Source organism: Streptomyces sp. bgisy027 (assembly GCF_057710365.1).
In genome coordinates this window covers 1-112,626 of the sequence record NZ_JBYIVZ010000013.1, presented here as the reverse complement: position 1 = coordinate 112,626, position 112,626 = coordinate 1, and the positions used below count along the sequence as shown (strand labels likewise).

General features: G+C 71.7%; 104 protein-coding genes, 6 pseudogenes and 1 riboswitch (1 of these 111 only partly in view). Of the genes and pseudogenes, 64 read left to right on the top strand and 46 right to left on the bottom strand.

Annotation, left to right across the window (positions count from 1 at the left end; all coding sequences use genetic code 11):
* From AC3ETA_RS15850 to AC3ETA_RS15840, 3 genes and pseudogenes are all read left to right on the top strand, one after another.
* Positions 1-223 carry the final stretch of an alpha/beta hydrolase gene (locus AC3ETA_RS15850; protein WP_432193520.1) on the top strand. The gene continues 986 nt to the left of window position 1, outside the view, so 223 of the gene's 1,209 nt are visible here — the last part of the coding sequence; the start codon falls outside the window, past its left edge; its stop codon occupies positions 221-223.
* A gap of 961 nt (positions 224-1,184) precedes the next feature.
* Positions 1,185-1,493, top strand: a pseudogene (locus AC3ETA_RS15845) (cytochrome P450); the annotation flags it as partial.
* Between the two features lie 124 nt (positions 1,494-1,617).
* A pseudogene (locus AC3ETA_RS15840) lies at positions 1,618-1,902 on the top strand (ABC transporter ATP-binding protein); the annotation flags it as partial.
* A gap of 163 nt (positions 1,903-2,065) precedes the next feature.
* On the opposite strand, the gene AC3ETA_RS15835 reads toward AC3ETA_RS15840, so the two are convergent.
* Positions 2,066-2,944, bottom strand: coding sequence for an NAD(P)H-binding protein (locus AC3ETA_RS15835; RefSeq protein WP_432193519.1), 879 nt, complete (start codon positions 2,942-2,944; stop codon positions 2,066-2,068).
* On the bottom strand, positions 2,941-3,378 hold the full coding sequence (locus AC3ETA_RS15830; RefSeq protein WP_432193518.1) for a nuclear transport factor 2 family protein: 438 nt from the start codon (positions 3,376-3,378) through the stop codon (positions 2,941-2,943). Before AC3ETA_RS15830 ends, AC3ETA_RS15835 begins: the two co-directional genes overlap by 4 nt.
* Positions 3,379-3,516: 138 nt before the next feature.
* Between AC3ETA_RS15830 and AC3ETA_RS15825 the strand changes: the two genes are divergently transcribed.
* Positions 3,517-4,125 carry a TetR/AcrR family transcriptional regulator gene (locus AC3ETA_RS15825; protein ID WP_432193517.1) on the top strand — a complete coding sequence of 203 codons (609 nt, stop codon included), beginning with the start codon at positions 3,517-3,519 and terminating at the stop codon, positions 4,123-4,125.
* On the opposite strand, the gene AC3ETA_RS15820 is transcribed toward AC3ETA_RS15825, so the two are convergent.
* On the bottom strand, positions 4,074-4,373 hold the full coding sequence (locus AC3ETA_RS15820; RefSeq protein ID WP_432193516.1) for a hypothetical protein: 300 nt from the start codon (positions 4,371-4,373) through the stop codon (positions 4,074-4,076). The genes AC3ETA_RS15825 and AC3ETA_RS15820 overlap by 52 nt on opposite strands.
* A 494-nt stretch (positions 4,374-4,867) precedes the next feature.
* On the opposite strand from AC3ETA_RS15820, the pseudogene AC3ETA_RS15815 reads away from it, so the two are divergent.
* A pseudogene (locus AC3ETA_RS15815) lies at positions 4,868-5,143 on the top strand (serine/threonine protein kinase); the annotation flags it as partial.
* Between the two features lie 235 nt (positions 5,144-5,378).
* Positions 5,379-6,713, top strand: a complete 1,335-nt coding sequence (locus AC3ETA_RS15810; RefSeq protein ID WP_432193515.1) for a protein kinase domain-containing protein — start codon at positions 5,379-5,381, stop codon at positions 6,711-6,713.
* Positions 6,714-6,749: 36 nt separating this feature from the next.
* On the opposite strand, the pseudogene AC3ETA_RS15805 reads toward AC3ETA_RS15810, so the two are convergent.
* Positions 6,750-7,906, bottom strand: a pseudogene (locus AC3ETA_RS15805) (serine hydrolase).
* A gap of 15 nt (positions 7,907-7,921) precedes the next feature.
* Between AC3ETA_RS15805 and AC3ETA_RS15800 the strand changes: the two are divergent.
* Together AC3ETA_RS15800 and AC3ETA_RS15795 are read left to right on the top strand one after the other, a co-directional pair.
* Positions 7,922-8,608 (top strand): helicase domain-containing protein, encoded by a 687-nt coding sequence (locus tag AC3ETA_RS15800; RefSeq protein ID WP_432193514.1) that lies wholly within the window; start codon positions 7,922-7,924, stop codon positions 8,606-8,608.
* A gap of 261 nt (positions 8,609-8,869) precedes the next feature.
* Positions 8,870-9,085, top strand: a complete 216-nt coding sequence (locus tag AC3ETA_RS15795; RefSeq protein WP_432193513.1) for a hypothetical protein — start codon at positions 8,870-8,872, stop codon at positions 9,083-9,085.
* 27 nt (positions 9,086-9,112) lie between these two features.
* Here the strand turns inward: AC3ETA_RS15795 and AC3ETA_RS15790 are convergent, their stop codons facing one another.
* From AC3ETA_RS15790 to AC3ETA_RS15780, 3 genes are read right to left on the bottom strand one after another with little or no spacing between them, the layout of a single operon-like run.
* A complete protein-coding gene (locus tag AC3ETA_RS15790; protein WP_432193512.1) occupies positions 9,113-9,319 on the bottom strand; it encodes a three-helix bundle dimerization domain-containing protein in 207 nt (68 codons plus the stop codon).
* Positions 9,320-9,366: 47 nt separating this feature from the next.
* Positions 9,367-9,762 carry a luciferase domain-containing protein gene (locus tag AC3ETA_RS15785; RefSeq protein WP_432193511.1) on the bottom strand — a complete coding sequence of 132 codons (396 nt, stop codon included), beginning with the start codon at positions 9,760-9,762 and terminating at the stop codon, positions 9,367-9,369.
* Between the two features lie 7 nt (positions 9,763-9,769).
* On the bottom strand, positions 9,770-10,354 hold the full coding sequence (locus tag AC3ETA_RS15780; RefSeq protein ID WP_432193510.1) for an FAD-dependent monooxygenase: 585 nt from the start codon (positions 10,352-10,354) through the stop codon (positions 9,770-9,772).
* Positions 10,355-10,415: 61 nt separating this feature from the next.
* On the opposite strand from AC3ETA_RS15780, the pseudogene AC3ETA_RS15775 reads away from it, so the two are divergent.
* Positions 10,416-10,700: pseudogene (locus tag AC3ETA_RS15775) on the top strand (alginate lyase family protein); the annotation flags it as partial.
* A 31-nt stretch (positions 10,701-10,731) separates the two neighbouring features.
* Here the strand turns inward: AC3ETA_RS15775 and AC3ETA_RS15770 are convergent.
* Positions 10,732-11,964, bottom strand: coding sequence for a glycoside hydrolase family 88 protein (locus AC3ETA_RS15770; RefSeq protein WP_432193509.1), 1,233 nt, complete (start codon positions 11,962-11,964; stop codon positions 10,732-10,734).
* A gap of 132 nt (positions 11,965-12,096) precedes the next feature.
* Positions 12,097-12,666 (bottom strand): annotated as a pseudogene (locus tag AC3ETA_RS15765) (glycoside hydrolase family 97 C-terminal domain-containing protein); the annotation flags it as partial.
* 125 nt (positions 12,667-12,791) lie between these two features.
* On the opposite strand from AC3ETA_RS15765, the gene AC3ETA_RS15760 reads away from it, so the two are divergent.
* Positions 12,792-13,730, top strand: a complete 939-nt coding sequence (locus AC3ETA_RS15760; protein WP_432193508.1) for a LysR family transcriptional regulator — start codon at positions 12,792-12,794, stop codon at positions 13,728-13,730.
* Positions 13,731-13,766: 36 nt separating this feature from the next.
* Here the strand turns inward: AC3ETA_RS15760 and AC3ETA_RS15755 are convergent, their stop codons facing one another.
* The 3 genes from AC3ETA_RS15755 to AC3ETA_RS15745 form a co-directional block, all read right to left on the bottom strand.
* Positions 13,767-13,943, bottom strand: coding sequence for a hypothetical protein (locus AC3ETA_RS15755; protein ID WP_432193507.1), 177 nt, complete (start codon positions 13,941-13,943; stop codon positions 13,767-13,769).
* Between the two features lie 94 nt (positions 13,944-14,037).
* Positions 14,038-15,120 carry a sugar ABC transporter substrate-binding protein gene (locus tag AC3ETA_RS15750; protein WP_432193506.1) on the bottom strand — a complete coding sequence of 361 codons (1,083 nt, stop codon included), beginning with the start codon at positions 15,118-15,120 and terminating at the stop codon, positions 14,038-14,040.
* Positions 15,121-15,136: 16 nt separating this feature from the next.
* A complete protein-coding gene (locus AC3ETA_RS15745) occupies positions 15,137-17,647 on the bottom strand; it encodes a SpoIIE family protein phosphatase (protein WP_432193505.1) in 2,511 nt (836 codons plus the stop codon).
* 294 nt (positions 17,648-17,941) lie between these two features.
* Between AC3ETA_RS15745 and AC3ETA_RS15740 the strand changes: the two genes are divergently transcribed.
* The 4 genes from AC3ETA_RS15740 (at position 17,942) to AC3ETA_RS15725 (ending at position 21,856) form a co-directional block, all read left to right on the top strand.
* Positions 17,942-19,030: a substrate-binding domain-containing protein gene (locus AC3ETA_RS15740; protein WP_432193585.1), complete on the top strand. Its 1,089-nt coding sequence runs from the start codon at positions 17,942-17,944 to the stop codon at positions 19,028-19,030.
* 45 nt (positions 19,031-19,075) lie between these two features.
* Positions 19,076-19,846: an ATP-binding cassette domain-containing protein gene (locus AC3ETA_RS15735; RefSeq protein ID WP_432193504.1), complete on the top strand. Its 771-nt coding sequence runs from the start codon at positions 19,076-19,078 to the stop codon at positions 19,844-19,846.
* Positions 19,843-21,141, top strand: a complete 1,299-nt coding sequence (locus tag AC3ETA_RS15730) for a sugar ABC transporter permease (protein ID WP_432193584.1) — start codon at positions 19,843-19,845, stop codon at positions 21,139-21,141. The genes AC3ETA_RS15735 and AC3ETA_RS15730 overlap by 4 nt, the downstream gene beginning before the upstream one ends.
* Before the next feature lie 82 nt (positions 21,142-21,223).
* Entirely contained in the window at positions 21,224-21,856 is a 633-nt protein-coding gene (locus AC3ETA_RS15725; RefSeq protein WP_432193583.1) for a DedA family protein, read from the top strand.
* A gap of 25 nt (positions 21,857-21,881) precedes the next feature.
* On the opposite strand, the gene AC3ETA_RS15720 is transcribed toward AC3ETA_RS15725, so the two are convergent.
* Positions 21,882-22,190, bottom strand: a complete 309-nt coding sequence (locus tag AC3ETA_RS15720; RefSeq protein WP_432193503.1) for a trypco2 family protein — start codon at positions 22,188-22,190, stop codon at positions 21,882-21,884.
* Between the two features lie 132 nt (positions 22,191-22,322).
* Here AC3ETA_RS15720 and AC3ETA_RS15715 point away from each other — a divergent pair, with 132 nt between their 5' ends.
* The 3 genes from AC3ETA_RS15715 (at position 22,323) to AC3ETA_RS15705 (ending at position 25,581) form a co-directional block, all read left to right on the top strand.
* Positions 22,323-23,450, top strand: a complete 1,128-nt coding sequence (locus tag AC3ETA_RS15715) for an effector-associated domain 2-containing protein (protein ID WP_432193502.1) — start codon at positions 22,323-22,325, stop codon at positions 23,448-23,450.
* 62 nt (positions 23,451-23,512) lie between these two features.
* Positions 23,513-23,689 carry a hypothetical protein gene (locus AC3ETA_RS15710; protein ID WP_432193501.1) on the top strand — a complete coding sequence of 59 codons (177 nt, stop codon included), beginning with the start codon at positions 23,513-23,515 and terminating at the stop codon, positions 23,687-23,689.
* 29 nt (positions 23,690-23,718) lie between these two features.
* Complete coding sequence (locus tag AC3ETA_RS15705; RefSeq protein WP_432193500.1) at positions 23,719-25,581, top strand: HEXXH motif domain-containing protein; 1,863 nt, start codon at positions 23,719-23,721, stop codon at positions 25,579-25,581.
* Positions 25,582-26,063: 482 nt separating this feature from the next.
* Here the strand turns inward: AC3ETA_RS15705 and AC3ETA_RS15700 are convergent, their stop codons facing one another.
* The 3 genes from AC3ETA_RS15700 to AC3ETA_RS15690 form a co-directional block, all read right to left on the bottom strand.
* The gene (locus AC3ETA_RS15700) at positions 26,064-26,399 is read right to left on the bottom strand and encodes a hypothetical protein (protein WP_432193499.1); all 336 of its coding nucleotides are present in this window, start codon (positions 26,397-26,399) and stop codon (positions 26,064-26,066) included.
* Between the two features lie 100 nt (positions 26,400-26,499).
* Positions 26,500-30,387 carry an FxSxx-COOH system tetratricopeptide repeat protein gene (gene fxsT, locus AC3ETA_RS15695; RefSeq protein ID WP_432193498.1) on the bottom strand — a complete coding sequence of 1,296 codons (3,888 nt, stop codon included), beginning with the start codon at positions 30,385-30,387 and terminating at the stop codon, positions 26,500-26,502.
* 131 nt (positions 30,388-30,518) lie between these two features.
* Positions 30,519-31,976: a VMAP-C domain-containing protein gene (locus AC3ETA_RS15690; protein WP_432193497.1), complete on the bottom strand. Its 1,458-nt coding sequence runs from the start codon at positions 31,974-31,976 to the stop codon at positions 30,519-30,521.
* Positions 31,977-32,293: 317 nt separating this feature from the next.
* Here AC3ETA_RS15690 and AC3ETA_RS15685 point away from each other — a divergent pair, with 317 nt between their 5' ends.
* The 3 genes from AC3ETA_RS15685 to AC3ETA_RS15675 all read left to right on the top strand — a co-directional run bounded on the left by AC3ETA_RS15685 (position 32,294) and on the right by AC3ETA_RS15675 (position 39,303).
* On the top strand, positions 32,294-37,570 hold the full coding sequence (locus AC3ETA_RS15685; RefSeq protein ID WP_432193496.1) for a family 43 glycosylhydrolase: 5,277 nt from the start codon (positions 32,294-32,296) through the stop codon (positions 37,568-37,570).
* 58 nt (positions 37,571-37,628) lie between these two features.
* A complete protein-coding gene (locus tag AC3ETA_RS15680; RefSeq protein ID WP_432193495.1) occupies positions 37,629-37,988 on the top strand; it encodes a DUF779 domain-containing protein in 360 nt (119 codons plus the stop codon).
* Positions 37,989-38,094: 106 nt separating this feature from the next.
* Positions 38,095-39,303: a phosphodiester glycosidase family protein gene (locus AC3ETA_RS15675; RefSeq protein WP_432193494.1), complete on the top strand. Its 1,209-nt coding sequence runs from the start codon at positions 38,095-38,097 to the stop codon at positions 39,301-39,303.
* A gap of 16 nt (positions 39,304-39,319) precedes the next feature.
* Here the strand turns inward: AC3ETA_RS15675 and AC3ETA_RS15670 are convergent, their stop codons facing one another.
* From AC3ETA_RS15670 to AC3ETA_RS15645, 6 genes are all read right to left on the bottom strand, one after another.
* Positions 39,320-39,514 carry a hypothetical protein gene (locus AC3ETA_RS15670; protein WP_107912016.1) on the bottom strand — a complete coding sequence of 65 codons (195 nt, stop codon included), beginning with the start codon at positions 39,512-39,514 and terminating at the stop codon, positions 39,320-39,322.
* 125 nt (positions 39,515-39,639) lie between these two features.
* On the bottom strand, positions 39,640-40,503 hold the full coding sequence (locus tag AC3ETA_RS15665) for a phosphatidylinositol-specific phospholipase C/glycerophosphodiester phosphodiesterase family protein (RefSeq protein ID WP_432193493.1): 864 nt from the start codon (positions 40,501-40,503) through the stop codon (positions 39,640-39,642).
* Positions 40,504-40,689: 186 nt separating this feature from the next.
* Entirely contained in the window at positions 40,690-41,775 is a 1,086-nt protein-coding gene (locus tag AC3ETA_RS15660; RefSeq protein ID WP_432193492.1) for an acyl-CoA dehydrogenase family protein, read from the bottom strand.
* Positions 41,772-43,010, bottom strand: coding sequence for an acyl-CoA dehydrogenase family protein (locus tag AC3ETA_RS15655; RefSeq protein ID WP_432193491.1), 1,239 nt, complete (start codon positions 43,008-43,010; stop codon positions 41,772-41,774). Before AC3ETA_RS15655 ends, AC3ETA_RS15660 begins: the two co-directional genes overlap by 4 nt.
* Complete coding sequence (locus tag AC3ETA_RS15650; protein ID WP_432193490.1) at positions 43,007-43,984, bottom strand: NADPH:quinone oxidoreductase family protein; 978 nt, start codon at positions 43,982-43,984, stop codon at positions 43,007-43,009. Before AC3ETA_RS15650 ends, AC3ETA_RS15655 begins: the two co-directional genes overlap by 4 nt.
* Positions 43,985-44,088: 104 nt before the next feature.
* Positions 44,089-44,661 (bottom strand): helix-turn-helix domain-containing protein, encoded by a 573-nt coding sequence (locus tag AC3ETA_RS15645; protein ID WP_432193489.1) that lies wholly within the window; start codon positions 44,659-44,661, stop codon positions 44,089-44,091.
* A gap of 76 nt (positions 44,662-44,737) precedes the next feature.
* Here AC3ETA_RS15645 and AC3ETA_RS15640 point away from each other — a divergent pair, with 76 nt between their 5' ends.
* From AC3ETA_RS15640 to AC3ETA_RS15620, 5 genes are all read left to right on the top strand, one after another.
* On the top strand, positions 44,738-45,673 hold the full coding sequence (locus AC3ETA_RS15640; protein WP_432193488.1) for an NAD(P)/FAD-dependent oxidoreductase: 936 nt from the start codon (positions 44,738-44,740) through the stop codon (positions 45,671-45,673).
* 126 nt (positions 45,674-45,799) lie between these two features.
* Positions 45,800-47,338, top strand: coding sequence for an ATP-dependent DNA ligase (locus AC3ETA_RS15635; RefSeq protein WP_432193487.1), 1,539 nt, complete (start codon positions 45,800-45,802; stop codon positions 47,336-47,338).
* Positions 47,335-47,808: an NUDIX hydrolase gene (locus AC3ETA_RS15630; protein ID WP_432193486.1), complete on the top strand. Its 474-nt coding sequence runs from the start codon at positions 47,335-47,337 to the stop codon at positions 47,806-47,808. Before AC3ETA_RS15635 ends, AC3ETA_RS15630 begins: the two co-directional genes overlap by 4 nt.
* Positions 47,809-47,884: 76 nt before the next feature.
* Complete coding sequence (locus AC3ETA_RS15625) at positions 47,885-49,279, top strand: NADP-dependent succinic semialdehyde dehydrogenase (RefSeq protein ID WP_432193485.1); 1,395 nt, start codon at positions 47,885-47,887, stop codon at positions 49,277-49,279.
* Positions 49,280-49,304: 25 nt separating this feature from the next.
* Entirely contained in the window at positions 49,305-49,541 is a 237-nt protein-coding gene (locus AC3ETA_RS15620; RefSeq protein WP_432193484.1) for a DUF6213 family protein, read from the top strand.
* A gap of 650 nt (positions 49,542-50,191) precedes the next feature.
* Here the strand turns inward: AC3ETA_RS15620 and AC3ETA_RS15615 are convergent.
* Positions 50,192-51,418 carry an acyl-CoA dehydrogenase family protein gene (locus AC3ETA_RS15615; RefSeq protein ID WP_269644545.1) on the bottom strand — a complete coding sequence of 409 codons (1,227 nt, stop codon included), beginning with the start codon at positions 51,416-51,418 and terminating at the stop codon, positions 50,192-50,194.
* A gap of 185 nt (positions 51,419-51,603) precedes the next feature.
* Here AC3ETA_RS15615 and AC3ETA_RS15610 point away from each other — a divergent pair, with 185 nt between their 5' ends.
* Entirely contained in the window at positions 51,604-52,248 is a 645-nt protein-coding gene (locus tag AC3ETA_RS15610; protein WP_432193483.1) for a TetR/AcrR family transcriptional regulator, read from the top strand.
* 95 nt (positions 52,249-52,343) lie between these two features.
* On the opposite strand, the gene def is transcribed toward AC3ETA_RS15610, so the two are convergent.
* Positions 52,344-52,883, bottom strand: coding sequence for a peptide deformylase (def, locus tag AC3ETA_RS15605; RefSeq protein ID WP_432193482.1), 540 nt, complete (start codon positions 52,881-52,883; stop codon positions 52,344-52,346).
* Positions 52,884-52,995: 112 nt separating this feature from the next.
* Between def and AC3ETA_RS15600 the strand changes: the two genes are divergently transcribed.
* From AC3ETA_RS15600 to AC3ETA_RS15570, 7 genes are all read left to right on the top strand, one after another.
* On the top strand, positions 52,996-54,234 hold the full coding sequence (locus AC3ETA_RS15600; protein WP_432193481.1) for a MurT ligase domain-containing protein: 1,239 nt from the start codon (positions 52,996-52,998) through the stop codon (positions 54,232-54,234).
* Between the two features lie 24 nt (positions 54,235-54,258).
* Positions 54,259-54,987, top strand: a complete 729-nt coding sequence (locus AC3ETA_RS15595; protein ID WP_432193480.1) for a type 1 glutamine amidotransferase — start codon at positions 54,259-54,261, stop codon at positions 54,985-54,987.
* 167 nt (positions 54,988-55,154) lie between these two features.
* On the top strand, positions 55,155-56,180 hold the full coding sequence (locus AC3ETA_RS15590) for a 6-phosphofructokinase (protein ID WP_030967223.1): 1,026 nt from the start codon (positions 55,155-55,157) through the stop codon (positions 56,178-56,180).
* A gap of 181 nt (positions 56,181-56,361) precedes the next feature.
* Positions 56,362-57,312 carry a cytochrome c oxidase assembly protein gene (locus AC3ETA_RS15585; protein ID WP_432193479.1) on the top strand — a complete coding sequence of 317 codons (951 nt, stop codon included), beginning with the start codon at positions 56,362-56,364 and terminating at the stop codon, positions 57,310-57,312.
* Between the two features lie 131 nt (positions 57,313-57,443).
* Complete coding sequence (locus AC3ETA_RS15580) at positions 57,444-59,009, top strand: DUF6777 domain-containing protein (RefSeq protein WP_432193478.1); 1,566 nt, start codon at positions 57,444-57,446, stop codon at positions 59,007-59,009.
* 42 nt (positions 59,010-59,051) lie between these two features.
* A complete protein-coding gene (locus tag AC3ETA_RS15575; protein WP_432193477.1) occupies positions 59,052-61,076 on the top strand; it encodes a serine/threonine-protein kinase in 2,025 nt (674 codons plus the stop codon).
* 12 nt (positions 61,077-61,088) lie between these two features.
* Positions 61,089-61,259: a membrane protein gene (locus AC3ETA_RS15570; RefSeq protein WP_030960607.1), complete on the top strand. Its 171-nt coding sequence runs from the start codon at positions 61,089-61,091 to the stop codon at positions 61,257-61,259.
* 3 nt (positions 61,260-61,262) lie between these two features.
* Here AC3ETA_RS15570 and AC3ETA_RS15565 read toward each other — a convergent pair whose 3' ends face one another.
* From AC3ETA_RS15565 to AC3ETA_RS15550, 4 genes are read right to left on the bottom strand one after another with little or no spacing between them, the layout of a single operon-like run.
* The gene (locus AC3ETA_RS15565; protein ID WP_432193476.1) at positions 61,263-62,468 is read right to left on the bottom strand and encodes a sensor histidine kinase; all 1,206 of its coding nucleotides are present in this window, start codon (positions 62,466-62,468) and stop codon (positions 61,263-61,265) included.
* 37 nt (positions 62,469-62,505) lie between these two features.
* Positions 62,506-64,218, bottom strand: a complete 1,713-nt coding sequence (locus tag AC3ETA_RS15560; RefSeq protein WP_432193475.1) for a sodium/solute symporter — start codon at positions 64,216-64,218, stop codon at positions 62,506-62,508.
* 21 nt (positions 64,219-64,239) lie between these two features.
* Positions 64,240-64,602 (bottom strand): hypothetical protein, encoded by a 363-nt coding sequence (locus AC3ETA_RS15555; RefSeq protein ID WP_432193474.1) that lies wholly within the window; start codon positions 64,600-64,602, stop codon positions 64,240-64,242.
* 2 nt (positions 64,603-64,604) lie between these two features.
* Positions 64,605-65,354 carry a LytR/AlgR family response regulator transcription factor gene (locus AC3ETA_RS15550; RefSeq protein WP_432193473.1) on the bottom strand — a complete coding sequence of 250 codons (750 nt, stop codon included), beginning with the start codon at positions 65,352-65,354 and terminating at the stop codon, positions 64,605-64,607.
* 88 nt (positions 65,355-65,442) lie between these two features.
* Between AC3ETA_RS15550 and AC3ETA_RS15545 the strand changes: the two genes are divergently transcribed.
* The 6 genes from AC3ETA_RS15545 (at position 65,443) to AC3ETA_RS15520 (ending at position 73,137) form a co-directional block, all read left to right on the top strand.
* Positions 65,443-65,967: an Lrp/AsnC family transcriptional regulator gene (locus AC3ETA_RS15545; protein ID WP_432193472.1), complete on the top strand. Its 525-nt coding sequence runs from the start codon at positions 65,443-65,445 to the stop codon at positions 65,965-65,967.
* 123 nt (positions 65,968-66,090) lie between these two features.
* Positions 66,091-66,912, top strand: coding sequence for a dimethylargininase (gene ddaH / locus AC3ETA_RS15540; protein ID WP_432193471.1), 822 nt, complete (start codon positions 66,091-66,093; stop codon positions 66,910-66,912).
* The gene (rocD, locus tag AC3ETA_RS15535; protein WP_432193470.1) at positions 66,909-68,126 is read left to right on the top strand and encodes an ornithine--oxo-acid transaminase; all 1,218 of its coding nucleotides are present in this window, start codon (positions 66,909-66,911) and stop codon (positions 68,124-68,126) included. The genes ddaH and rocD overlap by 4 nt, the downstream gene beginning before the upstream one ends.
* A gap of 168 nt (positions 68,127-68,294) precedes the next feature.
* Positions 68,295-70,781, top strand: a complete 2,487-nt coding sequence (locus AC3ETA_RS15530; RefSeq protein WP_432193469.1) for an ATP-binding SpoIIE family protein phosphatase — start codon at positions 68,295-68,297, stop codon at positions 70,779-70,781.
* A 64-nt stretch (positions 70,782-70,845) separates the two neighbouring features.
* A complete protein-coding gene (locus tag AC3ETA_RS15525) occupies positions 70,846-72,078 on the top strand; it encodes a PP2C family protein-serine/threonine phosphatase (protein WP_432193468.1) in 1,233 nt (410 codons plus the stop codon).
* A gap of 321 nt (positions 72,079-72,399) precedes the next feature.
* Positions 72,400-73,137, top strand: a complete 738-nt coding sequence (locus tag AC3ETA_RS15520) for a lysophospholipid acyltransferase family protein (protein WP_432193467.1) — start codon at positions 72,400-72,402, stop codon at positions 73,135-73,137.
* A 23-nt stretch (positions 73,138-73,160) separates the two neighbouring features.
* On the opposite strand, the gene AC3ETA_RS15515 is transcribed toward AC3ETA_RS15520, so the two are convergent.
* The 7 genes from AC3ETA_RS15515 to AC3ETA_RS15485 form a co-directional block, all read right to left on the bottom strand.
* A complete protein-coding gene (locus tag AC3ETA_RS15515; protein ID WP_432193466.1) occupies positions 73,161-73,925 on the bottom strand; it encodes an urease accessory protein UreD in 765 nt (254 codons plus the stop codon).
* Positions 73,922-74,599, bottom strand: a complete 678-nt coding sequence (gene ureG, locus AC3ETA_RS15510) for an urease accessory protein UreG (protein WP_432193465.1) — start codon at positions 74,597-74,599, stop codon at positions 73,922-73,924. Before ureG ends, AC3ETA_RS15515 begins: the two co-directional genes overlap by 4 nt.
* A gap of 61 nt (positions 74,600-74,660) precedes the next feature.
* Positions 74,661-75,335 (bottom strand): urease accessory protein UreF, encoded by a 675-nt coding sequence (locus AC3ETA_RS15505; RefSeq protein WP_432193464.1) that lies wholly within the window; start codon positions 75,333-75,335, stop codon positions 74,661-74,663.
* Positions 75,336-75,349: 14 nt separating this feature from the next.
* Positions 75,350-77,071 (bottom strand): urease subunit alpha, encoded by a 1,722-nt coding sequence (locus AC3ETA_RS15500; protein ID WP_432193463.1) that lies wholly within the window; start codon positions 77,069-77,071, stop codon positions 75,350-75,352.
* Entirely contained in the window at positions 77,064-77,375 is a 312-nt protein-coding gene (locus tag AC3ETA_RS15495) for an urease subunit beta (protein WP_432193462.1), read from the bottom strand. Before AC3ETA_RS15495 ends, AC3ETA_RS15500 begins: the two co-directional genes overlap by 8 nt.
* Positions 77,376-77,385: 10 nt before the next feature.
* Positions 77,386-77,688, bottom strand: a complete 303-nt coding sequence (locus AC3ETA_RS15490) for an urease subunit gamma (protein WP_432193461.1) — start codon at positions 77,686-77,688, stop codon at positions 77,386-77,388.
* A 114-nt stretch (positions 77,689-77,802) separates the two neighbouring features.
* A complete protein-coding gene (locus AC3ETA_RS15485) occupies positions 77,803-78,450 on the bottom strand; it encodes a TetR/AcrR family transcriptional regulator (protein ID WP_432193460.1) in 648 nt (215 codons plus the stop codon).
* A gap of 120 nt (positions 78,451-78,570) precedes the next feature.
* Here AC3ETA_RS15485 and AC3ETA_RS15480 point away from each other — a divergent pair, with 120 nt between their 5' ends.
* Positions 78,571-79,587 (top strand): ABC transporter permease, encoded by a 1,017-nt coding sequence (locus AC3ETA_RS15480; RefSeq protein WP_432193459.1) that lies wholly within the window; start codon positions 78,571-78,573, stop codon positions 79,585-79,587.
* A 113-nt stretch (positions 79,588-79,700) separates the two neighbouring features.
* Here AC3ETA_RS15480 and AC3ETA_RS15475 read toward each other — a convergent pair whose 3' ends face one another.
* The gene (locus AC3ETA_RS15475) at positions 79,701-79,988 is read right to left on the bottom strand and encodes a type II toxin-antitoxin system Phd/YefM family antitoxin (RefSeq protein WP_432193458.1); all 288 of its coding nucleotides are present in this window, start codon (positions 79,986-79,988) and stop codon (positions 79,701-79,703) included.
* A 69-nt stretch (positions 79,989-80,057) separates the two neighbouring features.
* Here AC3ETA_RS15475 and AC3ETA_RS15470 point away from each other — a divergent pair, with 69 nt between their 5' ends.
* The 3 genes from AC3ETA_RS15470 (at position 80,058) to AC3ETA_RS15460 (ending at position 82,039) form a co-directional block, all read left to right on the top strand.
* Entirely contained in the window at positions 80,058-80,693 is a 636-nt protein-coding gene (locus AC3ETA_RS15470) for an ATP-dependent Clp protease proteolytic subunit (RefSeq protein WP_432193457.1), read from the top strand.
* 7 nt (positions 80,694-80,700) lie between these two features.
* On the top strand, positions 80,701-81,009 hold the full coding sequence (locus AC3ETA_RS15465) for a hypothetical protein (RefSeq protein ID WP_030956806.1): 309 nt from the start codon (positions 80,701-80,703) through the stop codon (positions 81,007-81,009).
* A 420-nt stretch (positions 81,010-81,429) separates the two neighbouring features.
* Positions 81,430-81,562, top strand: a riboswitch (cyclic di-AMP (ydaO/yuaA leader).
* A 3-nt stretch (positions 81,563-81,565) separates the two neighbouring features.
* Entirely contained in the window at positions 81,566-82,039 is a 474-nt protein-coding gene (locus AC3ETA_RS15460) for a C40 family peptidase (protein WP_388158656.1), read from the top strand.
* A gap of 53 nt (positions 82,040-82,092) precedes the next feature.
* Here the strand turns inward: AC3ETA_RS15460 and AC3ETA_RS15455 are convergent, their stop codons facing one another.
* Positions 82,093-82,707 (bottom strand): LysE family translocator, encoded by a 615-nt coding sequence (locus tag AC3ETA_RS15455; RefSeq protein ID WP_432193456.1) that lies wholly within the window; start codon positions 82,705-82,707, stop codon positions 82,093-82,095.
* 108 nt (positions 82,708-82,815) lie between these two features.
* Here AC3ETA_RS15455 and AC3ETA_RS15450 point away from each other — a divergent pair, with 108 nt between their 5' ends.
* Positions 82,816-83,739 (top strand): LysR family transcriptional regulator, encoded by a 924-nt coding sequence (locus tag AC3ETA_RS15450; RefSeq protein ID WP_432193455.1) that lies wholly within the window; start codon positions 82,816-82,818, stop codon positions 83,737-83,739.
* 4 nt (positions 83,740-83,743) lie between these two features.
* On the opposite strand, the gene AC3ETA_RS15445 is transcribed toward AC3ETA_RS15450, so the two are convergent.
* Positions 83,744-84,202: an ATP-binding protein gene (locus AC3ETA_RS15445; protein ID WP_432193454.1), complete on the bottom strand. Its 459-nt coding sequence runs from the start codon at positions 84,200-84,202 to the stop codon at positions 83,744-83,746.
* 213 nt (positions 84,203-84,415) lie between these two features.
* Between AC3ETA_RS15445 and AC3ETA_RS15440 the strand changes: the two genes are divergently transcribed.
* On the top strand, positions 84,416-85,285 hold the full coding sequence (locus tag AC3ETA_RS15440; RefSeq protein WP_432193453.1) for a helix-turn-helix domain-containing protein: 870 nt from the start codon (positions 84,416-84,418) through the stop codon (positions 85,283-85,285).
* A 9-nt stretch (positions 85,286-85,294) separates the two neighbouring features.
* Positions 85,295-85,522, top strand: coding sequence for a DUF397 domain-containing protein (locus AC3ETA_RS15435; RefSeq protein WP_107912077.1), 228 nt, complete (start codon positions 85,295-85,297; stop codon positions 85,520-85,522).
* A 79-nt stretch (positions 85,523-85,601) separates the two neighbouring features.
* Here AC3ETA_RS15435 and AC3ETA_RS15430 read toward each other — a convergent pair whose 3' ends face one another.
* Entirely contained in the window at positions 85,602-86,729 is a 1,128-nt protein-coding gene (locus AC3ETA_RS15430; protein ID WP_432193452.1) for an 8-amino-7-oxononanoate synthase, read from the bottom strand.
* Positions 86,730-86,902: 173 nt separating this feature from the next.
* Between AC3ETA_RS15430 and bioB the strand changes: the two genes are divergently transcribed.
* Genes bioB through AC3ETA_RS15410 form a run of 4 tightly spaced genes read left to right on the top strand, consistent with a single transcriptional unit; the run spans position 86,903 to position 90,735 of the window.
* On the top strand, positions 86,903-88,114 hold the full coding sequence (bioB, locus tag AC3ETA_RS15425) for a biotin synthase BioB (protein WP_432193451.1): 1,212 nt from the start codon (positions 86,903-86,905) through the stop codon (positions 88,112-88,114).
* Entirely contained in the window at positions 88,107-89,405 is a 1,299-nt protein-coding gene (locus AC3ETA_RS15420) for an adenosylmethionine--8-amino-7-oxononanoate transaminase (RefSeq protein WP_432193450.1), read from the top strand. The genes bioB and AC3ETA_RS15420 overlap by 8 nt, the downstream gene beginning before the upstream one ends.
* A gap of 1 nt (position 89,406) precedes the next feature.
* Positions 89,407-90,123, top strand: a complete 717-nt coding sequence (gene bioD, locus AC3ETA_RS15415; RefSeq protein ID WP_432193449.1) for a dethiobiotin synthase — start codon at positions 89,407-89,409, stop codon at positions 90,121-90,123.
* Positions 90,124-90,159: 36 nt separating this feature from the next.
* The gene (locus AC3ETA_RS15410; RefSeq protein ID WP_432193448.1) at positions 90,160-90,735 is read left to right on the top strand and encodes a hypothetical protein; all 576 of its coding nucleotides are present in this window, start codon (positions 90,160-90,162) and stop codon (positions 90,733-90,735) included.
* Here the strand turns inward: AC3ETA_RS15410 and AC3ETA_RS15405 are convergent.
* Positions 90,732-93,089: a helix-turn-helix transcriptional regulator gene (locus AC3ETA_RS15405; RefSeq protein WP_432193582.1), complete on the bottom strand. Its 2,358-nt coding sequence runs from the start codon at positions 93,087-93,089 to the stop codon at positions 90,732-90,734. The two genes, AC3ETA_RS15410 and AC3ETA_RS15405, sit on opposite strands and share 4 nt — an antisense overlap.
* A gap of 118 nt (positions 93,090-93,207) precedes the next feature.
* On the opposite strand from AC3ETA_RS15405, the gene AC3ETA_RS15400 reads away from it, so the two are divergent.
* Positions 93,208-93,894 carry an esterase/lipase family protein gene (locus AC3ETA_RS15400; RefSeq protein WP_432193447.1) on the top strand — a complete coding sequence of 229 codons (687 nt, stop codon included), beginning with the start codon at positions 93,208-93,210 and terminating at the stop codon, positions 93,892-93,894.
* Positions 93,895-93,995: 101 nt separating this feature from the next.
* Complete coding sequence (locus AC3ETA_RS15395) at positions 93,996-94,682, top strand: class I SAM-dependent methyltransferase (protein ID WP_432193446.1); 687 nt, start codon at positions 93,996-93,998, stop codon at positions 94,680-94,682.
* On the opposite strand, the gene AC3ETA_RS15390 is transcribed toward AC3ETA_RS15395, so the two are convergent.
* Positions 94,683-95,057, bottom strand: a complete 375-nt coding sequence (locus tag AC3ETA_RS15390) for a fic family toxin-antitoxin system, toxin component (protein WP_432193445.1) — start codon at positions 95,055-95,057, stop codon at positions 94,683-94,685.
* Positions 95,058-95,061: 4 nt separating this feature from the next.
* Entirely contained in the window at positions 95,062-95,301 is a 240-nt protein-coding gene (locus AC3ETA_RS15385) for a toxin-antitoxin system HicB family antitoxin (RefSeq protein ID WP_432193444.1), read from the bottom strand.
* A gap of 199 nt (positions 95,302-95,500) precedes the next feature.
* On the opposite strand from AC3ETA_RS15385, the gene AC3ETA_RS15380 reads away from it, so the two are divergent.
* From AC3ETA_RS15380 to AC3ETA_RS15350, 7 genes are all read left to right on the top strand, one after another.
* Positions 95,501-96,325, top strand: coding sequence for an ABC transporter ATP-binding protein (locus AC3ETA_RS15380; RefSeq protein WP_432193443.1), 825 nt, complete (start codon positions 95,501-95,503; stop codon positions 96,323-96,325).
* Positions 96,326-96,328: 3 nt separating this feature from the next.
* Positions 96,329-98,902, top strand: a complete 2,574-nt coding sequence (locus AC3ETA_RS15375) for an ABC transporter permease (RefSeq protein ID WP_432193442.1) — start codon at positions 96,329-96,331, stop codon at positions 98,900-98,902.
* Positions 98,903-98,948: 46 nt separating this feature from the next.
* Entirely contained in the window at positions 98,949-99,854 is a 906-nt protein-coding gene (locus tag AC3ETA_RS15370) for an LLM class F420-dependent oxidoreductase (protein ID WP_432193441.1), read from the top strand.
* A gap of 57 nt (positions 99,855-99,911) precedes the next feature.
* Positions 99,912-100,337, top strand: coding sequence for a GNAT family N-acetyltransferase (locus AC3ETA_RS15365; RefSeq protein WP_432193440.1), 426 nt, complete (start codon positions 99,912-99,914; stop codon positions 100,335-100,337).
* Between the two features lie 143 nt (positions 100,338-100,480).
* Positions 100,481-101,821, top strand: coding sequence for a hemolysin family protein (locus AC3ETA_RS15360; RefSeq protein WP_432193439.1), 1,341 nt, complete (start codon positions 100,481-100,483; stop codon positions 101,819-101,821).
* Complete coding sequence (locus AC3ETA_RS15355; protein ID WP_432193438.1) at positions 101,818-102,831, top strand: hemolysin family protein; 1,014 nt, start codon at positions 101,818-101,820, stop codon at positions 102,829-102,831. Before AC3ETA_RS15360 ends, AC3ETA_RS15355 begins: the two co-directional genes overlap by 4 nt.
* A 72-nt stretch (positions 102,832-102,903) precedes the next feature.
* Complete coding sequence (locus AC3ETA_RS15350) at positions 102,904-103,686, top strand: SGNH/GDSL hydrolase family protein (protein WP_432193437.1); 783 nt, start codon at positions 102,904-102,906, stop codon at positions 103,684-103,686.
* Between the two features lie 82 nt (positions 103,687-103,768).
* Here AC3ETA_RS15350 and AC3ETA_RS15345 read toward each other — a convergent pair whose 3' ends face one another.
* Positions 103,769-104,833, bottom strand: a complete 1,065-nt coding sequence (locus AC3ETA_RS15345) for a hypothetical protein (protein WP_432193436.1) — start codon at positions 104,831-104,833, stop codon at positions 103,769-103,771.
* Positions 104,834-105,147: 314 nt separating this feature from the next.
* Between AC3ETA_RS15345 and purB the strand changes: the two genes are divergently transcribed.
* Positions 105,148-106,590 (top strand): adenylosuccinate lyase, encoded by a 1,443-nt coding sequence (gene purB, locus AC3ETA_RS15340; RefSeq protein WP_432193435.1) that lies wholly within the window; start codon positions 105,148-105,150, stop codon positions 106,588-106,590.
* A 13-nt stretch (positions 106,591-106,603) separates the two neighbouring features.
* Positions 106,604-107,152, top strand: coding sequence for a G/U mismatch-specific DNA glycosylase (gene mug / locus AC3ETA_RS15335; RefSeq protein WP_432193434.1), 549 nt, complete (start codon positions 106,604-106,606; stop codon positions 107,150-107,152).
* Between the two features lie 56 nt (positions 107,153-107,208).
* On the opposite strand, the gene AC3ETA_RS15330 is transcribed toward mug, so the two are convergent.
* The 3 genes from AC3ETA_RS15330 to AC3ETA_RS15320 are packed head-to-tail and all read right to left on the bottom strand — an operon-like array spanning position 107,209 to position 109,328.
* Entirely contained in the window at positions 107,209-107,637 is a 429-nt protein-coding gene (locus AC3ETA_RS15330; protein WP_432193433.1) for a hypothetical protein, read from the bottom strand.
* Between the two features lie 41 nt (positions 107,638-107,678).
* Complete coding sequence (locus AC3ETA_RS15325; protein ID WP_432193432.1) at positions 107,679-108,404, bottom strand: ABC transporter permease; 726 nt, start codon at positions 108,402-108,404, stop codon at positions 107,679-107,681.
* Between the two features lie 3 nt (positions 108,405-108,407).
* The gene (locus tag AC3ETA_RS15320; RefSeq protein WP_432193431.1) at positions 108,408-109,328 is read right to left on the bottom strand and encodes an ABC transporter ATP-binding protein; all 921 of its coding nucleotides are present in this window, start codon (positions 109,326-109,328) and stop codon (positions 108,408-108,410) included.
* A gap of 108 nt (positions 109,329-109,436) precedes the next feature.
* Here AC3ETA_RS15320 and AC3ETA_RS15315 point away from each other — a divergent pair, with 108 nt between their 5' ends.
* From AC3ETA_RS15315 to AC3ETA_RS15305, 3 genes are all read left to right on the top strand, one after another.
* Positions 109,437-110,606 carry a sensor histidine kinase gene (locus tag AC3ETA_RS15315; RefSeq protein WP_432193430.1) on the top strand — a complete coding sequence of 390 codons (1,170 nt, stop codon included), beginning with the start codon at positions 109,437-109,439 and terminating at the stop codon, positions 110,604-110,606.
* A gap of 14 nt (positions 110,607-110,620) precedes the next feature.
* The gene (locus tag AC3ETA_RS15310; RefSeq protein ID WP_432193429.1) at positions 110,621-111,283 is read left to right on the top strand and encodes a response regulator; all 663 of its coding nucleotides are present in this window, start codon (positions 110,621-110,623) and stop codon (positions 111,281-111,283) included.
* A 112-nt stretch (positions 111,284-111,395) separates the two neighbouring features.
* Entirely contained in the window at positions 111,396-112,553 is a 1,158-nt protein-coding gene (locus tag AC3ETA_RS15305; protein ID WP_432193428.1) for an ROK family transcriptional regulator, read from the top strand.
* Positions 112,554-112,626 lie beyond the last annotated feature (73 nt).

Here is a 112,626-nt window from a genome sequence, read left to right as displayed (position 1 = left end):
CGCCATCGACGTCTCCGGTGTCGCCCACCAGGTGAAGTGTCCGACGCTGATCGTCCACTCGCGTGACGAAACCCGGGTACCGGTCTCGCAAGCCCTGGAACTCACAGCACTCATTCCCGACAGCCGACTGGTTCTGCTCGATAGCCGCAATCACCTGCTCACCGCGTTCGAACCCTCCTGGGACGACTTTCTGTCCCACGTCGGCACCTTCCTGGCCCAGTGACCTCAGCGACCCGGCAGCCACCGCGCCGCGCGGAGGTCGCACTGCTCGCCCCGATCGCCCGCAGCGCCAGGGCGGCACACCCAGCCATGACAGCCGGTGCCTGCTCACCTCCCTGGGCCGCGACCGATCAGGACCGAGCCGCCCACGAAAGGCCCCGCCCTCTGAGCCGTCCGGCCACCCACCCGACAGGCGCCCCCGCTACCGGCCGACGACTGGCCGCCGCGGGCGTTGGCGTGACCGCCTGAACGTGGCGGCTTGTCCGTCCGGGCCTGCGACCACTTCTCGCCATTGGCCGACACCACGGAATTCGTTCGCAGAGCGGCATCAATACCGTCCGTGAGACACCCGAACTGCCGCGTCCGCTTTGACAGCAGTGCGTACGCCCTGGCAGATGACCTCACGGTCGTCGACGCCGTCACCGCCAGGAAGCAAAGCTCAAGGGCCGTCAGTGGCACTACATCCGACCGCGTTCCCCACCACCAGTGGTCCCGCCGCAACACACACCTCTCACGGCCCTGCCCTCGGAAACAGCGACACAACCGAGATCGCTGATCGACCTCCTCCCACGGTCCGGGCCATACTCGGGCCAAAGCCTGCCCGTGCTCCTCACCATGGCGCGTCTGCGCTGATCAGAGCCGCGCAGACGGCGTAGCACCGGCAGACCAAGGACCTCCTCGTGTCGCACGCGCCGCAGCTTTCTGTGAACGGTGCCGATACCCACGCCCCGTCTGGCGGCGGATCAGGGCTCTGCCGGTGAGTCGGATCAGGGCATCGGTGAAGCCTTTCCGGCCCCATACGGTCCTGCCGGTGGGGCTTCCTTCGTGGTGCGGGCAAGACTGTCGGGGTCGTCGCGAACTCACAACGCTCCGCGCCTTGTTGCCCCGGTCAGCTCATTCCCCTGCCTGCCAAGGAACCCTCCGTGCCCGAGCAGCCTCTGATCGTCCTCGACCCCACCGGCGCCGACCGGCACGCCGACGCCGACACCTTCGACGCCGCTCGCACCGACAAGGACCATCTGGCCTTCGGTCACGGCGTCCACTTCTGCCTGGGCGCCCCGCTGGCCCGCCTCGAAGTCGCCTGCGCGCTGCAACGCCTCTTCGAGCGCTTCCCCGACATCCGCCTCGCCGCGCCCGCCACCGAGCTGAAGCCCGTGGCCTCACTCATCAGCAACGGCCATCAGCAGCTGCCCGTCCGCCTCGGCCGTCCGAGCACCCGAGCATTCGCACATGGCGGTGGACACAGCCGCCTCCAGCCCCACCCAGAGTGCTGAGGCCCTCATTAACAGTACTGTGAACTTTCGACCTTCTTCGAGGAGACCGGACATGGTGGTGGACGACGACATCTCCGGGTGATACCCGGACCCGACAGACCACCGGCTGATGCGCTGACACGCCGCCGAGCTCGAGGGCGGTGAACTGCGCTTCCACGGCGGCAGCTTCAGCGACTACGAGGAGGCCGTGCGGGCCGAGCAGGAGGTCGCCAAGCAGAACGTCCGCAACGCCGAGCGGGAGCTGAAGCGGGAGAAGCGGGAGATGCAGCAGGCCCGCGAGCACGCGGAACGCCGGCAGAGCGACGCCGCCCGCAGTCTGAAGAACGCCGGTCTGCCCCGCATCTTCGCCGGGAACATGAAGTGGGGAGCACAGGAGTCCGCGGGCCGGGCGGGCCAGATGCACGCCGGCCACGACCGCCGACTGCGCAACCGGTGACAGGGCCGCGAGCTCCGGCTCACTTCCTGAAGCCGCGCCCCTGGAAGAGTCGCCCACGACCGCCGGCCGCGCAACCGGTGGCAGGGCCGCGAACTCCGGCTCACATCCTGAAGCCGCGTCCTTGGAAGGGACGGGATCAGCCCAGGGGGCGCAGCTCCCGTTCCACCAGGGCGCGGAAGCCGCCCGCCGGACGGCCGGTGAGGCGTCGGACGGAGTCGGTGACGCGGTCCTCCGCCCCCTCCGCGATGGCCCGGTCCATGCCCGCCAGCATCGCGGCGAACTCCTCGGGCATCCGTGTGGCGAGCCGGTCGCGCATCTCCTCGTAGGACAGCGGCCGGTGGACTACGGGGCGACCTGTGACCTCGGTGATGACCGTGGCGATGTCGTCGTAGGAGAGCGCCTCGGGTCCGGTGAGGACGAGGTCGGTGTCGGGGGCGCGCACGTCGGTCAGGGCGTGGACGGCCACGGCCGCGATGTCCTCGGCGTCGACGAAGCCGACGCGGCCGGTGCCGGCGGCCGTGTGGATGAGGCCCTCGGCGCGGATGCTCGCGGCGTGCGGGTGGTCGCCGGTGAAGTTCTGCATGAACCAGGACGGTCGCAGCACCGCCCACTCCTCGAAGATGCCCGGCAGCGCCCGGTGCACCTGCCCCACGGCCGGCCCGCCCTCCGGGATGGACGAGGCGCTGAGCAGCACCGCGCGTCGCACTCCGGCCGCGCGGGCCCGGCGCAGGAAGGGCAGGACCACGGCTGCGGGGTCGGGGTCCCCGACGGGCGGGACGACGTAGACGCGCTCTACACCGTCGAGGGCGGCGGGATGGCTGCCGGGGTCGTACCAGTCGAAGCGGACCGGTTCGGCTCCGGCCACGGGTGCCGCCTTGCGGCCGGCCGCCCTGACGGCGTGACCGGCGGCCGTCAGCTGTGCGGCGGTTCGGCTGCCGGTGGTGCCGGTGGCGCCTATGACGAGCGTGGTGCCGGTGGCCGGTCCGTCGGCGGGGCCGGCGCCGATCGTGGTCATCGGCTGCTTCCGGAGAAGTCGACGCCGGGTTCGAGGACGGCGAGCGGGTTCCAGTAGTCGCGGTAGGAGGTGAAGCGCCCCGCCTCCACCGTGACGACGGCGATGTACGTCATGTCGAAGGGGCGGTCTGCCTGTACCAGCCGGCCGACGCCGCGCATCTCGACCACGACGGTCCGCGGGTCGACGGTCCGGTGGATCCGCAGGTCCGCCTCGGGGAAGTCATGCAGGTCGATGTGGTCCGGGTAGGGCCGCATGTACTCGGCGATCGCCTCCCTCCCCTCCAGTCGTCCGGGCCGGCCCGGGGGCGCGAAGGGGAACTCCATGACGCCGTCCTCGGCCCACAGGCCGAGCCAGCCGGGGATGTCCTTGTCGAGCAGGAGTCGCAGGCTGTGGCGGTACAGCTCCGCCGGGGAGATCGGTACGGGTGCGGACATGGGTATCCTCCGTCTCATACAATGCGGACCACGGGTCCGCTTCGATCGACGATACGGACTCCGGGTCCGTTTTTCAATCGGATCCGTTCCCCCATCGGCGGATCGGATCCGTTCCCGTCGAAGGAGTGGAGGAGCCGCGTGCCCGAGCCCGAGCGCAGAGCCCGCAAGGATGCCGCCCGCAATCAGCAGGCCGTTCTGGAAGCGGCCGATGCCCTGTTCGCCGGCTCCGAGAGCCCGGAGGACCTCACGATGGCCGACATCGCGGCGGCGGCCGGGGTCGGCAAGGGGACCGTCTTCCGCGCGTTCGGAGACCGCGCGGGCCTGCTGCGCGCGTTGTACGAGGCACGGCTCGAACCGGTCCGCGAGGCCGTGGAGTCGGGGCCGCCACCCCTCGGGCCCGGCACCCCGCCGCAGGAGCGCGTGCCCGCGCTGCTCGACGCCGTCCTGTGCTTCAAGCTCGACAACCGCCGGCTCGCGCTGGCCCTGGAGGAGCACGGGAGCAGCAGTCCGTACCAGGCGGGGCACTACGACGGATGGCACCGCCTGCTCCGGTCCGCGCTGGAGCAGGTCCCCGGGCTGACCGACCCCGGCTTCACCGCGCACGCCCTGCTCGCGGCCACCCGGGCCGACCTCGTCGAGCGCCTGGCCGGCGAGGAGGGCGTACCTCGCGAGCTGCTGCGGACCCAACTGGCCGACTACGCCCGCAAGGTCGTGGCCCCTCCCCCGGGCACCTCCGACCGCGGCTGAGGACTGACGTCGTCCGTCGCCTCCGCCCCGCTCGCCGCCATGCCGACGAAGCGGCGGACCGCCTCGACCGGCATGTCGAGACCCTCGGAGGCGGCATGCTCGTCGCCGAACACCTGGACGGCCTCCGCAACTGCGACGGCCAGTTCGGTCTCCGCCTTGCGGACCTTGACCTCGGCCTTGTCCACCGTGTCCACCACCGCCAGCTGGCGCCGCTGCTTCTCCTGGAGCCGCTGCTTGCGGGAAGGCATCCTGTCAGAGTTCTGCGCAATCACGACCAAGATCATAAGCGGGTCGGCACACGCTCACGAAATCCGTAACTCCCTTTGTTCTAGCGACAGTTCACGCCCGGTCGGCGAACGCAAGCGAAGACGCACTCCCTCACCCGCATCCCAGACCCTCGCATCACCCCAGGTCAACAGACCAGGGATGATCCCAGGGCCGCAGAACGCGCGTAGGAGGTTGCGGTGGCCGCTGGGAGCGGTGATGCTCCCGGTGTCGCAGCGACCCGGGTAGACCGACCAGCCGCCGTCGACGGGAGTTGCGGCACCCGTCCAGGCACCACTCGCCGGGCAGGTGGCCACCGGAGTCGCCTGCGAAACACCGGCGATCACATCGGGGGAGAACCGGCATGGAAACGATCATTGTCCAGCCGCCAGGTCCGTCGGGGCCGGACACCGGGGGCGCGGGCAAGCCCGAGCTGCTACACATGGGGCCGGGTGACATGGCCGAGTTCGGGCGGGGGCTGCCCGGCGTCGGGGACATCGTCGAGCGGCTGCGTCCGCTGGAGAGCTGCCGCGGTCTGACCCGCTCCGCCGTCAACTACCACATCGACTACCTGGCCTTCGCGAAGCTGCGCCTGGACGTCGGCGACGATCCTGGAGCGGACGGCAACGGCCGTACCGGCGCCAAGCGCGCCCGACTGGCCTCCCTCGCCCTGCGCTTCGGCCTGGTGCGGGAGGAACATCTCGCGCTGCTGCCGTCCCGCGGGCGGACCCTCCCGCAGGAGGTCGGCGCGTGAGCTCGTCAGAGTCCGGGGAGGACGTCGAGGAGACCCCTCTCGGAACGCCCCGCCTGCCGGCCGGATTCCGGATCGACGGCTGGGAACTGGGCGCGGTCATCGGCTTGGGCGGCTGGGGCACCGTGTACGAGGCCCGCGCGGTCGCCGACGGCACCACGGCCGCGGTGAAGGTGCTGCGACCGGCGCCCTGGCCCCCGGTCAGCGTGCCGCGCTCGGTGAACTGGTCGCGCGCGAGGTGCGGTTCAGTGCCGAAGCGGACCATCCGCATCTCGTACGGACCCGGGCCGTGTGCACCGTCGAGGCACCGGACCTGCCCGCGCTGGACGCGGCGATCGCGCTGGTCATGGACCGTGCCGAGGCCAGTCTGCGCCAGGTGCTGGAGGAGGCCGCCGACAGCGGCTCTCCGGCGCCGGACGCGGTACGGATCCTGCGCGGCGTCGCCGCCGGGCTGGCCCATGTGCACGGCGCCGGCCGGGTGCACGGCGACCTCAAGCCGGCCAATGTCCTGCTGGGCGCGAACGACGAGGTCTGGCTCGGCGACTTCGGCCTGGCCACCGAACTCGACGGCACCCACGCCCACCTGCCCCCGCTGGGCACGCTCGACCACCTGCCGCCCGAGTGGTGGTCCCAGCGCACCGGCGCCGAGGGCACGGTGGTGCGGCCGACCGCCGACATCTGGGCGTTCGGAGTCCTCGCCCACCAGGTACTCACCAGCGGCATCCACCCGTTCCCCGGCGCCACCGCACGCGCCCGCTCGCTCGCCGCCCAGGCCTACGCCCGCGGCACCGCACCGCTGCGGCTCGACGCCGGACTCGACGACGACCGGCGCCGGCTCATCGGGGACTGTCTGGCGCCGGACCACACGAGCCGGCTCCCCCACACCGCCGCGAGCCTCATGACCCGGATCGAGCGGCTCGCCGGCCCGCCCGGCCGACGCCGGCGCCTGCCGATCGCCGCGTTGTCGCTGGTCGGTGTCGCGGCCGCCGCCACGGTCGAGTTCGCCCTGCTCGGGGACGGCGACGGCGACGAGGACCTGGAGCGGGGCGCTCGCCCCACCGTCACCGGCACGCCCATCGTGACCCCCGGGGAGATCCCGGAGGACTCCGACGTGCCCGAGGCGCTGCGCCCCGTCCTCGTCAACGCCGCCCGGCGCTGCACCGACGCGGAGGTCACGCCCGCGCTGCTCGCCGCGATGGTGAAGGCGGAGAGCGGGTTCGATGTGAACGCGGCGCGGCCGGAGGCCGAGGAGTACGGCATCGCCATGTGGACGCCGTCGGTGTTCCGGGCCTGGGCGGTGGACGGGGACGGCGACGGCGACGGCGCCGGCGCCGGCGCCGGCGACAAGGACTACCGGTCGCCGGCGGACGCGATCTCCACGATGAGCCTGTACGTGTGCCGGCTTGACCAGCAGTTCAAGAAGGCCCATCTGCCGGCCGAGGACCTCCAGGCGTTGATCGCGGCCGGCTACCGCACGAGCGATCGCACCGTCATCGAGGAGCGCGGAGTCCCCGAACGCGTGAAGCCGCACGTCGACAAGGTGCTCCGCTTCCTCGCCGCCTACGAGCGGTGAGGAAGCGGCCGCGCGCCGGTCACCGTCGCGCGGTGGTCAGCAGTCCTTGACGTCCGGCAGCCGGTTGTCGGGCGAGCTGATGTAGATGTTCGAGATCCAGCCGCCGTACTGGGGCAGATAGGCCCACCAGTCGTTGGAGTACGGGGGCACTTCGACCTTCTGTCCCCTCTTCTGGCATCCCGCCAACACCTCGACACCGGCAGGGAGTCGGGTCACCGGCGCCTGCTGCGTGGACGGATCCCGGCGGACGTTCACATGGTCGCTCCAGGTGCCGTACCACCACCCCGCCGGCCGTGCGCCCCCGGCAGGTTCAGGGAGCGGGTCAGCCGTCCGATGTCCGTGTACGCCTTCCCGTACGACGTGCCGGCCGGGTGCAGCGTGAACACGGCGACTATGAACCGGTCATCGGCGCCCACGGTCCCGGTGCTGTGCAGTACGGGCAGGGACAGGTTCACGTCCTCCGGAGCCAGGGCCGGAGGCGGAGCCGGAGCCGGAGCCGCGGAACGTGACGCGCTCGCCGCGCCTCCCGTCCCGGACGTGCCCTTCTCGTACGAACCCGACCAGCCCTGCTTCACCGCCCACGGCTTCTCGAACGCCCCGGCGATGCCGAAGTGCTGGTCGAAGTCGTCCGCGGCGCACCGCGTGGACTGGCGGAGGTTGCCCAGGACGAAGTCGCGCACCGGGGCGGGCGCCGTGTCCAGGAGGTAGCGGTAGATCTTCACGGTGTCGCGTGCGGAGAGCGAGACGTAGCCCCAGTAGCCCTCGAAACCGGCGGGCGGCGGGTCCGTGTCGGTCAGGCCGAGGTGGCCGGCCATGCGCGTGATGATCGCCGCTTTTCCGTTCTCCACCCAGTAGTGGCCGGCCGCGTCGTCGTCGCTGCTGCGCAGCATCGGCTCCAGCAGGGCCCGGTCGGCGGCGGGCACCGTGTAGTCGGGACCCCGGTCCCACAGGAAGTCCAGCGCCAGCAGCAGCTTGACGACGGAGGCGGACCGGAAGCGGGTGCTCGTGTTGAGCTGCTCGGTGAAGGTTCCGGTCTGCCGGTCGAACACCGCGGCCGACGCGGTGACACCCTCGGGCACCTGGACGGACGCGGCGGCGTTCAGGGGTCGGGCGCCGGGGGCAGCGGCGGCTGCGGACCCTGCCGCACCGCTGACGAGCAGCAGCGCGGCGGCGACAGCGAGAGGACGGCGCATGGGGTGCCTTTCGCGGTGGACGGTTTCAGAGCCGGGGAGGACGGCTGGGCAGGTGGAGACACCCGAACCCTGGGGAGTGAGGGGGGACCGGCGGTCCCTGACACATGTCAGGGTGACGGCGGTGCCGCGCGTCCCGGCACGCCGGCCGAGCACCTCGCGCACCTCGCGCTCCTCGCCGGCGAGGAGCGGGCGCTGCTGCTGCGCGCACCCGGCACGCCGTGGTCCGACGCGGACGTGCCGCTCCTCGACGAGGCGGCGAGCCTGATCGACGGTCCGCCGGCGCGGACGTACGGGCATGTCGTCGTGGACGAGGCGCAGGAGCTCACCGACCTGCGGTGGCGGATGATCGTCCGCCGGTGCCCGGCCAGGTCGATGACGCCGGTAGGTGATTTCGCCCAGGCAGGCCCGGCCTCGACCGCCCGCACCTGGTCCGAGGCGCTGGGCCCGGCCCTCGGTCCGCGGTTCGATCTGCACACCCTGCCCGCCGGCCACCGCACCCCGCAGGAGATCCCGGAGACGACCGTCGGCCTCCTCGCGCGAATCGCCCCCGGCAGGACACCCAGCCGCTCGATCCGCCACGGCGACGCTCCTCGCGCGCGCTCCGCCCACCCGGGCACCGTCGCCGCCACCCTGGCAGAGGACCTGCGGACCCAGTCGGCGGCGCACCCCGGTGAGCCGCTCGGGGTGGTCCGTGCGCGTTGACGCCCGGACCGAGGAGCCGCGGCCCGCCGGGGTCACACGATGGGCGCAACTGATACCGGCGTCCCAGGCACGCGGCCCGGAGTTCGACGGCGTGGTGGTCGTCGGCCCGGAGGAGATCGCCGCGGCCCGTGCCGGCGGGGAACGCGACCTCCACGTGAGCCTCACCAGAGCACGAAGGGCCTGTGCACGATCGCCGTCGGTCCGCAGTGACGGGCTCGCGCTCCGCATGCGCCCGCTCGGTGTCGGCCGCACCCTTGTGCCATGGCCGGCGCGCAACCGATTGTCGTCTACCCACTCGCCGAGGACGGCGGGCGACGGGTCCGTGTCGACGACCGGTTCGTGGGCATGGCGTACGGCCTGCTGGACGTCGTCGAGTTCCTGCGCCTGGCCGGCCTGGACGAGGTGGACGACGACTGGGTCCGCCGGTCCGAGCTGATCGAGTGGCGCGGCAGCGGACCGGACGGCTGGGGCCGGTAGCGAGGGCGCCCGGCCTTCCCGGTCCGGTCAGCCCGCCGATTCGTGCAGGATGATCCGGGCCCTGCGTTCGACGAGCACCGGAACGAACTCGCGCACCGGGCGGCCCGCGAAGGTCGCGTGGACCTTCGCCACGGCCTCCTCGACCTCGGCCGGGCTGTGCGTGGCGCCGAAGGCGCTCTTCAGTCGTTCCACCACCGCGCGGATGGCGTCTTCTTCGCGTGTTGTCTCAGCCACGGTGCACCCTGCCCAAAGCCCGTACGACCTGCCCTGAGGCCCATATCTCAGTCTGCGCCGAAACCTTGGCGCGCGACCACCGCGCTGCGTCGGTCATTGCAGCGGGCCGGTGCCCCCTGTTCGGGGAGCGGCAGGTTCTGGTGGGCGCGCAGCGCGAGGCTCACCAAGGTCATCAGCAGGTCGAAGTCCGCCACGACCTCCATGCGCAACGTCACCCAGTGCGAGCCGGGGATCAGCCGGACCGCGGTCGCGGCTTCGAGATGTTCCTCGAACCGTCGGATGACCCGCGCCGTGAGGCAGAGGTCGAGGTCCTGGTCGGAGTGGAAGTGCGCGATCTCACCATGGGCCGCGGCCAGTGCCCGGCCGGTTCCGCAGCTCGGTTCCACCTCGGTGAGGTCGGGCCAGGTCGCCAATTGCGCGAAGGCTCGCGCGGCCAACGTCATGCGCTCATCATTCACCCCTCACCGCGCGGCCACCAGAAGGTGAGGATCCCTTAACCGTTCCGTTCGCGTGATTGTCCTGATCCGCTTTCGACGCTCGACCGCCACGGTGAACCGTGCGTGGAGGGCATCCCCCGTTCGGCGTCGTCCCGTTCGGCGTCGTCCCGTTCGGCGTCCTCCCGTTCGGCGTCCTCCCGTTCGGCGGCCCAGGCGCATGGCTGTCGGGGCGGAGCAGGGCGAGCAGGCTGTCCGTGCCGGTGAAGGCGAGGTCGGGAGCGCGGACACCGGTGAGGGCGTGCGCGGCCGGATCCGCCGGGGAGTAGCGGACGGCGAGCCCGGTGAGTCGTTCGGCGAGGGCCCGGTTGCACGCCGGCTGGGTGGCGAGCATGCCGCCGAACAGGGCGCGCAGGTCGAGGCCCTCGGGTGTGAAGGTCGTCATCAGAGCGGTCTGCGCACGGCTGTGCGCGGCCAACTGGGCGACGACCGGGTGCCGTTCGGCGTGATAGGTGTCCAACAGGGCCTCCTCAGCGCGCCCGTTGAGCGTCGCGGCCAGCTTCCGGCCGAGGTTGTGCGCGTCCTGGATGCCTACGTTCATGCCGACTCCCCACCGCGACGGCGCCGCGCTCGTCGTCGGCACCTACGCCGCCGAACCGCACGTCGGCCGGTACGTCGGCGTGCACCTGCGGACCTACCAGGGGCCCGACGGACAGAGCCTGTTCAAGGCGGTGGACCATCTGTTGCCCGCCGCGACGGGCGCCGCCGCCTGGCCGCATCCGGAGCTGGAGTTCCACCGGTTCGCGGCGACGGACGTCGTCCACGCCGCCGCCGACGCCGGGGACAAGCAGGCCAGGCGTGCCGTACCGCTGCTGGAGGAGCCGCCGGGCGGTGACCTGTGGGCCCTGCGCCCGGCGGCGGAACAGCTGGACTCGATCGCGGGCTGACCTGCGCCGGCCGGTCAGCCCGCGCGGGCCGTCAGACGGTGGACAGGTCGATCGCCCGGTCGACGTCCTGCGGCCGGAGCACACGCAGGATGCCCTCCAGCAGGTAGTAGTCGGCGTACGGCAGGGAGATCTCGACGCCGTCCTCGCTCGGCCGGTTGCGCGTACACCGGGCGACGACGGCGTCCGCACGGGCCGAGTTCCGCGTCAGACAGGTCTCCGCCAGCGCGGTCAGCAGCCGCAGCGCCACGTCACGGTAGGACTGCCGGCCGGTGGCCGCGGCGAGGTCGAGCAGACCGCACGCCATGATCGCGCCGGCGGAGGCGTCCTTGATGTCGTACGGCTGCTGCGGGGCGCGGTAGTCCCACACGGGCACGTGGTCCGGGGTGAGTACCCCCACGGCGTAGTCCGCGAGCTTGCGGGCCGTGGCGAGGAACCCGGTGTTCCCGGTGCGCCGGTACATGGTGGTGAAGCCGTACAGCCCCCACGCCTGTCCGCGCGACCAGCACGACGTGGGGCTGTAGCCCTGCACGGTGTTCGGGCCGATGGCGGCACCGCCGGCCGGGTCGAAGTCGTAGACGTGCGGGGTCGATCCGTCCGCGCGCGGGAAGACCCGCTGGGCGGTCTTCGCGTGCGCCACGGCGATGTCCAGGTACTTGGCGTCCCCGGTCTGACTGCTCGCGAAGGCCAGCAGGTCGAGGTTCATCATCGTGTCGATGATGACCCGGCCCGCGTTTGCGGTGTCGTTCAGAGCGCCCCAGGCTCTGATGAAGCGTCCTCGCGGGTTGTACCGCTGGATCAGCGAGTCGGCCGCCCGGAGGGCACCGGTCCGCCACTTGTCGTCGCCCGTCAGCCGCCAGGCGGTGACCCAGGACGGGTAGAAGAGGAATCCGAGGTCATGCGTGCCGGTGTCGTTCTGGCGGGGGGCCAGCTTCCCGGCCGAGGCGAGCGCCCAGGTACGGAAGGCGTCGTCGCCGCTGTGCAGCCAGGCCATCCACAGCGTGCCGGGCCAGAATCCGCCGACCCAGTCGCCGTTCTGCGAGTAGGTCCACTTCTCGAACCTGGTGCCGACGGGGAAGGCGGTCACGGTCGGTGCGACCGCGTGGAGCTTGTCGACGGCGTAGTCGGCCGCGGCCTGGAACTTGCGCAGGGTCGGTACCGGCACACGGTCGGCGGTCACGTCCGCGGCCACGGCCGGCGTCGAGGACGCCCCGATCGCCGCGGCACCGGCCGCCGTGGCCAGCACAGTTCGCCGGGAAACAGTCATGGCGGTACCTCCAACTGGTGGGCGGGAGAACGGAGTTGACCGAGCCTTGCACGACCGGTACTTGCATGTACACCCACGTGAGTGATGTTCATCCACATGAACAACCTTCCGTCGCCGTCGCCCCGGCGGTGCTCAGCGGTGACAGGTGCTGATGCCCGGACGCCGGCGGCAGGCGATCGAGGCGAAACCCCCGTTCGCGACTGCGTCCACAGCGTGCGTGTCGCCGCCGCGCAGGTCCTGCCGGTGCAGCACGAACCCGTCCGCGCCGTCCTCGATCGTCTCGACCGGCCGGCGCCCCGCTCCGATGCTCAGCGGCACCTCGGCCGTGCGGGCGGCCCCGGCGTACACGCCACCGATGAACCAGCGGTCCCCGCCGCGCCGCGCGAGCACGGCCTCCTCGCCCGGCCGGCCGACGAGCAGCCGGGTGTCGTCCCAGGCCGCCGGTACCTGGTCGACGTAGGCGCGTGCCAGCGGCCGTCGGTCATCGGTCGTCATCGGTCGTCGGTCATCGGTCATCGGTCATCGGTCATCGGTCATCGGTCGTCGGTCATCGGTCGTACGGCTCTGGGGTGGCGGCGAACATCTGGAGCCCGGACTCGTAGGCGACGGTGAGCCCGACCTCGGCCGCGCCGGAGCTGGGGCGCAGCCCGCCGCGCTGGAAGGCGCCGGGGGGGCGAAGTCCATGGAGCCGATCACGTCGCGTAGATGGAGGCGGCGCCGGTGCAGCTGTGACCGCGGTGGGCGCCGGTGGGCGTGGACGGCTACTGGGTCAGGGGCCGCCCCCCTGTCGGACCCGGGCTTCCTGCCCTGCCGCATAGGGTGGCGGCGTGGACCTCAACGCCGTACGCACCTTCGTCGCCGTCGCGGACGCCGGTCAGTTCCAGAAGGCAGCCGTCGATCTGTCCCTGACCCAGCAGGCCGTGTCCAAGCGCGTCGCGGCCCTGGAGCGGGAGCTCGGGGTGCGGTTGCTGACCCGAACGCCGCGCGGCGCCGAGCTCACCATCGACGGGCAGGCGTTCCTGGCCCATGCCCGGTCCCTGCTCCAGGCCGAGGAGCGGGCGAGGGCCTCGGTGCGGCCCGGCAGCCGTGCCTTGCGCGTCGACGTGATCGGCCGCCGGGCGTCGCTGGCCGGTCTGCTGCGCGACTTCCATCGCGCCCGTCCCGAGATCGCCCTCGACGTCGTGACCCTGCCCGGCGCCGAGGAGGCCGTCGCCGCCCTGCGGGACGGCACGATCGACGCGACCTTCCGGGCCGTCGCCATGCCGGGGCAGAAGATCCCCGACGGCATCGAGATCAGCCCGGTCCACGACGAGCCGCTGCACCTGTTCACCGGCCCGGCCCACCCGTTCGCCGGTGCCGCCGCCGTCACCCCCGCCCAACTGGCCGGACACCCGATCTGGATGCCGGGCAACGTCCCGGGCACGGAGTGGACCGCGTACTACGAGGCGATGGCCGCCGCATTCGGGCTGACCATCGAGGCGACCGGCCCCAACTTCGGCGTCGAGGCACTCATCGACACCATCGCGGCCTCCTCGACGCTGGCGACCTTTCTCGGCGCCCGGACGCCCCTGGTCCGGCCCGCCGGCTACGAGATGCGCCTGATCCCGCTGCGCGACCCGACCCCGGTCTACCCGCACTCCCTGCTCTGGCACGCCGACAACCCGCACCCGGCGCTCACCGCGCTGCGCGAGCACCTCACCCCGGTGCACCACGATCTCCCGGCCGGGGAGACCTGGGCACCGGAGTGGGCCCGACGCGCCGCCTGAGCGGACCCGGCCGCCGATTCCCGTCGAGCGCGGCCGTCACCTGGGCCTGATGTCGTCCGTTCGCTCGCCCTCGGCCTGGGACGGCTCGGTCCTGGGGACGTCCGGGTGCTGTTCCATGGCCGTGCGCTCGGCCGGCTCCTCGCGTTCGCCCTCGGCCTGCGAGGGAGTGTGCGAGTACAGCCAGCGGTCGTAGTCCGAGGCTCCGGTCTTCATGGCCGACCTCCCTTGGTCGTTCACCTCCCATGCTGCTCCCGCGACGGCGCGGCGACCAGCCGTCCCCGTGTCCGGTGGGCCCGGGGGCCCCGGCTCATCCGGTGAGGCCGACCCGGTCACAGGCGGGGCGCAGGGTCGGGGGGCAGATCTGCCGCACGGTGAACACGCCGTCGTGCAGGACGGTGCGTTCGAGGTCGGCGGCCGTCACCGGGACCGGCGTGAGCAGGACGGACGGGATGTCCTGGTGGGTGGGGCTGTCGATCTGTGTCGTCGCGCCGTCGCGGACGTCCTCGCCCCGCCCCAGCGCGATGGCCATGGCGGCGGCCGCGGCGGCCTCCTTCTCGAACGGCTTGTACACCGTCATGTACTGGTCGCCCTCGAGGATGCGCCACACGGCCTCCAGGTCGGCGTCCTGGCCGGTGATCGGGGGAAGATCCTCGACGCCGGCCTTCTTGAAGGCGGAGATGACGCCGGCGGCGATGGCGTCGTTGGCCGCCAGGACGCCGTTGATGCGGTCCGCCCCGAGCGAGGAGATCGCGGCGGACATGTTGGCGTGGGCGCTCGCCGGGCTCCAGCCCTGGGTCTCGTAGGACTTGGCGATGTTGACCTTGCCCGACATCGCGGACATCGCGCCGTCGCGGAACCATGCCGCGTTCGCGCTGCTCGGGTCGCCGTTCATCATCACCACGGTCCTGCCCTTGCCGCGCTGCGCCATGGCCTTCATGAGCGCCTCGCCCTGCATCCGGCCGACCTTCGCGCCGTCGAAACTGACGAAGCCGGATATCGGGCCTTCGGCGAGCCGGTCGTAGGCGATGACCGGGACGCCCGCGCGGTCGGCCTCCTGGATCGAGGAGCGCAGCGCCTTGCTGTCGGCGGGATCGAGGATCAGGACCTTCACCCCCTTGGTGATCATGGAGACCATCTGCTGCCGCTGTCTCGCCACGTCGTTCTCGGCGTTGGCGTACACCATCGTGCAGGCGTCGCACAGCTCCTTGAGCCGCTGCTCGATCAGCGGTTTGTCGGACTTCTCCCAGCGGGGGGTCAGCCGGTTCGGCAGCAGCAGGCCCACCGTGAAGCTGTCCGAGTCCGCCTCGCCGTCCCCGCCGCAGCCCGCCAGGGCAACCGCCAGCAGTCCGGCGACGAGTGCCGCGACGGCGTGCAGGGCATGAGTCCGCATCGCAGCTCCCCTCCGTTCACAACCTCGCGTTCGCGGTGGCGGGATCGCTCGCCGGCACCGTGATCTCGCTCCACACCTGCTTCCCGCCGGCCACCGGGACCGTGCCGGTGGCGTCCGACACGGCTTCGACCAGCAGCAGGCCCCGGCCGCCGGTCGACTCCCAGTCCACGATCACGGGCTTGGCGGGCGCGCGCGGCGAGGAGTCGCTCACGCTGACCCGGACCCGGTTGCCGCGCAGCACCAGGTCGAGGCGTACCGATCCGTGCGTGTGCACCAGGGCGTTGGTGACCAGTTCGGACACGACGAGCAGCACCGCGTCGGCGGCCGCCTGAACGTTCCAGCGGCGCAGGGTGCGCGCGGTGAAGCGGCGGGCGTGCATGACGGCGTCGGGCAGCCGCCACACCACCCAGCCGGCCCGGATCGGCTTGGTCCTCATGCCGTCGTAGCGCAGCAGCAACAGCGCCACGTCGTCCTCGCGCCGGCCGATGTCGCCGAGCAGGGCGTCCGCCATCCGTGCGGGGTCCACGGGATCGGCGGCGGCGAGCGCGGCGCGGGTCCGAGCCATGCCTGCGTCCAGCGGCAGGTCGGCGGCCTCGACCAGGCCGTCGGTGACCAGGGCGAGCACCGTGCCCGGGGTCAGCGCGACGGCGGTCAGCGGGAATTCCGCGTCGGCGAGGATGCCGAGCGGGGGCCCGCCCTCCACCTGCACCTCCTCGGTGCCACCGTCGGGATGGCGCAGCAGCGGTGAGAGGTGTCCGGCGCGGACCAGGAGGGTGGTGCCCTCCTCCATGTCCAGTTCGACGTAGCAGCAGGTGGCGAAGAGGTCGGTCTCCATACCGACGAGGAGGCGGTTGGCGTGCGAGACGACCACGTCGGGCGGGTGGCCCTCCACCGCGTACGCCCTGACCGCGGTGCGCATCTGGCCCATGATCGTCGCGGCTCCGGCGCTGTGCCCCTGTACGTCCCCGATGACGAGGGCGACCCGGTCCTCGGACAGCGCGATGACGTCGTACCAGTCGCCGCCCACCTGGAGTCCGCGGCGGGCGGGCAGATAGCGGGCGACGGCCGTGCCGCCGGGGAGTTCGGGCAGCCGCCGGGGCAGCAGGCTGCGCTGGAGCATCGTCGCGAGTTCCTGCTCGGCGTCATGGGCGTGCGCGCGTTTGAGAGCCTGTCCGACCAGCGCCGCGGTGGCGGTCAGCAGGGACCGCTCCTCAGGAATGAACTCGTGCGGCCGGTCCCACCCGACCACGCACACCCCGGCGACACTGCCCTTGGCCGGCAGCGGCAGGACGGCGAGGCCACCGGGGCCGATGCCCGCGAGGCCCGGTTCGAGGGCGGTGCCCGCCGGCCACAGGTCCATCCGGCCGTCCCGCAGGGCCAGTTGCAGAGTGGGCAGGGCGCTGACCGGTGCGTCGGGCCATTCCGAGCGCCACTGGGCGCGCCACAACTCCGGCCAGGCGCCGGGCTCGGGCGGGTCGAGCAGGGTGACCATCAGGCGTTCGTCGCGTACGTCGGCAAGCGCCACCCGGTCGGCGCCCAGGGGTTCACGCAGCGCGGTGAGTGCGACCCGGCCGACGTCCCCGACCGTCACCGCGTCGTCGAGGGCGGCGGTCAGCCACTGGATCCGGGACACGTCGTCGGCGCTGCGGCTCTTGACCTGGGTCGCCGTGACCACACCGAGCAGTTGCCCGGGCTCGTCGGCGGTGCTCGCGACCACCCGGCAGCTCAGGCTCAGCCAGCGCACCTCGCCGGTGGGGCGGCGGACGCGGAACTCCAGCTCCCGTCGCCGCAGCGCGTGCAGGGACTCCAGGACGGACATCAACGCCGGGATGTCCTCCGGAAGCGCGTGCGCGAGCAGGGTGTCGGCCTTGCCGTCGAAGTCGTCCGGCGTGATGCCGACCAGTTCCAGGAGCGCCTCGTCGGCCTCGATCAGTCCGGTGTCGGGCACCAGGACGAAAGAGCCGACGCGCAGCCCGCGCAGCGCGTGGCTCAGCGGGGACGCGCCCGGGGGCCGGCCCTCCTCGGTGCGCAGCACGCAGGCGACAGCGTCGGCGTACCGCTCCAGGAAGCGCTGCTGCCCGGCGTCGAATCCGTCCGCCGAGGCTCCCACCACGACGAGGCAGCCCAGCCGTGTGCCGTCGGACCCCAGGGGCAGCGCGCCGAGCGAGGCGGTCCTGGCCCGCGGCGGCGTGGGGGCGCCCTCGGGGTAGGAGGCGAGCGCGGCGGCGTTGAGCCAGAGGGGCCGGTCGGTGCGGAACGCGTGTGCGGCGGCCGAGCCGCCCGAAAGGGACAGCCGCTGCGGCAGCCGGTACTCGGCGGTGACGCCGCCGGCCGATTCCAGCAGCTGGAGCTCGTCGCCGCCCGTGACGGTCGTGTAGAGCCCCGTCAGCGCGGCTCCGGCGAAGATCAGAGCGCGGTCACTCGTGGCGGCCTGCGGCGCCGTGGCCGGTGAACCGGTGTCTGCGGCGCCGGACTCGGATGCCTCCGGCACCGGAAGTCCGGTCCGGGCACGGCCGTCATGGGGCATGTCCGCAACCTTCCTCCCGTCCCTGCCGGAGGTGTCGAGGGAGCGCGGGCAACCCCGACTGCCAGCGCTGCTCGGCGCCCGAACACCAGAATCGCATACATGGATGAGCTGGACATATCTGCTCGCTCGCCGCTCCTGGACGCGTCGCACGCCCGGCCGCCGGGGGACCCCGTCCACCGCCCGCCGAGAGGCCCTCGCTGCGTTCGCCGATCGCCCCGCCCGGTGTCACACTGACCAGGTGGTCGGCATGCGAGAAGGCCAGGTGTCGCCATGCTCGGCAGAGAGATCCCCCGTATGAAGGCCTCCGTACGCAACGCGGCCCTCTCCGTGATCGCGATCCTCACGGCCGTCGGACTCGCCGCCTGCGGGACGGACGGCGGGAGCGCCTCCGGCACGGAGAACGGGCCCAAGATCGGTGTGCTGCTGCCGGACTCGACCACGGCCCGCTGGGAGACCCAGGACCGGCCGCTGCTGGAGAAGAAGATCCACGAACTGTGCCGCACGTGCACGATCAGGCACGGCAACGCCAAGGGCGGCGTCGCCCTGCAACAGCAGCAGATGGATTCCATGATCTCCGAGGGTGTCGACGCCATCCTGCTGGTGGCGGTGGACTCCCGGGCGATGGCCGCCTCGGTCAGGAAGGCCGAGCAGGCCGGCATCCCGGTCATCGCCTACGACCGCCTCTCCGAAGGTCCGATCGCGGGCCACGTCTCCTTCGACGGCCAGGAGGTCGGCAGACTCCAGGGCCGGGCGCTGCTGAAGGCCATGGGCGACGAGGTGCCCGGAGCCGAGATCGTGATGATGAACGGCGACCCCAGCGACCCCAACGCGGTGCTGTTCAAGGAGGGCGCGCTGTCCGTGCTGACCGGACAGGTCGAGATCGGCAAGGCGTACGACACCATCCAGTGGCGGAGGGAGGTCGCCAACCTGAACATGTTCGGCGCCATCGCCGCCCTCGGCGTCGGCAACATCCAGGGGGTCTACGCCGCCAACGACAGCCTCGCCGCCGGCAGCATCTCCGCGCTGAAGTCGAACAAGGTGTCCCCGCTGCCCCCGGTCACGGGGCAGGACGCCGAACTCTCCGCCGTGCGTCGCATCGTCCGCGGCGACCAGTACATGACCGTCTACAAGCCCTTCCCGCCCGAGGCCGCCGCCGGCGCCACCATGGCCGTGGCCGCCGCCCGGGGGGAGAACCTGGACCGGGTGGCCAAGGACGAGGTGCGCACGGGCGACGGCGAGACGGTTCCGGCGGTCATGCTCACCCCGGAGTCCGTGACCGTCGGCAACATCAAGGACACCTTGGTGAATGACGGCGTGTACACGGTCCGGCAGATCTGCGTCCCCGATCTCGTCGCCGCCTGCGAAAGGGCCGGGCTGACCTGACCTCGGCCCGGAGCCGTCCGGGCCACGGGAAGGAGATGGTGTTGCGTGTCTGCTCCCCTGCTGGCCCTGAACGGTGTGTGCAAGCGCTACGGCGCCGTCGAGGTCCTGATCGACATCGAGCTGGAGATCCAGGCCGGCCAGGTCGTCGCGCTGCTGGGTGACAACGGAGCCGGCAAGTCCACCCTGGTCAAGGTGATCTCGGGGGTCGCGCCCGCGGACCGGGGCCACATCGCCTGGGACGGCCGCCCCGTCCACATCAGGCGCCCCAACGACGCCCGGGACCTCGGCATCGCCACCGTCTACCAGGACCTCGCGCTGTGCGGGAACCTCGACGTCGTCGGCAATCTGTTCCTCGGTCGCGAGATCCGCAGGTACGGCTTCCTCGACGAGATGGAGATGGAGCGCCGCACCGCGCGGCTGCTGGAGCGCCTGACCAGGGGCGTCCCCGAGCTGCGGGCGCCCGTCGTGTCACTGTCCAGCGGTCAGCGCCAGACGGTCGCCATCGCCCGCTCCCTTCTCGGCGAGCCACGGCTCCTGCTGCTCGACGAGCCGACGGCGGCGCTGGGACTCCAGCAGACCACCGAGGTCCTCGACCTGGTCGACGAGCTGCGGGACCGGGGCGTGGGCGTCCTGCTGATCAGCCACAACATGGGCGACGTCAAGGCGCTCGCGGACCGTGCCATCGTGCTGCGGCTCGGCCGCAACAACGGCTTCTTCGACGTGAACACCGTCTCGCAGGAACAGATCATCTCCTCCATCACCGGGGCGACGGAGAGCACGCCCCGCCGGCCGGCCCATGAGGAGGCGGCGTGGTGAAAGGGACACACGGCATCGCGGACACCCCGCAGGCCGAGACCGGCGAGTCCGCCCTGTCCGAAGCGCCCGGTGCCGAGGCCCGCAAGGCGACCCGCGGGTCCGCCGCCGGGCGGGCCGTGGAGAGCTGGATCGCCTTCGCCCGGCGCAAACTGCGGGCCGGTGAAGTGGGCTCGCTCCCGGTCGTCGTCGTCCTCGCGGTCGTCTGGATCACCTTCCAGTCCCTGAACTCCAACTTCCTCTCGCCGCGCAACCTGTCCAATCTCAGCGTGGACATCGTCGGCACCGGACTGATAGCCGTCGGCATCGTGTTCGTGCTGCTGCTCGGTGAGCTCGACCTCTCGGTCGGCTCGATCAGCGGGCTCGCGGCGGCCGTGTTCGCCGTGCTGAACGTGCAGCATGGCGTCCCCGAGTGGCTCGCCCTGATCATCGGGGTGCTCGCCGGGGCGGCCGCGGGCACCGTGCAGGGCTACTCCTTCGCCAGAACCCGGGTGCCTGCCTTCGTCGTCACGCTCGCGGGGCTGCTCACCTGGAACGGCCTGATGCTCTACATCCTGGGCAGCAGCGGCACCATCAACCTCGACGAGAACGGGATCGTCGCGAAGCTGACCAACTACTACTTCACCGACGACGCCGTCGCCTACGGGCTCGCCGCGCTCGCCACGGGCCTCGTCTTCCTGGTGTCGTACCTGGACCGGCGGCGCCGGATGGCCGCCGGGATGCCGCATCGCTCGCTCCAGATCATCGCGGTGCGTGCGGGCGGGCTCGCTGTGATCGCGTTCGCCGTCGCCTATCTGCTCAACCGGTTCCAGGGGCTGCCGCTCGCCCTGCTGATCTTCCTCGTGGTGGTGGCCGGCCTCGACATCGTGCTGCGCCGCACGCACTACGGACGCCAGGTGTACGCCCTCGGCGGCGGCGTCGAGGCGGCCCGGCGCGCCAGCCTCCGGGTGACGCGGGTGCAGACGGCCGTACTCGCGGTCTCCGGCACCATGGCCGCGATCGGCGGCCTTTTCCTGGCCTCGCGCATCACCTCGGTGAGCCAGACTTCGGGGTCGGGCGTGCTGCTGCTGAACGCCATCGCGGCGGCCGTCATCGGCGGCACCAGTCTGTTCGGCGGGCGTGGTTCGACGTGGTCGGCGGTGCTCGGGATGCTGGTGATCCAGTCGATCGCCTCGGGCATGGCCCTCACCGACACGCCGGCCGCCGTCCAGTTCATGATCACGGGCGGCGTGCTGTTCGCCGCGGTGGTCATCGACGCCCTGTCGAGACGCTCGCAGGAGGCGCACGGACGGGCCTGAGCGACGCCGCGAGCAGCCCTGCCGCCCGCACGGGATGCTGGAGTCAGGGGCATGGGACGAGGACGGCCGGGAGGTGATCGCGGTGATCGCCGTCAACCCGATGGACAGCGACTCCGTGCTGGCGACCTTCGGCGCCCTCGGGGTCCTGGTGGTGATCCTCGCGGAGTCCGGCCTGCTAGTGGTCGGCTTCTTCCTGCCCGGTGACACGCTGCTCTTCCCGGCGGGAGTGCTGTGCGCGGCGACCGCCGACCAGGCCCCACGGCTGGTGCTGTGGCAGGTGCTGCTGTGCGCGGCCGTCGGCGCCGTGGTGGGCGGCCAGATCGGCTACCTGCTGGGCCGGCACGGCGGACGGGCGCTGCTGGCCCGCACCTCGAAACGACGAGTCCACGACGCGGCGGCCCGCGCCGAGAAGCTCCTGGCCCGCTACGGCTACGGAAAGGCCCTGGTGATCGGCCGTTTCATTCCGCTGGTGCGCACGGTCCTGCACCCGGCGGCCGGCGCCCTCGGTGTGCCCGTGCGGACCTTCACCATCTGGCAGATCGTGGGCGGCCTGCTCTGGTCGCAGGCCCTGGTCCTGGCCGGCTACACACTCGGCGCCTCCGTCCCCGGCATCGACGCCTACCTGCTGCCGCTGGTCGCCCTGGTCGTCGTCCTCTCCCTGCTGCCCCTGCTCCCGGTACTGACGGAGTCCCGCCGCTCGAAACGCGACCGCTGACGCGTCCCGGGCGCCTCGCTCGCGGTCACCGCTCCCCGGCCACCTCGTCGCCGGAGACCATCGGAGTCCGCGTGGTGCCATCGGGAGCGACGGCCCTGGGGTGGAGGGTGAGGGTGATGCGATGTGTGGTCGTATGCGCCTGCTTCGCGTCCGCGCCCCCTTCGACGACCCAGAAACGAACCTTTCCGCCTCCGCCCGCCTCACGGGACACGGCCACCGTCGCCTCCACTTCCACCGGGCCCAACTCGAAGCGCAACGGTTCAGCGGCCCCATCGACCATCGCGGCAATCAGCTCCGCCCGCAACTCTCGGATCATTTCGGTGAGTTCGATCATGGTCCACCCCCGTCTCACACGCTACCGGCCCGGCGCCCCGTCGACTGGGCGTCCGTCGATCCGGGTATGCATGGAAAATGATCCAACCCGCCTGCTTCATCGTGCAGTTGCGCGCAGCGGAGCGCTGACGTCATGGCTACGCCGACCCGGACGCCGGGCCTCGACCCCAGCCGCGTCGCCGAGATCATCGTCGCCGGGGACGGAGAACGACCGGGCAGGCGCGGGTCCGGGTATCTGGTGGGCGAACGCTGGGTTCTCACCGCCGCGCATTGCGTACCGACGTCCGCTTCCGCGGTCACGGTGCGATTCGACGCCGACCTTCCGACACACTGGGCCGCTCCGGCGCGGATCCTGTTCCGCGCCGAGTCCGCCGATGCGGCCCTTGTCGAGGTCGTCGGGACGGCAGCCCGCAAGCCGATCGACCCACCCAGGTACGGCCTGGTACCCGATGCCGATCTCGTGCTGCGGTGCAGCGCCATGGGATTTCCGCGCTTCAAGCTCCGAGAGGGCACTCCGGGACGGTCCCCGCACACCACAGCGCCGAACCAGTACCGCGACTCCTGCCACGCCACGGGGACGATCTCCGTCCTGTCCAACCGCAGGGAAGGGACTCTCGAATTCATCGTGGCGGCGCCGGACCCCGATCCGGACCCCGCTCGCTCGCCGTGGGAGGGCATGTCGGGAGCGGCGGTCTGGCACCAGGGCGCCCTCGTCGGGCTCGTGCGGGCGCACCATCGCTCGGACGGGCCGGGACGTCTTGCCGTAGCCCGTGTGGATCAGTGGTTCGGCCTGCTGACGGCAGAGGAACTGGATCTGCTGCGCCGCACCTCAGAGTTCCCGGCCGGACCGGACGGGCTCGCAGGGTCCTTGGTCCCGTCACCGGCTTCGGGTCCACGCCTGGGAAGCCTGCCCGACACCGTTCCCCTGCGTGAACTGGACGGCCTGGTCACCGCGCTCACGGCTCTGCCCGTCGTCCGGGACAGACCTCGCCTCGATCTCGTCCTGTCGAACGTCAACCCGGTGATCGCGGCGAACAGCCCACGTGACGCCACGCCTCGCATCGATGTCCTGGGCATCGTGTGCACCTGCCTGCGCTACCCCGGCACACTGGACGAACTGCTCGACGCCGTACGCCTGTTGGAGGGAGGATCCACCGGACGGGCGCGAGTCGACCAGGAGGCTGCCGAACTGGCACGACGTCAGGGGCTGGACAGCGGGCCGGCAGCCGTGTCGTCCACCCCCACTGGGGCCGAAGGCTGATCCATGGGCCATGATGTGGGGGTCGTGGAAACCCAGCACTTCGAAGAAGGGGCCTGGCCGTCATGGATCAGCCGATGGCCGCCGTCGAGTCCGATCTGGTCGATCTCACGGGGGTATCAATTGAGACGCTGCGAAGCCTCGACGACTCGGTTGTCGCCCCTTCCCTGCCCAGCATTCTTCTCAAGCTCGACAATCCGCAGGCCAGTGCCAGTGACTTCAACCCCTCACACGACGTCTGACCTCGCCGTCCCGTCGGGAGACACCGCAGATGTCGGGTAGCGGACTCGTCCTGCCGCGCCACCGGGTTCCGGCGGAGAGCCTCATCGCCCTCGCCGAGGGAGACGGCGACGACCACGTCCTCGACCTCCTGGTGTCCGCGGAGCGGAGCCGCAGACTCCTCCTCCTGCGCCTGCTGGACGAGATGACGTCGCACGGTGTCCCCGAGGTGTCCGACGGCCCCGTCCCCCTCACTCCGGCATGGGAACTGCTCGCCCGTGCCCAGCATGCCGCGCCGGACGCCGTGGACAAAGTCCTGATGTACCCGCAGACCGGCATGTGGCTGTCGTCGGCGCTGCGCCGGCTGCGGGGAACCGACAGGGAGACGACACCGCTGTGGGTCGTCCTCGGTCATCTGTCGGCCGTCGCCGCCGCGGCGGGGATACGGGCCGGGCTCGACTTCACGATCACCGTGCCGATGCGGCACGGTTACGCGCTGGTGCCCACTCTCGGAGCGGCTGAGCTGACCGCACCCGGTCCCTGGACGTCCGCGCAGGTGGAGGCGGCGGCGGGGCAGGCCTGGATCACGACCCCGAACCGCCGCGTCCAGGTGGCCCCGGACTCCGACCGCGGCAGACCGGGATGGCGCCCGCTGCGCTGGATCACGGCGGGGAACGGCGACAGCGAACTCGCCCTGGCCCTCGACGACCTGGACCCCTATCGGATCTACCCCAGGCCGTCCGCACCACAGCGTCTGCCAGACGACCGGGTGGCGCGCTGGCAGGAGCTCTTCGAACACAGCTGGGCCCTCCTGCTGCGGGACGAGCCGCAGACGGCGACAGCCATGCGCCGGGGGCTGATCTCCTTCAGCCCCATCGAGGCCGGCGAGCGGCTCCGGCCCCGCAGCGCTTCCACCGGGGACGCGTTCGGCGGCGTACTGGTCTCGGAACCCGACGACGCGGTGCAGTTGGCCGCCACCATGGTGCACGAGTTCCAGCACACCAAACTGAGCGGCCTGCTGCACCTGACGTCTTTGTACACGGCCGACGCATCCCAGAACGAAGAACGGCTGTACGCGCCCTGGCGTGACGATCCCCGGCCGCTGGGCGGACTGTTGCAGGGCATCTACGCGTTCACGGGCGTCACCCGCTTCTGGCGCACTCACCGCCACTCCGACGTGGGACGGACTCCGGAGCTCGGGCACTTCGAGTTCGCGCTGTGGCGTTCGCAGCTCTGGTCGGCCTTCGAATCCGTCTGCGACCACTGGAGACTGACCCCACTGGGCCGACGGTTCCTCGATACCCTGCGGAACCGGTGCGCGGCCTGGCTCGACGACCCGGTGCCGGATGTGCCGGGGAGGCTGGGCCGGATGTGTGCGGCCCATCACCGGGCCCGTTGGCGAGCGCATCATCTGCGCCCGGCGCGAGAGTGGACCGATGCGACGGCTCTCCGCTGGATCGACGCGGCGGACGGTCCTGCCGAGTCCGCCGAAACCGGCACCCGACTCGCACCGGACCGGTCCGCGATGCACTTGGACAGCCTCGCGACCCTGGTCAGGCACCGCCTTCAGGGGACGTCCGGGCACGGCGCAGGGCAGAACACCGATCCCACCAGGGCCGTCCTGCAGGTAAGGGGTGCACTCGAAGGCGACGCGCTGCTCGCAGCCGGCCAACCGAACGCCGCAAGAAGGTCCTACCTCGCACATCTGTCGGCCGACCCGGACGACGCAGCGGCGTGGGCGGGTCTGGGCGGCGCATTGACCGCCGAGGGGGTGGAGCCGGAAGCGGCAGGGTTGCTGACCCGGTATCCCGAGCGGGCCCGGGCGGTGCAGCGTGCCCTTGTGGCGAGTTCCGGGCGACCTGGCGACCCCGTGCGCCTGGCGGCCTGGCTGGGCAGGGCTCTTCCGGCGTCCTGAGAACCGGTCGGCAGGGCCGCGGTCCGACCGCCTCGGTCAGCGGTCGGACCGCCGATCCGTGAACTCGCCGCCTGCCTGCACCGCGCGCACGGACGCGTCATCCGCATCGGCCGTGCAGCCTTACGGTGCCTGCTCCGGCGCCGCGGCATCACCACAGGGCGAGCCCGGCCGGCTGCCGGCGACGTGCCGCCGCACGCACGGCTTCGCCCAGCGGCGGATGTCCGCGACGGTGTGGGCGAAGAAGGACAAGGCCGAGCTGTGCTTCACCCCGGCCTGCGCCTCCCGGGCCAACCCGATCGAGACCCGCTTCGGCCCACCGAGGCAGTTCACCCTCGCCGGCTCCCACCATCGCAGCCATCCCGCGCAGCCCCGGGCCCTGCACCGCTGCCTGCGCCGGCGCCATGCCGACGCCCGCCACCCCGACGTCCTCGTCGCCCAGCGGCCTGCCGAACTCCGTGACACGGCAGGCGCGGCAAGCTGTCTCAGCCTTCCCGAGGTCCGACCGGGGCGGCTGTCCGGGCGCCTGAATCCTTGCGTGCCGAGAGCAGGAACAGGACCGCAGCGGCGGCGGTGAAGCCGAGCCCGACGATCATGCAGGCCATGACCGTCTCGTACGGTGCATCGGCGATCCGGGGGATGCCGTTGACGAGCATGAGGGCGTAGATGCACAGAATGCCGTAGGCGCGAAGCCGTAGCCCGGCCTGTCGCTTCCGCAGCCACGGCGGTGTCCACCCCGCCAGTATCGCCACCGGCAGAGGCAGCATGAGCGCCGTGGACACCGCCAGCGCTATCCAGTGGTACAGCGGATTGCCGTTCACCCCGCCCCCCTTCGTAAGCGATCACCACCTTACGGAGGGTTGGCGAGGCCCGTCCATGCCGAACACCGCGCACTTCGGGCGTACCGATCCGCTCGGAGCGCTAGAGAGGCATGGGATCGATCGCGCAATTGGCGCGTTCCCGGTTCTGCGCCTGCAGAGTGGCGGGATGCGGAGCCGCGCTCGGCGACTGCAGCCGGGGCGCGTCCAGGACGGCCCGGAGCCGTTCCACGGTCTGCTCCAGCAGATCCTCGCCGGTTCCCGCTTCCCGCGTGCCGGCCGCGATCTGGTCCAGCGCCAGATTTCCCGCGCATGCCAGCGTGGTCGGATGATCCGGGCCAAGAGCCGACCGGCATCGTTCCCACGTCGACTCTCCGAGCCGACGGGCCTCGGAGATCTCGCCCAACGCGCTCAGGTCGCTGGACAGGTTGATCGCGCAGGCCAGCGTCATGGGGTGATCGGCCGACAGCCGCTCCGTCAGATGGGACAGAGCGTCCCTGTCGAGCGCCCTGGCCTCCTCCGGACGGCCGAGCAGTCGCAGGGTCACCGCCCGGTCCACGTCGGCTGCGAGCGCGTGCGGATGGGTGGGGCTGAACAGACGCCGGTACCGCTCACAAGCCTTGGTCCCCAGGTCGAGGGCGGAGGCGAGGTCGCCGTTCTGGCGTTCCGAGATGGACAGGGCGAGCGCCGCGTCGAGAGAACGCGGGTGGGTGTGGCCGTACCGCCGGGTGAACTCCGTGAAGGCCTCGCGGGCGAGCTGGAGCGCGGTCATGTGATCACCCTCCTTACGGCAGGCCTCACTGAGCTGCTTCATGGCCTGAACCGTCGCGGGGTTGGTTGCCCCGAACACCAGCCGGTTGGCGTCCACGACGGACTCCTGCAAGGACCTGGCCCGGATGTAGTCCCCGGTCTCGCGGACGTCGATGGCGATCCCGGCCTGGGTGACGAGCGCCTGTTGGTGATCCGAACCGAACAGCCGAACCTTCAGTGCGTGGGTACGCTGATCCAGTTCGAGGGCGTGAGCGAATTCGCCGGTCAGCCGGAGACTCACCGCGAGATTGTGGGCCGCGTACAGCGTCTGCGGATCATCCTCGCCGTAGAGCCGCAGCGCACGGGCGTGGACTCGTGCGTCGAGTTCCGCCCCCGCCTCGAACTCGCCGAGAGACCTCCGGACCGCGGCCACCAGGTTCAGCGCCTCGATGGCGTCCTCACGGTCGTCCTCGCCGTCCTGCGGGGCGGTGGACTCATAGATCTCCCGGAGCCGTTCCGACAGCACTCTGGCGTCCTCGTGGCGGCCGGTCCTGAGGTATACGAAACACAGCCACCAGGCCATCCTTCGACTGGCCGTGTCCTCCTGGCCGAATCGCTGCTGCCAGTTCTCCCACGCCTGTTCGCAGAAGTCGACCGCCAGCTCCCAGTCCCCCCAGTAGAAGAGGTACTTGGCGATGTTCATCACCAGTTCGCGCACCCAGAGCTGATCGGAGGCGATCGCCTGGGAGGCGACCACGTGCCCGTAGAGTTCGGCGTACCGGGGCCAGTTGTCCGGCTGGGCGGGTTCCTTGGGATCCGCCGCCGCCATGAGTGTGTGGGCGCCGTCGCGCATGCGTTCCTTCTCGTTGGAGGACATGCGGTTGATCAGGACGGCCTGCACGAGGCGGTGCATCTCGACGGAATTGGTGCGGTGGTCGATGCGGGCGAGGGAGTACCTGTTGACCTCGCGCAGCGCACGGGCCAGCCGAATCGGGTCGTTGAGCGCATGGTCCAGCTCGGGGACGATGCTTCCGCCGCCCAAACCGGAGAAGATGGCGCGGGAGATGGGGCCCGGAGCGAAGTACGAGCACAGCTGGAGCAGTCGCAGCGCCGCCAGACTGCGGGTCTCCAGGTGGTCCAGCGAGACGTTCCACGCCGCGGCAACCGGCAATTGGTAGTCCAGAGGTGGCGACAGTTCCAGAAGCTCGGTCCGCTTGGTCTCGAAAAGCCTCAGATACTCGGTCACGGGCATGCCCGTTTCGGCGCGCCAGGCAGCGGCCTGTTCCAGCGCGAGGGGCAGGTCGCCCAGTGCCTCCGCGAGCCGGTCGGCCTCGTCGTCCTCGATGGGCGCGCCGCTGCGTCGCAGCAATTCCTTGCTTTCCTCACGGCTGAAGACGTCGACTTCGAGTGACCCTCCGACGAGACTCCACCTTCGGTTGCGAGACGTCACCAGAATGGTGCCGATGCCGCCCGTGGGGAAATAATGCCTGACTCGTTCCGGGCTCTCGGCGTTGTCGAAGATGAGCAGCCATCGGGAATAGGGCTTCCCTTCCCGTAGAGCCTCACGGACGGCCGGGCCGGCGATGTTGGCCTCCGACGAGGTGTTGATGCCCAGCCTCTGCGCGAGTTCCACCAATGCCTGCCCTATCTGGCCGGGCCGTTCGGCAGGAATCCACCAGACGATGTCGTACTCGGACTGATGCCGGTACGCGTACTCGATGGCCAGCTGTGTCTTGCCGACACCGCCCATGCCGTGCAGCGCCTCCGGCAGTACGGTCGTGGTGCCCTCCCGCAGCCGTGCGGCCAGCAGCTCCAGCAGGTCGGCCCGACCGGTGAAGTTGGGGTTCCGGGGCGGGATGTTCCCCCACACACGGGGCGTCGATACGTTTCCCTCGTCTGCCGGAGGCAGGGGTGAAACGGGCATGCCCGACTCTCCTCTCGAGAGATTTTCAGGCAGTTCCGGGCTGGTGGCCCGGCCGGATTCCAAAGCAGGTGTTGCATCGTACTGGTCGTACGAGTTGAGCACGATAGCGAGCATTTCGGCGCGTTCCATGAAGGGACCGGACAACGCCTGGAGAGCATGAAGTTCCACTCGAAGGAAAGGAAGATTCCTCCGAGTAACCGTCGGAACGGCGGTGCTGTCAAGTGCTTCCGAGACAGCCGGAAGCAGCGAACCCTGAGCGGCCTGCGCCGAGTTGTTCACGAGTCTGCGCACATCCCGCAGCACGCGAATGGTATCGGTACGACGCGCAAGTGCCAGGAGTTCCTCACGGATTTCCGGCGCGAACTCGAAGGCGATGTCGGTGCGGTCATCGCCGGCACCGGTCACCGGGACCAGCAAGCCGCTCAGCAACAGCTCGGTCAGATGGACCGGCCCCGCGCCCGACGTCTGAGCGATGAGCATGCGCACGACGGGAAGCGACAGCGGCGCGGCCGCGAGCCGAGTGGCGAGGGTGAACGCGGTCGGTGAGGCCGCGGCCCGCAGGTCCGACACACAGTCCCGGGCGGACATGACCGGGGGCTGTGCCGATTCGATCGGTTCAGCTCGACCACCGGGATGCTGCGCGGGAACACGCGGTGTCAGCACTGCCGAGATCTCGCGCCAGTCCGCGCTTCCGGTGTGCACGAGTGTGGCCCACGCCCTCATCGAACGCTCGGTGAGTTCGAGTACCGGCAAGGGCACGACGTCGTGCTCCGCGTCATGTCCGGATTCACCGATCTCCATCGGCGCCTCGCGCAGTCGCCAGTCGTAGGCGACATTGGCGTGCCACGGCCGGCGGCCGCGCATCTGCAAGTGCCGCACGCTCAACCCGCTGCGGAACCAGAGCGGTTGGGGCAGCAGATGAATGATCGCGGTCGGACCCGGCTCCAGTTGGGCCCGCAGCCCGGTCAGCGCCGCGCCGGACCGCCAGCCCGCCGCCAGCCCGTCGGTGATCACGAGCAGCATCCGATGACGGTCCCCTGCCGAGGCCGGGTGGGACTCAAGACGAACGCCGGCCGCGTTCTCGAGGTCGGAGCCGAGCAGATGCGCTGTGTCGACCCGCTCGAACAGGCCGAGGGAGCGCAGTTCCGCCACCGCCGAGTCCAGGGTTTCCCGCCACACCCGCAGGGTGGGGTGGGCGTCGATCGCAACGAGCAGGTCCCCGGCCGGAGGCGAGCCGTCCGGCGGCGCGAGTGCCCGGAGCGCCAGAGCAGCGGTCCCTGAATGGCCGGCCCGGCCGGCCCCGCTCTCAGAAGTCATCGGACGTGCTACGTCGATGAGCCGACAACTGCCGGCGGGCGCACGCGTATACCGGACCGGCGTGCGGGAGAGACATCCACGCCCTCAGCGTCGCAGTGGGGCCATGCGGACGCAAGAGGCCGCATCCGAGCTCAGGACGCGCTGTTGGGCCTTCGCAGTCCCGGCTGGTGGTCCGGATCGTCCAGAAGGATCGCCAGATGTCGGCCCACGTGCCCGTCCCACCCGTCCGGGCCGAGCGCGAGCGCCTCGGTGCGCAGCCGCGCCACTCGGTCCGCCACGCTGGCGAGTCCTCGATCCTGCACGATCTCACTGATGGCCTCCCGAAAGGCCGGGTCGGCGCAGTCCCGGCGATGCCAGATCATCAGGGGAACACCGGACCGGAGTCCCGCGAGGAACTCGTAGCGGTCTCCCTCTCCGTTGCCCCCTGGCGGCGCACTGAGGATCAGGCACACCGCGTGCTGGTCCTCCTTCAGTTCCCGTTCCAGGTGGAAGTAGTAGCTGGGCCCGTCGTCGGGATGGCTCCAGTAGGAGTGGCTGTCCGCCGGCTGTTCACTGAGCCGGCGCCACTTGTTGCGCCAGGGCCGGTGCCAGGCGGTTCTGCGCAGTCGGTCGAGGCTGCGCAGGAAGACCATGTAGTCCATCACCAAAGGGGTGGGCAGCGCGGAGGACGACTCCTTGTGCCACCACTCGACCGGCTCGTTGAGCAACTCCCAGGGCAGGATGAACTCCAGGACGATCGGCTGCGTCAGATCGGCCCATTTCTCTTCGGTCTCCTCGATCAGCGCTTCGACCTCGGCATGCAGTTCATCGCGGTGCAGGTGCCGGGTCTCGCCCTGCACGGGATGCCAGCCCGCGCTGTCGGACTGATGCCAGTGGGACAGGTAGTACCGCTCCGAGTCGAGGCCGTCCGGCTCGAACTGGATGATCAGATAGGCGGGGGCCAGCAGGGGATCCCAGTCCGCGGCTTCGCCGTCCAGCCCCCACTCGTACTGCCGCAGCCGGTGCCAGCGGCGCAGTTCCTCGGCCTCCTCGACCCGCCCGTCCATCGCGAGTTCCTCGGCGACCAGCGCCAGAAAGGCAAGGCTCGGGGGAATCTCGCCCTTGGCCGAATTCTCACCGGCGAGCCGTAGGAACACCCGCCAACCGGAGTTGCACCAGGCGGGCAGTTCCTGGACTCGTGAGCGGCTGGCACGGCGGGCGAGGGTCGGCAGACCGGGAGGCCCCAGAGACTCCAGTACGGGGCGCAGCCTGCGCAGGTCCACACCGCTGAAGAACGCCGACGCTTCCCACTCCTCCAGCAGCTGAAGCAGCGACGTGACCGACGTCGACTCCTGCTCCAGATATCGCAACGCCCTTGCCAGGCAGGCAAGTCCGTCGGGCAGCTGCGCACAGTGCTCGACCAGGCTCAGCAGCCAGGGACGTAACGCGTCACCGCTGAACGGCTCCAGGGAGACGCCGAGTTCGTCACCGAGGTACGTCGTCCACAGATGCCGGCCTCCCGGGCCCCGGAGGGCGGCGCTCACCTGGAGAATGTCGACGATCTCGGCCACCAGCTCGTTGCGGATGCGCGCCGGACTGCGCTCCTCCACCACCCTGTTGCCCCCCGATAGCCACAGTGGCGCATTCGACCGCCGGTTTCCCTGATCCCTGTCAGCGTAGAGCTGACGAGCGGTGAACGGCAGCCGACCGCGTCGACACCGTCGTGAGCCGACCCGACGAAGTCATGTCGGCCTGCACATCGGGGAGTTGACCCGAACCACACCACGTTCGACCAGTCGGACATTGTTCGAAAACCCTTGACGCTGCGCCACGCCCCGTTTGACACTCTCGCAACAGGACGTCACACAGCCGAAACGGCAGGGTGCCCACGGCCGAGGCCCCGCCATGCGTCAGCAGGGAACTCGACATGCCGTACATCGCACGCGTCCGTGTCCGCGCGAGACGTCTGGCGGGCCTGCTCGCCGGGCCGACCGTCGCGTCGCTGTTGCTGGGACTGGCCGCACCCGCCCCTCCCGCACAGGCCGCCGCCCCGTCGGCCGGCGCCGCCGACGCCGCGGACATCACCGACGGTCTCGCCCTCCGGTACAAGCTCGACGCGGCCTCCGGCAGCACCGTCGCCGACACCTCGGGCCACGGCCGGGACGCGACGGTGAGCGGTGCCGCCGACTGGTCGGGCACCGGTCAGGGTCTCGCCTTCAACGGCTCCGACACCTACCTCAAGGTGCCGAACGACGTGCTGAAGGGCATGGACTCGATCTCCGTCTCGCTGGACGTGATGGTCGACTCCGCCCAGCGCACGCCGTACTTCATCTACGGCTTCGGCAACTCCAGCGGCAGCAACGGCGACGGCTATCTCTTCACCACCGGCAACTCCCTGCGGACGTCGATCGCGACCGGCAACTGGTCGACCGAGCAGACGACGAGGCCCGCCGACTCCCACAACCTGGCCCGCTCGGTGTGGAAGCACCTCACCTACACCCAGACCGGCACCACGGGCGTGCTGTACGAGGACGGTGTCGAGGTCGGGCGGAACACGGCCGTCACGATCACGCCCGGCGCCCTCGGCTCCGGCACCACCACCGCCAACTACATCGGCAAGTCGCTCTACTCGGGCGACAAGCTCTTCCAGGGCCGTATCCGTGACTTCCGGGTCTACGACCGCGCGCTCGACGCCGCCGAGGTCGGGCAACTCGCCCTCCCCGTCGCCACGCAGGGCGTCGCCGACGACAAGGCCGCGCTGAGCCTCGGTGACACCGGCGCGGTCGTCGCCGACCTGGACCTGCCGAAGACCGGCACGGCCGGCGGATCGTCGATCAGCTGGGCGAGCGACGCCCCGTCGGTCGTCTCGGACACCGGCAGGGTGACCCGCCCCGCCGCCGGTGAGCCGAACGCTCACGCCACCCTCACCGCGACTCTGCAGAAGGGCACCGTGACCGACACCAGGACCTTCGACCTCACGGTGCTCCCGGACTTCGACGACCGGACCGCCACCGAACAGGCCGCCGCGGCGCTCGGCGTCCGCAACCTCGACGACGTCCGCGGCAACCTCACCCTCCCGGCGACCGGCGCGTACGGCACCGCCGTCACCTGGTCCTCCGCCGAGCCGGACGTCGTCTCCGCCGACGGCGTGGTCCACCGCCCCGCGCACGGCGACGGCGCCACCGCCGTCGAGCTCACCGCCACCGTCACCAAGGGCGCGGCGAGCACGACCCGCGCCTTCACCGCCCAGGTGCCCGAACTGCCGAGGAGCGAGGCCCTCAAGGGCTACATGTTCAGCTACTTCACGGGCGAGGGCACCGCCGACGGCGAGCAGCTGTACGCCGCCCTGAGCAAGGGCAACGACCCGCTGCACTGGCGGGAGCTGAACGACGGCAAGCCGGTCCTCACCTCCACGCTCGGCGAGAAGGGCCTGCGCGACCCGTTCATCATCCGCTCCCCTCAGGGCGACAAGTTCTACCAGATCGCCACCGATCTGAGGATCTACGGCAACGGCGACTGGGACGCCGCGCAGCGCAGCGGCAGCAAGTCCATCATGGTGTGGGAGTCGACCGACCTCGTCCACTGGACGAACCAGCGGCTGGTCAAGGTCTCGCCGGACAGCGCGGGCAACACCTGGGCGCCGGAGGCGTTCTACGACGCGGAGCGCGGTGAGTACGTCGTCTTCTGGGCGTCGAAGCTGTACGACGACGAGGCGCACTCCGGCGACACGTACAACCGCATGATGTACGCGACGACCCGTGACTTCTACACCTTCAGCGAGCCCAGGGTCTGGATCGACCGCGGCTACTCCGTCATCGACTCGACGGTGATCCGGCACGACGGGACGTACTTCCGTCTCTCCAAGGACGAGCGCAACAACAGCTCCTCCACCCCCAACAGCAAGTTCATCTTCGAGGAGAAGAGCGACTCCCTGCTGGACCTGTCCTGGACCGCCGTCGCCGAGGGCATCGGCAAGGGCGCGATGAGCGCGGCCGAGGGGCCGCTGGTGTTCAAGTCGAACACCGAGGACAAGTGGTACGCGTTCCTGGACGAGTTCGGCGGGCGCGGCTACCTCCCCTTCGAGACGACCGACCTCGCCTCCGGCACCTGGACCCCGTCCACCGGCTACGACCTCCCGGCCAGGCCCCGCCACGGCACGGTCCTGCCGGTCACCCAGGCCGAGTACGACCGTCTCCTGCGCGCCTACCAGCCGGACCGGTTGGTGCAGGGCGTCGAGGACGTCGAGGTGAGCACCGGCGTCGGCCGGGCGCCCGTCCTGCCCGCCACCGTCATCGCGACGTACGCCGACGGCGTCAAGCGTCCGGTCGCGGTGACCTGGGAGGACGTCGCCGCGTCGAAGTACGCGCAGGCCGGCGTCTTCACCGTGTCCGGCAGCCTGCCGGACGGCGCCGCCATCCCGGTGCGGGCCGAGGTCACCGTGTCGGAGGCGGGCCCCGAAGCGCCCGCCGATCTGCTCGTGCACTACGACTTCGACGAGACGGGCGGCAGCATCGCCCGGGACTCCGGCGGCCACGGCCACCACGGCACCTACGTCCGTACGCCCGGCTTCGGCACCGGCGTCGAGGGCGGCTCGTTCAAGATGTCCGGCGACTCCGCCTCGCCCTATGTGAGGATCCCGAGCGGCGTGCTGAGGAACGCCGGCAGCGTCACCGTCTCGACGTACGCCAAGTGGAAGGGCGGCGACAACTTCCAGTGGCTGTTCGGTCTCGGCCCGGACAGCGACCGGTATCTGTTCGCCACCCCGTCCAACGGCGGCTCCAGCCTCTACTCGGCCATCACGAAGGCGAGTTGGCCGGCGGAGACGAAGCTGACGGCCGGCTCACAGCTCACGCCCGGCGAGTGGCAGCACGTCACCGTCACCCTCGACGGCTCGACCGGTTCGATGGTCCTCTACGTCGACGGCATCGAGGCGGCCCGTGCGACGACCACCGTCAAGCCGTCCGAGCTGTACGACGCGAGCAAGGACCACACCGGCTACATCGGCAGGTCCCTGTACTCGGCCGACCCGTACTTCGGCGGCGAGGTCGACGACTTCCGCATCTACGACCGGGCCCTGACGGCCGCCGAGGTGATGGAGCTCAGCGGCAACACCGCGGGCATCGCCGACGCGACGCATCCGGGGCTGAAGGTCGACGCGCTCGTCGACAACGCGAGCGGCAGGATCACCCTGCCGATGCGGGAGGGCAGTGATCTCACCGCGCTCGCACCGGAGTTCACGCTCGCCCGCGGCGCGGCGATCAGCCCGGCCTCCGGCAGTGTGCAGGACTTCGGAGAGCCGGTGACGTACGAGGTGACGGGCTCCGACGGCACGAAGCGGACCTGGACGGTATCGGCGCTGGTGATGAAGAGCCCGGTCCTGCCGGGTCTCAACGCCGACCCGAACATCGTCCGCTTCGGCGACACCTTCTACCTGTACCCGACGACCGACGGCTTCGAGGGCTGGAGCGGCACGCAGTTCAAGGCGTACTCCTCCACCGACCTGGTCCACTGGACCGACCACGGCGTCATTCTCGACCTGGGCCCGGACGTCTCCTGGGCGGACAGCAGGGCCTGGGCCCCGACGATCGCGGAGAAGGACGGGAAGTACTACTTCTACTTCTGCGCCGACGCCAACATCGGTGTCGCGGTGTCGGACTCGCCGACGGGGCCGTTCAAGGACGCGCTCGGTCAACCGCTGCTCAAGGCGGGGCAGTTCAGCGGGCAGATGATCGACCCGGCGGTCTTCACCGACGAGGACGGGCAGTCGTATCTCTACTGGGGCAACGGGCACGCCCATGTCGCGCCGCTCAACGCCGACATGACGTCCCTCGACACCTCGAAGGCCGAGGACATCACGCCGAGCGGCTACAACGAGGGCTCGTTCGTGATCAAGCGTGCGGGCACCTACTACTTCATGTGGTCGGAGAACGACACCCGCGACGAGAACTACCGTGTCGCCTACGCCACCGGCCCCTCCCCCACCGGCCCGTGGACCAAGCGCGGCGTGATCCTGGAGAAGGACCTGTCGCTCGGCGTCAAGGGGCCGGGCCATCACTCGGTGGTCCGGGTCCCGAACACCGACGACTGGTACATCGCCTATCACCGGTTCGCGCTCCCCGGCGGCGACGGCACCCATCGCGAAACGACCGTGGACAAGCTGGAGTTCGGCTCCGACGGGCTGATCAAGAAGGTCGTGCCCACTCTCACGAGCGTCGATCCGGTCACCGTGGTGCACGCCGGGCCGGACGCGGCGGGCCCGGAGGGCGACCGGATCGCCCTGACCGGCACCCACTCCGGCGCGGGCGGCCCGAAGTGGAGGGTCGAGGAGGGCGCGCCCTGCTCGTTCGCCGACGCCGCGGCGGCGAGGACCACCCTCACCTGCACGGACGACGGCACCTACACGGTCACGCTGACCGGCGGCCGGAGCAGTGACTCGGCCCAGGTCCAGGTCGCCAACGCCGCGCCCGCGATCACCGCGGCCGGCGGGCCGGCGTCCCCGGTGTCCGTCGGCAGGCGGATCCTGGTCACGGCGGACTTCACCGACCCCGGCACCGGCGACACCCACACCTGCCGCGTCGACTGGAAGGACGGCACACCACCCGCCGACGGCACCGTGAGCGGCGGCACCTGCCGGGCCGCGCACCCCTACACCGAGGCCGGCCTCCACCGCCCGGTGATCACGGTCGAGGACGACGACGGCGCCTCGGACGGCACCACCCTCCCCGAGCTGATCGTCCACGACCGCACGGCGGGCCCGGCGCTCGGCGCGGGCGTGATCCCCTCGCCGGCCGGCGCCCACCCGGCGGAGCCGGACGTGACCGGCGTGGCCGCCTTCTCCTTCGCCGCCACCTACCCGAAGGGAGCGTCGGTCCCGACCGGAAAGGCCCACTTCGACCTCGGCCGGGCCGGGCTGAAGTTCCGCTCCACCGGCTCCGACTGGCTCGTCGTCACCGGGTCCCGGGCCGTCTACCAGGGCACCGGCAAATTGAACGGCAACGCCGGCTACGGCTTCCGCGTCACGGCGACCGACGCCCCGGACACCTTCCGGATCAGGATCTGGCAGAGGTCCACCGGGGACGTCGTCTACGACAACCTCGCCGGCGCACGCCCCAAGGGCTTCGTCACCGTCGGCGACGGCCGACGCCAGCGCTGCGGCGGTGCCCTGCCGGGCCGGCGTCCACTCGATGGTCACCCGTGCCGGTGAGAGGGGTGGTCAGCAGGGTGCAACCCTCTCGCAACGTTGCCCGTGCTGCCCTTGCTCCATGTATGAGGAGACCCCGCGTGTCGAACTCACCCCCGCGGCCGCCGAGCTGCTGCGCCGTCTGCGCGCGACGCACGGCCCGCTGATGTTCCACCAGTCGGGCGGCTGCTGCGACGGCAGTGCGCCCATGTGCTACCCGGAGGGCGAGTTCCGGACGGGCGCCTCGGACGTCCTGCTCGCCGAGCTGCACGTCGAGGGGGTGATGGAACCCGTGACGTTCTGGATGTCGCGCAGTCAGTACGAGGCGTGGAGCCACACCCGGCTGATCGTCGACGTGGTCGAGGGGCGGGGCAGCGGCTTCTCGCTGGAGGCACCCGAGGGGGTGCGTTTCCTCACCCGTTCTCGCGTCGTCGGCGCCTAGATCCCCGGCCGGTCATCGCCGTCTGGTGCACTTCCCCTGAGTCCTGCGACATTTGACGAGACCTCAGGGGGTATGCGTGACGCTTCGTCAGAGACGATTCGCGTCAGTGAGAGCTTCGCTCACGCTGATCACGGCACTCGGCGCGCTGGCCGGTGCGGCCCTGGTGGGGGCGGCACCGGCCGGCGCCGCGCAGCGGCCCACTCCGATCGCGCCGGGTGTCGGCTACGAGGAGTTCGACGTCCCGGCGGCGAAGGGCACGGCGCACGCGCACGTTCTCAGCGTCGACCTCCGCAATCCGCGGGTCCGGCTCGATCTGCTGTATCCGGGTGCGGTGGCGGCGCGGGCCACCGTCTCGCAGCAGGCCACCGCGCAGGGTGCGGTGGCGGGCGTGAACGGCGACTTCTTCAACATCAGCGAGACACAGCACCCCGGCGTCGAGGCGACCGGCGCGAGCGTGGGACCGGTGATCGCGAGCGGCCGGGCCCTGAAGGCGGCGGTGCCGAACGGTCAGCGCTTCGGTCCCGCGCTGCCGCCCGGCACGAGCACCGAGGACGTGTTCGGCGTGGGCGTGGACCGCCGGGCCCGGATGGACGGACTGAGCCTGTCCGGTTCGGTCCGCACCCCCGAGGGCCGCCTTCCGCTGGGCGGGCTGAACCAGTACGCGCTGCCGGTGGGCACCATCGGGGCGTTCACGTCCAAGTGGGGCAGCGTGTCCCGGGTACGCGCCACCTGCGGCACGGACACCGACCGGGCGGCCCCGTGCAGCACGGACACCTACGAGGTGACGGTCCGTCACGGACGGGTCGTGTCGACCGCCGACACCCCCGGGAGCGGCCCGATCGCCCCGGGCACCACCGTGCTGGTGGGCCGGGAGGCGGGCGCGCAGCAGCTGCGGAAGTTCTTCACGGGCGAGCCGGTGTCGGTGCGGCACCGGCTGGTGGCGTCGTCGTCCCGGATCCCGTACCGCTTCGCGCTCGGCGGCTACCCGGTGCTCGACGACGGGCAGCCGCTGCCCGGCCTGGACGACCGGGCCTCGGCGGTGCGGACCGCCGTGGGCGTCGCGGACCACGGCCGGCGTCTGGTGCTGCTCGCACTGGACGGCGCACCCGAGTACCGCACCGGCCTGACCATCGCGGAGGTCGCCTCCGTGATGCGGGACCTGGGCTCGGTGGACGCCTTCAGCCTGGACGGCGGCGGCTCCTCGACGCTGGTCGCGCGCGAGCCGGGAGCGGCGGCGGTGTCCGTGCGCAACCACCCGTCCGACGGCAGGGAACGCCCCGTGCCCAACGGCATCGGAGTCTTCTCGATCCCCTGACCGGCGCCCCTGACGGTCACGGTCTGAGACTGCTCACGATGTCCGCCGTGGCCGTCAGGCCGCTGTTGATGGTGGGCGCCATGCTCGTGCTGGCCAGGTAGAAGCCGAGCAGCAGGCACACCAGCGCATGGGTGATCTTCAGCCCGCCGTTGCGTACGAAGATCACCGCCAGGATGAACAGCAGCAGCACCACAGAGATGGAAATGGCCATCGTCAACCTCCTCCGCCACGCCGCCTTGCCCGGTTCACGGCGTTCGGCGGCAAGTGTGGCGTAGCGGAGGGTTCGTCCGGGCGGCTGACCTGTACGCCGAACGAGTGGTGTTCCGCGATATGCCGCTAGACCGTCCGGTGGGCGTCCAGGAACGACTCCAGACCGGCGAGGTCGTCGGTGTTGAGGAAGTCGACGTCGGCGGCGAGCAACTCGCCCCACAGGGCGTCGCGTGCGGGGCCCGCCACGTCCGGGGTCGCCCAGAAGCGGACCTTCTGGCCGCGCGAGTGCGCCGCTTGGACGATGCCGCGCAGCTTGCGCCGTTCGGCGTCCGGGAAGGCGCCCACGCCGAGCCAGGTGAAGTTCAGCGTCCAGTTGTCGCTGATCAGCGGGACGAAGGAGGCGGGCGCGGGGGTGCCGAGGTCGGCGAGGCGGCCGTCGTAGAAGGCACGGCGCAGCTGCTGCGCCTCCATCGGCGCACGAGCGGCACGGTCGCCGGAGATCACGGCGGTCACCGGGCCCCGGAACACCCGGCCGTGGGCGTAGGTCGTGAACAGGTGCTTGTAGCGGGCCAGGTGCCTGTCGAGTTCGAGGTACGTCGAGGAACCCTCGGTCTTGATGTCGATGAGCAGTTGGATCGGCCTGCGGTGTCCCCGGTACACGGAGCCGTGGTTGGCCTTGACACGGGCGGCCAGCGGGTCGAGGTAGAGGGACTCCAGGGTGCGACCGGGGTCGAGGTCCTCGGGGTCGTGGGCGACGAGGAGCCGGCCGCCGACGAGGTAGATGTCGGCCTCCATGCTGCCGAAACGGTGGTCGAGGGCGTCGAGGAGGGGGCGCGGGTGCTCGTAGTCGTTGTGGGCGTGGGCGCGCCACAACGGGCGCGGGCCGTGCCCTCGTTCACCGGCCAGCGCCTGCGTGGCGGGCAGGGCGGCCGCGCCCGCGAGGGCGGCGCCGAGGGTGGTGAGGGCTCTGCGACGGGTGGTGAGGGCCATGCTCTGCCTCCCTGACAGGGTCGGATGGAACCGCTGTGAGTATGCGATTCCGAACCGCCCGAACAGCAGTGCCCTTGCGGGGAGTTGGCCGGACCGCCGTCCCTCGTTCACTTCGTCCGCGCAGGACGCACGAAAAAGCCCGCCCCAGGTGGGGCGGGCTTCTCGCGGTATTTGTCCAGGTGTACGTCAGGGGGCCGGGAGGTCGATGATTTCGGCCAGTGCCTCGCGGTGGGCGCCCGCGGTGCCGTAGGCGATCGAGTCGGCCTTCGCGCGCTTCAGATACAGATGCACCGGGTGCTCCCAGGTCATCCCGATGCCGGCGTGCAGTTGGAGGGCCTCCTCGGCGGCGTGCACGGCGACGGGCGCCGCGTAGGCCTGCGCGACGGCGACCGCCACGGCCGTCTCCTCGTCGTGCTCGCCGGTCGAGAGCGCGTCGGCGGCGCCCCGCGCGGCGGCGCGCAGGTTGACGACCTCCAGCCACAGCTGGGCGAGCCGGTGCTTGAGCGCCTGGAAGCCGCCGACGGGGCGGTTGAACTGCTTGCGCTCCTTCAGGTACCGGACCGTCTCGGTCAACGTCCACTCGGCCAGCCCGAGTTGCTCGGAGGCGAGCAGTCCGGCGCCGGCGCGCAGGGCCCGTCGTACGGCCGGCTCGGCGTCGCCCAGCAGCCGGCCCGGCGCACCGTCCAGGGTGACTGTGGCGACGGGCCGGGTCAGGTCCAGGGACGCCTGCGGGGTGACGGTCACGGCGTCGGCGTCGACCGCGTACAGCCCGCCGTCGTCCGCGGGCACCAGCAGCACGTCGGCGACGGCCGCGTCCGCGATGCCGGTCAACTCCCCGTGCAGGGCGCCGTCCTCGTGCCGTACGACCTTGTAGGCGCCGCCGGGGACGACGTTCAGCGCGACCGCGAGGGCGCCGATGCGACGCCCGGAGGCGAGCTCGGCGAGCAGGCCGCCCTCGGCGTCGCAGGCCAGCAGTGCCTCCGTGGCGACCACGGCGCTCGTCAGGTAGGGCACGGGGGCGACCGCGCGCCCCAGCTCCTCCAGGACGACGGCGGCTTCGCGGTGCGTGGCCCCCTGACCGCCCCTGTCCTCCGGAACCAGGAGCCCGGCCAGGCCCATGCCGTCGGCGAGCGCCTTCCACGCCGCCAGGTCGTGCGGGGTGCACGACTCGGTGCGGGCGATGACGCCGGGCGCGTCGCAGTGGTCGGTCAGCAGGTCCCGTACGGCGGCCCGCAGCGCCTCTTCCTCCTCGGAGTAGAGAAGATCGGTCATCGGGACAGGTCCTTCCAGGCGACGTCCTTGTCGGTGCGCGGCTCGGCGGGCAGGCCGAGGACGCGTTCGGCGACGATGTTCAGCAGGACCTCGCTGGTCCCGCCCTCGATGCTGTTGCCCTTGGAGCGCAAGTAGCGGTAGCCGGCGTCGCGGCCGGTGAAGTCCACGAGCTCCGGGCGGCGCATGGTCCAGTCGTCGTACAACAGGCCCTCCTCGCCGCGCAGTTCGACCTCCAGGCCGCTGATCTCCTGGTTGAGGCGGGCGAAGGCGAGCTTCATGCCGGCGCCCTCGGGGCCGGGCTGGCCGGCGACGAGCTGCTGGCGGAGCCGTTCGGCGGTGAGGCGGGAGACCTCCGACTCGACCCACAGCTTCAGCAGCCGCTGGTGGAGGTCGTGGGTGCGCAGTTCCGGCCGCTCGCGCCAGGTCTTCGCGACCGGGCCGATCATGCCGCCCTCGCGGGGCAGCCGCATGCCGCCGATGGCGACGCGTTCGTTGTTGAGGGTGGTCTGCGCGACCTTCCAGCCGTCGCCGATCTCGCCGAGGCGCCGGGAGTCCGGGATGCGGACGTCGGTCAGGAACACCTCGTTGAACTCGGCCTCGCCGGTGATCTGGCGCAGCGGCCGGACCTCGACCCCGGGGTCGGTCATGTCGCACAGGAAGTAGGTGATGCCGGCGTGCTTGGGCACGTCCGGGTCGGTGCGGGCGATGAGGATGGCCCAGCGGGCGATGTGGGCGCTGGACGTCCACACCTTCTGCCCGTTGACGACCCATTCATCGCCTTCCCTGACCGCGCGCGTGCCGAGCGCCGCGAGGTCGGATCCGGCGCCGGGCTCGCTGAAGAGCTGGCACCAGACCTCCTCGCCGGTCCACAGGGGTCGCAGATAGCGCTGCTTCTGCTCCTCGGTGCCGTACTTGAGGATCGTCGGCGCGGCCATGCCGAGGCCGATGCCGATGCGCCGCGGCTCGTTGTCGGGGGCGCCCGCGGCCTCCAGCTCGGCGTCCACGACGGACTGGAGGGAGCGGGGCGCGCCGAGTCCGCCGAGGCCCTCGGGGTAGTGCACCCACGCGAGTCCGGCGTCGAAGCGGGCGCGCAGGAAGTCCAGGCGGTCGGTCGTGGCAGACGAGGGGAGTGGGCCCGCAGGGCCCTCGGTTGAGGGCGGTGGCGGGAGAGGGGTGGGCGGATGGGCGGCCAGCAACTCCGCTGTACGGCGGCGCAGTTCGGCGGCGTCGGTCATGCCGCTCCTCCTTCGGTGAGTCCCGGGATCACGGCGACGCGCCCCGTGGTGACGCCGTCGGCGACGCGCTGCACGGCGGCGGCCGCCCCGCCCAGCGGGACGCGCTCGCTCACCAGCGGCTTGATGGCGCCCCGGGCGGCAAGCTCGGTGAGCTGCTCGTGGCAGTGCGTGATCAGCTTCGGGTTCTTGGTGTTGTACAGGCCCCAGTGCAGGCCGAGGATCGAGTAGTTCTTCACCAGGGCGTGGTTGAGCGCCGGGCTCGGGATCCGACCGCTCGCGAAGCCGACGACCACGATCCGGCCCTCGAAGGCGACGACCTTGGCGGACTGGTCGTACGCCTCGCCGCCGACGGGGTCGTAGACGACGTCGGCGCCCCGGCCGCCGGTGGCCTCCTTGACGGCGCCGATGACGTCCTCGGAGCGCCGGTCGACGACGACGTCGCAGCCCAGGTCCCGCGCCACGGCCACCTTGTCGGCGCCGCCCACGACGCCGATGACCCGCGCGCCGGCCGCCTTGCCGAGCTGCACGGCCGCGCTGCCGACCCCTCCTGCGGCAGCGTGGACGAGCAGCGTCTCCCCGGCCTCCAGGCCGGCCCGGCGGTGCAGGCCGAACCAGCCGGTCTGGTAGCCGATGTGCAGGGCGGCGGCCTCGGCGTCGTCCAGCGACTCGGGTGCGGGCAGGACGGCGGCGGCGTCCGCGACGGCGTACTCGGCGAAGCCGCCGTACGGCAGCGCCGGGTTGGCGATGACGCGGCGCCCGTCCTCGGTCTCGCCGCAGATCTCCACGCCCGGCGTGAACGGCAGCGGCGGCCGGACCTGGTAGTGGCCCCGGCACAGCAGCGCGTCCGGGAAGTTGATGTTCGCGGCGCGCACCTTCAGCAGGACCTGGCCGTCACCGGGCGTGGGCGTGTCGGCCTCGTCGAGGCGCATCACCTCGCTCGGCTCGCCGTTCTCGTGCACTTGCCATGCCTGCATGCGGGGCCTCCACGGGGGACTGCTTCGTCTGACCGGGGTCGGTTCGCATACTAAGCGGTCGCTTGCCGATCAGGGAACAGTCCGCCGGGGAACAGTCGTCTCCGTCACGCCTTCCGGGGACGCGCCCGTACGTGCATACGCTCGCCCTGCGGCCCGAACAGGCTGAGGCACTCCACCGGACCCTCCCCCGTCGACCCGAACCAGTGCGGCACCCGGGTGTCGAACTCGGCCGCCTCCCCCGGCTCCAGCACCAGGTCGTGCTCGCCCAGCTTCAGCCGCAGCCGCCCGGAGAGCACGTACAGCCACTCGTAGCCCTCGTGGGTCCGCTGTTCCGGCTCCTCGTTGCGCGGGGGCGCGAGGATCTTGAACGCCTGGAGTCCCCCGGGCTGCCGGGTGAGCGGCCAGAAGGTACGGCCGTGCTGCTCGATCGGCTTGGAGCGCACGCGCGGATCGTCCACCGGCGGGGCGCCGACCAGTTCGTCCAGCGGCACCTGGTGCGCCTGCGCGATCGGCAGCAGCAGCTCCAGGCTGGGCTTGCGCAGGCCGGACTCCAGCCGGGACAGGGTGCTCACGGAGATGCCGGTCGTCCCGGACAGCGCCGCGAGGGTCACGTCCCGGTCCTTGCGCAGCCTCCTGAGCCGTGGCCCCACTTCGGCGAGAACGTCGTCGGTACTCATCTCTGTATTGCAGAATCGGCAAGTTGATTTGTCAATCCCGTGCCGTGGAACGACTGTCGTGGTGGAGGTGGTCACCATGACCGAGAAGGACACCGAGAGTTACGAGGTCGTAGTCGTCGGAGGCGGCGCGGCCGGCCTGTCGGCCGCGCTGGTCCTGGGCCGCGCCCGGCGCCGGACCCTGGTCGTCGACGCCGGCGAGCCGCGCAACGCGCCCGCCGCCCATATGCAGGGCTATCTGTCCCGCGACGGCATGTCGCCCGGGGAGTTCCTGGCCGTGGGGCGCGAGGAGATCGCGCGGTACGGCGTCGAGCTGGTCCGGGACCGCGCGGTCGACGTCACCCGTCACGGCGACTTCACGGTGGCGCTGGCGAGCGGCCGCAGCGTCCGGGCGCGGCGGCTGGTCGTCGCCACCGGCCTCAGGGACGAGCTGCCCGACGTCCCCGGTGTCGCCGAGCGCTTCGGCAACGACGTGCTGCACTGCCCGTACTGCCACGGCTGGGAGGTCCGTGACCGGGCCTTCGGGGTGCTCGCGACCACCCCGCTGAGCGTGCACCAGGCGCTCATGGTGTCGCAGTGGTCGAAGGACGTGACCTTCTTCCTGCACGAGGTCGCCGAGTCCGACCTCTCGGACGACGACCTGCGCAGGCTCGCGGCGGCCGGCGTGAAGGTCGTCCCGGGTGAGGTGGCCGCGCTGGTGATCGAGGACGACCGGCTGACGGGGGTGCGGCTCGCGGACGGCACGGTGCACGCGCGCGAGGTCGTGTTCACGGCACCCCGCGCGGTGCCGCAGACCGGCCTGCTGCAGAAGCTCGGCGCCGAGTTCCAGGAGACCCCCTTCGGCTCCTACCCGGTGGTCGACCCGACGGGACTGACCTCCGTACCGGGCGTCTGGGCGGCCGGCAACGCGATGGGCTTCGCGGAGCAGGTCGTCAACGCGGCGGCGGGCGGCTACCGGGCGGGCGCCTTCATCAACGGAGAGCTGCTGATGGCGGACCTGGACGCGACCCTGTAAGGGGCGCGGGGCGGTATCGACATGCGGCTCCGCCGCGTGGGCGCGACCAGCCACAACGGCGCCGCAGCCGAACCACGGCCCGTTCGTCCGGGTGTAAACCGGCGGAGCCCGTCGCACCATGGCTGCATGCTGCTGACCCGGCTCGCCCGTGTGTCCCAGGAGATCGCCGCGACCTCGGCGCGCTCCCGGAAGACCGCTCTGCTGGCGGAGCTCTTCCGGGACGCCGAGGCGGACGACGTACCGATCGTCATCCCGTACCTGGCGGGCCGCCTCCCGCAAGGCCGGCTCGGCATCGGCTGGAAGGTGCTGAGCCGCCCGGTCCCACCGGCCGCCGAGCCGGCCCTCACCGTCCGCGAGGTGGACGCCCGGCTCACCGAACTCGGCAAGATCTCCGGCACCGGCTCGCAGGCCGAACGAGCCCGGCTCGTAGGTGAGTTGATGGGCTCCGCGACCGAGGACGAGCAGCGCTTCCTGTTCGGGCTGATCACCGGCGAGGTACGCCAGGGCGCCCTGGACGCGGTGGCGGTGGAGGGCCTCGCCCAGGCGACGGAGGCACCGCCGGCGGACGTGCGGCGGGCGGTCATGCTCGCCGGTTCCCTCCAGGATGTGGCTCAGGCGCTGCTCGCGGACGGGCCCGGGGTGCTGGAACGCTTCCGGCTCACCGTCGGCCGCCCGGTCCTGCCGATGCTGGCGCACACCGCGTCCGCGGTGCCGGAGGCGGTCGACAAGCTCGGCGCGTGCGCGGTCGAGGAGAAGCTGGACGGCATCCGCGTCCAGGTCCACCGCGACGGCGACTCGGTACGGCTCTACACCCGCACCCTCGACGACATCACCGACCGCTTGCCGGAAGTGACCGCCGCCGCACTGGAGTTGAGGGGCGAGCGTTTCATCCTGGACGGCGAGGTCATCGCCTTCGACGACACCGGCCGCCCCCGCTCCTTCCAGGAGACCGCCGGCCGCGTCGGCTCCCGCGTGGACGTGGCGACGGCGGCCGAGGAGGTCCCCGTCTCCCCCGTCTTCTTCGACGCCCTGTCCGTCGACGGCCACGACCTGCTCGACCTGCCGTTCACCGAGCGCCACGCGGAGCTGGCCCGCCTGGTCCCCGAGCCGATGCGGGTGCGCCGAGCGCTGGTGTCCGGCCCCGAGGACCTCCCGCGGGCCGAGGGCTTCCTCGCCGAGACCCTGGAGCGCGGCCACGAGGGCGTGGTCGTCAAGGCGCTCGACGCCCCCTACAGCGCGGGCCGGCGCGGCGCCTCCTGGCTGAAGGTCAAGCCCGTGCACACCCTCGACCTGGTGGTGCTCGCCGCCGAATGGGGCCACGGCCGCAGAACCGGCAAGCTCTCCAACCTGCACCTGGGGGCGCGCACGGCGGACGGCGGCTTCGCCATGCTCGGCAAGACCTTCAAGGGCATGACGGACGCGATGCTGGCCTGGCAGACCGAGCGGCTCCGGGAACTCGCCGTCCGCAGCGACGACTGGGTGGTGACCGTACGCCCGGAACTCGTCGTCGAGATCGCCTACGACGGCCTCCAGCGCTCCACCCGCTACCCGGCCGGCGTAACCCTCCGCTTCGCCCGCGTGGTCCGCTACCGCGAGGACAAACGGCCCGAGGAGGCCGACACGGTCGACACCCTGCTGGCCGCCCACCCGGAGGTGCGCCCGTGACGCCGTCCAGCGAGCGGCGCAGCGCGGGTCTGCTGCTCTACCGCCGCACCGACGCCGGCCTGGAGGTGCTGCTCGGCCACATGGGCGGCCCGTTCTTCGCCAAGCGCGACGCCGGGGCGTGGACGGTCCCCAAGGGCGAGTACGAACCCGACGAGCCCGCCTGGGACGCGGCCCGCCGCGAGTTCCAGGAGGAGCTGGGGCTGGCGCCGCCGGACGGGGAGGGCCTGCCGCTCGGCGAGGTCAGACAGACGGGCGGCAAGATCGTCACGGTCTGGGCGATCGAGGCCGACCTCGACCCGGCGACGGTCGTGCCCGGCACCTTCCGGATGGAGTGGCCGCCGCGCTCGGGCCGTACCCAGGAGTTCCCCGAGCTGGACCGGGTGGAATGGCTGGACCTCGACCGGGCGCGCGAGGTCGTCGTCAAGGCCCAGGCCGCGTTTCTCGACCGGCTGGCGGAGCACTCGGCCTGAGCGGCCCCACACGCGTTGCGGTAGCCACCGCGGCGCGGGAAGGTCGAAGCAACAGCCCGCTCCCAGGAGGTCGGTCATGCCCATCGCGACGGTCAACCCGGCGAACGGCGAGACGCTCAAGACGTACGAGGCCATGGGCGAGGAGGAGATCGAACGCAGGCTCCAGCTCGCCGAGGCCACGTTCCGCACGTACCGGACCACGACCTTCGTAGACCGGGGCCGCCTGCTGATCCAGGCCGCGAACCTCCTGGACGCCGACCAGGAGGACATCGCCCGGGTCATGACCACCGAGATGGGCAAGCCCATCAAGCAGGCCCGCGCGGAGGCCGCCAAGTGCGCCAAGGCGATGCGCTGGTACGCCGAACGCGCCGAGGGCCTGCTCGCCGACGAGGAGCCGGCCGACTCCGACGTGAAGGACTCGGGCGCCTCACGGGTACGGGTGCGCTACCGTCCGCTCGGGCCGGTCCTCGCGGTCATGCCGTGGAACTTCCCGCTCTGGCAGGTGATGCGCTTTGCGGCGCCGGCGCTGATGGCGGGCAATGTCGGCCTGCTGAAGCACGCCTCGAACGTCCCCCAGACCGCCCTGTACATCGAGGACCTGTTCCACCGCGCGGGCTACACCGAGGGCTGCTTCCAGACCCTGCTGATCGGCGCCGGGCAGGTCGACGACGTCCTGCGCGACGAGCGCGTCAGGGCGGCGACCCTGACCGGCAGTGAGCCCGCGGGCCGCGCGGTCGCCTCCACCGCCGGAGAGATGATCAAGAAGACGGTGCTGGAGCTGGGCGGCAGCGACCCCTACGTCGTCATGCCGTCCGCCGACATCGACCGCGCCGCGCAGATCGCGGTTACCGCGCGGGTGCAGAACAACGGGCAGTCCTGCATCGCCGCCAAGCGCTTCATCGTGCACCGGGACGTCTACGACGCCTTCGCCGAACGCTTCGTCGAGGGCATGAAGGCGCTGGCGGTCGGCGACCCGATGCTGGACGAGACGGACGTCGGCCCGCTCTCCAGCGAGCAGGGGCGCACGGATCTGGAGGAACTGGTCGACGACGCCAAGCGCAGCGGGGCGACCGTGCTGTGCGGCGGCCACCGGCTGCGCCGCCCGGAGCTGCCGGGCTGGTACTACCCGCCCACCGTCCTCTCCGACATCACCCGCGAGATGCGGATCCACCGCGAGGAGGCGTTCGGCCCGGTCGCCACGCTGTACCGGGCGAGCGACCTGGACGAGGCGGTCCTGATCGCGAACGACTCGCCCTTCGGACTGAGTTCGAACGTGTGGACCCGTGACGAGGCCGAGGTCGACCGGTTCGTACGGGACCTGGAGGCCGGGAGCGTGTACGTCAATGGGATGACGGCGTCCCATCCGGCGTTCCCGTTCGGCGGAGTGAAGCGGTCCGGATTCGGCCGTGAGCTGTCCGGGCACGGAATCCGCGAGTTCTGCAACATCACTACGGTTTGGCAGGGTGCGTGAGCGCCGCGCAGCTACGATCCCGGGTGTGAACCGCGAAGTTACTCTGCCGCTGATCGTCGATGACCGGGGGACCCTGCAGGTTGCTGCCGCCGATGTGAGCAAGCTGCTGCGTACGGTGGGTGGTCGGTGGCTGCACCTTGTCGAGGCCGGGGACGATGGGCTCGACGAGGACACGGTGGCCGCGCTGACCATCGAGCTGGCCAAGCTCGCCGACCGGATCGACGTGGCGTGCATCGCCCACAGCAGCGGGACCACTCCGTAGGGGCGGCCGTTCGGTGCCGGGTGCAGGGTCGTCGTGGCCGGTAGCGCCCACGCGGCGGAGCCGCATGTCGATACAGCCTCGCGCCCCCAGGGCATGGATCCGCGCAGTGTCGACCAGAACTGGTCCTCGTAGGACTGCAGCGAGCGGCCGTACCCGGATGCTCGGGACTCGTCCGGTTCGGTCTCCTCCAGGGCCGCACGTGCCGGCCGGTCCGGTTCCGGGGACGGTTCCGCGAAGAAGTCGAAGAAGGCGCGGGCCTCGTCCGTGAAGCCGTACCGGGTGCGCAGGGCCTCGGCGATCGTCGCGCAGTAGCCGCCCCAGGCCGCGAAGTTGGCCGTCAACGCGAGAACGGCCTCGGCCGGCTCGGCGTTCAGGGCCGGCCAGGCCACGTACGCGGGGTGTCCCTGGCAGCCCGGGAGGGGTTCGTAGGCGGCCGACTGCGCCTCCGTCACACCGCACGCCGCCGCGAACGCCCCCAGGCGCTCCCCCGCCAGCACCTCGCCCTCGGCCAGGAAGGTGAAGAAGGCGGCGGACTCGGGAGCGTCGGGCGTGGCCCGTTGGCCCAGATGGAGGAAGGCGATCCGTCATCGACGTCCTCCATCAACTCGGCTGCGGTCGACGCCCTCAGGGGCGCGGCACCCCTACGGCACTTACCGGATCGGCATACCCGACAACGTGCGGGCGATCACCAGCCGCTGGATCTCGCTCGTCCCCTCGAAGATCGTGTAGATCGCGCTGTCGCGGTGCATCCGCTCCACGGGGTACTCCCGCGTGTAGCCGTTGCCGCCAAGGATCTGTATGGCCTGAGCGGTGACCTTCTTGGACGTCTCGCTCGCGAACAGCTTCGACATCGACCCCTCGGCCGCCGTGAACGGCTTGCCGTTGATCGCCATCCAGGACGCCCGCCACACCAGCAGCCGCGCCGCGTCGATCTGCGTCCGCATCTCCGCCAGTTGGAAGGCCACGCCCTGGTTGTCGATGATCGGGCGCCCGAACTGCTCGCGCGTCATCGCGTAGTCGAGGGCGACCTCGTACGCGGCACGGGCGGTACCGACCGCCATCGCGCCGACGGCCGGCCGGGAGGCCTCGAACGTGGCCATCGCCGCGTTCTTCACCCGCTCGCCGCCGGCCTTGGCCCGCTCGCGGGCCCGCGCAAGGCGCTCGTCCAGCTTCTCCTTGCCGCCCAGCAGGCAGGAGCCCGGCACCCGTACGTTGTCCAGGATGACCTCGGCGGTGTGCGAGGCCCGGATGCCGTGCTTCTTGAACTTCTGGCCCTGGGAGAGGCCCGGTGTGTTCGGCGGGACGATGAAGGACGCGTGGCCCTTGGAGCCGAGCTCGGCGTCGACGACCGCGACGACCACGTGCACGTTGGCGATGCCGCCGTTGGTCGCCCAGGTCTTCGTGCCGTTGATCACCCACTCGTCCTTGGCCTCGTCGTAGACGGCACGCGTACGCATCGAGGCCACGTCGGAGCCGGCGTCGGGCTCGGAGGAGCAGAAGGCGGCGAGCTTGACATCGTTGGCGTCGCCGTACATCTGGGGCACCCAGGTGCCGATCTGCTCCTCGGTGCCATTGGCGAGGACGCCTACGGCGGCGAGACCGGTGCCGACGATCGACAGGGCGATGCCCGCATCGCCCCAGAACAGCTCCTCCATGGCCATCGGGATGCCGAGGCCCGTCTGGTCGAAGTACTGCTGGGCATAGAAGTCGAGTGAGTAGATGCCGACCTTCGCGGCTTCCTGGATGACCGGCCAGGGAGTCTCCTCACGCTCGTCCCATTCGGCGGCCGCGGGGCGGATCACATCGGCGGCGAAACCGTGCAGCCAGTCCCGGACCTCCTTCTGTTCGTCGTTGAGCTCCATGGTGAACTCGGCCATGTCCCCTCCAGCGGCGTACGTGCATGGCTTCGCGCATGCTTGTTACTTGCGGTAACCCTAGTTTGTTACTTGCCAGTAGGTAAAGTCAACTCGCGGCGCCGGATCGGTAGCCCGTTCGATGGTTGTGGCAGGTTGAGTGTTAGTTTGCGCAGGCGTCAGCGAATCAGCACGGGTGGGGAGAGCTCATGGACACCACACAGCGGACCGACCAGCAACGGTCCGCCGACCGCCGTCGGCGCGAGTTGCTGGAGGCTGCCGACAGGGTGGTGCTGCGCGACGGTCCCCAGGCCTCGATGAACGCGATCGCGGCCGAGGCGGGTATCACGAAACCGATTCTCTATCGGCACTTCGGCGACAAGGGCGGACTTTACGCCGCGTTGGCCAAGCGTCACACGGATGCGCTGCTGGACTCGCTGCGGGCCGCGCTGGACGCTCCCGCGGATCGCCGTGAGCGGGTCGAGGCGACGCTGGACACCTACCTCGCCGCGATCGAGGCCCGGCCTCAGGTGTACCGGTTTCTGATGCATCCGACCGAGGGCGGTCAGACGGCGGATCAGGGATTCGACGTCGGCAAGCACTCGATGCCGTTGCTCCGCACGATGGGCGAGGAGCTGGCGACCGTCATCGAGGAGCGGCTGGATCTCGGGCCGGGGAGTCAGCAGCTGGCCCGGGTGTGGGGGCACGGGATAGTCGGGATGATGCACGCCGCCGGGGACTGGTGGCTGGGGGAACGGCCGTGCTCGCGGACGGAGTTGGTGCGGAGTCTGGCCGACCTGTTGTGGGGGCGGCTGGCTGCCGCCGGGGACAGGATCGGCGGTCCGGGGTTCTGACGGTCGTGGTCCGGGTGCGGGTCCGTGGGGGCCGGTCGCGCCCGCGCGGCGGAACCGCAACTTGATACGGCCCCGCACCCCTGACGGCACTGCGGTCACCGGCGCCAAGGAGCTCGCGCCACCTGGCGCATGAGGCGGCGGTGGCGCCATCCGCCGACGCGGTCCGCGTACACCTTCCCCGCCAAGTGGTCGCACTCGTGCTGCAGGCAGCGCGCGAAGAAACCCGTCCCGTGGATCGTCACCGGCTCCCCGGTCATCGTGAAACCCTCGACCACCGCGTGGTCGTACCGCTCCGTCCCGGCCTCCAGGCCCGGCAGGGACAGGCAGCCCTCGGCGCCTCGGATCACCACACCGTCCGCCTCCACCAGCCGCGGGTTCACCACATGACCGAGGTGCCGTACGTCCTCGTCGTCGGGACAGTCGTAGACGAAGACCCGCAGCGACTCCCCCACCTGGTTGGCGGCGAGTCCCACGCCCTGCGCGGCGTACATCGTGGCGAACAAGTCGTCCACGAGCGTCGCCAGTTCCGGGCCGAAGTCGGTGACCTCCTCGCAGGGGGTGTGCAGGACGGAACTTCCGAGCAGGCTGAGGGGCCGAACACGTCCGTGTGTGCCCGGAATGGAGGCGTTGCGCATGGCCGCAAGGGTACGGCGATTCGGGAGTGCGAATGGATCTCGATAGGCTGACCACCACCACGTTGCCGTAGGGCTTCAGGCGCGGCGCGTACGCAAGGAGGATCGAGGACTGATGGCAGGCAACTCGGACCCGCTCTCGCCGCGGGCCAAGATCGCCGTGACCGCGGGCAAGGCGGTCGCGGCGGCATCGCGCGCCGCAGGGCGCGGCAGCGGTTCGGTGATCGGCGGCCGGGTGGCGCTCAAACTCGACCCCGACCTCCTCGCCCGGCTCGCACAGAACCTGGACGTGGTCCTGGTGTCGGCGACCAACGGCAAGACCACCACGACCCGGCTGATCGCGGAGGCGCTGGGGGCCGCCGGGCCGGTGGTCTCCAACGCGCTGGGCGCCAACATGCCCGCGGGCATCACCTCGGCGCTGGCCGGCGGCTCGGAAGCCCGCTACGGCGTCATCGAGGTCGACGAGAAGTACCTCGCCGGCGTCGCCCGGGACACGGACCCCAAGTGCATCGCGCTGCTCAACCTCTCGCGCGACCAGCTGGACCGGGCCGCCGAGACCCGGATGCTCGCCGAGAACTGGCGCGAGGGGCTGACGGGTTCGAAGGCGGTGATCGTGGCCAACGCGGACGACCCGCTGGTCGTGTGGGCCGCGTCGTCGTCCCCCAATGTGATCTGGGTCGCCGCCGGGCAGATGTGGAAGGACGACGCCTGGTCGTGCCCGTCCTGCGGCGGTGTGATGCAGCGGCCGGGCGACGACTGGTTCTGCGGCGAGTGCGGCTTCCGGCGTCCGACACCCAGCTGGGCGCTGTCCGGCGACCATGTCCTGGACCCGCACGGCTCGGCCTGGCCGATCCACCTCCAGCTGCCGGGGCGCGCCAACCAGGCCAACGCCACCTCCTCGGCCGCCGTCGCCGCCGTGTTCGGGGTGCCGCCGCAGGTCGCCCTGGAGCGGATGTACCAGGTGCAGGCCGTCGCCGGGCGCTATGACGTCGTGCAGTTCGAGGGGCGGGACCTGCGGCTGCTGCTGGCCAAGAACCCGGCCGGCTGGCTGGAGACGTTCTCCCTCATCGACCCGCCGCCGACCCCGGTGATCCTCTCCGTCAACGCGCGCGGCGCCGACGGCACCGACACCTCCTGGCTGTGGGACGTCGACTACACGCGGCTGACCGGGCACCCGATCTGCGTCATCGGCGACCGCAGGCTCGACCTCGCGGTGCGCCTGGAGGTCGCCAACCAGCAGTTCCAGGTGTGCGAGAACCTCGACGAGGCCGTGCGGAAGTGCCCGCCGGGCCGGATCGAGGTCATCGCCAACTACACCGCGTTCCAGGACCTGCGCCGCCGGGTCGGCAACTGAGCCAAGAGACTTCAGGGGACTAAAGTGAGCGACAACCAACTGCGGGTCGTCTGGATCTACCCGGACCTGCTCAGCACCTACGGCGACCAGGGCAACGTCCTCGTCGTGGAGCGCCGTGCCCGCCAGCGCGGCCTCGACGTGGCCCGCCTCGACGTGCGCAGCGACCAGCCGATCCCGACGTCCGGCGACATCTATCTGATCGGCGGCGGTGAGGACCGCCCGCAGCGACTGGCGGCGGAGCGGCTGCGCCGGGACGGCGGTCTGCACCGGGCCGTGGAGAACGGCGCCATCGTGTTCTCCGTCTGCGCCGGCTACCAGATCCTCGGCCACGAGTTCATCAACGACCTCGGTCAGCGCGAGCCCGGCCTCGGGCTGATCGACGTGGTGTCCGTGCGCGGCGAGGGCGAGCGGTGCGTCGGTGACGTGCTCGCCGACATCGACCCGCGCCTCGGGCTGCCGCCGCTGACCGGCTTCGAGAACCACCAGGGCGTCACGCACCTCGGCCCGACCGCCCGCCCCTTCGCCCAGGTCCGCCTCGGCAACGGCAACGGCACAGGTGACGGCACCGAGGGCGCGTACAACGAGACCGTCTTCGGTACGTACATGCACGGCCCCGTGCTCGCGCGCAACCCGCTGATCGCCGACCTGCTGCTGAAGCTGGCGCTCGACGTGAACGCGTTGCCGCCGACCGACGACCGTTGGTACGAGGCGCTGCGGGGCGAGCGCATCGCGGCCGCGCAACAGCCCGCCTGAGCGGTCGCTCGGCAGCCCGTCTGACGGCAGGTCCGCACAGGTGAGCGGGGTCGTCCAGCAGGCGGACGCACGGTTCGGCCCCGCCCCCTGATGCCGCTAGGGTGGCGGGGATTCGAGCCGGACAGCGTGGTCCGGTCCCGGCCCACGTGGAGAAGGTTTTTCGGGCTATGCGCATTGGTGTCCTCACGTCCGGCGGCGACTGCCCCGGCCTGAACGCCGTCATCCGGTCCGTCGTGCACCGTGCCGTCGTCGACCACGGCGACGAGGTCATCGGCTTCCGGGACGGCTGGAAGGGCCTCCTGGAGTGCGACTACCTCAAGCTCGACCTCGACGCGGTGGGCGGCATCCTCGCCCGCGGCGGCACGATTCTCGGTTCCTCCCGGGTCCAGCCGTCCCATCTGCGGGACGGTGTGGAGCGGGCCAAGGGCCATGTCGAGGAGCTCGGCCTCGACGCGATCATCCCGATCGGCGGTGAGGGCACGCTCAAGGCGGCCCGGCTGATGTCGGACAGCGGCCTGCCCGTGGTGGGTGTGCCCAAGACCATCGACAACGACATCGCCGTGACCGACGTCACCTTCGGCTTCGACACGGCGGTGACCGTGGCGACCGAGGCGCTGGACCGGCTCAAGACCACCGCCGAGTCCCATCAGCGGGTGCTGGTGGTCGAGGTCATGGGGCGGCACACCGGCTGGATCGCGCTGCACTCCGGCATGGCGGCCGGCGCGCACGCCGTCGTCGTACCGGAACGGCCCTTCGACATCGACGAGTTGACCCGGGTCGTCGGCGAGCGGTTCCAGGCGGGCAAGCGGTTCGCGATCGTCGTGGCGGCGGAAGGGGCCAAGCCGCGGCCCGGGAGCATGGCCTTCGACGAGGGCGGCAAGGACATCTACGGCCACGAGCGGTTCGCCGGGATCGCCCGCCAGCTGTCGATCGAGCTGGAGGAGCGGCTCGGCAAGGAGGCGCGGCCGGTGATTCTCGGGCATGTGCAGCGCGGCGGGACGCCCACGGCGTACGACCGGGTGCTGGCGACCCGGTTCGGGTGGCATGCGGTGGAGGCCGTGCATCGGGGGGAGTTCGGGCACATGACGGCGCTCCAGGGGACGGACATCGTGATGGTGCCGTTGGCCGAGGCCGTGGAGACGTTGAAGACGGTGCCGGCCGATCGGTACGAAGAGGCCGAGTGCGTGCTTTGAGCGGCCTCGCCGTGGGGGCTTCGGTTCGCCGCCGGGTGCTGCGGATCTGTGGTCGCTCGCGCAGTTCCCCGCGCCCCTGAGGGGCGCGCTGTAGTTGCCCCCGGTCGATGGGTCGGCCGGGGGCAGTTCTAGTCTGTGGGGGACAGACAGCGCGCAACCCCCACCAAACAGGAGCCGCAGGATGGATCACGGCGGGCACGGCATGATGATGGATCTGCCGCCGTTCACGCTGGGGCGGGGCCTTTCCTGGTCCGCGGACCCGTTCTTCCTGGTCGCCTGTCTTGTGGGGCTCGCGCTTTACGCGTGGGGGGTCGTGCGACTGCGGCGGCGTGGGGACGAATGGCCCGTGGGGCGGACCGTTTCCTATGCAGTCGGCGTGCTGTCCGTGATGCTCGTGATGTGCACCGGGCTGAACGACTACGGAATGGTCATGTTCAGCGTGCACATGGTGCAGCACATGGTGATCAGCATGCTGTCGCCGATCCTGATCCTGCTCGGTGCGCCCATCACGCTGGCACTGCGCGCGATGCCGCCCGCCGGGCGTGGGCGCAAGGGGCCACGGGAATGGCTGCTCGCCCTGCTGCACAGCCGGTACATGCGGATCATCACGCATCCGGCGTTCACCATTCCCCTGTTCATCGCCAGCCTCTACGCGCTGTACTTCACTCCGCTCTTCGACTTCCTGATGGGCTCGAAGACGGGACACATCGCGATGATGGTGCACTTCCTCGCCGTCGGCGTGGTGTTCTTCTGGCCGATCATCGGTGTGGATCCCGGTCCGCACCGGCCCGGGTATCTGATGCGGATGCTGGAGCTGTTCGCGGGAATGCCGTTCCACGCGTTCTTCGGCATCGCGTTGATGATGGCGTCCGAGCCGATGGTCGAGACGTTCAAGAACCCGCCCGGCTCCCTCGCCATCGACGCGCTGTCCGACCAGAACGCGGCAGGCGGTATCGCCTGGGCGTTCAGCGAGGTTCCGTCCGTGCTGGTGCTGATCGCGCTGCTGTTCCAGTGGTACGGCTCCGAGCAGCGACAGGCCAAGCGCAAGGACCGGGCCGCCGACCGTGACGGCGACAAGGAACTCGAGGCGTACAACGCCTATTTGGCCTCATTGAACGCACGCGGAAACTGACGAAACCGAAAGGCTTCGCCTTTCAGTAGCATGAAGCGCGTCGGGGGGAACCGCCGGGGGGAGCGGTGATGGCGTTTCGCGTTTTCGTACACAGGTCCGGAACAGCGGTGATTCGGAGGATCGCCGTCCTTTTGGTCCTCGTTCTGGCGCTCGGTGCGTGTGATCGGGGCACACCGCTGTTCCTGGTGAAGGCCGTGGCCGCGGGAGTTCCCTCGCTGGCCCCCTTCTTCGACGAGGATCAGGGGCTCGGGCGGGACGAGGCGCAGGTCACGGCCCAGCGGGCACCCGGTGGGCTCCAACAGGGGGACACACCCGGTCTGTACGGGGGATCCAAAAAGCCGACGGTCTGTGATGTCGTACGGCTCAAGGAGTTTCTCACCGATCCCGCCAATGACCGCAAAGCGCAGGCGTGGGCGACCGCGCTGTCCATCACCACTGCCGAGATTCCCGGCTATCTCGATCGGCTCACTCCGGTTCTCCTGCGTCACGACACGCTCGTGAAGAACCACGACTACAAAAAGGGAAAGGCCACCCCCTTCAACGCGTTGCTCCAGACGGGAATCGCGATTCTCGTCGACGAGCAGGGACTTCCCGCGGTGAAGTGTTCGTGCGGAAATCCGCTGCGGCCGTTCGACGGTGACACGAACCGGATAAAGGTCGAGTTCGACGACCGGAACGAGGAGTGGAAGGGCTACGAGAAGTCGTCCGTGGTGGCCGTGCGACCCGCGACGCGGAAGGTGGAGCGGCTCGCCCTCGTCGACGTGCACGAGCCGGACCGGGGCATCACCCGTCCCGTCGGCACCGCCGGCGAGAAGGACACCGCCTTCGACACCCGTGAGCGGCGCGCGGTGCCCGAGCTGGCGGGTGCCACCTTCGGGCAGGCGAGCCGCGAGCTGGCCGACCAGGGGCTGGCCGCCGCCTTCGCGGGCGGCGGGCTGCCGCCGGCCGGCGCCCGGGTGACGGCGTCGGATCCGCCGGCCGGGACCGAGCTGCGGTTCGGCGAGTACGTGACGCTGAGCGTGGCCGGGGCCGGGGCCGGGGGGAACTCCGGCGAGTCGTCCGACGGGACCACGACGTCCCCGTCGACGCGGGATCCGTCGGCCTCTACGACACCGACGCCGACGCCCTCGGGCTCGGGCTCGTCTCCGCCGGGCCCGTCCTCCGGCTCCGGAAGTCCCGGGCCGAGCGACTCCGGACCGGACACCTCCGCTCCGGGCACCACGAGCGGGCCCCCGTCCTCGGGTACGTCGTCCACGGCGCCGCCCGTCTCCGACCCGCCCACGACCGCCTCACCGCCCACGACGCCCAAGTCCCCCACAACGAGCTCGGCACCCCCGCCTCCGCCCCCGCCCCCGTCCAGCCCGCCGGCGCAGACCACCAGCTCGCCGCCGACGGTCACCAGCAGCGCGCCACCACCCCAGACCAGCAGCCCCGCCACGAGCCGACCCGGGACGGGCAGCCCCACCACAACCCAAACCGGAACCGGCAGCCCCGCCACGAGCCGACCCGAGACCGGCAGCCCCATCGCAAGCCGACCGGGAACCGGCAGCCCCGCCACAAGCAGACCCGGAACCGGCACCCCCACCACAAACCAAACCGGAACCGGCAGCCCCGCCACAAATCAACCCGGAACCGGCAGCCCCATCACCAGCCGACCCGGGACCGGCGCCCCGTCCCCCGCGAGCACCTTCGCCTAGCGATCGCGCGCTCAGCGCACCCGCAGAGCCTGGAGTCATGGGATGTCCTCAGGATCACCGACGTCGGGAGTGGGCCGGGTCATCGCCGGCCGTTATCTGCTGCTGAACCGGCTCGGCAGCGGTGGGATGGGCCATGTGTGGCTCGCCCACGACCGGAGACTCGCCTGCGAGGTCGCGCTCAAGGAGATCGTGTTCCGGGATCCGGCCGAGGCCGACGAGCGCGAGGCGCGGGTGGCCCGGGCCCGTGCGGAGGCCCGGCACGCGGCGGGGCTGCGCGGGCATCCGCACGTGGTGACCGTGCACGACGTGCTGGAGCACGAGGGCCTGCCGTGGATCGTCATGGAGTACGTCGAGGGCGCCGTGAACCTGCGCGATCTGGTCGCCCGGCACGGCCCCCTGGCGCCGGCGGAGTGCGCCCGCATCGGGCTCGCCGTACTGGACGCGCTGACCGCCGGGCACCGGCGGGGCGTCCTGCACCGGGACGTGAAACCGGCGAACATCCTGCTGGCGCCGGACCGCACCGGGACGCCGTACGGACGGGTCCTGCTCACCGACTACGGCATCTCGGTGCAGCCGGACGCCGGTGAGACCCGGTACACGCTGACGTCGGTGCTCGTGGGCACCTCGGGCTATCTGGCACCGGAGCGGGTCACCGGCGGGGCGCCCACACCGGCGACGGATCTGTTCTCGCTGGGCTGCACGCTGTACCACGGCGTAGAGGGCCGGGGCCCCTTCGAGCGTGAGTCGCATCTCGCGGAGCTGACGGCGGTCGTCACGGAGGAGCCCGGGGCGGCCGGGCGGGCCGGGGCGCTGGCGCCCGTCCTGTGGGGGCTGCTGGAGAAGGACCCGGCGCGGCGGATGGCTGCCGCTGAGGCGGAGGCGGCGCTCTCACGGATCGTCACGCCGGTTGCCGACGCGTACGCGCGGACGCAGACCGACCTCGGTTCGCAGCCGCACTGGGGCGGTGCGCCGCCGCCGGGGCCCGTGCCCGATCCAGCGGGGCCCGTGCCCGATCCGGCGGGGCCCGTGCCCGATCCGGCGGGGCCCGTGCCCGATCCGGCCGGTTTCGGTACCCTGCCGGTGTCCGGGCGACCGGGTGGTGTCCAGGGCTTTGGTCCCCCGTCCGGACGTCCCGGCGCGCCGACGGGCCCGGGCTCCGGCACGGTGAGCGGAAAGCCCGGCGGTTCGCCGACTCAGCCTCCCGGTGGACCGCTGGGCTTGGTTCCCGGTGCCGTGGACCAGAACCGGCCCCGTCCCCGCGCCGCGCACGCGGTCGTCGCCGGCCTGCTCGGGCTGGCGCTCGCGGGGGCCGGTGTCTGGTACGCCATGTCCCAGGAGTCGGACCCCGGCGGCACGGGACGGCCGTACGGGGACGCCGTGGGCCTCGCGGCGCCGCTGAAGGGCGGTGACTGCGTGCTCGCCGACTGGCCCGGCAGGACCGCCTTCCAGGGCACGCCCCGGCTGAGCCTCGACGCCAGTTGTGGGGAGAAGGCGCCCGACGGACAGGTGATGGCGTTCGTGGCGGCCGCTTCCGCCGCCGAGGCACGGCAGGACGGGCCGGCGGCGTGCGAGGAGCGGACGCGGGAGCTGCGCGGGCGGCTCGCGGACGTGCGCAGTCTCGCCGTCGTGCCGACCGAGGCCGGGTTCGAGACGGCCAGGCGGCGTACGGCCTGTGTGGTGCTGGGGGCGCACGGGCCGGTGTACGGGCCGCTGGGCGGGCACCGCAGGCCGGGGGTGGCGTTCGCGGACACGGCGACCATGCAGCGCCGGGACTGTCTGGACGTCCGCTCGCCCCGGGACGCGCGGCTGGTGTCCTGTGCGGAGCCGCACGACGAGCAGGTGCTCGGATTCACCCGTTTGGGCGCCGACGTCACGCTCGCCGAGGCGCGTACCGAATCGGACACGGCGTGCGCCCGCGAGGTCCCGCCGCGCGACTACGGATTCGATCCTTCCGTCCACACGGCTGGTTCCTGGACGAGCGAAGGGCCCTGGAAGAACGGCACCCATTTCGTCGTGTGCACCGTTCGGAAGCAGAACGGAGGCACCATGGAGGGGGACGAACCTTAGGAGGGTGTTGCGATGCCCGGTTCTACGGACGGTTCTACGAAGGCGATGGGGGTGCTCACCGTCGGCGGCCTCGTCGCGGTGACGGCCTACACGGTGGCGCTCGGGAGCAATGGCTGGCTGTGGTTCGGGTGGGTGGTGCTGGGGCTCATCACGCTGGGGATGGTCGTCAGCCGTCCGACGTGAGCCTCACTCCCGGGTGAGTCGCCCCGCCGAGTGCACGCCCGGCTGGTACTTCGGCAGCCGGGCGGTCACTTTCATGCCCGCGTTCGGGGCGGTCTCGATGACGAGTCCGTAGTCGTCGCCGTAGACCTGCCGGAGCCGGTCGTCGACGTTCGACAGTCCGATGCCGCCCGACGGGCTGTCCTCGCCCGCGAGGATGCGGCGCAGCAATGCGGGGTCCATGCCGGCGCCGTCGTCCTCGATGACGACCAGGGCCTCGGCGCCCGCGTCCTGTGCGGTGATCTGGATCCGGCACGTGTCGGCCTTGCCCTCCAGGCCGTGCTTGACCGCGTTCTCCACCAGCGGCTGCAGGCACAGGAAGGGCAGGGCGACGGGCAGCACCTCCGGGGCGATCTGGAGGGTCACCGAGAGGCGGTCGCCGAAGCGTGCCCGGACCAGCGCCAAGTAGTGGTCGATGGCGTGGAGTTCGTCGGCGAGAGTGGTGAAGTCGCCGTGCCTGCGGAAGGAGTAGCGGGTGAAGTCGGCGAACTCCAGGAGCAGTTCGCGGGCACGCTCGGGGTCGGTGCGCACGAAGCTGGCGATGACCGCGAGCGAGTTGAAGATGAAGTGCGGGGAGATCTGGGCCCGCAGTGCCTTGATCTCGGCCTCGATCAGCCGGGTGCGGGACTGGTCGAGGTCGGCCAGCTCCAGCTGCACGGACACCCAGCGGGCCACCTCGCCCGCCGCCCGCACCAGCACAGCCGACTCGCGGGGCGCGCAGGCGACCAGGGCGCCGTGGACACGGTCGTCGACGGTGAGCGGGGCGACGACCGCCCAGCGCACCGGGCAGTCGGGCGTGTCGCAGGTGAGCGGGAAGGCCTCGCCGCGGCCCGACTCCAGAGGGCCGGAGAGGAGTTCCATGATCTCCGTACGGTGATGGCCGCCGACCCCGTCCCAGACCAGGACGTCCTTGTGGTCGGTCAGGCAGAGCGCGTCGGTGCCGAGGAGCGAGCGCAGCCGGCGGGCGGACTTGCGGGCGGTCTCCTCGGTGAGTCCGGACCGCAGCGGGGGCGCGGCGAGGGAGGCGGTGTGCAGGGTCTCGAAGGTGGCGTGCTCGACGGGGGTGCCGAGGTCGCCGAGGTTCTGCGGGCGGGCGGTGCGGCGGCCGAGCCAGAAGCCGGCGGCGAGCAGCGGAAGGATCGCCACGCACAGGCCCGCCAGGAATCCGCTCATGCCGTCACCACCTCGCGCCGTCCGGCGATGGACCGCCTCATCCCTTCGCCTCCGCCCGCAGCTCCTCCGGCAGATGGAACCGGGCCAGAATCGCCGCCGTTCCGGGCGGCACACGGCCCGGGGTGGCCAGGGACACCACGATCATCGTGAGGAAGCCCAGCGGCACCGACCAGAGCGCGGGCCAGGCGAGCAGCGCGTGGGCGGCTCCGGAGCCCGGGAAGCCGGCCATCGTCGCGGCGACGGCGAGCAGCGCGGAGCCGCCGCCGACCAGCATTCCGGCGGCGGCGCCGGGCGGGGTGAGCCGGCGCCACCAGATGCCGAGGACGAGCAGCGGGCAGAACGAGGACGCCGACACGGCGAAGGCGAGGCCCACCGCGTCGGCGACCGGCAGTCCGCCGACGAGGACGCTCGCGGCGAGCGGGACGGCCATGGCGAGGACCGTGCCGAGCCGGAAGTGCCGTACGCCGCGGGACGGCAGGACGTCCTGGGTGAGCACGCCGGCGACGGCCATGGTCAGGCCGGACGCCGTGGACAGGAACGCGGCGAAGGCGCCGCCCGCGACCAGCGCGCCGAGGAGGTCCCCGCCGAGGCCGCCGATCATGCGGTCGGGCAGCAGCAGGACGGCCGCGTCGGCGTCGCCGGTGAGGGTGAGTTCGGGAGCGTACAGGCGGCCGAGGGCGCCGTAGACCGGGGGCAGCAGGTAGAAGGCGCCGATCAGGCCGAGCACGGCGACGGTGGTGCGGCGGGCGGCGACGCCGTGCGGGCTGGTGTAGAAGCGGACGACGACATGCGGCAGGCCCATGGTGCCGAGGAACGTGGCGAGGATCAGTCCGTACGTGGCGTACAGCGGGCGTTCGCCGCGGCTCTCGGCCTGCGACGGGGACAGGCCGCCGCCCGCGCCGCGGTCGCGTTCGGGGACCTCGGCGCCCTTGGCGAAGGTCAGCTTGGTGCCGGCCTCGATGTGGTGGGTGCCGACGGGGAGTGCGAGCTTGTCTTCCTCGTGGTCGCGGCCGTCGATCGTGCCGCTCACGGTGACGTCGAGCGGCCGGTCGAGCTTCAGCTTGATGCTGTCGTCGATGCGGACGACGCTCTGTTCGCGGAAGGTGGCCGGTTCGTCGAAGGCGTGCCGGGGGGCGCCGTCGCCCTGCCAGGCGAGGACCAGGAAGAGGGCGGGGACGAGCAGCGCGGTCAGTTTGAGCCAGTACTGGAAGGCCTGCACGAAGGTGATGCTGCGCATGCCGCCGGCGGCGACGATGGCCACCACGACGACCGCGACGATGAGTCCGCCGAGCGAGTCGGGGGCGCCCGTCAGCACGGTCAGCGTCAGCCCGGCGCCCTGGAGCTGGGGCAGCAGATACAGCCAGCCGGTGCCGACGACGAAGGCGCCCGCGAGCCGGCGCACGGCCTGCGAGGACAGCCGGGCCTCGGCGAAGTCGGGCAGGGTGTAGGCGCCGGAGCGGCGCAGCGGGGCGGCGACGAAGAGCAGCAGGACGAGGTATCCGGCGGCGTAGCCGACCGGGTACCAGAGCATGTCGGGTCCCTGCACGAGCAGGAGCCCCGCGATGCCGAGGAAGGAGGCGGCGGAGAGGTACTCGCCGCTGATGGCGGCCGCGTTGAGGCGGGGGCCGACGGTGCGGGAGGCGACGTAGAAGTCGGAGGTGGTGCGGGATATGCGCAGGCCGAAGGCGCCGACGAGGACGGTCGCCAGCACCACGAGGGCGACGGCGGGGACGGCGTAGCTGGAGTTCACGGCCGGGTCCGTTCCTCGGGCTCAGCGGTCTTCGACGAGGCGTACGAAGTCACGTTCGTTGCGCTCGGCGCGCCGTACGTACCAGCGGGCGAGGAGGACCATCGGGGCGTAGAGGCAGAAGCCGAGGACCAGCCACTCCAGGCCGCGGGCGTCCGGCATGGCGGCGAACAGCAGCGGCAGCGGGCCGATGAGCAGGCCGAGTACCGCGAACACGGCCAGGCCGGCGCGGAGCTGGGTGCGCATCAGCGACCGTACGTAGGTGTGGCCGAGGGTGGTCTGCTCGTCGATCTCGGTGCGGGGGCGGTAGTAGCCGGACGCGGGGCGGCGGCTGCGGGGCGGGCCGGTGACCACGACGCGGCGCTCGGCGGGGTCCTGGTTGGGCACGGCTACGACCTCCTCATCAGCAGGTCCCGCAGCTCGCGCGCGTGGCGCCGGCTGACCTGGAGTTCCTCGGCGCCGACCATGACGCTGACGGTGCCCGCGTCCAGGCGGAGTTCGCCGATGTGGCGCAGGGCGACGAGGTGGCGGCGGTGGATGCGGACGAAGCCTCGGGAGCGCCAGCGCTCCTCAAGGGTCGACAGGGGGATGCGGACGAGGTGGCTGCCCTTGACGGTGTGCAGGCGGGCGTAGTCCCCCTGGGCCTCGACATGCGTGATGTCCTCGACGGCGACGAAGCGGGTCACGCCACCGAGTTCGACGGGGATGTGGTCCGGGTCGGGTTCGCTCACGGGTATTCGGGGGGCGGCGTCGCGCAGTTCGGCGGCCCGGCGGACGGCCTCGGCGAGGCGTTCCTTGCGCACCGGTTTGAGGAGGTAGTCGACGGCCTTGAGGTCGAATGCCTGGACGGCGAAGTCCTCGTGGGCGGTGACGAACACGACCAGCGGCGGCTTGGCGAGCCCGGTGAGCAGGCGGGCCAGGTCGAGTCCGTCCAGGCCGGGCATGTTGATGTCGAGGAAGACGACGTCGATCGACTCGGGGCCGTGGGGCCCCGACTCCAGCGCGCGGTTGATGCGCCGCAGCGCCTCGGTCGCGTCGCCGGCGCCTTCCGCGCTGCCGATGCGCGGGTCCGCGTTCAGGAGGTAGAGCAGCTCCTCCAGCGAGGGGCGTTCGTCGTCGACAGCCAGGGCGCGCAGCATGAACGGGAGTGTAAGAGCAATGAGCACGCCTGGGCATGTGCTCTGCGTGGACGTTCGCGCTGGGTGCCGGGCCGCTTACAGTGCCCTCATGAACAGCGGCGCTGCCTCCTTCGACGAACTCGACCGGAAGATCATCACCGCGCTGATGGCGAACGCCAGGACGAGTTTCGCGGAGATCGGCTCGAGCGTCGGACTGTCCGCGACGGCGGTGAAGCGGCGCGTGGACCGGTTGCGCGAGACCGGCGTGATCACCGGCTTCACGGCCACGGTCAAGCCGTCGGCGCTGGGCTGGCGTACCGAGGCGTACGTCGAGGTGTACTGCGAGGGCGCGGCGCCGCCGCGGCGGCTCGCGGAGGTGGTCCGCAACCATCCGGAGATCACCGCGGCGATGACGGTGACCGGCGGCGCGGACGCGCTGCTGCATGTGCGGGCGCGGGACGTGGAGCACTTCGAGGAGGTGCTGGAGCGGATTCGTGTCGAGCCGTTCATCCGGAAGACGATCAGCGTGATGGTGCTGTCGCACCTGATCCCGGACAGTCCGGAGGCGGGCGCCACCCAGGCCGTCCCGCCGGAGGACGGCGGGACGGCAATCCGCGCAGCAGACGTGCGCTGACGCCGCAAAATTCGCAGCATTCCTGCGTGAACGCGCAATTCTTGTTTCTTGTCGGGCGTCCGCGTGTCTTTCTACCTTGGTGTCAATCCTCATCGACACCGTAGGAAGCGGAGGAACCCCTCTGTGCCCGAAACCCGTGTGCCGCGCCGGCGGCGCTTCCTCGTCTGCGAGCCCAGACACTTCGCCGTGCAGTACGCGATCAACCCCTGGATGCAACCCGACATCCAGGTCGACGTCGATCTGGCCCGGGAGCAGTGGCAGTCGCTGATCCGTGCCTACCGTGCCCACGGTCACGAGGTCGACACGCTGGAGCCGGTCGCCGGTCTGCCCGACATGGTGTTCGCCGCGAACTCGGCGGTCGTCGTCGGCGGCCGTGTCTTCGGCTCCCTCTTCCACGCGCCCGAGCGCCGTCCGGAGTCCACGCACTACGAGACGTGGTTCAAGACGGCGGGCTTCGACGTGTACCGGCCCGAGTCCGTGTGCGAGGGCGAGGGCGATCTGGTGTGGACGGGCCGCTATGTGCTCGCCGGCACCGGTTTCCGCACCACCCGGGACTCCCACCGGGAGGTGCAGGAGTTCTTCGGCCACCCCGTGGTCAGCCTGACCCTGGTGGACCCGTACTTCTACCACCTGGACACGGCGCTGTTCGTCCTCGACGGCGGGCCGGACGGAAATATCGCCTACTATCCGGAGGCCTTCTCGCCGGGCAGCCGCGAGGTGCTCCAGCGGCTGTACCCGGACGCGGTGCTCGCCACCCGCGACGACGCCTCCGCCTTCGGCCTGAACTCCGTCTCCGACGGCCGTCACGTCTTCATCGCGCCCCAGGCCGAGGCGCTCGCCGCCCGGCTGGACGAGCGCGGTTATGTCCCCGTCCCCGTCGACCTGTCGGAGTTCCGCAAGGCCGGCGGTGGCATCAAGTGCTGCACTCAGGAGATCCGCTCATGACCGCGCCCGCGCAGACCCGTTCGTCCGCCGATCTGATCCGCGCCGAAGAACCGGTCCTGGCGCACAACTACCACCCGCTCCCGGTGGTCGTCTCCCGCGCCGAGGGCACCTGGGTGGAGGACGTGGAGGGGCGCCGGTACCTCGACCTGCTGGCGGGTTACTCGGCGCTGAACTTCGGCCACCGCCATCCGGCGCTGATCGAGGCGGCGCACGCCCAGCTCGACCGGCTGACGCTGACGTCCCGGGCCTTCCACAACGACCGGCTCGCCGGGTTCGCCGAGCGGCTGGCGGCGCTGACCGGCCAGGACATGGTGCTGCCGATGAACACGGGCGCCGAGGCCGTGGAGAGCGGCATCAAGGTGGCCCGCAAGTGGGCGTACGACGTGAAGGGCGTCCCGGCCGACCGGGCGACGATCGTGGTGGCGGCGGACAACTTCCACGGCCGTACGACGACCATCGTCAGCTTCTCGACGGACGAGACCGCACGGCAGGGCTTCGGTCCCTTCACGCCGGGCTTCCGGGTCGTGCCGTACAACGACCTGCCGGCGCTGGAGGCGGCGATCGACGAGACGACCGCCGCGGTGCTGCTGGAGCCCATCCAGGGCGAGGCGGGCGTGCTCATCCCGGACCAGGGCTATCTGGCCGGCGTGCGCGAGCTGACCAGCCGCAAGGGCTGCCTGTTCATCGCGGACGAGATCCAGTCGGGCCTCGGCCGCACGGGCCGTACGCTCGCGGTCGACCACGAGTCGGTCGTGCCGGACGTGGTGCTGCTGGGCAAGGCGCTGGGCGGTGGCATCGTGCCGGTGTCGGCGGTGGTGGGCAGCCGCGAGGTGCTCGGGGTGCTGCGGCCGGGCGAGCACGGCTCGACGTTCGGCGGCAACCCGCTGGCCGCCGCGGTCGGCACGGCCGTGGTCGAACTGCTGGAGACGGGCGAGTTCCAGCGCCGGGCCACCGAGCTCGGCGTAGTGCTGCGCGGCGGTCTGTCGGCGCTGCTCGGCAAGGGCGTGGTCGGCTTCCGCGCGCGCGGCCTGTGGGCGGGCGTCGACGTCGACCCGGCGGTCGGTACGGGCCGTGAGATCAGCGAGCGGCTGATGCGCGAGGGCGTACTGGTCAAGGACACCCACGGCTCCACGATCCGTATCGCTCCGCCGCTCACGATCACCCCGGAGGAGCTGACGGGGGCGCTGGGCGCCCTGGAGAAGGTGCTCGGCTGAGGGACCACCGCTCGGCAGCCCGGTTCCCCCTGGTGCGGGGGCCGGGCCGCCGGCATCCCACCCCGCTCCCCCGCCACTCCCGGCCCTCGCAAAGAGGCAGGTGTGAGCGGAAGGGTGAAGATGGGGACAAGAGGTGGTAGACCGCTCTCAGCGACAGAGAGGTCGGCCGTGGGCGCACACGAGGAGCAGGACGTTGCCCGGCAGTGGTTCGACGTGGCTGATGCCGCGGCTGTGCTGCTCGACGCCCAGGGGCGGGTGACGGGCTGGACCAGGGACGCGCAGAGGCTGCTGAAGTACCCCGCCGCCGAGGTGGTCGGCACGAAGGCCGGGACCCTGCTGTCGGCCGAGGACGCCCTGCGCGTGCCCGACCTCGCGCGGCGGTGCCGCAGGGACGGCGGCTGGTCGGGACTGCTGGCCGCGGTGCGCAGGGGCGGGGATCCGGTCAGGGTGATGGTGCGGGTGACCTCCGCCCAGGAGGCGCCCGGCCCGTCGTGCTGGCTGGTGCTGCTGTCCGAGATGGGTGATGCCCCGGGGTGGGCGATGAGCCGGACCGTGCTGGAGCAGATGGTCGCCGGGTCCCCCGTCGGGATGGCGATCGTGGACACGGATCTGCGATACGTGTGGTCGAACGCGGCCCTGGAGCAGTTCGGCGGCGGCCCGGGGCAGAACCGGCTGGGGCTGCGACTGGCCAACGTCCAGCCGGGTCTGAACTCCCGGTCGATCGAGGCGCAGATGCGCCGGGTGCTGGAGACCGGTGATCCGGTGGTGGGCTACGAGCACGTGGGGCTCGTGCGGTCCGCACCGCACCGGGAGACGGCGCACATGATGTCGTTCACCCGGCTCGAGGACGAGCAGGGCCACCCCATGGGCGTCTACTACACCGTCGTCGACGTCAGCGCGCGGTTCCGCGCCCGGCAGCGCCTGGACCTGCTCGACCGGGCCGGCGAGCACATCGGCCGCAGCCTCGACATCATGCAGACCGCCCAGGAGCTGGCCGACGTGGCGATCCCGACGTTCGCCGACTTCGTCTCCGTGGACCTGCTGGAACCGGTACTGGCGGGAGCCGAGCTCGCCGCCGGGCCGCCCGGCGACACGGCCGAGGAGCAGCTGCGCCGGGCCGGGCAGATGTCGGTGAACGAGAATCTGCCGGAGGCGACCTTCGCCGTGGGTGACGTGGCCTCCTACCTCGTCGGCTCCCCGCCGCTGCGAGTCCTGGCGACGGGCCTGCCCTGGCGTCAGGCACGTCTCGACCCACTCGCCAGGGACTGGGCCACGCATGCGTCCGGGCGCCGGCCGGCGACCTTCCTGGAGCTGGGGCTCCAGAGCGTGATGACCGTTCCGATCCGCGCGCGTGGTGTCACCCTCGGCGTCACCACCTTCTTCCGGCACCGCCGCCGGGACCCCTTCGACGAGGACGACCTGACCCTGGCGGAGGACCTGGTCTCACGTGCGGCCGTCTGCGTCGACAACGCCCGCCGCTACACGCGCGAGCGCGACGCCGCGCTGGTCCTGCAACGCAGCCTGCTCCCCCACCGGCTGCCCGATCAGGACGCGGTGGAGGTCGCCGCCTGCTACCGGCCGGCCGACGAGCTGACCGGCCTCGGCGGCGACTGGTACGACCTGATCACGCTGTCCGGCGGCCGGGTCGCGCTGGTGGTGGGCGAGGTGCCCGGGCACGGCATCGACGCCGCCGCGGCGATGGGCAGGCTGCGGACCGCCGTACGGACCCTCGCCGCGCTGGACCTGCCGCCCGACGAGGTGCTGGCCCACCTCGACGACCTGGTCGCGCGCTCCGCCCGCGAGGAGGGCGTCGAGGCGAGCAGCGAGGAGGCCGCCGTCGCGCAGTCGGTGGGGTCCGCGTGCCTGTACGTCGTCTACGACCCGGTCGACGGGCAGTGCACGATGGCGGCCGCGGGGCATCCGGCGCCGGCCGTGGTGCTGCCCGACGGCGAGGTCACGTTCGTGGATCTTCCGCAGGGAGCGCCGCTGGGGGTCGGTGGCCCTCCGTTCGAGTCGGTCGAGCTGGCGCTCGCGGCGGGCAGCACGCTCGCCCTGCACAGCGACGGGCTGCTGGCGCGGGAGGAGGACGGCCGGGCCGTGGAGCCGGACCGGGACAGGTTGCGACGGGCCCTGGAGGGGCGCACGGACTCGCTCGACCACCAGTGCAGGACCGTGGTGGAGGCCCTGGTCCCGGACCGCCCGCACGACGACGTGGCGCTGCTGCTGGCCCGCACCCGGGTGCTCGGCACCGAGCAGGTCGCCGACTGGGACCTGCCCGCGGACCCGGCGGCCGTCGCCGACGCCCGTAAGACGGCCGCCCGGCTGCTGACGGAGTGGGGCCTGGACGAGCTGGCCTTCACGACGGAGCTCGTGGTCAGCGAGCTGGTCACGAACGCGATCCGGTACGCGGCCGGCCCCATCAGGTTGCGTCTGATCAGGGAGCGCGCGCTGGTCTGCGAGGTCTTCGACGGCGGCGCGACCGCCCCGCACCTGCGCCATCCGCGCACCACGGACGAGGGCGGCCGCGGGCTGCTGCTGGTGTCCCAGTTCACCCAGCGCTGGGGCACCCGGTTCGTCCCCGAGGGGAAGATCATCTGGGCCGAGCAGTCTCTGACCGATCAACCTCCTCAACCTGACGAATCGGCGCAGATGTAGTACATCGATAGATACGCCATATGGCGTGACGAACTGGTCGGATTCCGGTGGTGAGGCGAGAGCCATGAACGAGTCGGCTGTCGACTACGAGGCGATCTTCCAGGGCCTGCCCGGAATGGTGGCCCTGCTGACCCCGGACCTGATCTACGTCGATGCCAACGAGGACTTCCAGCGCCTGTCCGGACGCCGTCGCGAGGAACTGGTGGGCCGGTACCTCTTCGACGTCTTCCCCGACAACCCCAACGACTCCACGGCCACCGGCATGCGCAACCTCCAGGCCTCGCTGCTGCGCGTGGTGGCCACCGGCGAGCGCGACACCATGGCGCTCCAGCGCTACGACGTCGAGGACCCCCTGCATCCCGGCGAGTGGGAGGAGCGCTACTGGAGCCCGGTCAACGCGCCCGTCTTCGGCCCCGACGGGAAGGTGGCGCTCCTGGTGCACCGGGTGGAGGAGGTCACCGAGCTCATCCGGCAACGCGGCGCCACGGGCGGCAACAGCCGGGCACGCGTACTGGAGGCCGAGCTGTACACGCGGGCACGGGAACTCCAGGAGGTCAACGAACGGCTGCGGCAGTCCCACGCCCGCGAGCGCGAGGTGGCCCTCGCCCTCCAGGAGGCGATGCTGCCGCCGCGCCGGCAGGTGCGCACCCGCCGGGCCGCCGTGCGCTACCGGCCCGCGATCGGCGCGCTGAACGTGTGCGGCGACTGGTACGACCTGGTCGACCTGGTCGGCGGCAACCGCATCGGCGTCTCCGTGGGCGACGTGGTCGGGCACGGCCTCGGCGCGGCCGGCGTGATGGGGCAGCTGCGCAGCGCGCTCAGCGCCACGTCCCGGGTCGCCGACGGCCCCGCGCAGGCGCTGGACGTGCTGGGGCGCTACGCCCATGTCGTCGACGGCGCCGAATCGGCCACCGCGGTCACGACGTTCATCGACTTCGACGCCCGGACGATCACCTACAGCAGCGCGGGCCATCCGCCGCCCGTCCTGGTCCATCCCGACGGCCGGGTGGAGTTCCTCGACCAGGCCACCGACCCGCCGCTGGACGCCCGGCCCGACCCGATACCGAGACCCCAGGCGGTCACCACCTACACGAGCGGTGCCACTCTCGCGCTGTACACGGACGGCCTGGTGGAACGCCGTCGCGAGGACATCGGCACCGGGCTGGCCCGCCTCGCCGAATCGCTCGTGCGCCATCGCACCGCCGACCCGGAGCCCCTCGCCGACGCCGTCCTGCTGGAGCTGCTTCCGCCCGGCGGAGCGACCGACGACACGGCACTGATCATCGTGCGCCTGTGATGGGCGGACAGAGGCGACGGCCGCGCGCGGCCACGGACCACCCGCCGCCCGGCGATCGTGATCACGCCAAACCCGGCCGTCGGGTTGCCGCGCACCCGTCCCGAAGACCAGGCTGGTCAGGCGGTCCTCCCCGCCCGCAAACGACACCGCCCACCGGCTGCCTGACACCCGGTCAGGAAAGTCGGCAAGAGTCGGTATCGGTCCCGACCGGCCCGGTTCCGGCCGCTCAACCCGGCGCCTACACTGGCCTCCCCACGGCACGCTGGTTGACCTGCCAGAACGCGGCGGCCCGAGCTGATCCCCCGAGTGAGGAGCGCCCCTTTGTTCTATTACGTACTCAAATACGTATTGTTGGGACCGCTGCTGAGACTGGTCTTCCGGCCGCGCATAGAAGGCCTCGAGCACGTCCCGGCCACCGGCGCGGCCATCGTCGCCGGCAACCACCTGTCGTTCTCCGACCACTTCCTGATGCCGGCGATACTCAAGCGGCGCATCACCTTCCTGGCGAAGAAGGAGTACTTCACCGGCCCGGGGATCAGGGGCCGCCTCACCGCGGCGTTCTTCCGCAGCGCGGGCCAGATCCCGGTCGACCGCACCGGCAAGGAGGCGGGCCAGGCCGCGATCCGCGAGGGGCTCGGCGTCCTGAGCAAGGACGAGCTCCTCGGCATCTACCCCGAGGGCACCCGCTCGCACGACGGCCGCCTCTACAAGGGCAAGGTCGGCGTCGCCGTGATGGCCCTCAAGGCGGGGGTCCCTGTCATCCCCTGCGCGATGATCGGCACCTTCGAGGCCCAGCCGCCCGGCAAGGTCATCCCCAACATCCATCCCGTGAAGATCCGCTTCGGCAAGCCCCTCGACTTCTCGCGCTACGAAGGCATGGAGAACGAGAAGGCGATCCTGCGCGCGGTGACCGACGAGATCATGTACGCCATCCTGTCGCTGTCCGAGCAGGAGTACGTCGATCAGTACGCGGCCGTCGTCAAGGCCGAGGAAGAGGCGGCGGCGAAGGCGGCCAAGGCGGAGAAGGAGCGCAGGTTCCCGAGGCTGCCCATCAGCTGACGGACCGCCGGCCGAGTGGCTGCTCAGGCGAGGGCGTCGAGCGCCTCGTCGAGCAGCCCGCGCAGCCGCCGGGCGTCCGCCGCCACCGCGCTCACCAGGACCGCCGGCCCGGCGAGCGGCAGCACCGCGGCGTTCTCGCCCAGCACCCGGGCCGCCACCGGAGTCTCACCGAACTCGGGCCGCAGGACGACGAGTTGCCCCACGGCCCGGCAGCCGCCGAGTCCTGCGGGGCCGTCCCAGCCACCCGGCGCCCCGGGCCCGCAGGCCAGCTCCTGGTCGAGCACCACGCGTCCCTCGACACGCACCCGGATCCGGCTGCCGAGCCGTCCGGACTCCTCCCCCACCCGCCCGAGCACCTGCTCCTCACGCAGCACGAGCCGCCCGGCCGCGCCGACGTCGACGTGGGTCGTGACGCGCAGGTCGCTGCCCCGTGCGGAGATCAACTGCTCGGGCAGCCAGTGCAGTTCGCCGCCGTCCGCCACGGACAGCCGTACGTCGTAGCGGGCCTCGCCCTTGCCCTGGCCCGGCAGCGCGAGGGTGGCGGCGGCCGACGTGACGGTCAGCCGGGCGCCGCTCTCGACGTCGGCCTCGACGGTGAAGTGGTCGCCACCGAGCGGCCCGCTCATCGCGCCGACGAGCATCACCCGCGCCTCGGCCCCGCCGGCCCGGGTCCGTCTGAGCGCCAGCGGCCCGTCGCCGTCGAGCACGGGCAGCGACGTACCGCCCCGCCCGTCGTCCCGGGCGACGATCCGCGCGTGCGCCCGGACGCCACCGGTCGTGGTCGTCATGCGGTCCATGCCACGAGCCGGTCCCGCACCCAGTCGGCGACGTCCGTCACCCCGGGCTCGCTCCGCAACGACTGGAAGACGACGGGGAGTTCGGCGCGCTGCGCCTTCGCGTCGGCCGCCATCCGCGCCAGGTCGGAGCCGACGTACGGCGCGAGGTCGGTCTTGTTGACGACGAGCAGGTCGGCGGTGGTGACGCCGGGCCCTCCCTTGCGGGGGATGTCGTCCCCTCCGGCCACGTCGATCACGAAGATCTGCGCGTCGACGAGGCCCTTGGAGAAGGTGGCGGTGAGGTTGTCGCCACCGGACTCGACGAGGATCAGATCGAGGGGCCCGACCTCGCCCTCCAGGTCCTCGACGGCTTCCAGGTTCGCGGAGATGTCGTCCCGGATCGCCGTGTGCGGGCACGCCCCCGTCTCCACGGCGGTGATCCGCTCGGGCGGCAGCACGGCCTCCCGCAGCAGGAACTCGGCGTCCTCACGTGTGTAGATGTCGTTGGTGACGACGGCGAGGGACAGCGTCTCGCGCAGCGCCCTGCAGAGCGCGGCGACGGTGGCCGTCTTCCCGGACCCGACGGGCCCACCGAGCCCGATACGCAGCGCCCGCCGCGACCCGTCGGGCCGCCGGGCATCGGCACTGACGGCGGCGGGACCGTCGTGGGAGTGGTCGAGGTGCATGGGCGGCTCCTTCTGTTCGAGGTGTGGTGAGGACTGGCCCGGTCGGGTGTCGGAGGGTCTGCTACGAGGCGAACAGCCGTACGGCCCAAGCCGCATGCACCTCCGCCCCGATCTCCAGCAACGGCCCCGAGGCGGCCGGCAACGCGTCGGCCCCGCCGGCGACGACACCCCGCCCCGCCTCCACGGCCCGGTCCACCACCCGGTCCATCTCCGGCGCCAACCGGGCCAGTACGGCCGTGGCGTCAAAGGGATCAAGACTCAGCAACCGCACCGTCGCACTCGCCGGCCCGCTCACACTCTCGTACGCCGCGCAGTACGCCGCCTCGACGGCCCCCAGCCCCGCCGCCCGAGCGGCCACCCCCAGCACGACGGGCTGATGGGCCCCCTTGGGAAACCGTCCCGCCAGCTCGTCCAGCTCCGCCGAGGGCCAGGTGGCCCGAGCGGCCCGCATCAGCTGCCGCCCCAACTTCCGTGCGGCGAGCCGCAGGGCGGGCGACGGCGTACGGGCGTCGGCAGCGGCGTCCAGCTCCGCCGTGTCGCCCCCGGACGCGGCCGCCGCCGCGAGCGAGGCCGCGACAAGGCCGGCCGTGTGCAGCCGCCCCCGGCAGAAGTCCTCCAGGCTCGCGGCCCCGGTGATCCGCCCCGCCTTGACGGCCGCCTCGGCCCCGCCGGAGTGCGCGTGTCCCCCGGCGGGAAACCGGCCGTCGGCCAGGACGAGAAGTGCTGCTCGTGTCATCGCGGTTCCGGCCGTCAGAAGAGGAAGTAGCGCTGTGCCATGGGCAGTTCGGCGGCGGGGGTGGCCTCCACCAGCTCCCCGTCGATGTGCACGGCGAAGCTGTCGGGGTCGATCCGTACGTCCGGCCGGGCGTCGTTCTGGCGCATGTCGGCCTTGGTGACGCCACGCGTGGAGTCGATGGCCACGAACCGCTTGCCGAGCCGGAGCCGCTCCCCCAGCCCGTCCTCGATGGCGAGCGGGGCGACGAAGTTGACCGAGTTCGCGGCCGGTGCCCGTCCGATCGCGCCGAACATCGGCCGGGGCAGGATCGGCTGCGGCGTCGGGATGGAGGCGTTGGCGTCGCCCATCTGCGCGTAGGCGATCTGTCCGCCCTTGATGACCAGCTGCGGCTTCACGCCGAAGAACGCCGGTTCCCACAGCACCAGGTCGGCGAGCTTGCCGCTCTCCACGGAGCCGATCTCTCGCGCGAGGCCCTGCGCGAGCGCGGGGTTGATCGTGTACTTGGCCACGTATCGCCGCACCCGGTGGTTGTCGGCGCGTCCGTCCCCCGGCAGCGCGCCGCGCCGCCCCTTCATCACATGGGCGGTCTGCCAGGTCCGCATGACGACCTCGCCCACGCGTCCCATGGCCTGCGAGTCCGACGAGATGATCGAGATCGCGCCCAGGTCGTGGAGTATGTCCTCGGCCCCGATGGTCGACGGCCGGATCCGTGACTCGGCGAAGGCGAGGTCCTCGGGCACGGCCGCATTCAGGTGGTGGCACACCATCAGCATGTCGAGGTGTTCCTCGGCGGTGTTGACGGTGAACGGCCGGGTCGGGTTCGTCGAGCTGGGCAGCACGTGCGACTCCGAGACGACGCTCATGATGTCCGGCGCGTGCCCGCCGCCCGCGCCCTCGGTGTGGTAGGCGTGGATGCCCCGCCCGGCGATGGCGGCGAGCGTGTCGCCGACGAAGCCGGCTTCGTTGAGGGTGTCCGTGTGGATCGCGACCTGGATGCCGGTCCGGTCGGCGACGGTCAGCGAGGCGTCGATGACGGCCGGGGTGGAGCCCCAGTCCTCGTGCAGTTTCAGGCCCATCGCACCGCCGCGGATCTGGGACAGCATCGCCTCGTGGGAGACGGTGTTGCCCTTGCCCAGCAGGCCGAAGTTGACGGGGTGTTGCTCCATCGCCTCCAGCATCCGCGCCAGATGCCAGGGGCCGGGCGTCACCGTGGTCGCCTTCGAGCCCTCGGCGGGTCCGGTGCCGCCGCCGACGAGCGTGGTGATGCCGGAGGCGAGGGCCTCGTCGGCGATCTGGGGGCAGATGAAGTGGACGTGCGCGTCGATGGCGCCGGCGGTGAGGATCCGTCCGTTGCCGGCGATGATCTCGGTCTCGGGGCCGATGACGAGATCCGGATGCACCCCGTCCATCGTGTCGGGGTTGCCCGCCTTGCCGATGCCGGTGATCCGGCCGTCACGGATGCCGACGTCGGCCTTGACGATGCCCCAGTGGTCGATGATCACGACGCCGGTGACGACCGTGTCCGGGGTGCCTTCCGCGCGCGTGGCACGCGACTGGCCCATGGACTCGCGGATGACCTTGCCGCCGCCGAACACGGCCTCGTCCCCGGCGAGTCCGGGACCTCCGGAGCGGTCCTCCTCGATCTCGACGAGCAGATCGGTGTCGGCGAGCCGGATGCGGTCACCGGTCGTCGGGCCGAACAGGTCGGCGTACGCGGCGCGGGAGATCTCAGGCATCGAGGGCACCTCCGGTCTCCCCGCGCAGTCCGGGCACCACTCGGGCGCCGGTGAGCGGGACGAGTTCGACGTCTGCGGGGATGCCGGGCTCGAAGCGCACGGCGGTGCCGGCGGCGATGTTCAGCCGCTGGCCGCGGGCCGCCGCACGGTCGAAGTCCAGGCCGGGGTTGGCCTCGGCGAAGTGGTAGTGGGAGCCGACCTGCACAGGCCGGTCGGCGGTGTTGAGGACGGTGAGCCGGGTGACCTCACGGCCTGCGTTGTAGACGATCGGGCCGTCGGCGAACAGGATCTCTCCGGGAATCATCGAGGGCCCCTCAGACGATCGGGTCGTGGACGGTGACCAGCTTGGTGCCGTCGGGGAAGGTCGCCTCGACCTGGACGTCGTGGATCATCTCGGCGATGCCCGCCATGACGTCGTCGCGGGTGAGCAGCTTGCGTCCGGAGGACATGAGCTCGGCGACCGTACGGCCGTCGCGGGCGCCCTCGAGGATGTGCGACGTGATGAGGGCGACCGCCTCGGGGTGGTTCAGCTTCAGCCCGCGGGCCCGGCGCTTCTCGGCGACGTCGGCCGCCACGTGGATGAGCAGCCTCTCTTGCTCGTGCGGGGTCAGTTGCACGTCCCACCTCACAGTCCTCGCTCCGGACCGTGCGGGGTCCGGTTGCCGCGGCCACGAGACAAAAGTGCCTGGTGGCGTGGATGGGCAGGCTAGTTGGACCGCGTTTCGAGCAAGTTAACCAAGCTGTGATCCTCCGGCCGCGCCGTCGTCGTCCCGCATGCTCGTCAGCGCCCGCAGCCCGTCCCGCAGGACCTCGACCGGAGCGGGACCGAAGAGGGACTGCTGGGCGATGAAGCCCAGTACGGAGGCGATCATCGTGCGGGCCACATGGTCCGGCTCCACGTCGGCCCGCATCATCCCGGCCTTCTGGTAGCCCTCGACGATCCGCCCCCAGGCCGCGCGCACCGAGAGGTAGCCCTCGCGCAGGACGGACGCCAGTTCCTCGTTGCGCAGCGTCTCGGTCCAGACCTGGACGACCAGTCGCGGAAAGGCGGGCCTGCCGTCGACGACGAGGGACTCACGGGCGGCGAGCGTCCGGCCGAGGACCGAGGCGACGAGCTCGTCCGGCGGCGGGGGCGGGCTCTGCCGTGCCGCCTCCTCGAAGGCCGCGTGGACCGAGCCGAGCACCTCGGCGACGATCGCGCCGATCAGCTCGTCCTTGCCGCTGAAGTAGCGGTAGACGGCCCCCGCGGACAGGTCGACCTCCTTCAGCACGTCCTGCATGGACGTGGCGTGGAAGCCGTTGCGGGCGAAGCAGATCGCGGCGCCGTCGAGGATCTGCCGGCGGCGGGCGTCGAGGTGTTCCTGGGATACGCGGGCCATGGTCCAAAACTAAAACGAACATTCCTTCTTGACAAGGAACGGCTACTGCGAGCACGGTGATGACACAGGGAAAACGAACGATCCTTCTTTTTAGAGCTCCAGAGACCCAGGGAGTCCTCAATGTCCACCCGGTCCGCTACACCGCAGAGGGGCACCGCGTCCCGGCGCCTGGTCGCGGTCGTCCTCCTCGTTCCGCTCCTCGCCGCCCTCGCCCTGTGGGCCTTCGCCTGGCCCGCCGCCCGCACCGCCCCGCGCGACCTGCCACTGGGCGTCGCCGGACCGGCCGCCGCCACCGCACAGGTGGAGCAGCAGCTCGGCCGGCACGAGGGCGCCTTCGACATCCACCGCTACGCCGACGAGGCCGCCGCCCGCGAGGCGATCGAGGACCGGACCGTATACGGCGCCGTCGTCGTGACCCCCCAGGGACCGGAGCTGCTGACCGCCTCGGCGGCGAGCCCCGCCGTCGCCCAGCTGCTCCAGCAGGCGGTGGCCCAGCAGGCCGCAGCCGAGGGCACCCAGGTCAGGACCGTCGACGTCGTGCCCGCACCGGAGAGCGACCCGCGCGGCGCGGGGCTGACCTCCAGCGTGCTGCCGCTCGCCCTGGCCGGCATGGCGGCCGGCGCGGCGGTGACCCTGCTCGGGCTGCGCGGCGTCCGCGCCGTCGGCGCCCTGGTCGGTGTCGCCACCCTGATCGGCCTGGTCGCGGCGTCGATCGCGCACAGCCGGCTCGGGGTGCTGACCGGCGACTGGTGGGCGGAGGCCGGGGTGTTCGCGCTGACGACCCTGGCCGTGAGCGCGGCCGTCGCGGGGCTCGCCGCCCTGATCGGCACCGCCGGTATCGGCATCACGGCAGCCACGATCATGCTGATCGGCAACCCGTTCTCCGGGGCGGCCTCGGCGCCGCAGATGCTGCCGGAGCCGGTCGGCGCGATCGGCCAGTGGCTGCCGCCGGGGGCGGGCACGACCCTGCTGCGCTCGGTCTCCTTCTTCGACGGCGCGGCGGCCATCGGCCCCGCCCTCACCCTGACCTGGTGGGCCGCGCTGGGCCTGGGCGCCGTACTGCTGGGCAGCGCGCTCAAGGCGCGGGCGACGAGCACCGAGCCGGCACCCGAGCGCGGCCTGGCCACCGTCGGCTGACCCGGCACGAGGAACGGCGACCGACCGCGGTCACGCCGAACCGGCCGTGCACCCCCGCTGTAGCGGACGGGGGTGCACGGTCTCGTCGCGTCCCGGGCCGGTGGCGGCCGGTGCTAGGAGGGGCTCGACCCGCGATGCTCGGCGGCGATGCCGAAGCGCTGCCGTTCGCGGGGAGCGGAAGCGACCTCACGGACCCTGGAGACCGCGGTGATCACCTGATCCTCGGCGAGGTCGGCCGGCTCCCCGAGCTTTTCCAGTCGTTCGAGGTCAGAGGCGGAGACAAGGGCGACAAGGGGCTTCCCGTGACGCGTCACGACAACGCGCTCACCGCCGTACACCACGCGATTGATCAGATCGGCGAGCTCAGCCCTGGCTTGCGTCACCGGAATCTCGTAGGCCATGCTCCCCACATTACGTCATGTACGTCCTGTACATTTTTTACAGGCACCCCGGCAAGGGAGGCGTGAGCCATGACCGAACCGTCCGTCCGCTACGTACTGCCCGAGTTCACCGAACGCACCAGTTCCGGTCTCAGGACGCAGGATCCGTACGCGAAGCTGCTGGAGGAACGGATCGTCCTTCTCGGCACGCCGGTCGACGACACGTCGGCGAACGACGTGATGGCCCAGTTCATGTACCTGGAGCACAAGGACCCCGACCAGGACATCTCGCTCTACATCAATTCGCCCGGCGGCTCGTTCAGCGCCATGTCGGCGATCTACGACACGATGCAGTTCGTCTCCTGCGACGTGGAGACGATCTGCCTGGGCCAGGCCGGGTCGAGCGGCGCCGTGCTGCTGGCGGCGGGCACTCCGGGCAAGCGGTTCGCGCTGCCGGGGGCGCGGGTGGTGATCCATCAGCCGCAGCTGACCGAGCCGGTCGAGGGGCAGGCGAGCGATCTGGCGATCCGGGCCGCCGAGCTGACGCGGGTGCGGGCCCGGCTGGAGGAGATGCTCGCCCGGCACACCGGACGCGCTCGTGAGCGGGTGGCCGACGACATCGAGCGGGACAAGATCCTGACCGCCCAAGAGGCGCTGGAGTACGGACTGGTGGACCGGATCATCCCCAGCCGCACACACACGCTCGCTCCGCCGACAGGGCGGTGAGCGGCCGGTGCTTCCACCCGAATTGCCGCCCCTGCCTGCGCTGACGCGCGCGGAGGGCGAGTTGATCGACCGTTATCTGGACGTCGTGGACCTGCTCGGCCGGATCAACCCGGCGCACCACGGCGACACCTATCGCGGACTGCGGGCCGCCCAGGCGCTCGTGAGCAGGGCGGCCGAGCTGCGGGACGCGCTGGCGCTGATGCACCAGCGGGGCGAGACGGAGCTGCACGCTCCCACGCTGGCGCGTGCGTTGCGCGTGCTGGACGGAGAGCGCCGCACGGCTCGCGTCACGGTGCCCCCGCGCTCCGACAGTTGACGCCCTCCCGCAGCCGGATTCCGGGCGCCCCGGCCCACTGACGAGGCGTCCGGAACGGAGTTGAAACGGGCCGAACGACGTACCCCCTTTCGGCGTAGTCACCCCTCCTTCCGCGCGGCCGTCAGGGTTGCGCAACGGGCATGACCGCCAGGCGGAATCAGTCACTCCGTCCCTGGTCCGGGACTCCTCGGGCCTCTGGACACTCACTCGAACGGGGGGCCACCCACCCGAACGGGTGAGTGGTGAGTAACACCACAAACCCCCGATTCCGTTGGGTATTTCGCTCATCCGTGCGCCAAGATCCCTGTCTGACGACAAGCCCCCGCCACAGCGGCGGGGCGGTCCGGGCGGACGCCGAGTCCTGCCGCCGCCCGGATGACCGGTCGACAGGAGTGGATCGGCAGGAGTGGAGGACCCGAGCAAGACGGGTCGCCGGAGCGGACGTTCGTTCGATCCGAGCAACCCTTGGGGTGAAGCCGCGGCAACGCGGCCGGGCAACTTCGCCAGCCCGAATCCGACAGGTCATCCTTCTCAGGCGGCTGACGAAGGGTTGCGCATGACTGCGCTCAATCGTGTCCCGTCGCTCATGGTCCGGGCCGGTACGGCTTCGGCCCTCACCATCGCCGCAGTGGGCGGCTCGATCGTGGCACCCGGCTTCACGTCCGAGGCCGAGGCGGCCACGCCGGCGTCGAAGGCACTTCAGGTCGCGGCCTCCAAGAAGGGCTCCCCGTACCGGTGGGGCGCCACGGGCCCGAACCGGTTCGACTGCTCGGGGCTCACGCTGTACTCGTTCAAGAAGGCGGGCAAGAAGCTGCCCCGCACGGCTGCCCAGCAGTACAACAAGACCCGCCACATCTCCGCCAAGAACCGCAAGGCCGGGGACCTGGTGTTCTTCCACTCGGGGTCGTACGTCTACCACGTCGGTATCTACGCCGGTAAGGGAAGGATCTGGCACTCCCCGAAGACCGGCGACGTGGTCAAGCTGCAGAAGATCTGGACCAGGAGCGTCTGGTACGGCCGGGTCAAGTGACCTGCCCGGGGGCGGGGGCGGCGTCCTGACACGCCGTCACCGCCCTCGGGGCCTCACAGGGCGAGCAGCGGCCCCGCGAGCAGGGCCGCGCCGAAGGCCGTCAGGGCCGCGCCGGCGGCGAGCGTGACCGCACGTGCGGCGCGCGGCCGGCGCAGCCACCTGCCGAGCCGGTCCACCAGCAGGGCGACCACCTGGAACCACACCAGGGCGATCGCCAGCACGATCATGGCCAGCAGCAGCGTCCGGGGCAGGACCGGAGCGCCCGCGGGCACGAACTGCGGCAGCACGCTGAGGAACGTGAGGGACGCCTTCGGGTTGAGGGCGTTGGTCACGAATCCCTGCCGCAGCGGCCGCGCGGCGGACTCCTCGCGCGTGTCCACGACTTCGGTGGGCCGCTGCCGCAGGGTCTGCACGCCCAGGTACAGCACATAGACGCCGCCGACCACCTGAAGCGCGCGGAACAGCGCCGGTACGGCGGCCAGGACCGCGGCCACGCCGACGACCGCCATCGTCACGTGCACCAGCAGCCCCGCCCCGATCCCGAGCGCACAGGCGATGCCGGCGCGGCGGGAGACCAGGGCGTTGCGTACGACGACGGTGAAGTCGGCCCCGGGCATGGCGACCAGGCCGGCGGAGACACCGGTGAAGGCGATGAGCTGAGCGTCCATGGACCCCAGTGTGCCGTCGACAAGCCTTCAGTAGGTATGTCGAATATTCTGGCAATCCCTAAAGCATTGCTTAAGGCGTACGGGTGACCGAGGCGGAGGGAGGGCCATATGTACGACCCGGTCCGGCTCGCCGCCCTGGTGGCGGTCGCGGAGGCGGGCTCGATCACCCGCGCCGCCGAACGGCTCGGGTACACCACGCCGGCGCTCTCCCAGCAGCTGGCCAAACTGGAGCGCGAGGCGGGCACGGCCCTTCTGGTGCGGCACCACAGGGGCGCGCGGCTGACGGGTGCGGGCGAGCTGCTGGTGGCCCGGGCACGACGGGTGCTCGACGAACTGGACCGGGCCCGGCACGAGCTGGCCCGGCTGACCGGCCTGTCCGGCGGCACGCTGCGCCTGGGCACCTTTCAGACGGCCGGCATCCATCTGCTGCCGCCGGCCCTGAGCGCCTTCCGCCGGGCGCATCCGGACGTGGAGCTGACGGTCGCCGACTACGAACCGTCGGCCGGCGTCGCCGCGGTGGCCGCGGGCGAGGTCGACCTGGCACTGACGCACACCTACGAGCCTGCGGAACCGGCGCCGCTGCCCGCGTCCGTCGGCGTCGAGCCGATCCTCGTGGAGGAACTGGTCCTGGTGTCCGCGCCGGGCCATGTGCTCACCAGCGGCGCCACACGGCTGCCGCTGACCGAGCTGGCCGGGCAGCCGCTGATCAGCATGGCGCCGGACGCTCCGGCTCGGCGGGGTGTGGAGGCGGCGCTGACCGAGGCGGGGGCCATGCCGTCGGTGCTGGTGGCGACGCCGGGGTACCTGCTGGTGTGCGCCCTGGCCAGTGCAGGGCTCGGAGTCGCGGTCGTACCGGAGATGGTGGCGCGCACGTCGGTCGCTCCGGTGGGGGTGCGCGCGCTGGAGGGCGGGCGGTTGCGCCGTACGATCTCGGTCGCCTATCGCGGCGACGAGGCGGCTCCCGCCGCGGACGCCTTCCGGGCTCTGCTGCGCGGCACGTTCGCCCGCTCCGGGCAGCCGCAGCAGCCGTGAAGGGTCAGGACTCCTGCGGTCCCGCGGCGGCGAGCGGTTCGGCGGGGACCGTCCACGGCAGTTCGATGGAGACGGTCTTGCCGCCCTCGCGGGTAGGGCGCACTCTCAGCCTGCCGCCGCATTCCGCGGTCAGCCAGCGGATGATCACCATGCCGCGCCCGTTGTCCTGCTGCACGGCGGCCGGCAGCCGCTTGGGGAAACGCGGATGGCTGTCGGTGACACCGATGCGCAGGTGTTCGTCACGGTCGAGCGCGAGGTCCACCGTGAAGGTGGGTGACTGACCGAGGGTGTGCTGTACGGCGTTGGTGGTGAGTTCGGAGACGATCAGGCGGATGGTGTCGGCCACTTCCGTGTCCGGTGGCAGGCCCCATTCGGCCAGGGTGGTGAGCACGTAGGCCCGGGCCGCGGAGACCGAGGCGGGATCGCTCGGCAGAGTGACGGATGCTTCCAGGTGATCTGCCATGACGACGTCGTCCCTTTCCCACGGGACCGTAGTCCGACACGGAGCGGATGGTTCGAGTACGGTCCCGGACTGGTGCTTCGTCGCCAGACTGCCATTACCGCACCCGTCACGGGTGGCGATCCACCAAGATATGCATATATCTGTCGCTCGAAGCGGTGAACTCTGCGACGGCAGAGCGTATTTGGGCGGCTCGGTTGGAGTAAGGAGTGGCCCATGCAGCACGGTCCCGCGGTACGCCGCCGGAAACTGGGCGCGGAACTGCGTGCGTTACGCACCGGGGCGGGGCTCACCAGCGGTGAGGCGGCCCGGCTGGCGGGCTGGCACCAGTCCAAGGTGAGCCGGATCGAAACCGGCGCCAGCGGGGTGAAACCGCCCGATGTGCGGTTACTGCTCGACGTCTACGGCGTGGAGGATGCCCAACTACGAGAGTTGCTACTGGTGTTGGCGGGCTCCGACGAGGGCGGTGGCCGGCATCACTGGTGGCACGCGTACCGCGGAGTGCTGCCGCCGACGTACCGGGACTTCATCAGCCTGGAGTCCCAGGCGAGCGCGATGCGCACGCTGGAGACGTCGGTGGTGCCCGGACTGCTCCAGACGCCCGAGTACGCCCGGGCGGTGACCCGGGCCGCCGTCGGCGGGCTCGACGGGGACGCCGACGATCGCCTCGACGCGCTGGTCGCGGTGCGTCTGGCCAGGCAGGACGTGCTGCGCGCGGATCCGCCGCTGAAGCTGAGCGCGGTGCTGGACGAGGCGGTGCTGCGCCGGGAGATCGGCGGGCCCGAGGTGATGGCGCGGCAGCTGAGCCGGCTGATGGAGGCGGCGCAGCTGCCCCAAGTCCGGCTTCAGGTGCTGCCGTTCAGGGCCGGAGAGCATGTCGGCATCACGGGCCCTTTCGTTATCTTCTCATTTTCGAGCACTTCTGATCTGGATGTGGTTGTTCTCGACCACTTGACGAGTAGCCTCTACCTCGAACGGAAAGAAGACCTCCAGGCCTACACGGAGGCCTTCAACACCCTTCGGATCCACGCCCTTTCGCCCGAGGAATCGTTGGATTACATCGCCGCGCTAGGTGGCGGTGTGTAAGGAGGCACCATGACAGCACTGCCTCGGAACCTCATGTCCAGCACCGAACTGCCAGGTGCGAGGTGGTTGCGCAGCAGCTACAGCACCGGTGCGAACAACTGCGTCGAGACGGCACGGCCGCACTCCGGTCCCTGGACCGGGCTGCTCGCGGTGCGCGACTCCAAGGACCCGGCCGGCCCCGCGCTGCTCTTCTCCCCCGAGAGCTGGGCGGGTTTCACGGCCGCGCTCCAGTCCTGACCCCCTGACCGATCCGATCAGGCCTGATCGAATCTGATCAGTTCTATCCGATGTGCGAGCAGGGCCGTGTCACGCCGACTCATGGTCGTGTCTCGCCGATCACTTCAACAGCGCGCTCGATCTCGGCCTCGGAGAGGTCCGCGCGAGCGGTCAGCCTCAGCCGTGAGATGCCGTCGGGGACGGAAGGAGGACGGAAACAGCCCACGGCGAGGCCCGCCGCACGGCACTCGGCCGCCCAGCGCACGGCCTTCTCCGGGGACGGGGCGCGCACGGAGACGACCGCGGCGTCCGGACGTACGGCCTCCAGACCCGCGGCGGTCAGCCGTGCGTGGAGTTCACGTGCCACCGCACCCGCCCGTGCCGCCCGCTCCGGTTCGCGGCGCAGCAGCCTGAGCGCCGCCAGTGCCGCGCCCGCGGACGCGGGGGCGAGACCCGTGTCGAAGATGAACGTCCGGGCGGTGTTGACGAGGTGCTCGATCACCCGCGCCGGGCCGAGGACGGCGCCGCCCTGGCTGCCGAGGGACTTGGACAGCGTGACGGTGACGACGACGTCGTCCGCCCCCGCGAGCCCCGCCGCCCGCGCCGCGCCGCGCCCGCCGTCGCCCAGGACGCCCAGCCCGTGGGCGTCGTCGACCAGCAGTCCGGCGCCGCGCTCCCGGCACGCCTCGGCGTACTCGGCCAGCGGGGCCGCGTCGCCGTCGACCGAGAAGACGGTGTCCGACACGACGACCGCCGTGCCCTGGTGCGTGTGCAGCGCCTTGCGCACCGCCTCCGGTTCGGAGTGCGGGACGACCTGGGTGGTGCCCCGGGCCAGCCGGCAGCCGTCGATGAGCGAGGCGTGGTTGCCGGCGTCCGACACGATCAGCGAACCGTGCGGCGCCAGCGCGGTGACCGCGGCGAGGTTGGCCGCGTAGCCCGAGGAGAGGACCAGCGCCGCCTCGAAGCCGCAGAAGTCGGCCAGCTCGCGCTCCAGCTCGGCGTGCAGCTCAGTCGTGCCCGTGACCAGCCGGGAGCCGGTCGCGCCGCCGCCCCAGGTCCGCGAGGCCCGCGCCGCGCCCTCGGTGACCTCCGAATGGCGGGCCAGGCCCAGATAGTCGTTGCTCGCGAGATCGAGGAGCGGCGATTCGGCGGGCCGGGGGCGCAGGGTCCGTACGAGCCCGGCGCGGCGGCGCAGCTCCGCCTGCTCGTCGATCCAGCCGAACGCCATGGTTCCTCCGGGGCTTTGGTGAGCGGTACACAGACGTCGCTTTTGTAGGCAGTGGACAGACCCTAGCCGTACGGCGGCCCGCCCACGGTGTGGCAATACCCACACATCGAAACGACAGGGTTGTGCAAACTCACCTTGGCTCGGACGCCCTCCGTACGTCAGGATCAGCTTCCATGGACCTGCTGAACACGCTGGTGGACAAGGGGCTTCGGCGCGAGCTGCCGACCCGCGAGGAAGCCTTGGCCGTCCTCGCCACTTCCGACGACGACCTGCTCGATGTGGTGGCCGCGGCCGGCAAGGTGCGCCGGCACTGGTTCGGCCGACGGGTGAAACTCAACTATCTGGTCAACCTGAAGTCGGGCCTGTGCCCCGAGGACTGCTCCTACTGTTCCCAGCGTCTCGGCTCCACCACCGGGATCCTGAAGTACACCTGGCTCAAGCCGGACGAGGCGTCCCAGGCGGCGGCTGCCGGATTGGCGGGTGGCGCCAAGCGGGTGTGTCTGGTGGCGTCCGGGCGCGGCCCGACCGACCGTGACGTGGACCGGGTCTCCGAGACCATCAAGGCCATCAAGGACCAGAACGACGGCGTCGAGGTGTGCGCCTGCCTCGGCCTGCTCTCCGACGGACAGGCGGAGCGGCTGCGCGACGCGGGCGCCGACGCGTACAACCACAACCTCAACACGTCCGAAGGGACGTACGGGGACATCACGACCACGCACACCTACGCCGACCGCGTCGACACCGTGCAGAAGGCGCACGGGGCCGGGCTGTCCGCGTGCTCCGGTCTCATCGCCGGCATGGGCGAGAGCGACGAGGACCTGGTCGACGTCGTCTACTCGCTGCGCGAGCTGGACCCGGACTCGGTGCCGGTCAACTTCCTGATCCCGGTCGAGGGCACCCCGCTGGCCAAGGAGTGGAACCTCACCCCGCAGCGCTGCCTGAGGATCCTGGCGATGGTGCGGTTCGTGTGCCCGGACGTGGAGGTGCGCATCGCCGGTGGCCGCGAGGTCCACCTGCGCACCATGCAGCCGCTGGCCCTGAACCTGGCCAACTCGATCTTCCTCGGTGACTACCTCACGACCGAGGGCCAGGCGGGCAAGGCCGACCTGGAGATGATCGCCGACGCCGGCTTCGAGGTGGAGGGCACCGACCAGGTGACGCTGCCGGAGCACCGGACCGAGGCGGCCGAGGCCGGCTGCGGATCGCACGAGGCCGGGGGCTGCGGGTCGCACGAGAGCGCCGGGTGCGGATCGCACGAAGGGGGCGGTGTGTGCGGTACGGCCGCTGCCGCTGCTCCCGCTGCCGCTCCGGCCGGCGAGCCGCGCACCGACCTGGTCGCCGTGCGCCGCCGGGGCGCCGGAACGGACCTCGCGCCCAATGCCTGACCCGCTCACCGTGCCCGGCCTGACCGTCTCCGAGCTGCTGGAACTCGACCGGCGGCATGTGTGGCACCCGTACGGCCCCATGCCCGGCCGCAGCGAACCGCTCGTCGTGGAGTCGGCGAGCGGGGTGCGGCTGAAGCTCGCGGACGGCTCGGGCGAACTGGTCGACGGCATGTCGTCCTGGTGGTCGGCGATCCACGGCTACAACCACCCGGTGCTCAACGAGGCCGTGCAGCAGCAGCTGGCGCGGATGAGCCATGTGATGTTCGGCGGGCTCACCCACGAGCCCGCCGTTCGCCTGGCGAAGCTCCTTGTCGACATGTCGCCCGAGGGTCTGGAGCATGTGTTCCTCGCCGACTCGGGTTCGGTGTCGGTCGAGGTCGCGGTCAAGATGTGCCTCCAGTACTGGCGCTCGCTGGGCCGTCCCGGCAAGCAGCGCCTGCTGACCTGGCGCGGCGGCTACCACGGGGACACCTGGCAGCCGATGTCGGTGTGCGACCCCGAGGGCGGCATGCACGAGCTGTGGGCCGGCGTGCTCCAGCGCCAGGTGTTCGCGGACCCGCCGCCTGCCGAGTACGACGAGACGTACGCCGAGCATCTGCGGTCGCTGATCGAGCGGCACGCGGACGAACTGGCGGCGGTGATCGTCGAGCCGGTGGTGCAGGGCGCGGGCGGGATGCGGTTCCACTCCCCCGCGTATCTGCGGGTGCTGCGCGAGGCGTGCGACGCGCACGACGTGCTGCTGGTGTTCGACGAGATCGCCACCGGGTTCGGCCGCTCCGGTGCGCTGTTCGCGGCCGGCCACGCGGCGGTGACGCCGGATGTGATGTGCGTGGGCAAGGCGCTGACCGGCGGCTATCTGACGATGGCCGCCACGCTGTGCACCACGCGTGTGGCCGACGGCATCTCGCGCGGCGAGGTGCCGGTGCTCGCCCACGGCCCGACCTTCATGGGCAACCCGCTGGCGGCCTCGGTGGCCTGCGCCTCGATCGAGCTGCTGCTCGGGCAGGACTGGCAGGCCGAGGTCAGGCGGATCGAGACGGGTCTGCGGGATGGACTGGCTCCCGCGTCGGACCTTCCGGGCGTGAAGGACGTACGTGTCCTCGGCGCCATCGGGGTGGTCCAGCTGGACCACGAGGTGGACATGCGGGCGGCGACGGCGGCCGCCGTGCGCGAGGGCGTGTGGCTGCGGCCGTTCCGCGACCTCGTCTACACGATGCCGCCGTACGTCACGGGCGACGCGGATGTCGCACGGATCGCCCGCGCGGTGTGCGCGGCGGCGCGGGAGGGCTGACATGCCGGTACTGGTGATCACGGGCACGGGCACGGAGGTCGGCAAGACGGTCACGACCGCCGCGGTCGCCGCGGCGGCGCGCGGCGCGGGCCGGTCGGTGGCCGTGCTGAAGGCCGCGCAGACGGGCGTACGGCCGGACGAGGACGGCGACGCGCAGGAGGTCACGCGCCTCGCGGGCCTTGTGACGACCGCCGAACTCGCGCGCTACCCGGACCCGTTGGCCCCGGCGACGGCCGCCCGCCGGGCCGGGCGGGCGGCGGTGCGCCCGCACGAGATCGCGGAGGCCGCCGCCAAGCTGGCCGCCGAGCACGATCTGGTGCTGGTGGAGGGAGCGGGCGGTCTCCTCGTCCGCTTCGACGAATCGGGCGGCACCCTGGCGGACGCGGCGGAGCTGATGGCGGCGCCGGTCCTGGTGGTCGCCTCGGCGGGCCTGGGCACCCTGAACACCACGGAACTGACGGCACGTGAACTCCGCCGCCGGGGACTGGACCTGCTCGGCGTGGTGATCGGCAGCTGGCCCGAGGAAGCGGACCTGGCGTCGCGCTGCAACGTCGCGGATCTGCCGGAGGTCGCCGGCGCACCGCTGCTGGGCGCGGTCCCGGCCGGCTCCGGAGCCCTGGCCCCCGCCGGCTTCCGCACGGCGGCACCGGGTTGGCTCGCGCCGAGACTGTTCGGGACGTGGGACGCGGAGGGGTTCCGGGGGCGGGTCACGGCCTGAGGCCGCACTGTCCGACCCACGTGCCATGCTCTGATCATGGTGAACGCGGACAGGGTCGAAGACCTCCACGACGATGAAGCGCCGCCCGCTCCGGGCCCCGCCACGCCCGCCGAGTGGGACGCCCTGATCGAGGAGTGGGACGAGATCCGGCAGGGCTACCACCTCGGCGATACGCCGGGGATGGTCCTGGCCTGCGCGAGAAGCCTGGAGGCGAGCGTGGCGGCGGGTGGACGGGACACGGCTCTGTGGACGTTCGGGCTGGTGCTCATAGGTCCCCACGTGATCTACGCCCACCCGGACCCGGCCGCCGAGGCGCAGGTGCTCAGGGCGATGGCCGCCGTCGAGCGGACCCTCGGTCCGGCGGACTGCGCGCACGAGGAGCATCCGTGTGACGACATGCCGGACGACGACGAGTCGGACAGCCTCCGGCATGTGCTGGAGATGCTGGCCCGTCCGGAGCGGGGCACCGATGACGACGGCTCCGGCCCGGCCGCCGACGGCCTCCGGCCCGGCGATGAGCCGGACGACCGGTTCGAAGGCCGGATGACACGGGAGGTCTGGGCCTGCCCGCGGAATGTCGCCGGGTTCGCCCGCGCGTTCTCGGAGGGCTAACCGGACCCGTCCTCGTCGCTCTCGGCGAGGAGACGTACCAGTTCGATGCGGGAGCGGATCCCGAGGCGGGTGAAGACGCCTCGTAGGTGGTGGTCGATCGTGCGGGGGCTGAGAGCCAGACGGGCGGCGATCTCGCGGTTGGTGGCGCCGTCGGCGGCCATGCGGGCGACCAGGAGTTGCTGGGCCGTGAGGGTGACGGCCGGACTGTCGGGGGCGGTGCGGGCCGGGGCCGCCGGAACACCCAGGGCGCGGAGTTCGGTGCGGGCCTGGGTGGCGCAGTGCGGGGCGCCGAAGGAGTCGAACGCCTCGAGCGCGCTGTGCAGACGGTCGCGGGCCTCGGTACGGCGGCGCAGTCGGCGCAGGGCGCTGCCGTACAGCAGTTCCGTGCGGGCGCGTTCGAAGTCGCGGGTGCCGCGGGAGTGCAGGTCGAGGGCTGTGCGGTAGTGGTCCACCGCCTCCTCGCCGGGCGCGAGCAGGGCTCGGCAGCGGGCGCTGAGTGCCAGGTCGTCGGGGCTGAGTACCGTGCCGGCCCAGCGGTCGTAGGCGGCGTGCGCCACGCGGGCGACCCGGGTGTCGCCGGTGCGGACGGCTGCCTCCACGTAGTGCGGGGTGGCCAGATGGCGGATGGCCCGGTGGCCGTGGCCTGGGCCGAATCCGGCCAGGGCGCGCAGCCGGGCCGCCGCCGCGGCGAAGCGACCGCTGCTCAGGTCGAGGAACGCGAGCGCCCACTGGGCGAGAGCGGCGGGCAGCCCCAGGCCACGCGCCAGGGCGTAGGACCGAGCGGTCGCCGACCGTTCGCGGCAGACGTCGGCGTCCCCGGTCAGCGCCGCGAACATGGCGAGGGCGGCCTGGAGATGGCAGGCGCCGTTGTCCTGACCGGTGGCGTGGGCCTGCCGCAACGCGTCCGTCGCGGCGGCCTCGCCGCCCCGGGGGCGTCCCGTCCAGAAGTCGGCGTACGCCCGGAACTCCATCGCCTGCGGCACGGTCACCGGGGTGCCCCGCGCCCGGGCCGAGGCGGCCGCGCGGACCGTCGCGGTGGCCGCGCGGGTGTGGTCGCCGAGCAGCAGGGCGGCGATGGCGGCGTGGATCAGGACGGTGGGGTCACCGCCGGGCCCGCACCGCCCGGCGGCCGACTTCAGCAGGTCACGCGCGTCCGCGTACCGCCCGTCGCACGCGGCCACCAGCCCGCCCAGCGTGCCGGGCGGCACGACACCGAGCCGGCCGGCGACTCTCGCTGCCTCACGCAGACGGCGTAGGTCACCGGTGTAGACGGCGGCTTCGGTGGCTCGGGCGAGGAGGTGGGTGGCGGGGGTGGGCGGGGTGGTGCTGGACGGGGTGACTGAGGTGAGGGCGCTCGGGACGACCGGCGTGACAGCGCGTGGGTCGGCCGGGGTCACGGCGCGCGAGGTGTTCGGAGTGACAGCGCACGGGGTGCCCGAAGGCGGGACGGCGGCAGGCGGGGCCACCCGGGCCGATGCCGTGGGTGCCGCGGCCCCCGCCCCCGTCAGCAGCGCGTCGAACGCCTCCGTCGCGTTTCCCGCCCTCAGCGCGAGCACCCCGCTCAGCGCGTCGTCGGCGGCGGTCGCCGCGAGCCGACGGGCCCGGTCACCGTCGCCGGAGCGCCACGCGTAGGCGGCGGCTCGGGCCGTCAGACGGCGCTGTTCGGCGTGGTCGGGGCACAGCGCGGCGGCCCGCTCCGCCAGTGTCCGCGCCACCGACAGGCGCCCGGTGCCGGCCGCCCTGCCCGCCGCGGCGGAGAGTTCCGCGGCCAGCCGCCCGCTGGGGCCGAGCGCGCCCGCGCCCCGGTGCCAGGAGCGCGACGGCGTCTCGCCCTCACCGCGCAGCACGCGGGCCAGCAGCCGGTGGACGTCACGGCGGTCGGCCGGGGTGCCGCTCTCGTAGGCCGCGATCCGCGTCCACGCGTCGCGGAACGCCACTCCGCCCGCTCCGGCGTGCGCGATCCCGGCGGCCTCGGCGGCGTCCAGGCACCGGGTGTCGAGACGGGCCGCGACGACGGCGCGCAGGAAGGCGTCGGTGGAGACCGGGTACTGGTCGGCCGCGGCGAGGAGCAGCAGGAGGCGGGTGTCGTCCGGCAACGCGCGTATCTCCGCCCGGTGTTCGCGCAGCAGGGCCGGGGCCAGTTCGGCCGGCTCGGTGGGGAGCGGGTCGGTGCCGGCCGCCTGGCGTGCGGTGAGGCGCGGGAGGAGTTCGGCGGCGGCACGCGGATCGCCGTGGACAGCGCGCAGCACGCGCACCCGGACGCCCTCCGAGAGGCCGGCGGCCGGTTGGTGCCACGCGTCCGTGCGCTGCGGTGGCGAAGTGCGGTCAAGAGGTGGGGGGTTCACCGGAGTCACCACACAAATGACGTTACTGGCGGGTTACTTGAATCGTAAAGACCGGCGATTTCACCGATGCGGCGCGCGTAGACCCGGCTCGACACTCCTGGCAACCCCACACGTTTCAGGAGGCATCATGCAGCGCACCCCGCGTCGCATCGCCACGGGTCTCACGGCCCTGGCCGCCACGCTCCTTCTGTCACTCTCCCTCTCCCCCACACCCGCGCAGGCCGCCGCCCGCAACCCCGTGGTCTTCGTGCACGGTCTGAGCAGCTCGGCGAGCAGCTGGGACGACTGGGCCGGCTACTTCAGAACCGACGGCTACGCCGCCGGTGAGCTGGACGCCTGGTCGTACGACTGGTCCCAGTCGAACGTCACCACCGCCCAGCAGCTCGCGACCGAGATCAGAAACGTGCTCGCCCGCACGGGCGCCTCGAAGGTCGACCTGGTCGTCCACTCGATGGGCACGCTCAGCGCCCGCTACTACCTCAAGAACCTCGGCGGGACGTCGTACGTCGACGACTTCGTCTCGACGGCCGGCGTGAACCACGGCACGTCCACCGCGGCGTGGTGCGCGTGGCTGTACACCTCCTGCGCGCAGATGAACACCGGCAGCTCCTTCCTGACCTCGCTGAACTCCGGCGACGAGACCCCGGGCAGCGTGTCGTACGCCAGCTACTGGTCGAACTGCGACAACGCGCTCACGCCCGACACCACCGCGATCCTGAGCGGCGCGACGAACGTCGAGGTCGGGTGCGTCTCGCACACCGACATGAACAACGACCAGGGCGTGTACGAGCAGGTCCGGGACTTCATCGGCTGAGCCCGGGGCCGCCCGGGCGGCGGCCGGAGCGTACAGCGGGGGTGCGCGGGCCCGGTAGTGGGGACAATCAGGGTGAGTCGTGTCCTGCCCGGGAGGTCCCCATGGCCCTGCGGTCCGCCGGTTCCGGCAAGGTGGCACGGGATGCCGTGCACCATCCGCTGTTCGCCCGCTGCTACGCCCGGATCAGCGTCAACGCCGAGACCCGGATGGGCATGGCCGGCATCCGCGACCGGCTGCTGACCGGGCTGTCGGGCCGGGTGATCGAGATCGGCGCCGGCAACGGTCTGAACTTCGCCCACTATCCGAGTTCCGTCTCGGAGGTGGTCGCCATCGAACCCGAGCGCCTGCTGCGCACGTTGGCGGTGGACGCCGCGCAGCGCGCCGAGGTGCCCGTGGACGTGGTGCCGGGCGCGGCGGAGGCCCTGCCGGTCAAGAGCGAGGCCTTCGACGCGGCGGTGCTGTCGCTGGTGATGTGCAGCGTCCGGGACGTGCCGAGGGCGCTCGGCGAGATACGGCGGGTGCTCAGACCCGGCGGTGTCGTGCGGTTCTTCGAGCACGGCCGGGGCGGTGGCCGCGCGATGCTCCTCACCCAGCGCGCGCTGGACCGGACGGTGTGGCCACTGGTGAGCGGCGGCTGCCATGTGTCGCGCGCCCCGGTCGCCGCGCTCAGGGAGGCCGGCTTCGAACTCGGCCCCTACCGGCAGGTGATGATGCCGGAGAACGGGCCGACGCTCCCTTCGTCGTACTGCTTCCTCGGCACGGCGTGGCGGCCGCCGCTCAGCGAGTAGTCACAGGCTCCACTGCCGCAGTTCCTGCGCGATGTCGTGCACCGTGGCCTCGCCGCTCTTCACGAGCCGTGCCAGGTCGCGCACCTGCTCGGGCGAGGTGACCACCTTCAGGCCGCTGGCGACCAGGTAGGCGTAGGCGACGGCGGAGGCGAACATGGCGTTGGAGCGCTCCAGCGCGGGGACGTGGACGAGCAGTTGGAGCAGGGAGGCGGCTCGGGCGTGCGGGCTGTCGTAGACCGGGACGTCGAATATCCGGGCCTGATGGCGTTCGACGGCCGCGACGAGGGCTCCCCAGTCGGTGACCTGGGGGTCCCCCGGTGTCCTCTTCTCGGCGAGCATGAGCAGCCAGGCAAGGTCGATGTTCAGTTCGTTCAACGGATCAGTGGCGACCTTCGCGCGAGCCCTCGCGGTCAGTGCCGAACTCCTCGACGAACACCGACTCGTACTGCTTCATGAAGTCGGCGGCGGCCTCCACGAACGTGTGGCCGACCTCGCCGGTGTCCTGCTTGACCAGTTCCTCGATGTAGCGGTTGACACTCATGCCGCGGGCCACGGCGCGCTCACGGGCGGCGCGGGCCGTGCCCTCGTCCACTCTCACGTTCAGCTGGGTCTTCGCCATACCTCGAAGCTAGCGCGGTTTCGCTAGCACCGGCAAGGGCTTCGCCGCACGGCGAGAGGGTGCCCCTTACACCGATACCGGGGACCCGACCTGGGGCGGAGAGCGACCGGGACCTCGGAGGGATACCCGGTGTGTGGTGGATCACATTAGGCTCGGCGGGGACGAGTGTCGTTGCGTGCGTTCCGTGTAGGAGGCGGTCTTGTCCACAGCAGCTGCCCGGTACGTCCCGGGCCCCGCGTCGGCGGACGGGATCGCGGCCCGCGCCCGCGGCCTGACCAAGGCGTACGGCTCGGGTGAGACGACGGTGCTGGCCCTCGACGCGGTGGACGTCGACATCGCACGCGGCCGTTTCACGGCGGTCATGGGCCCGTCGGGCTCCGGGAAGTCCACGCTGATGCACTGCCTGGCCGGCCTCGACAACGTCTCGGCGGGCCAGGTCTGGCTGGGCGACACCGAGATCACCGGTCTGAAGGACCGCGAGCTGACCCGGCTGCGGCGGGACCGGATCGGGTTCATGTTCCAGTCGTTCAACCTCATCCCGACCCTGAACGCGGCCGAGAACATCACGCTGCCCATGGACATCGCGGGCAAGAAGCCCGACGAGAAGTGGCTCGACCAGGTCATCGACACCCTCGGGCTGCGGGACCGGCTGGGGCACCGGCCCTCCCAGCTCTCCGGCGGCCAGCAGCAGCGCGTCGCCTGCGCCCGCGCGCTCGCCTCCCGGCCGGAGCTGATCTTCGCCGACGAGCCGACCGGCAACCTCGACTCCCGGGCCGGCCTGGAGGTGCTCGGCTTCCTGCGTGAGGCCGTCGACCAGCTGGGGCAGACCGTCGTGATGGTCACCCACGACCCGGGCGCCGCCGCCCACTCCGACCTGGTGCTGTTCCTGGGCGACGGACGGATCGTCGACGAGATGGAGCGCCCGACGGCGGAGGCCGTACTGGAGCGGATGCGCCTGTTCGCCGGCGGGAACGCCGCGGCCGGCGACCAGGCTCCTCTCGCAGAGCCGCCCGAGAAGGGCTGACCGGTGCTCAAGGCGACACTCAGGAGCTTCCTCGCACACAAGGGCCGACTGCTGCTGTCCGCCCTGGCGGTGATCCTCTCCGTGGCGTTCGTCGCGGGCAGCCTGATCTTCTCGGACACCGTCAGCCGTACCTTCGACCGGCTCTTCGCCTCGACCGCCGCCGACGTCACCGTCACCCCGAAAGAGACCTTCGACGAGACGATCCCCTCGGGACAGACCCCGACCCTGCCGGCCTCGCTCGCCGACCGCCTCGCGAGGGTCCCCGGCGTCGCCGCGGCCCGCGCGGACGTGGACGTGGACGGCATCACGGTCGTCGACAGGGACCGCGAGTCGGTGGGCCCGACCACGGGAGCCCCCACGATCGGCACCGCCTGGAACCCGACCGAGCGCAGCCCCGTGGAGCTCACCTCCGGTCACGCCCCGAAGGGCGACGGGCAGGTGATGATCGACGCGGACACCGCCGACGACAAGGACGTACGGATCGGCGACCGGCTGACGGTCATCGGGCAGGAGGGCTCCTTCCCGGTCGAGGTCGTCGGCATCGTCACCTTCACCACCACCAACCCCGGTGCCGCGCTGGTCTTCTTCGACACCCCGACCGCGCAGAGCAGACTGATCGGCGACCCGAAGGGCGCCACCGGCATCACGCTGGACGCGGCCGACGGCGTCAGCGACGCCGAGCTCAAGCGGCGCGTGGGCGACGCGCTCGGCGGCGACAGCGCCGCCTACGAACTGCGCACCGCGGACGAGCAGGCCGAGTCGGACGTCGAGCAGCTGGGCGGATTCCTCGACATCATCAAGTACGTGATGCTCGGCTTCGCCGGGGTCGCGGTCCTGGTCGGGGTGTTCCTGATCGTCAACACCTTCTCCATGCTGATCGCCCAGCGCACCCGTGAGCTGGGGCTGCTGCGGGCGCTCGGCGCGGACCGGCGCCAGGTCCGCCGCTCGGTGCTCGCCGAGGCACTGCTGCTCGGCCTGGTCGGCTCCACGGCGGGCCTCGCGGCCGGCGTCGGGCTGGCCGCCGGACTCATCGAGCTGATGGGTCTGCTGGGCATGAACATCCGGACGGACGAGATGGTCGTCGGCTGGGGCACGCCGGTGACCGCGTACGTCGTCGGCCTGGGCGTCACCTTCGTGGCCGCGTATCTCCCGGCCCGGCGCGCGGCGGGCGTCTCGCCGATGGCGGCCCTCGCGGACGCGGAGACCTCCGAGATCGGGCGTCCGCTGCGGCTGCGCGCCCTCCTCGGCGCGGTGATCGGGGCGGCCGGTGCGGCGGCCCTGGTGGGCTGCGCCACGGCGTCGAGGACCTCGTCGGCGGCGTCCCTGCTGGGCCTCGGCGTACTCCTGACGCTGATCGCGACCGTGATCGCGGGACCCCTGCTCGTCCGGCCCGTGATCCGGGTCCTCGGCGGCGCCTTCCCCGCGCTCTTCGGCTCGATCGGCCGGATGAGCCAGCGCAACGCCCTGCGCAATCCCCGCCGGACCGGCGCCACCGCGGCCGCCCTGATGGTGGGCCTCGCCCTGGTCGGCGGGATGTCGGTGGCCAGCGCCTCGATGACCAAGTCGTTCGACCAGCAGATCGACAAGACGCTGGGCGCCGACTTCGTGGTGCAGAACGGCAACTTCGTGCCGTTCCCGCGCGAGATCACCGAGCGGATCCGCGACACCGAGGGCGTGGGGCTCGTCGTACGCTCGCAGTTCACGACCATCGCCGTACGCCTCCCGGACGGCGACCGTGTGAAGACGACCGCCGCGGCCTACGAGCCGCAGCTCGACAAGGTCGCCAACATCACCTACGCCCGGGGCGACTCCGCGGCCGCGCTCGCGGACGGACACCTCGCGATGGACAAGGACTTCGCCGAGGACCACGGCGTGCGCGTCGGCAGCGCCGTTCCCGTCGAGTTCCAGGGCGGCCGCACGGCCGAGCTGACGGTGGGCGCCCTCACGGACCAGGAGTCCGCGGACGGGTTCGGCAGCCAGGGCGGGATCTACTTCGGCCTGGCCACCCTCCAGAAGTACGCACCGGGCGGGCAGGACGCGGCCGTGTACGTCAACGCCGCCTCCGGCACGAGCGCGGACGACCTGCGGGCCGGCCTGGAGAAGACGCTCGACCCGTACCCGCAGGTGCAGGTCCGCGACATCGCCGACTACAAGGACCTCGTGCACGACCAGATCGCGGTGCTGCTCTACCTCGTGTACGCCCTGCTCGGGCTCGCGATCATCATCGCGGTGCTCGGCGTCGTCAACACGCTCGCCCTGTCGGTGGTGGAGCGCACCCGGGAGATCGGGCTGCTGCGGGCCATCGGTCTGGCCAGACGGCAGCTGCGCCGCATGATCCGGCTGGAGTCGGTGGTGATCGCGGTGTTCGGCGCGGTCCTGGGGCTCGCGCTGGGGCTGGTGTGGGGTGTGTGCACCCAGCAGGTGCTGGCGCTGCAGGGCATGACGGCGCTGGCGATCCCGTGGTCCACGATCGTCGCTGTGGTGATCGGCTCGGCCGTGGTGGGGGTCGTGGCGGCGCTGCTGCCCGCGTTGCGTGCATCGCGCATGAATGTTCTGGCGGCCATCGCGCACGAGTGATGGAATCGCGGCAGGCACTCAAGTCCCATGCAGGCGAGGAGAGTTCGTGTCGCACCCGGTGAGCCCGCGTCCGTTCCGCTTCGGCGTCAATCTGATGACCTCCGCCCCGGCCGAGGAATGGCGGGCCAAGTGCCGCCGGGCCGAGGAACTCGGCTACGACGTGATCCTGGTCCCCGACCACCTGGGCATGCCCGCGCCGTTCCCGGCCCTGGTCGCGGCGGCGCGGGCGACCGAGCGGGCGCGCCTGGGCACGTTCGTGCTGAACGCGGGCCTGTGGAACCCGGCGCTGCTCGCCCGCGAGGTGGCGACGACCGACGCCCTGACCGGCGGGAGGCTCGAACTCGGGCTGGGCGCGGGGTACGTAGAGGCGGAGCACGACGCGGCGGGGCTGCCCTTCGGCACTCCCGGCGAGCGCGTGGACCACCTGCGGCGCACGGTCGAGGAGCTCGACCGGCTGCTGGGGTCCGGGTCGTACCATCCGCAGCCGGTGCAGAAGCCGCGAGTGCCGCTGCTGGTCGGCGGCAACGGGAACCGGGTCCTGCGGCTGACCGCCGAGCACGCCGACATCGCGGCGTTCGGGGGCGCGTACCCGGACCCGAAGAGCTCCACCGGGCGGCTGATCCCCGTCACGGCCGACCGGCTCGACGAGCGCGTGGCCCGGTACCACGGGTTCGCGGCGGACCGTGCGGAGCCGGCCGAACTGAACCTGCTCCTGCAGATGGTGACCGTGACGCAGGACCGCGAGGCCGTGGTCCAGCCCCTCCTGGACCGGGTCCCGGAGATCACCCTCGACCAGGCGCTGGCCCTGCCCATCCTCCTGATCGGCACCCTGGAGCAGATCACCGCGCAGGTACTCGCCCAGCGTGAGCGGTACGGGTTCTCGTATCTGACCGTGCTGGAGCCCTGCATGGAGGCGTTCGCGCCGGTGATCGAGAGCCTGCGTGGCAAGTAGCCGTCCGCATGCCGGAATTCGGCGCCGCGGCCCGCCGCCCGTGATGGGATTCGCGGCATGACTGATCTGCGGATACGGGCCGCGACGGCCGACGACCTCGACGCCGTGCTGGCCTTCTGGAAGACGGCCGCCGAGGGCACGAGCATCAGCGACGACCGGGACGGCGTGGAGCGGCTGGTCGCCCGCGACCCCGAGGCGCTGATCCTGGCCGAGCTGGCCGGGGAGCTGGTCGGCACGGTGATCGCGGGCTTCGACGGCTGGCGGTGCCATCTGTACCGGCTGGCGGTGCACCCCGAGCGGCGGCGCCGGGGCATCGGTGCGGCGCTGCTCGAAGCGGCCGAGGAGCGGTTCGTACGGCTCGGCGGGCGCCGGGGCGACGCGATGGTGCTGAAGCGGAACGAGATCGCCCATCACGCCTGGCGCGCGGCCGGGTACGCGCCCGAGGAGCACTGGCGGCGGTGGGTGAAGCCGCTCACGGACTGACTGCTTTGCCGATCCTTTACTATTGGTGAACCACTTCGGTCCTCCAATGAAAGGTGTGAGCGTCCGCCCATGGGCGAGCCTCCCAGTAGCAGACATCGAGCGATCCTCCCCACCCTGTCCGACCATGGGACGGAGGTGACCCGATGACCGAAGTGCTCCTCCTTCTGGTGGCGATCCTGCTGTCGCTCGCCTGCGGTGCCTTCGTCGCGGCCGAGTTCTCGCTGACCACCGTCGAGCGCGGTGAGCTGGAGCGGGCCGTGGAGCGCGGTGAGCGGGGCGCGGCCGGCGCCCTGAAGGCCGTACGGAACCTGACGTTCCAGCTGTCCGGCGCGCAGCTCGGCATCACCGTCACCAACCTGGTCGTCGGCATGCTCGCCGAGCCGTCGATCGCCACGCTGCTCGCGGGCCCGCTGGAGTCGATGGGTGTCTCCCGCTCGACGGCGAGCTCGGTCGCGCTGGTGATCGGCACGGCCCTGTCGACCGTCGTCCTGATGGTCGTCGGCGAGCTGGTGCCCAAGAACTGGGCGATCTCCTCCCCGCTGGCCGTGGCCAAGCGGGTCGGCAACGCCCAGCGCTGGTTCAGCGCGGTCTTCCGCCCGTTCATCACGCACCTGAACAACACGGCGAACCGCATCGTGCGCCGCTTCGGCGTGGAGCCCACCGAGGAGCTCGCGGCGGCCCGCGGCCCCCAGGAGCTGGCCGCCCTCGCCCGGCACTCCGCCCGGGAGGGCGCCCTGGAGGCGGACACCGCCGAGCTCTTCGTACGGACCCTGAACCTGGCCGACCTGACCGCGGAGAACGTCATGACCCCGCGCGTCCAGGTCGTCGCCCTCGACGCCCAGGCGACCTGCGAGGACGTGGCGAACGCGACCCGGGCGACCGGGCTGTCCCGGTTCCCGGTCTACCGCGGCAGTCTCGACGCGGTCGTGGGCACCGCGCACATCAAGGACATCCTCGCGGTACCGGCCGAGCGCCGGCCCCGTGTCCCCGTCTCCGAGCTGATGCGCGAGCCGCTCCTGGTCCCCGAGACGCTCACCGTCGACCGGCTCCTGGACCGGCTGTCCGGCAAGCGCACGATGGCCGTCGTCATCGACGAGTACGGCGGTACGGCCGGTGTCGCCACCCTTGAGGACATCGTCGAGGAGGTCGTCGGCGAGGTCCGCGACGAGCACGACCCGCACGAGACGCCCGACCTCGCCCCGGCGGGCAGCGACGACGAGGGCCGGGCGCTGTTCTCGGCCGACGGCTCCGCCCGGGTGGACCAGCTCGCGCGCGTGGGCCTGAGGGCACCCGAGGGGCCGTACGAGACCCTGGCCGGTCTCGTCGCCAGCGAACTGGGCCGTATCCCCGCCGTGGGTGACCGGGTCGAGGTCGTGGGCTGGCAGCTCGACGTCGTGGACGCCGCCGGGCGGCGGGCCGCGCGGGTACTGCTGCACGCGCCGCTGGACGACGCCGCCGCGACCGAGAAGGAGGACGGGCGATGACCGCCGTACAGCTGTTCATCGGCTTTCTGACGCTGGTCGTCAACGCCTTCTTCGTGGGCGCCGAGTTCGCGCTGATCTCCGTGCGCCGCTCCCAGATCGAGCCGTACGCCGAGCAGGGCGACCGGCGCGCCAAGAGCGTGCTGTGGGGCTTGCAGCACGTGTCCGCGCTGATGGCGGCGGCACAGCTCGGCATCACGCTGTGCACGCTGGTGCTGGGTGTGGTCGCCGAACCGGCGATCGAGCATCTGCTGGAGCCGGTGTTCCACGCGCTCGGCGTGCCGGAGGGCGCCGGGCGGGCGATCTCCTTCGCGATCGCGCTGGCGCTGGCCACCTACCTCCACATGCTGCTCGGCGAGATGGTGCCGAAGAACATCGCGCTGGCCGAGCCGGTGCGCAGCGCCCTGTTGCTCGGACCGCCGCTGGTCACGCTGGCCCGCGCGGTACGGCCGGTGATCTTCACGATCAACGCCTTCGCCAACGCGCTGCTGAAGCTCCTGCGCGTCGAGACCAAGGACGAGGTCACGGCGACCTTCTCGGACGCGGAACTGGCACGGCTGGTGCGCGACTCCGGCGAGGCCGGGCTCATCGACGAGCGGGCGCGGGAACGGCTGCACGACGCCCTGGAACTGGGCCGCAGGCCCGTGCGTGACGTGGTCCTTCCGCTGGAACGGGTCGTCTACGCGCGCGTGGGCGTCACGCCGGAGGAGTTGGAGCGGCTGTCGGCCGAGTCGGGCTTCTCCCGCTTCCCGGTCGTGGACGACGGGCGCCGCATCGTCGGCTACCTGCATGTGAAGGACGCCCTGGACGCCATACAGCAGGACGTCCCGTTCCAGGTAGCGGACATGCGGCCCATCGCCCGGGTGCGGGAGAGCACACCGCTCGACGACGTCCTGACGGCGATGCGGGGCAGCCGGACGCATGTGGCGGCCGTGCTGGGCAGCGACGGGCTCCTGTCCGGACTCGTGACCATGGAGGACGTGCTGCGGAAGCTGTTCGGACAGCGGGCCTGAGAGCGAGGTGGTGGGCCCGGCCCGTGCCCGACCGACCGGCAGGTATGGAGCCGGGATACCATTCCTGTCGCCATGCAGACGAACCCCGCACACAACAGCCTGGTCGCGGTCGGCGACTCGTTCACCGAGGGCATGTCGGACCTGCTCCCCGACGGCTCCTACCGAGGCTGGGCCGACCTCCTCGCCGGCCGGATGGCCGCCCGCGCCCCCGGCTTCCGGTACGCCAACCTCGCGGTGCGCGGGAAGCTGATCGGGCAGATCGTCGAGGAGCAGGTCGACGTGGCGGCCGCGATGAACGCCGATGTGATCACCCTCGTCGGCGGACTCAACGACACCCTGCGCCCCAAGTGCGACATGGGACGGGTACGCGGCCTGCTGGAAGAGGCCGTGGAGAAGCTCGCCCCGGCGTGCCGGCAACTGGTGCTGATGCGCAGCCCGGGTCGGCAGGGCCCGGTCCTGGAACGGTTCCGGCCGCGCATGGAGGAGCTGTTCACTTGCGTCGACGAGGTGGCCGAGCGGCACGGCGCGGTCGTCGTCGACCTCTACGGCGCCGCCTCGCTGAGCGACCCGCGCATGTGGGACGTGGACCGGCTGCATCTGACGGCCGAGGGCCACCGCCGGGTCGCCGAGGCGGTGTGGCAGGGCCTCGGCTACGACCCCGAGGACACCGAGTGGCGCACGCCCATGCCGGCCACCGTGCCGCCGGGCTGGGTCACGCGGCGGGTCACCGACGCACGGTTCGCGCGTCGGCACCTGCTGCCCTGGATAGGCCGACGGCTGACGGGACGCTCCTCCGGGGACGGACTGCCGGCGAAGCGCCCCGAACTGCTGCCGTACGAGGGTCCGGCGGCGTAGGCCCGCGGGATCCCGGGCCTACGCCTGCCCGAGGGCGCCGGACCGCACGACCGCCACGGGCCGTACGCCGACGCCGTTCGCCCTACGACTGACGGGACGCGGCCCGGCTGCGCCGGTACAGGACGGTGCCGGCGACCAGCAGCGCACCGCTGGCGGCGACGCCGCCGATGACGCCCTCGGCGCCGATGCCCGTGTCGGGCATGTGGGGGTGGCCCGGCTTGCCCGGCGCCCTCTTGGTCGGCTCGGGGCCGGGCTCGTCACAGCCGTAGCCGTGGCCGTGGCCGCATTCGTGGTCGTCCCCGTAGCCGTGGTCGTCCCCGTAGCCGTGGTCGTCTCCGTAGCCGTGGCCGCCCGGCTTGTCGTGCCCGTAGCCGTGGTCGCCGGGCTTCTCGGAGCCGTAGCCGTAGCCGTGGTCACGGGCCTTGTCGTGCCCGTAGCCGTGGTCGCGCGGCTTCTCGCTGCCGTAGCCGTAGCCGTGGTCCTTGGGCCCCTCGCTGCCGTAGCCGTAGCCGTGATCGGCCGGCTTCTCGGAGCCGTAACCGTGGTCCTTGGGCTTCTCGGAGCCGTAGCCGTGATCGCTCGGCTTCTCGCTGCCGTAGCCATAGCCGTGATCGGCCGGCTTCTCGGAGCCGTAACCGTGGTCCTTGGGCTTCTCGGAGCCGTAGCCGTACCCGTGGTCGGCCGGCTTCTCGCTGCCGTAGCCATAGCCGTGATCGGCCGGCTTCTCGGAGCCGTAACCGTGGTCCTTGGGCTTCTCGGAGCCGTAGCCGTACCCGTGGTCGGCCGGCTTCTCGGAGCCGTAGCCCTGGGAGCTCGGCGCGTCGGTGCCGTAGCCGGAGTTGCCGTGCCCCGACGTGGTCTCGCCGGAAGCGGGTCGCGGCAGATCCAGGTTGTCGAGCTTCTTCTGCACCTGCTGGAATTGGTCCTGCGCCTCGCCGAATTTCTCGTGCATGCTGCCGATTTTCTCGTCCAGCTGCTCGTGCAGCCCGTCCGAGTCCCAGGGATCCGAATGGCCCGGCAGTGCGGCGGCGGATTTCGCCACGGCGCCCTGCACGAGTGGGGCCGCGGACGCGCCTGTGCCATACAGGGACAGGGCGCTCGTCGCGGCGGCAGCCGCGATCAATCCCCTGGTCAGAGCCTGTCGCATTGTCGTTCGTCTTTCTCTCGGGAGAAATGGGGAAGCCGACGCCGGCCATGGGCGCGATGGCGTCTAATGCCGGGATCGGCTAGATCGTGGGAGGAGCCGGGATGCCGCGCGCTCAAACTCGCCACGACTTGCAGACTATGAACGAAATGTGGAGGCCCCAGGAAACCAGGACGCGTCGATGGACTGGGAATTCACCCGATCGCCCGCGCCGATACCGTCCGTCTCGCGGACCGGCCGGAGGGCCGCACGCGGAGCACCGCTGACCTGGGCCGCTCCGTCGGGGGCCGTCAGGACGCCGGGTAAACTCCGTACACGTGACTTCTGCGCCCGCCAAGCCCCGCATCCCGAACGTCCTCGCCGGACGCTACGCCTCCACCGAGCTCGCCACGCTCTGGTCCCCCGAGGAGAAGGTGAAGCTCGAGCGCCGGCTCTGGCTCGCCGTGCTGCGGGCCCAGAAGGACCTCGGCATCGAGGTGCCGGACGAGGCGATCGCCGACTACGAGCGCGTCCTCGACACCGTCGACCTGGCCTCGATCGCCGAGCGCGAGAAGGTCACGCGGCACGACGTGAAAGCGCGGATCGAGGAGTTCAACGACCTCGCCGGGCACGAGCACGTGCACAAGGGCATGACGTCCCGCGACCTGACGGAGAACGTCGAGCAGCTCCAGGTCCGGCTGTCGCTGGAGCTGGTAGGCGACCGTACGGTGGCCGTGCTGGCGCGTCTGGGCAAGCTGGCCGGCGAGTACGGCGAGCTGGTCATGGCCGGGCGCTCGCACAACGTCGCCGCGCAGGCCACCACGCTGGGCAAGCGGTTCGCGACCGCCGCCGACGAGCTGCTCGTCGCGTACGGCCGGGTCGAGGAACTGCTGGGCCGCTACCCGCTGCGCGGCATCAAGGGACCGGTCGGCACGGCGCAGGACATGCTCGACCTGCTCGGCGGCGACGCGGCCAAGCTGGCGGAGCTGGAGCACCGGATCGCCGCGCACCTGGGCTTCTCGCAGGCGTTCACCTCGGTCGGCCAGGTCTACCCGCGCTCGCTGGACTACGAGGTCGTCACCGCGCTGGTGCAGCTGGCGGCGGCGCCGTCGTCGCTGGCCAAGACGATCCGGCTGATGGCCGGGCACGAGCTGGTGACCGAGGGCTTCAAGCCGGGCCAGGTCGGCTCCTCCGCGATGCCGCACAAGATGAACACCCGCTCCTGCGAGCGCGTGAACGGCCTGATGGTCATCCTGCGCGGCTACGCCTCGATGACCGGCGAGCTGGCGGGCGACCAGTGGAACGAGGGCGACGTGTCCTGCTCGGTGGTGCGCCGCGTCGCGCTGCCGGACGCGTTCTTCGCGCTGGACGGCCTGCTGGAGACGTTCCTGACGGTGCTGGACGAGTTCGGCGCGTTCCCGGCCGTCGTCGCTCGGGAGCTGGACCGCTACCTCCCCTTCCTCGCCACCACCAAGGTGCTGATGGGCGCGGTGCGCGCGGGCGTCGGGCGGGAGGTCGCGCACGAGGCGATCAAGGAGAACGCCGTCGCCTCCGCGCTGGCGATGCGCGAGCAGGGCGTCGAGCGCAACGAGCTGCTCGACAAGCTCGCCGCCGACGAGCGGATCCCGCTGGACCGTGCCGGGCTGGACGCGCTGATGGCCGACAAGCTGTCCTTCACGGGCGCCGCCGCGGACCAGGTCGGCGTGGTCGTCGGCCGGATCGAGGAGATCGTGAAGCAGCGCCCGGAGGCCGCCGGTTATACGCCCGGGGCCATCCTCTGACCCCGCTCTGCGGATGACGCGCTTCACGCCGGAGCAGCTGGCGGCCGCCCGTGACCGACTCGTCCCCGATGTCGTCGCGGACGGCCTCCAGGTGCTGTTCTGCGGTATCAACCCGGGTCTGATGACGGCCGCGACCGGCCATCACTTCGCCCGCCCCGGCAACCGCTTCTGGCCGGTGCTGCATCTGTCCGGCTTCACACCGAGGCTCTTGAAGCCGTCGGAGCAGGATGAGTTGCTCTCGTACGGGCTCGGCATCACGAACGTCGTCGCGCGGGCGACCGCACGGGCCGACGAGCTGAGCGCGGAGGAGTACCGGGAGGGCGGGCGGCTGCTCGCGACGAAGGTGGAGCGGCTGCGGCCGCGCCGGCTGGCCGTCGTCGGGGTCACCGCCTACCGGGCGGCTTTCGACGACCGCAAGGCCCAGGTGGGTCCGCAGGAGCGGACGATCGGGGACACGCGCGTGTGGGTCCTGCCGAACCCGAGCGGGCTGAACGCGCATTGGACGGCGGCGACGATGGCGGAGGAATACGGGCGGCTGCGGGTGGCGGCGGCCGAAGCCTGAGAGGCCCGCCGGGCGACCAGGGCTCGCGCTCACCACGGGTGGTCGCCGGCGGGCCGTCACGGCGGGTCGGTCTCCGTGGCCACCGCTATGAGCTTCACGTCGTCGTCCTCGTCGCGGTCGGCGACTGCCAGCACGACCCAACGGCCCGTACCCACCGCCTCCCAGACATAGGCCACGCGGACACGTTCGCTGAGCAGGGCCCAGGGCTCGGGTATCTCCTCGTCCGCCGTGCGCAGCAAGGTGGTCTGGCCGTTCCACGGGGGCTTCTCCCCCCACCGCGCGGCGAGCGGCTCGTGCAGGGCGTCGCGGTGCTTCTCGAACTGCTCCACTGCCGATGCCCGTGACCCGCAGTCGCCGTGGCTCCTCTCTAACACGGCGACGTGGTACCCGGGTCCGCTCTCGCCGCCCCGCCACGCGCTGCGCTCCGCCGTGAACGGGCGGAAGCACAACTCGTCGATGAGGGCGATGTGCCGCGCGATGTTCATGGGGTCCAGTAAACCCGGCCGCACTGACAATTGGCGCGCCGTCAGGCGTCCCGGCGTCGCACGCTCCAGACGCCCGCCAGCAGCGCCGCCGCCGTCCACAGCGCGGTCACCGTCAGGCCCGACCACGGTCCGAGGGTGCCGTCGTAGCTCTGGTGCAGGACGACCTGGCCGGCCTTGTCGGGAAAGTAGTCGGCCACGGTGCCCACGGCGTCGCCGACGACGAAGGACACCACGAGGATGAACGGGATCAGGACGGACAGCGTGGCCACCGCGCTGCGGAGCACGGCGGTGAGACCGGCCGCGAACAGAGCCATGAGCATGAGGTAGACGCCGCAGCCGAGCACGCCTCGCACCTGCTGCGCCGTGGTGAGCCCGCTCGCCGCCGAGCCGAGTCCCGCGCGGGCGACGGCCAGTGCCGCGAGGGCGGTGACCAGACCGACGAGCAGGGCCGGCACCGCGAGGGCCGTCATCTTGGCGGCGAACCACCGCCCGCGCTGCGGCACCGCGGCGAGCGTCAGCCGGAGGGCACCCCCGTGGTACTCCGACGACACCACCATGGCGCCGAACGAGACGGCGGCGATCTGGCCGGGCAGGACCCCTGACAACGAGGTGAACAGGGGATCGAACTCAGGGTCGGAGCTCCCTTCGGCGGCGGCCGGCGCGGCGAACGCCGTGGTCACGGCGAACAGCGCCAGCAGCGCTCCCGGCAGTGAGCGCAGGGTACGGATCTTGAGCCATTCCGCGTGGAGTACGGGCGTGAATGCCATGGTTCAGGCCTCCTGGGGCGGTGCGGTGAACTCGGTCTCGGTGGCGGTCAGATCGAGGTAGGCCTGCTCCAAGGTGGCTGCCTCCGCGGCGAGTTCGAGGAGGGGGACGCCTGCCTCCGAGGCGAGCCGGCCGATGTCGTCCACGCGTGCGTGGCGCACGATCCAATGCCCGTCCTCGTGCTGGACGGCGTCGTGCCCGTGCCGGGCGAGCGCGGTCCTGAGCGCGGTGGCGTCTGGGGTGCGGATGCGGACGCGGCGTTCCACGCGTGCGTGGATGAACTCGCGCATCGGGGTGTCCGCCAGCAGGCGTCCGCGGCCGAGGACCACCAGATGGTCGGCGAAGGACGCGGTCTCGTTCATGAGGTGGCTGGAGACCAGCACCGTGCGTCCCTCCTCCGCAAGACGGCGCAGCAGGCCCCGGATCCAGATGATGCCTTCCGGGTCCAGGCCGTTGGACGGCTCGTCGAGCATGACGACCTCGGGCTCGCCGAGCAGCGCCGCGGCGATGCCGAGCCGCTGGCGCATGCCGAGCGAGTACGTCCTGACCCGCCGACGGGCCACCGACGACAGCCCCGTCTCCTCCAGCGTCTCGTCGACCCGGCGGTCCGGGATGCGGTTGCTCGCCGCCAGGACACGCAGATGGTCGCGGCCGGTGCGCGAGCCGTGCGCCGCCTGGGCGTCCAGCAACGCCCCCACGTGGCGCAGGGGTTCGCTCAGGGTCGCGTAGGCCCGGCTGCCGATGGTGGCCGTGCCGGACGTCGGCCGGTCGAGGCCGAGCACGAGTCGCATGGTGGTGGACTTCCCGGCGCCGTTGGGGCCGAGGAAGCCGGTCACGCGGCCGGGGAGGACAGTGCAGGTGAGGTCGTCCACGGCGCGCCGGGTGCCGTACTCCTTGGTGAGGGCCTGGATCTCGATGCTGGTCATGGCAGCAGGCTGGCCGCCGGGGCCGGTCCGGGTCCTCCCCCGCCGGTGGAGATCGTCTCCCCCGTGCGGGGGAGGCCCGTTGTCAGTCGTGGCTGGCACGATGACGAAATGGTCCGCTTGCTGCGCCCGTTCGGCCGGGCGGTGACGTACACACGATGGCTGCATCTGTTCATCGCCGTCGTGGCGCCGAGCCTGCTGCTGTTCGTGCGCGAGGTGTGGTGGATCTGGTTGATCGCGGCCGCGGCCCTGGTCCCTGCGGGGCTGGTCCCGGCGGTACGGGTCGTGGAGGGGTTGCAGGCCCGGCTGCTGCTGACCGGTCACCGGCACGACAGCGAGAGCACCGGCATCGTGGTCGCGCCGTCCGCGTCCTGGAGCGACCGGGGACGGCTCGTCCTTTGGCTGGAGGCGCGACTGCTGCTGGGCTACGTGACCCTCACGGTCAGCGCCCAACTGATCTTCGCGATGGTGGACTTGGCAGCCGCTCCGTTCGAGCACGACACCGAGCAGAGCGGGCCGTTCGTCCTCGCCGGACACGCTTGGTGGCACATGCTGCTCGTGCCGATGTTCCTGCTCGCCCTGGGTGTGACCGTCCTCGCCGCGGGCCACCTCATCACCGCACTCGCCCTCCGCCTCCTGGGCCCCTCCCCGGCCGAGCGCCTCGCTGCCTTGGAGGAACGCACCGAACATCTCCTGGAACGCACGCGTATCGCCCGCGAACTGCACGACTCCATCGGCCATGCCCTGACCGTGGCGGTCGTGCAGGCGGGAGCCGCCCGCGCGGCCGGTGATCCCGCCTTCACCGGCCGGGCCCTGGCCGCCATCGAGGAGACCGGCCGGGCCGCCCTGGAGGATCTGGAGCGCGTGCTCGGCGTGCTGCGGGAGTCGGAGCGGCCGGTCAGCAGCCGACCGACGCTCACGGACGCCGACCGTCTGCTGGAGTCCGCGCGGGCCGCCGGCACCAAGGTCGACGTGGAGATGACGGGACCGTTGGACACCGTGCCGGGACCGGTTTCCCGGGAGGGCTATCGCATTCTCCAGGAGTCGCTGACGAATGTGCTGCGCCACGGGGGCTCCGTGCCGGCGCGGGTGCGCATCGCGGTCGCGGACGGCATGCTCACCCTCGACGTCCGCAATCCTCTGACCGCCGACATACCCGGGCCCGGCAGGGGCAGCGGCCTGCGTGGCGTGCGCGAGCGGGCTGCCCTGCTGGGCGGACACGCGCTGACCGGACCCGCCGACGGTGACTGGCAGGTGCATGTGGAGCTGCCGGTGAGTTGATCTAGGCTGACCGGATGCCGGTCACCGTTCTCCTCGTCGACGACGAACCCCTCGTACGCGCGGGCCTGCGGGCCGTGTTGGAGGCGCAGTCCGACATCGAGGTCGTCGGGGAGGCGGCCGACGGTGCCGCGGTGATTCCGCTGGTGCGGCAACTGCGGCCCGACGTCGTCGCCATGGACGTACGCATGCCGCTGCTGGACGGGATCGAGGCCACGCGCGCGGTGCTGCGGACGGTCGACGAGCCGCCGAAGATCCTCGTCGTCACCACCTTCGAGAACGACGAGTACGTATACGAAGCACTGCGCGCCGGTGCCGACGGCTTCTTGCTGAAGCGGGCCCGGCCGGCCGAGATCGTGCACGCGGTGCGGCTGGTCGCCGAGGGCGAGTCCCTGCTGTTCCCGGCCTCCGTGCGGCAACTGGCGGCGCGGTACGGCGCTGACGGCGGGAACCGGGCGGCCCGCGCGCAGCTGGAGCGGGCCCGGCTGACGGAGCGGGAGGCCGAGGTGCTGCGGCTGATGGCGCAGGGGCTGTCGAACGCGGAGATCGCCGCCCGGCTGGTGGTCGCGGCGGAGACGGTGAAGTCGCATGTGAGTGCCGTCCTGGCGAAACTGGGGGCACGCGATCGCACGCAGGCGGTGATCACGGCGTACGAGTCGGGGTTCGTGGCGCCGGGGTGATCCACCCGGCCGCGGGTGGGCCGCGGCCAGGTGGGCGGTCCCCAGCACTCGCCGGGGTCCGCACCGGCGAGTAGCATCCGCCCAACACGCGCACGAGCTGGGAGGACGGACGTTGGGGCAGCTGACCGGCGGGGATCCCTCGCTGCTGCGAAGGATCAACTCCGCGGTGGTGCTGCACGCCCTGCGTGCCACGGACGCCGCCACGCTGACGGAGATCACCCGGGTGACCGGCCTGTCCCGGCCGACCGTCGAGGGCGTGGTCGAGGGGCTCATCGAGGCGGGCTATGTCGTCGAGAAGGCGGCGGACGAGAGTGTCGTACGGCGTCAGGGGCGGCCCGCGCGGCGGTTCCGGTTCCGGGCGGAGGCGGGGCATCTGCTGGGCGTGGAGATAGGCGCGCACCGGGTCGCCGCGCTCCTCGCCGACCTGGACGGCCGGGTGCTCGGCTCCATCGCCAGGGACGTGGACGAGACGGCACCGGCGGACGAGCGGCTGGAGCGGGTGCGCACGGCGGTCGCCGAACTGCTGCGGCGGGCCGGTGTCGCCCGTGGTTCGCTGCGGGCCGTCGGGGTCGCGACGCCGGGCATCGTGGACGCGGACGGCACCGTGCGGCTGGGCGCCGCGCTGCCGGAGTGGACCGGGCTGCGGCTGGGCGAGCGGCTGAGCCGGTCCTTCAAGTGCCCGGTCCTGGTGGAGAACGACGCCAACGCGGCGGCGGTCGCCGAGCACTGGAAGGGTTCCGCGACCGAGTCCGACGACGTGGTGATGGTGCTGGCCGGGTTGAGCCCGGGTGCCGGGTCGCTGATCGGCGGCCAGCTGCACCGGGGGTACGGCGGGGCGGCCGGTGAGATCGGCGCGCTGCATCTGCTGGGCCGGGAGGCGACGCCGGAGACCCTGCTGTCGACCACGGACGAGCCCCTGCGGCCTCTCGACGAGCACGCCGTCGCGGAGGTCTTCGCCCAGGCCCGCGAGGGTGACCAGCAGGCCCTCGCGGCCGTCGACCGCTTCATCCAGCGCCTGGTCCACGACGTGGCCGCGCTCGTCCTCGCCCTCGACCCGGAACTGGTCGTCGTCGGCGGCTGGGCGGCCGGGCTCGACGGCGTGCTGGAACCCCTGCGACGCGAACTGGCCCGCTACTGCCTGCGCCCCCCGGACGTCGCCCTCTCCCTCCTCGGCGAGGCAGCCGTCGCGACCGGCGCGCTGCGGCTCGCCCTCGACCATGTCGAGGAGCAGCTGTTCGCGGTGGAGGGCACGGTGACGGGCCGCCGCTGACCGGCCCGGCCGGCCTGGTCGACTTCTTCACCGGGCCGTGCGAAGGCCGAGGGGGGGGGAGGAGGGGGGGGGG

Bases quoted from the DNA above. Each gene is read 5' to 3' on its own strand.
- AC3ETA_RS15640 (WP_432193488.1), top strand. From the start codon at position 44,738: ATGACCGAGAAGGACACCGAGAGTTACGAGGTCGTAGTCGTCGGAGGC.
- AC3ETA_RS15710 (WP_432193501.1), top strand. From the start codon at position 23,513: ATGGATCAGCCGATGGCCGCCGTCGAGTCCGATCTGGTCGATCTCACG.
- AC3ETA_RS15445 (WP_432193454.1), bottom strand. From the start codon at position 84,202: ATGGCAGATCACCTGGAAGCATCCGTCACTCTGCCGAGCGATCCCGCC.
- AC3ETA_RS15470 (WP_432193457.1), top strand. From the start codon at position 80,058: ATGACCGAACCGTCCGTCCGCTACGTACTGCCCGAGTTCACCGAACGC.
- AC3ETA_RS15455 (WP_432193456.1), bottom strand. From the start codon at position 82,707: ATGGACGCTCAGCTCATCGCCTTCACCGGTGTCTCCGCCGGCCTGGTC.
- AC3ETA_RS15585 (WP_432193479.1), top strand. From the start codon at position 56,362: ATGGATCACGGCGGGCACGGCATGATGATGGATCTGCCGCCGTTCACG.
- AC3ETA_RS15780 (WP_432193510.1), bottom strand. From the start codon at position 10,354: ATGAACGTAGGCATCCAGGACGCGCACAACCTCGGCCGGAAGCTGGCC.
- AC3ETA_RS15655 (WP_432193491.1), bottom strand. From the start codon at position 43,010: ATGACCGACGCCGCCGAACTGCGCCGCCGTACAGCGGAGTTGCTGGCC.
- AC3ETA_RS15820 (WP_432193516.1), bottom strand. From the start codon at position 4,373: ATGCCTTCCCGCAAGCAGCGGCTCCAGGAGAAGCAGCGGCGCCAGCTG.
- AC3ETA_RS15485 (WP_432193460.1), bottom strand. From the start codon at position 78,450: ATGGCCCGCGTATCCCAGGAACACCTCGACGCCCGCCGCCGGCAGATC.
- AC3ETA_RS15500 (WP_432193463.1), bottom strand. From the start codon at position 77,071: ATGCCTGAGATCTCCCGCGCCGCGTACGCCGACCTGTTCGGCCCGACG.
- AC3ETA_RS15650 (WP_432193490.1), bottom strand. From the start codon at position 43,984: ATGCAGGCATGGCAAGTGCACGAGAACGGCGAGCCGAGCGAGGTGATG.
- AC3ETA_RS15740 (WP_432193585.1), top strand. From the start codon at position 17,942: ATGAAGGCCTCCGTACGCAACGCGGCCCTCTCCGTGATCGCGATCCTC.
- AC3ETA_RS15795 (WP_432193513.1), top strand. From the start codon at position 8,870: ATGGCCGGCGCGCAACCGATTGTCGTCTACCCACTCGCCGAGGACGGC.
- AC3ETA_RS15575 (WP_432193477.1), top strand. From the start codon at position 59,052: ATGTCCTCAGGATCACCGACGTCGGGAGTGGGCCGGGTCATCGCCGGC.
- AC3ETA_RS15755 (WP_432193507.1), bottom strand. From the start codon at position 13,943: ATGAAGACCGGAGCCTCGGACTACGACCGCTGGCTGTACTCGCACACT.
- AC3ETA_RS15430 (WP_432193452.1), bottom strand. From the start codon at position 86,729: ATGGCGTTCGGCTGGATCGACGAGCAGGCGGAGCTGCGCCGCCGCGCC.
- AC3ETA_RS15610 (WP_432193483.1), top strand. From the start codon at position 51,604: ATGGACACCACACAGCGGACCGACCAGCAACGGTCCGCCGACCGCCGT.
- AC3ETA_RS15565 (WP_432193476.1), bottom strand. From the start codon at position 62,468: ATGAGCGGATTCCTGGCGGGCCTGTGCGTGGCGATCCTTCCGCTGCTC.
- AC3ETA_RS15355 (WP_432193438.1), top strand. From the start codon at position 101,818: ATGACCGCCGTACAGCTGTTCATCGGCTTTCTGACGCTGGTCGTCAAC.
- AC3ETA_RS15680 (WP_432193495.1), top strand. From the start codon at position 37,629: ATGTATGAGGAGACCCCGCGTGTCGAACTCACCCCCGCGGCCGCCGAG.
- AC3ETA_RS15495 (WP_432193462.1), bottom strand. From the start codon at position 77,375: ATGATTCCCGGAGAGATCCTGTTCGCCGACGGCCCGATCGTCTACAAC.
- AC3ETA_RS15635 (WP_432193487.1), top strand. From the start codon at position 45,800: ATGCTGCTGACCCGGCTCGCCCGTGTGTCCCAGGAGATCGCCGCGACC.
- AC3ETA_RS15750 (WP_432193506.1), bottom strand. From the start codon at position 15,120: ATGCGGACTCATGCCCTGCACGCCGTCGCGGCACTCGTCGCCGGACTG.
- def (WP_432193482.1), bottom strand. From the start codon at position 52,883: ATGCGCAACGCCTCCATTCCGGGCACACACGGACGTGTTCGGCCCCTC.
- bioD (WP_432193449.1), top strand. From the start codon at position 89,407: ATGCCGGTACTGGTGATCACGGGCACGGGCACGGAGGTCGGCAAGACG.
- AC3ETA_RS15315 (WP_432193430.1), top strand. From the start codon at position 109,437: ATGGTCCGCTTGCTGCGCCCGTTCGGCCGGGCGGTGACGTACACACGA.
- AC3ETA_RS15350 (WP_432193437.1), top strand. From the start codon at position 102,904: ATGCAGACGAACCCCGCACACAACAGCCTGGTCGCGGTCGGCGACTCG.
- AC3ETA_RS15570 (WP_030960607.1), top strand. From the start codon at position 61,089: ATGCCCGGTTCTACGGACGGTTCTACGAAGGCGATGGGGGTGCTCACC.
- AC3ETA_RS15310 (WP_432193429.1), top strand. From the start codon at position 110,621: ATGCCGGTCACCGTTCTCCTCGTCGACGACGAACCCCTCGTACGCGCG.
- AC3ETA_RS15615 (WP_269644545.1), bottom strand. From the start codon at position 51,418: ATGGCCGAGTTCACCATGGAGCTCAACGACGAACAGAAGGAGGTCCGG.
- bioB (WP_432193451.1), top strand. From the start codon at position 86,903: ATGGACCTGCTGAACACGCTGGTGGACAAGGGGCTTCGGCGCGAGCTG.
- AC3ETA_RS15400 (WP_432193447.1), top strand. From the start codon at position 93,208: ATGCAGCGCACCCCGCGTCGCATCGCCACGGGTCTCACGGCCCTGGCC.
- AC3ETA_RS15460 (WP_388158656.1), top strand. From the start codon at position 81,566: ATGACTGCGCTCAATCGTGTCCCGTCGCTCATGGTCCGGGCCGGTACG.
- AC3ETA_RS15480 (WP_432193459.1), top strand. From the start codon at position 78,571: ATGTCCACCCGGTCCGCTACACCGCAGAGGGGCACCGCGTCCCGGCGC.
- AC3ETA_RS15505 (WP_432193464.1), bottom strand. From the start codon at position 75,335: ATGACACGAGCAGCACTTCTCGTCCTGGCCGACGGCCGGTTTCCCGCC.
- AC3ETA_RS15450 (WP_432193455.1), top strand. From the start codon at position 82,816: ATGTACGACCCGGTCCGGCTCGCCGCCCTGGTGGCGGTCGCGGAGGCG.
- AC3ETA_RS15550 (WP_432193473.1), bottom strand. From the start codon at position 65,354: ATGCTGCGCGCCCTGGCTGTCGACGACGAACGCCCCTCGCTGGAGGAG.
- AC3ETA_RS15365 (WP_432193440.1), top strand. From the start codon at position 99,912: ATGACTGATCTGCGGATACGGGCCGCGACGGCCGACGACCTCGACGCC.
- AC3ETA_RS15320 (WP_432193431.1), bottom strand. From the start codon at position 109,328: ATGACCAGCATCGAGATCCAGGCCCTCACCAAGGAGTACGGCACCCGG.
- ureG (WP_432193465.1), bottom strand. From the start codon at position 74,599: ATGCACCTCGACCACTCCCACGACGGTCCCGCCGCCGTCAGTGCCGAT.
- AC3ETA_RS15590 (WP_030967223.1), top strand. From the start codon at position 55,155: ATGCGCATTGGTGTCCTCACGTCCGGCGGCGACTGCCCCGGCCTGAAC.
- AC3ETA_RS15770 (WP_432193509.1), bottom strand. From the start codon at position 11,964: ATGACTGTTTCCCGGCGAACTGTGCTGGCCACGGCGGCCGGTGCCGCG.
- AC3ETA_RS15835 (WP_432193519.1), bottom strand. From the start codon at position 2,944: ATGACCACGATCGGCGCCGGCCCCGCCGACGGACCGGCCACCGGCACC.
- AC3ETA_RS15625 (WP_432193485.1), top strand. From the start codon at position 47,885: ATGCCCATCGCGACGGTCAACCCGGCGAACGGCGAGACGCTCAAGACG.
- AC3ETA_RS15545 (WP_432193472.1), top strand. From the start codon at position 65,443: ATGAACAGCGGCGCTGCCTCCTTCGACGAACTCGACCGGAAGATCATC.
- AC3ETA_RS15325 (WP_432193432.1), bottom strand. From the start codon at position 108,404: ATGGCATTCACGCCCGTACTCCACGCGGAATGGCTCAAGATCCGTACC.
- AC3ETA_RS15360 (WP_432193439.1), top strand. From the start codon at position 100,481: ATGACCGAAGTGCTCCTCCTTCTGGTGGCGATCCTGCTGTCGCTCGCC.
- AC3ETA_RS15385 (WP_432193444.1), bottom strand. From the start codon at position 95,301: ATGGCGAAGACCCAGCTGAACGTGAGAGTGGACGAGGGCACGGCCCGC.
- AC3ETA_RS15830 (WP_432193518.1), bottom strand. From the start codon at position 3,378: ATGTCCGCACCCGTACCGATCTCCCCGGCGGAGCTGTACCGCCACAGC.
- rocD (WP_432193470.1), top strand. From the start codon at position 66,909: ATGACCGCGCCCGCGCAGACCCGTTCGTCCGCCGATCTGATCCGCGCC.
- AC3ETA_RS15525 (WP_432193468.1), top strand. From the start codon at position 70,846: ATGAACGAGTCGGCTGTCGACTACGAGGCGATCTTCCAGGGCCTGCCC.
- AC3ETA_RS15435 (WP_107912077.1), top strand. From the start codon at position 85,295: ATGACAGCACTGCCTCGGAACCTCATGTCCAGCACCGAACTGCCAGGT.
- AC3ETA_RS15705 (WP_432193500.1), top strand. From the start codon at position 23,719: ATGTCGGGTAGCGGACTCGTCCTGCCGCGCCACCGGGTTCCGGCGGAG.
- AC3ETA_RS15600 (WP_432193481.1), top strand. From the start codon at position 52,996: ATGGCAGGCAACTCGGACCCGCTCTCGCCGCGGGCCAAGATCGCCGTG.
- AC3ETA_RS15660 (WP_432193492.1), bottom strand. From the start codon at position 41,775: ATGACCGATCTTCTCTACTCCGAGGAGGAAGAGGCGCTGCGGGCCGCC.
- AC3ETA_RS15670 (WP_107912016.1), bottom strand. From the start codon at position 39,514: ATGGCCATTTCCATCTCTGTGGTGCTGCTGCTGTTCATCCTGGCGGTG.
- AC3ETA_RS15645 (WP_432193489.1), bottom strand. From the start codon at position 44,661: ATGAGTACCGACGACGTTCTCGCCGAAGTGGGGCCACGGCTCAGGAGG.
- AC3ETA_RS15410 (WP_432193448.1), top strand. From the start codon at position 90,160: ATGGTGAACGCGGACAGGGTCGAAGACCTCCACGACGATGAAGCGCCG.
- AC3ETA_RS15715 (WP_432193502.1), top strand. From the start codon at position 22,323: ATGGCTACGCCGACCCGGACGCCGGGCCTCGACCCCAGCCGCGTCGCC.
- AC3ETA_RS15745 (WP_432193505.1), bottom strand. From the start codon at position 17,647: ATGCCCCATGACGGCCGTGCCCGGACCGGACTTCCGGTGCCGGAGGCA.
- AC3ETA_RS15440 (WP_432193453.1), top strand. From the start codon at position 84,416: ATGCAGCACGGTCCCGCGGTACGCCGCCGGAAACTGGGCGCGGAACTG.
- AC3ETA_RS15665 (WP_432193493.1), bottom strand. From the start codon at position 40,503: ATGGCCCTCACCACCCGTCGCAGAGCCCTCACCACCCTCGGCGCCGCC.
- AC3ETA_RS15345 (WP_432193436.1), bottom strand. From the start codon at position 104,833: ATGCGACAGGCTCTGACCAGGGGATTGATCGCGGCTGCCGCCGCGACG.
- AC3ETA_RS15785 (WP_432193511.1), bottom strand. From the start codon at position 9,762: ATGACGTTGGCCGCGCGAGCCTTCGCGCAATTGGCGACCTGGCCCGAC.
- AC3ETA_RS15515 (WP_432193466.1), bottom strand. From the start codon at position 73,925: ATGACGACCACGACCGGTGGCGTCCGGGCGCACGCGCGGATCGTCGCC.
- mug (WP_432193434.1), top strand. From the start codon at position 106,604: ATGACGCGCTTCACGCCGGAGCAGCTGGCGGCCGCCCGTGACCGACTC.
- AC3ETA_RS15395 (WP_432193446.1), top strand. From the start codon at position 93,996: ATGGCCCTGCGGTCCGCCGGTTCCGGCAAGGTGGCACGGGATGCCGTG.
- AC3ETA_RS15685 (WP_432193496.1), top strand. From the start codon at position 32,294: ATGCCGTACATCGCACGCGTCCGTGTCCGCGCGAGACGTCTGGCGGGC.
- AC3ETA_RS15330 (WP_432193433.1), bottom strand. From the start codon at position 107,637: ATGAACATCGCGCGGCACATCGCCCTCATCGACGAGTTGTGCTTCCGC.
- AC3ETA_RS15475 (WP_432193458.1), bottom strand. From the start codon at position 79,988: ATGGCCTACGAGATTCCGGTGACGCAAGCCAGGGCTGAGCTCGCCGAT.
- fxsT (WP_432193498.1), bottom strand. From the start codon at position 30,387: ATGACTTCTGAGAGCGGGGCCGGCCGGGCCGGCCATTCAGGGACCGCT.
- AC3ETA_RS15420 (WP_432193450.1), top strand. From the start codon at position 88,107: ATGCCTGACCCGCTCACCGTGCCCGGCCTGACCGTCTCCGAGCTGCTG.
- AC3ETA_RS15720 (WP_432193503.1), bottom strand. From the start codon at position 22,190: ATGATCGAACTCACCGAAATGATCCGAGAGTTGCGGGCGGAGCTGATT.